This is a genomic window from Rhizobium sp. BK176 (assembly GCF_024808055.1).
The window spans coordinates 167,925-279,743 of the sequence record NZ_JANUBV010000004.1; the positions used below are offsets into that span (position 1 = coordinate 167,925).

General features: G+C 60.5%; 110 protein-coding genes, 3 tRNA genes and 1 riboswitch (2 of these 114 running past the window's edge). Of the genes, 51 read left to right on the forward strand and 62 right to left on the reverse strand.

Features of this window, described 5'->3' with window-relative positions; translation table 11 throughout:
* Positions 1–667 carry the 3' portion of an LOG family protein gene (locus FHT76_RS16215; protein WP_183753168.1) on the forward strand. The gene continues 200 nt to the left of window position 1, outside the view, so the window shows 667 of its 867 coding nt (coding positions 201–867); its start codon lies beyond the left edge, outside the window; it ends in the stop codon at positions 665–667.
* A gap of 46 nt (positions 668–713) precedes the next feature.
* Here FHT76_RS16215 and FHT76_RS16220 read toward each other — a convergent pair whose 3' ends face one another.
* Complete coding sequence (locus FHT76_RS16220; RefSeq protein ID WP_259126409.1) at positions 714–1,352, reverse strand: calcium-binding protein; 639 nt, start codon at positions 1,350–1,352, stop codon at positions 714–716.
* 110 nt (positions 1,353–1,462) lie between these two features.
* The gene (locus tag FHT76_RS16225) at positions 1,463–2,170 is read right to left on the reverse strand and encodes a pyrimidine 5'-nucleotidase (protein WP_114711094.1); all 708 of its coding nucleotides are present in this window, start codon (positions 2,168–2,170) and stop codon (positions 1,463–1,465) included.
* A gap of 101 nt (positions 2,171–2,271) precedes the next feature.
* Between FHT76_RS16225 and FHT76_RS16230 the strand changes: the two genes are divergently transcribed.
* The gene (locus FHT76_RS16230; protein WP_259126820.1) at positions 2,272–3,351 is read left to right on the forward strand and encodes a bifunctional transcriptional activator/DNA repair enzyme AdaA; all 1,080 of its coding nucleotides are present in this window, start codon (positions 2,272–2,274) and stop codon (positions 3,349–3,351) included.
* On the forward strand, positions 3,348–4,121 hold the full coding sequence (locus tag FHT76_RS16235; RefSeq protein WP_259126410.1) for an isocitrate lyase/phosphoenolpyruvate mutase family protein: 774 nt from the start codon (positions 3,348–3,350) through the stop codon (positions 4,119–4,121). Before FHT76_RS16230 ends, FHT76_RS16235 begins: the two co-directional genes overlap by 4 nt.
* Before the next feature lie 18 nt (positions 4,122–4,139).
* On the opposite strand, the gene argB is transcribed toward FHT76_RS16235, so the two are convergent.
* Positions 4,140–5,027, reverse strand: coding sequence for an acetylglutamate kinase (gene argB, locus FHT76_RS16240; RefSeq protein WP_016552548.1), 888 nt, complete (start codon positions 5,025–5,027; stop codon positions 4,140–4,142).
* Between the two features lie 132 nt (positions 5,028–5,159).
* Here argB and FHT76_RS16245 point away from each other — a divergent pair, with 132 nt between their 5' ends.
* From FHT76_RS16245 to FHT76_RS16255, 3 genes are all read left to right on the forward strand, one after another.
* The gene (locus tag FHT76_RS16245) at positions 5,160–5,699 is read left to right on the forward strand and encodes a sigma-70 family RNA polymerase sigma factor (protein ID WP_259126411.1); all 540 of its coding nucleotides are present in this window, start codon (positions 5,160–5,162) and stop codon (positions 5,697–5,699) included.
* Positions 5,696–6,415 carry an anti-sigma factor domain-containing protein gene (locus tag FHT76_RS16250; protein ID WP_259126412.1) on the forward strand — a complete coding sequence of 240 codons (720 nt, stop codon included), beginning with the start codon at positions 5,696–5,698 and terminating at the stop codon, positions 6,413–6,415. The genes FHT76_RS16245 and FHT76_RS16250 overlap by 4 nt, the downstream gene beginning before the upstream one ends.
* A gap of 123 nt (positions 6,416–6,538) precedes the next feature.
* Positions 6,539–7,096, forward strand: a complete 558-nt coding sequence (locus FHT76_RS16255; protein WP_183753160.1) for a fasciclin domain-containing protein — start codon at positions 6,539–6,541, stop codon at positions 7,094–7,096.
* A 52-nt stretch (positions 7,097–7,148) separates the two neighbouring features.
* Here FHT76_RS16255 and yihA read toward each other — a convergent pair whose 3' ends face one another.
* From yihA to rpmH, 4 genes are all read right to left on the reverse strand, one after another.
* Positions 7,149–7,808 (reverse strand): ribosome biogenesis GTP-binding protein YihA/YsxC, encoded by a 660-nt coding sequence (gene yihA / locus FHT76_RS16260; protein ID WP_183753158.1) that lies wholly within the window; start codon positions 7,806–7,808, stop codon positions 7,149–7,151.
* Positions 7,809–7,943: 135 nt separating this feature from the next.
* Positions 7,944–9,737 (reverse strand): membrane protein insertase YidC, encoded by a 1,794-nt coding sequence (gene yidC / locus FHT76_RS16265; RefSeq protein WP_259185736.1) that lies wholly within the window; start codon positions 9,735–9,737, stop codon positions 7,944–7,946.
* Positions 9,737–10,138 carry a ribonuclease P protein component gene (gene rnpA / locus FHT76_RS16270; RefSeq protein ID WP_016552554.1) on the reverse strand — a complete coding sequence of 134 codons (402 nt, stop codon included), beginning with the start codon at positions 10,136–10,138 and terminating at the stop codon, positions 9,737–9,739. The genes yidC and rnpA overlap by 1 nt, the downstream gene beginning before the upstream one ends.
* 21 nt (positions 10,139–10,159) lie before the next feature.
* A complete protein-coding gene (gene rpmH / locus FHT76_RS16275; RefSeq protein ID WP_016552555.1) occupies positions 10,160–10,294 on the reverse strand; it encodes a 50S ribosomal protein L34 in 135 nt (44 codons plus the stop codon).
* A gap of 446 nt (positions 10,295–10,740) precedes the next feature.
* On the opposite strand from rpmH, the gene FHT76_RS16280 reads away from it, so the two are divergent.
* The 3 genes from FHT76_RS16280 to FHT76_RS16290 all read left to right on the forward strand — a co-directional run bounded on the left by FHT76_RS16280 (position 10,741) and on the right by FHT76_RS16290 (position 14,618).
* Positions 10,741–12,741, forward strand: coding sequence for a methyl-accepting chemotaxis protein (locus FHT76_RS16280; protein WP_183860476.1), 2,001 nt, complete (start codon positions 10,741–10,743; stop codon positions 12,739–12,741).
* Between the two features lie 155 nt (positions 12,742–12,896).
* Positions 12,897–14,420 carry a HAMP domain-containing sensor histidine kinase gene (locus FHT76_RS16285; RefSeq protein ID WP_183860474.1) on the forward strand — a complete coding sequence of 508 codons (1,524 nt, stop codon included), beginning with the start codon at positions 12,897–12,899 and terminating at the stop codon, positions 14,418–14,420.
* Positions 14,421–14,541: 121 nt separating this feature from the next.
* Positions 14,542–14,618, forward strand: a tRNA-Arg gene (locus FHT76_RS16290).
* Between the two features lie 137 nt (positions 14,619–14,755).
* Here the strand turns inward: FHT76_RS16290 and FHT76_RS16295 are convergent.
* The 3 genes from FHT76_RS16295 to FHT76_RS16305 form a co-directional block, all read right to left on the reverse strand.
* Positions 14,756–15,019: a hypothetical protein gene (locus tag FHT76_RS16295; RefSeq protein WP_259126414.1), complete on the reverse strand. Its 264-nt coding sequence runs from the start codon at positions 15,017–15,019 to the stop codon at positions 14,756–14,758.
* Between the two features lie 388 nt (positions 15,020–15,407).
* The gene (locus FHT76_RS16300) at positions 15,408–15,878 is read right to left on the reverse strand and encodes an aminoacyl-tRNA deacylase (protein WP_183753148.1); all 471 of its coding nucleotides are present in this window, start codon (positions 15,876–15,878) and stop codon (positions 15,408–15,410) included.
* Between the two features lie 160 nt (positions 15,879–16,038).
* The gene (locus FHT76_RS16305; RefSeq protein WP_183860472.1) at positions 16,039–16,611 is read right to left on the reverse strand and encodes a cysteine hydrolase family protein; all 573 of its coding nucleotides are present in this window, start codon (positions 16,609–16,611) and stop codon (positions 16,039–16,041) included.
* A 116-nt stretch (positions 16,612–16,727) separates the two neighbouring features.
* Here FHT76_RS16305 and FHT76_RS16310 point away from each other — a divergent pair, with 116 nt between their 5' ends.
* The 4 genes from FHT76_RS16310 (at position 16,728) to FHT76_RS16325 (ending at position 20,512) form a co-directional block, all read left to right on the forward strand.
* Positions 16,728–17,714 carry a GlxA family transcriptional regulator gene (locus FHT76_RS16310; protein WP_259126415.1) on the forward strand — a complete coding sequence of 329 codons (987 nt, stop codon included), beginning with the start codon at positions 16,728–16,730 and terminating at the stop codon, positions 17,712–17,714.
* 96 nt (positions 17,715–17,810) lie between these two features.
* Positions 17,811–18,134, forward strand: a complete 324-nt coding sequence (locus FHT76_RS16315) for a hypothetical protein (protein WP_016552562.1) — start codon at positions 17,811–17,813, stop codon at positions 18,132–18,134.
* 167 nt (positions 18,135–18,301) lie between these two features.
* The gene (locus tag FHT76_RS16320) at positions 18,302–18,673 is read left to right on the forward strand and encodes a surface protein (protein ID WP_259126416.1); all 372 of its coding nucleotides are present in this window, start codon (positions 18,302–18,304) and stop codon (positions 18,671–18,673) included.
* Positions 18,674–19,474: 801 nt separating this feature from the next.
* Complete coding sequence (locus FHT76_RS16325; RefSeq protein ID WP_259126417.1) at positions 19,475–20,512, forward strand: 4-hydroxyproline epimerase; 1,038 nt, start codon at positions 19,475–19,477, stop codon at positions 20,510–20,512.
* A gap of 3 nt (positions 20,513–20,515) precedes the next feature.
* Here the strand turns inward: FHT76_RS16325 and FHT76_RS16330 are convergent, their stop codons facing one another.
* Positions 20,516–20,998, reverse strand: coding sequence for an RbsD/FucU family protein (locus FHT76_RS16330; protein ID WP_259126418.1), 483 nt, complete (start codon positions 20,996–20,998; stop codon positions 20,516–20,518).
* Entirely contained in the window at positions 20,982–22,229 is a 1,248-nt protein-coding gene (locus FHT76_RS16335; RefSeq protein WP_259126419.1) for an ROK family transcriptional regulator, read from the reverse strand. The genes FHT76_RS16330 and FHT76_RS16335 overlap by 17 nt, the downstream gene beginning before the upstream one ends.
* A gap of 231 nt (positions 22,230–22,460) precedes the next feature.
* Between FHT76_RS16335 and FHT76_RS16340 the strand changes: the two genes are divergently transcribed.
* From FHT76_RS16340 to FHT76_RS16375, 8 genes are all read left to right on the forward strand, one after another.
* Positions 22,461–23,486 (forward strand): sugar ABC transporter substrate-binding protein, encoded by a 1,026-nt coding sequence (locus FHT76_RS16340; RefSeq protein WP_016552567.1) that lies wholly within the window; start codon positions 22,461–22,463, stop codon positions 23,484–23,486.
* Between the two features lie 152 nt (positions 23,487–23,638).
* Positions 23,639–24,703 (forward strand): ABC transporter permease, encoded by a 1,065-nt coding sequence (locus tag FHT76_RS16345; RefSeq protein WP_183753134.1) that lies wholly within the window; start codon positions 23,639–23,641, stop codon positions 24,701–24,703.
* Position 24,704: 1 nt separating this feature from the next.
* Positions 24,705–25,487, forward strand: coding sequence for an ATP-binding cassette domain-containing protein (locus FHT76_RS16350; protein ID WP_183753132.1), 783 nt, complete (start codon positions 24,705–24,707; stop codon positions 25,485–25,487).
* The gene (locus tag FHT76_RS16355; protein WP_183860462.1) at positions 25,484–26,110 is read left to right on the forward strand and encodes a nucleoside triphosphate hydrolase; all 627 of its coding nucleotides are present in this window, start codon (positions 25,484–25,486) and stop codon (positions 26,108–26,110) included. The genes FHT76_RS16350 and FHT76_RS16355 overlap by 4 nt, the downstream gene beginning before the upstream one ends.
* A 112-nt stretch (positions 26,111–26,222) precedes the next feature.
* On the forward strand, positions 26,223–26,573 hold the full coding sequence (locus tag FHT76_RS16360) for a DUF805 domain-containing protein (protein ID WP_183860460.1): 351 nt from the start codon (positions 26,223–26,225) through the stop codon (positions 26,571–26,573).
* 91 nt (positions 26,574–26,664) lie between these two features.
* Complete coding sequence (pyrC, locus tag FHT76_RS16365) at positions 26,665–27,705, forward strand: dihydroorotase (protein WP_183860458.1); 1,041 nt, start codon at positions 26,665–26,667, stop codon at positions 27,703–27,705.
* Between the two features lie 180 nt (positions 27,706–27,885).
* Positions 27,886–29,064, forward strand: a complete 1,179-nt coding sequence (locus tag FHT76_RS16370) for a GGDEF domain-containing protein (RefSeq protein WP_183860456.1) — start codon at positions 27,886–27,888, stop codon at positions 29,062–29,064.
* 189 nt (positions 29,065–29,253) lie between these two features.
* Positions 29,254–29,790, forward strand: coding sequence for a glyoxalase superfamily protein (locus FHT76_RS16375; protein WP_183860454.1), 537 nt, complete (start codon positions 29,254–29,256; stop codon positions 29,788–29,790).
* 33 nt (positions 29,791–29,823) lie between these two features.
* Here FHT76_RS16375 and FHT76_RS16380 read toward each other — a convergent pair whose 3' ends face one another.
* Both FHT76_RS16380 and FHT76_RS16385 read right to left on the reverse strand, forming a co-directional pair.
* On the reverse strand, positions 29,824–30,312 hold the full coding sequence (locus FHT76_RS16380; protein WP_405049503.1) for a DUF1772 domain-containing protein: 489 nt from the start codon (positions 30,310–30,312) through the stop codon (positions 29,824–29,826).
* Positions 30,309–31,133 (reverse strand): NmrA family NAD(P)-binding protein, encoded by an 825-nt coding sequence (locus tag FHT76_RS16385; RefSeq protein WP_183753121.1) that lies wholly within the window; start codon positions 31,131–31,133, stop codon positions 30,309–30,311. Before FHT76_RS16385 ends, FHT76_RS16380 begins: the two co-directional genes overlap by 4 nt.
* Before the next feature lie 98 nt (positions 31,134–31,231).
* Between FHT76_RS16385 and FHT76_RS16390 the strand changes: the two genes are divergently transcribed.
* A complete protein-coding gene (locus FHT76_RS16390; protein WP_183860450.1) occupies positions 31,232–31,882 on the forward strand; it encodes a TetR/AcrR family transcriptional regulator in 651 nt (216 codons plus the stop codon).
* Between the two features lie 16 nt (positions 31,883–31,898).
* Here the strand turns inward: FHT76_RS16390 and FHT76_RS16395 are convergent, their stop codons facing one another.
* Positions 31,899–33,170 (reverse strand): MgtC/SapB family protein, encoded by a 1,272-nt coding sequence (locus tag FHT76_RS16395; protein WP_183860448.1) that lies wholly within the window; start codon positions 33,168–33,170, stop codon positions 31,899–31,901.
* A gap of 219 nt (positions 33,171–33,389) precedes the next feature.
* Between FHT76_RS16395 and FHT76_RS16400 the strand changes: the two genes are divergently transcribed.
* A complete protein-coding gene (locus FHT76_RS16400; protein ID WP_183860446.1) occupies positions 33,390–34,079 on the forward strand; it encodes an orotate phosphoribosyltransferase in 690 nt (229 codons plus the stop codon).
* A 90-nt stretch (positions 34,080–34,169) separates the two neighbouring features.
* Entirely contained in the window at positions 34,170–35,096 is a 927-nt protein-coding gene (locus FHT76_RS16405; RefSeq protein ID WP_183860444.1) for a carbohydrate kinase, read from the forward strand.
* A gap of 8 nt (positions 35,097–35,104) precedes the next feature.
* Here FHT76_RS16405 and FHT76_RS16410 read toward each other — a convergent pair whose 3' ends face one another.
* On the reverse strand, positions 35,105–35,905 hold the full coding sequence (locus FHT76_RS16410) for an alpha/beta fold hydrolase (protein ID WP_183860442.1): 801 nt from the start codon (positions 35,903–35,905) through the stop codon (positions 35,105–35,107).
* Between the two features lie 175 nt (positions 35,906–36,080).
* Here FHT76_RS16410 and FHT76_RS16415 point away from each other — a divergent pair, with 175 nt between their 5' ends.
* Positions 36,081–36,365 carry a BON domain-containing protein gene (locus FHT76_RS16415; RefSeq protein WP_183860440.1) on the forward strand — a complete coding sequence of 95 codons (285 nt, stop codon included), beginning with the start codon at positions 36,081–36,083 and terminating at the stop codon, positions 36,363–36,365.
* Positions 36,366–36,446: 81 nt separating this feature from the next.
* On the opposite strand, the gene pgi is transcribed toward FHT76_RS16415, so the two are convergent.
* Together pgi and FHT76_RS16425 are read right to left on the reverse strand one after the other, a co-directional pair.
* Positions 36,447–38,072 carry a glucose-6-phosphate isomerase gene (gene pgi, locus FHT76_RS16420; RefSeq protein ID WP_183860438.1) on the reverse strand — a complete coding sequence of 542 codons (1,626 nt, stop codon included), beginning with the start codon at positions 38,070–38,072 and terminating at the stop codon, positions 36,447–36,449.
* A 137-nt stretch (positions 38,073–38,209) separates the two neighbouring features.
* Positions 38,210–39,910, reverse strand: coding sequence for a long-chain fatty acid--CoA ligase (locus FHT76_RS16425; RefSeq protein WP_183860436.1), 1,701 nt, complete (start codon positions 39,908–39,910; stop codon positions 38,210–38,212).
* Positions 39,911–40,159: 249 nt separating this feature from the next.
* On the opposite strand from FHT76_RS16425, the gene FHT76_RS16430 reads away from it, so the two are divergent.
* A complete protein-coding gene (locus FHT76_RS16430; protein ID WP_183753103.1) occupies positions 40,160–40,552 on the forward strand; it encodes a PRC-barrel domain-containing protein in 393 nt (130 codons plus the stop codon).
* 116 nt (positions 40,553–40,668) lie between these two features.
* Here FHT76_RS16430 and FHT76_RS16435 read toward each other — a convergent pair whose 3' ends face one another.
* The 6 genes from FHT76_RS16435 to FHT76_RS16460 all read right to left on the reverse strand — a co-directional run bounded on the left by FHT76_RS16435 (position 40,669) and on the right by FHT76_RS16460 (position 47,399).
* Positions 40,669–43,119, reverse strand: coding sequence for a glycoside hydrolase family 2 protein (locus FHT76_RS16435; protein WP_183860434.1), 2,451 nt, complete (start codon positions 43,117–43,119; stop codon positions 40,669–40,671).
* Positions 43,120–43,128: 9 nt separating this feature from the next.
* Complete coding sequence (locus FHT76_RS16440) at positions 43,129–43,524, reverse strand: VOC family protein (protein WP_183860432.1); 396 nt, start codon at positions 43,522–43,524, stop codon at positions 43,129–43,131.
* 47 nt (positions 43,525–43,571) lie between these two features.
* Positions 43,572–44,321, reverse strand: a complete 750-nt coding sequence (locus tag FHT76_RS16445) for an ABC transporter permease (RefSeq protein ID WP_183860430.1) — start codon at positions 44,319–44,321, stop codon at positions 43,572–43,574.
* Positions 44,318–45,262: an ABC transporter ATP-binding protein gene (locus FHT76_RS16450; RefSeq protein WP_183860428.1), complete on the reverse strand. Its 945-nt coding sequence runs from the start codon at positions 45,260–45,262 to the stop codon at positions 44,318–44,320. Before FHT76_RS16450 ends, FHT76_RS16445 begins: the two co-directional genes overlap by 4 nt.
* Positions 45,259–46,425 carry an ABC transporter permease gene (locus FHT76_RS16455; RefSeq protein WP_259126422.1) on the reverse strand — a complete coding sequence of 389 codons (1,167 nt, stop codon included), beginning with the start codon at positions 46,423–46,425 and terminating at the stop codon, positions 45,259–45,261. Before FHT76_RS16455 ends, FHT76_RS16450 begins: the two co-directional genes overlap by 4 nt.
* 65 nt (positions 46,426–46,490) lie before the next feature.
* A complete protein-coding gene (locus FHT76_RS16460) occupies positions 46,491–47,399 on the reverse strand; it encodes an ABC transporter substrate-binding protein (protein WP_183860424.1) in 909 nt (302 codons plus the stop codon).
* A 420-nt stretch (positions 47,400–47,819) separates the two neighbouring features.
* Here FHT76_RS16460 and FHT76_RS16465 point away from each other — a divergent pair, with 420 nt between their 5' ends.
* Complete coding sequence (locus tag FHT76_RS16465; RefSeq protein ID WP_183860422.1) at positions 47,820–49,013, forward strand: LysR family transcriptional regulator; 1,194 nt, start codon at positions 47,820–47,822, stop codon at positions 49,011–49,013.
* Positions 49,014–49,043: 30 nt separating this feature from the next.
* Entirely contained in the window at positions 49,044–49,766 is a 723-nt protein-coding gene (locus FHT76_RS16470) for a copper homeostasis protein CutC (RefSeq protein WP_183860420.1), read from the forward strand.
* 29 nt (positions 49,767–49,795) lie between these two features.
* Here the strand turns inward: FHT76_RS16470 and FHT76_RS16475 are convergent, their stop codons facing one another.
* The 7 genes from FHT76_RS16475 to FHT76_RS16505 form a co-directional block, all read right to left on the reverse strand.
* Positions 49,796–50,815 carry a zinc-binding alcohol dehydrogenase family protein gene (locus FHT76_RS16475; protein WP_183860419.1) on the reverse strand — a complete coding sequence of 340 codons (1,020 nt, stop codon included), beginning with the start codon at positions 50,813–50,815 and terminating at the stop codon, positions 49,796–49,798.
* A 66-nt stretch (positions 50,816–50,881) separates the two neighbouring features.
* Positions 50,882–51,856, reverse strand: a complete 975-nt coding sequence (locus FHT76_RS16480; RefSeq protein ID WP_183753083.1) for an ABC transporter permease — start codon at positions 51,854–51,856, stop codon at positions 50,882–50,884.
* A 24-nt stretch (positions 51,857–51,880) separates the two neighbouring features.
* Positions 51,881–53,428: a sugar ABC transporter ATP-binding protein gene (locus FHT76_RS16485; RefSeq protein ID WP_183860417.1), complete on the reverse strand. Its 1,548-nt coding sequence runs from the start codon at positions 53,426–53,428 to the stop codon at positions 51,881–51,883.
* Positions 53,429–53,551: 123 nt separating this feature from the next.
* The gene (locus tag FHT76_RS16490; RefSeq protein ID WP_183860415.1) at positions 53,552–54,538 is read right to left on the reverse strand and encodes an ABC transporter substrate-binding protein; all 987 of its coding nucleotides are present in this window, start codon (positions 54,536–54,538) and stop codon (positions 53,552–53,554) included.
* A gap of 205 nt (positions 54,539–54,743) precedes the next feature.
* Positions 54,744–55,190 (reverse strand): RbsD/FucU family protein, encoded by a 447-nt coding sequence (locus tag FHT76_RS16495; protein ID WP_183860413.1) that lies wholly within the window; start codon positions 55,188–55,190, stop codon positions 54,744–54,746.
* A 9-nt stretch (positions 55,191–55,199) separates the two neighbouring features.
* On the reverse strand, positions 55,200–56,219 hold the full coding sequence (locus FHT76_RS16500) for an aldo/keto reductase (protein WP_183860766.1): 1,020 nt from the start codon (positions 56,217–56,219) through the stop codon (positions 55,200–55,202).
* A 33-nt stretch (positions 56,220–56,252) separates the two neighbouring features.
* On the reverse strand, positions 56,253–57,755 hold the full coding sequence (locus tag FHT76_RS16505; protein WP_183860764.1) for a UxaA family hydrolase: 1,503 nt from the start codon (positions 57,753–57,755) through the stop codon (positions 56,253–56,255).
* Positions 57,756–57,992: 237 nt separating this feature from the next.
* On the opposite strand from FHT76_RS16505, the gene FHT76_RS16510 reads away from it, so the two are divergent.
* Positions 57,993–58,904, forward strand: a complete 912-nt coding sequence (locus FHT76_RS16510) for a GntR family transcriptional regulator (protein WP_183753071.1) — start codon at positions 57,993–57,995, stop codon at positions 58,902–58,904.
* 87 nt (positions 58,905–58,991) lie between these two features.
* Here FHT76_RS16510 and FHT76_RS16515 read toward each other — a convergent pair whose 3' ends face one another.
* Positions 58,992–59,273, reverse strand: coding sequence for a hypothetical protein (locus FHT76_RS16515; RefSeq protein WP_183860411.1), 282 nt, complete (start codon positions 59,271–59,273; stop codon positions 58,992–58,994).
* A 122-nt stretch (positions 59,274–59,395) separates the two neighbouring features.
* Positions 59,396–60,889 (reverse strand): MDR family MFS transporter, encoded by a 1,494-nt coding sequence (locus FHT76_RS16520; RefSeq protein WP_183753068.1) that lies wholly within the window; start codon positions 60,887–60,889, stop codon positions 59,396–59,398.
* Between the two features lie 309 nt (positions 60,890–61,198).
* On the opposite strand from FHT76_RS16520, the gene FHT76_RS16525 reads away from it, so the two are divergent.
* Positions 61,199–62,563 (forward strand): sensor histidine kinase, encoded by a 1,365-nt coding sequence (locus FHT76_RS16525; RefSeq protein ID WP_183860409.1) that lies wholly within the window; start codon positions 61,199–61,201, stop codon positions 62,561–62,563.
* Positions 62,564–63,223 carry a response regulator transcription factor gene (locus FHT76_RS16530; RefSeq protein WP_183860407.1) on the forward strand — a complete coding sequence of 220 codons (660 nt, stop codon included), beginning with the start codon at positions 62,564–62,566 and terminating at the stop codon, positions 63,221–63,223.
* A 451-nt stretch (positions 63,224–63,674) separates the two neighbouring features.
* Here the strand turns inward: FHT76_RS16530 and FHT76_RS16535 are convergent, their stop codons facing one another.
* The 8 genes from FHT76_RS16535 to FHT76_RS16570 form a co-directional block, all read right to left on the reverse strand.
* Positions 63,675–64,130: a DUF6065 family protein gene (locus tag FHT76_RS16535; protein ID WP_259126426.1), complete on the reverse strand. Its 456-nt coding sequence runs from the start codon at positions 64,128–64,130 to the stop codon at positions 63,675–63,677.
* Positions 64,131–64,138: 8 nt separating this feature from the next.
* Complete coding sequence (locus tag FHT76_RS16540) at positions 64,139–64,882, reverse strand: hypothetical protein (protein ID WP_259126428.1); 744 nt, start codon at positions 64,880–64,882, stop codon at positions 64,139–64,141.
* Positions 64,883–65,557: 675 nt separating this feature from the next.
* Positions 65,558–66,775 (reverse strand): hypothetical protein, encoded by a 1,218-nt coding sequence (locus FHT76_RS16545; RefSeq protein ID WP_183860401.1) that lies wholly within the window; start codon positions 66,773–66,775, stop codon positions 65,558–65,560.
* A 2-nt stretch (positions 66,776–66,777) separates the two neighbouring features.
* Positions 66,778–67,725 carry a DUF2950 family protein gene (locus FHT76_RS16550; RefSeq protein WP_405049260.1) on the reverse strand — a complete coding sequence of 316 codons (948 nt, stop codon included), beginning with the start codon at positions 67,723–67,725 and terminating at the stop codon, positions 66,778–66,780.
* A 17-nt stretch (positions 67,726–67,742) separates the two neighbouring features.
* Complete coding sequence (locus FHT76_RS16555) at positions 67,743–69,248, reverse strand: DUF3300 domain-containing protein (protein WP_183860398.1); 1,506 nt, start codon at positions 69,246–69,248, stop codon at positions 67,743–67,745.
* Between the two features lie 298 nt (positions 69,249–69,546).
* Entirely contained in the window at positions 69,547–69,891 is a 345-nt protein-coding gene (locus FHT76_RS16560; protein WP_183860396.1) for a hypothetical protein, read from the reverse strand.
* A 306-nt stretch (positions 69,892–70,197) separates the two neighbouring features.
* Positions 70,198–70,273 (reverse strand) — tRNA-Thr (locus FHT76_RS16565).
* Positions 70,274–70,403: 130 nt separating this feature from the next.
* Positions 70,404–71,363 carry a nitronate monooxygenase family protein gene (locus tag FHT76_RS16570; protein ID WP_183753054.1) on the reverse strand — a complete coding sequence of 320 codons (960 nt, stop codon included), beginning with the start codon at positions 71,361–71,363 and terminating at the stop codon, positions 70,404–70,406.
* Between the two features lie 255 nt (positions 71,364–71,618).
* Between FHT76_RS16570 and FHT76_RS16575 the strand changes: the two genes are divergently transcribed.
* Complete coding sequence (locus FHT76_RS16575) at positions 71,619–72,797, forward strand: hypothetical protein (protein ID WP_259126429.1); 1,179 nt, start codon at positions 71,619–71,621, stop codon at positions 72,795–72,797.
* A 1-nt stretch (position 72,798) separates the two neighbouring features.
* Here FHT76_RS16575 and ppk2 read toward each other — a convergent pair whose 3' ends face one another.
* The gene (gene ppk2 / locus FHT76_RS16580) at positions 72,799–73,680 is read right to left on the reverse strand and encodes a polyphosphate kinase 2 (RefSeq protein WP_259126430.1); all 882 of its coding nucleotides are present in this window, start codon (positions 73,678–73,680) and stop codon (positions 72,799–72,801) included.
* 236 nt (positions 73,681–73,916) lie between these two features.
* Here ppk2 and phoR point away from each other — a divergent pair, with 236 nt between their 5' ends.
* The 7 genes from phoR to phoB all read left to right on the forward strand — a co-directional run bounded on the left by phoR (position 73,917) and on the right by phoB (position 81,629).
* A complete protein-coding gene (gene phoR / locus FHT76_RS16585) occupies positions 73,917–75,140 on the forward strand; it encodes a phosphate regulon sensor histidine kinase PhoR (protein ID WP_183860762.1) in 1,224 nt (407 codons plus the stop codon).
* Between the two features lie 198 nt (positions 75,141–75,338).
* On the forward strand, positions 75,339–76,373 hold the full coding sequence (locus FHT76_RS16590; protein WP_016552611.1) for a substrate-binding domain-containing protein: 1,035 nt from the start codon (positions 75,339–75,341) through the stop codon (positions 76,371–76,373).
* Between the two features lie 148 nt (positions 76,374–76,521).
* A complete protein-coding gene (pstC, locus tag FHT76_RS16595) occupies positions 76,522–78,003 on the forward strand; it encodes a phosphate ABC transporter permease subunit PstC (RefSeq protein ID WP_183753048.1) in 1,482 nt (493 codons plus the stop codon).
* Positions 78,000–79,322: a phosphate ABC transporter permease PstA gene (pstA, locus tag FHT76_RS16600; protein ID WP_259126431.1), complete on the forward strand. Its 1,323-nt coding sequence runs from the start codon at positions 78,000–78,002 to the stop codon at positions 79,320–79,322. Before pstC ends, pstA begins: the two co-directional genes overlap by 4 nt.
* A 14-nt stretch (positions 79,323–79,336) precedes the next feature.
* Positions 79,337–80,152: a phosphate ABC transporter ATP-binding protein PstB gene (gene pstB, locus FHT76_RS16605; RefSeq protein ID WP_016552614.1), complete on the forward strand. Its 816-nt coding sequence runs from the start codon at positions 79,337–79,339 to the stop codon at positions 80,150–80,152.
* Between the two features lie 43 nt (positions 80,153–80,195).
* Complete coding sequence (gene phoU, locus FHT76_RS16610; protein WP_016552615.1) at positions 80,196–80,909, forward strand: phosphate signaling complex protein PhoU; 714 nt, start codon at positions 80,196–80,198, stop codon at positions 80,907–80,909.
* A gap of 36 nt (positions 80,910–80,945) precedes the next feature.
* The gene (phoB, locus tag FHT76_RS16615) at positions 80,946–81,629 is read left to right on the forward strand and encodes a phosphate regulon transcriptional regulator PhoB (RefSeq protein ID WP_016552616.1); all 684 of its coding nucleotides are present in this window, start codon (positions 80,946–80,948) and stop codon (positions 81,627–81,629) included.
* Positions 81,630–81,727: 98 nt separating this feature from the next.
* Here phoB and FHT76_RS16620 read toward each other — a convergent pair whose 3' ends face one another.
* On the reverse strand, positions 81,728–82,261 hold the full coding sequence (locus tag FHT76_RS16620) for a GcrA family cell cycle regulator (RefSeq protein WP_183860389.1): 534 nt from the start codon (positions 82,259–82,261) through the stop codon (positions 81,728–81,730).
* 427 nt (positions 82,262–82,688) lie between these two features.
* Between FHT76_RS16620 and FHT76_RS16625 the strand changes: the two genes are divergently transcribed.
* From FHT76_RS16625 to FHT76_RS16635, 3 genes are all read left to right on the forward strand, one after another.
* Complete coding sequence (locus tag FHT76_RS16625) at positions 82,689–83,885, forward strand: aspartate aminotransferase family protein (protein WP_183860387.1); 1,197 nt, start codon at positions 82,689–82,691, stop codon at positions 83,883–83,885.
* A 43-nt stretch (positions 83,886–83,928) separates the two neighbouring features.
* Positions 83,929–84,846 (forward strand): ornithine carbamoyltransferase, encoded by a 918-nt coding sequence (gene argF / locus FHT76_RS16630; RefSeq protein WP_183860385.1) that lies wholly within the window; start codon positions 83,929–83,931, stop codon positions 84,844–84,846.
* A gap of 92 nt (positions 84,847–84,938) precedes the next feature.
* Positions 84,939–85,934 (forward strand): Hsp33 family molecular chaperone, encoded by a 996-nt coding sequence (locus tag FHT76_RS16635; protein ID WP_183860383.1) that lies wholly within the window; start codon positions 84,939–84,941, stop codon positions 85,932–85,934.
* Here FHT76_RS16635 and apaG read toward each other — a convergent pair whose 3' ends face one another.
* Together apaG and FHT76_RS16645 are read right to left on the reverse strand one after the other, a co-directional pair.
* Positions 85,935–86,327 carry a Co2+/Mg2+ efflux protein ApaG gene (gene apaG, locus FHT76_RS16640; protein ID WP_016552621.1) on the reverse strand — a complete coding sequence of 131 codons (393 nt, stop codon included), beginning with the start codon at positions 86,325–86,327 and terminating at the stop codon, positions 85,935–85,937.
* A gap of 200 nt (positions 86,328–86,527) precedes the next feature.
* Positions 86,528–87,712: an O-succinylhomoserine sulfhydrylase gene (locus tag FHT76_RS16645; protein WP_183860381.1), complete on the reverse strand. Its 1,185-nt coding sequence runs from the start codon at positions 87,710–87,712 to the stop codon at positions 86,528–86,530.
* 45 nt (positions 87,713–87,757) lie between these two features.
* Positions 87,758–87,836, reverse strand: a riboswitch (SAM riboswitch).
* A gap of 72 nt (positions 87,837–87,908) precedes the next feature.
* Between FHT76_RS16645 and FHT76_RS16650 the strand changes: the two genes are divergently transcribed.
* On the forward strand, positions 87,909–89,003 hold the full coding sequence (locus tag FHT76_RS16650; RefSeq protein WP_183860379.1) for a 2'-deoxycytidine 5'-triphosphate deaminase: 1,095 nt from the start codon (positions 87,909–87,911) through the stop codon (positions 89,001–89,003).
* Between the two features lie 21 nt (positions 89,004–89,024).
* Here the strand turns inward: FHT76_RS16650 and FHT76_RS16655 are convergent, their stop codons facing one another.
* The 3 genes from FHT76_RS16655 to FHT76_RS16665 are packed head-to-tail and all read right to left on the reverse strand — an operon-like array spanning position 89,025 to position 93,909.
* Positions 89,025–91,193 (reverse strand): glycosyltransferase, encoded by a 2,169-nt coding sequence (locus tag FHT76_RS16655; protein ID WP_183860377.1) that lies wholly within the window; start codon positions 91,191–91,193, stop codon positions 89,025–89,027.
* A complete protein-coding gene (locus FHT76_RS16660) occupies positions 91,178–92,485 on the reverse strand; it encodes a hypothetical protein (RefSeq protein ID WP_259185694.1) in 1,308 nt (435 codons plus the stop codon). Before FHT76_RS16660 ends, FHT76_RS16655 begins: the two co-directional genes overlap by 16 nt.
* A 38-nt stretch (positions 92,486–92,523) precedes the next feature.
* Positions 92,524–93,909, reverse strand: coding sequence for an HlyD family secretion protein (locus FHT76_RS16665; RefSeq protein WP_259185695.1), 1,386 nt, complete (start codon positions 93,907–93,909; stop codon positions 92,524–92,526).
* A gap of 261 nt (positions 93,910–94,170) precedes the next feature.
* On the opposite strand from FHT76_RS16665, the gene FHT76_RS16670 reads away from it, so the two are divergent.
* Together FHT76_RS16670 and FHT76_RS16675 are read left to right on the forward strand one after the other, a co-directional pair.
* Positions 94,171–94,244: transfer RNA gene (locus FHT76_RS16670), tRNA-Gly, on the forward strand.
* Between the two features lie 132 nt (positions 94,245–94,376).
* Entirely contained in the window at positions 94,377–94,583 is a 207-nt protein-coding gene (locus tag FHT76_RS16675) for a CsbD family protein (RefSeq protein WP_259185696.1), read from the forward strand.
* A gap of 50 nt (positions 94,584–94,633) precedes the next feature.
* Here the strand turns inward: FHT76_RS16675 and FHT76_RS16680 are convergent, their stop codons facing one another.
* Both FHT76_RS16680 and FHT76_RS16685 read right to left on the reverse strand, forming a co-directional pair.
* Positions 94,634–95,653, reverse strand: a complete 1,020-nt coding sequence (locus FHT76_RS16680) for a glycosyltransferase family 2 protein (protein WP_259185698.1) — start codon at positions 95,651–95,653, stop codon at positions 94,634–94,636.
* A gap of 17 nt (positions 95,654–95,670) precedes the next feature.
* A complete protein-coding gene (locus FHT76_RS16685) occupies positions 95,671–96,489 on the reverse strand; it encodes a glycosyltransferase family 2 protein (RefSeq protein ID WP_405049504.1) in 819 nt (272 codons plus the stop codon).
* A 304-nt stretch (positions 96,490–96,793) separates the two neighbouring features.
* Here FHT76_RS16685 and FHT76_RS16690 point away from each other — a divergent pair, with 304 nt between their 5' ends.
* Positions 96,794–96,979, forward strand: a complete 186-nt coding sequence (locus tag FHT76_RS16690) for a hypothetical protein (RefSeq protein WP_016552630.1) — start codon at positions 96,794–96,796, stop codon at positions 96,977–96,979.
* Positions 96,980–97,110: 131 nt separating this feature from the next.
* On the opposite strand, the gene FHT76_RS16695 is transcribed toward FHT76_RS16690, so the two are convergent.
* Together FHT76_RS16695 and FHT76_RS16700 are read right to left on the reverse strand one after the other, a co-directional pair.
* Complete coding sequence (locus FHT76_RS16695; RefSeq protein WP_259185701.1) at positions 97,111–99,132, reverse strand: methyl-accepting chemotaxis protein; 2,022 nt, start codon at positions 99,130–99,132, stop codon at positions 97,111–97,113.
* A gap of 235 nt (positions 99,133–99,367) precedes the next feature.
* Positions 99,368–101,287, reverse strand: a complete 1,920-nt coding sequence (locus tag FHT76_RS16700; RefSeq protein ID WP_259185702.1) for a glycosyltransferase family 2 protein — start codon at positions 101,285–101,287, stop codon at positions 99,368–99,370.
* Positions 101,288–101,344: 57 nt separating this feature from the next.
* Between FHT76_RS16700 and FHT76_RS16705 the strand changes: the two genes are divergently transcribed.
* Entirely contained in the window at positions 101,345–102,220 is an 876-nt protein-coding gene (locus FHT76_RS16705) for a transporter substrate-binding domain-containing protein (RefSeq protein WP_183860362.1), read from the forward strand.
* On the opposite strand, the gene FHT76_RS16710 is transcribed toward FHT76_RS16705, so the two are convergent.
* From FHT76_RS16710 to FHT76_RS16730, 5 genes are all read right to left on the reverse strand, one after another.
* On the reverse strand, positions 102,217–102,630 hold the full coding sequence (locus FHT76_RS16710) for a tellurite resistance TerB family protein (protein WP_007529830.1): 414 nt from the start codon (positions 102,628–102,630) through the stop codon (positions 102,217–102,219). The two genes, FHT76_RS16705 and FHT76_RS16710, sit on opposite strands and share 4 nt — an antisense overlap.
* Positions 102,631–102,683: 53 nt before the next feature.
* Positions 102,684–103,418 (reverse strand): thermonuclease family protein, encoded by a 735-nt coding sequence (locus tag FHT76_RS16715; protein WP_183860360.1) that lies wholly within the window; start codon positions 103,416–103,418, stop codon positions 102,684–102,686.
* 11 nt (positions 103,419–103,429) lie between these two features.
* Positions 103,430–104,095 (reverse strand): helix-turn-helix transcriptional regulator, encoded by a 666-nt coding sequence (locus tag FHT76_RS16720; RefSeq protein WP_183752876.1) that lies wholly within the window; start codon positions 104,093–104,095, stop codon positions 103,430–103,432.
* A gap of 102 nt (positions 104,096–104,197) precedes the next feature.
* Complete coding sequence (locus FHT76_RS16725; protein ID WP_183752874.1) at positions 104,198–104,845, reverse strand: response regulator transcription factor; 648 nt, start codon at positions 104,843–104,845, stop codon at positions 104,198–104,200.
* Between the two features lie 90 nt (positions 104,846–104,935).
* Positions 104,936–105,334 carry a hypothetical protein gene (locus tag FHT76_RS16730; protein WP_259126437.1) on the reverse strand — a complete coding sequence of 133 codons (399 nt, stop codon included), beginning with the start codon at positions 105,332–105,334 and terminating at the stop codon, positions 104,936–104,938.
* A gap of 108 nt (positions 105,335–105,442) precedes the next feature.
* On the opposite strand from FHT76_RS16730, the gene FHT76_RS16735 reads away from it, so the two are divergent.
* Both FHT76_RS16735 and FHT76_RS16740 read left to right on the forward strand, forming a co-directional pair.
* The gene (locus FHT76_RS16735; protein WP_183860356.1) at positions 105,443–105,796 is read left to right on the forward strand and encodes a DUF952 domain-containing protein; all 354 of its coding nucleotides are present in this window, start codon (positions 105,443–105,445) and stop codon (positions 105,794–105,796) included.
* Entirely contained in the window at positions 105,793–106,881 is a 1,089-nt protein-coding gene (locus FHT76_RS16740) for a quinone-dependent dihydroorotate dehydrogenase (RefSeq protein WP_183860354.1), read from the forward strand. Before FHT76_RS16735 ends, FHT76_RS16740 begins: the two co-directional genes overlap by 4 nt.
* Here the strand turns inward: FHT76_RS16740 and FHT76_RS16745 are convergent.
* From FHT76_RS16745 to FHT76_RS16755, 3 genes are read right to left on the reverse strand one after another with little or no spacing between them, the layout of a single operon-like run.
* Entirely contained in the window at positions 106,857–108,203 is a 1,347-nt protein-coding gene (locus FHT76_RS16745; protein WP_259126439.1) for an MATE family efflux transporter, read from the reverse strand. The genes FHT76_RS16740 and FHT76_RS16745 overlap by 25 nt on opposite strands.
* 31 nt (positions 108,204–108,234) lie before the next feature.
* A complete protein-coding gene (locus FHT76_RS16750) occupies positions 108,235–108,732 on the reverse strand; it encodes a CAP domain-containing protein (RefSeq protein WP_183752864.1) in 498 nt (165 codons plus the stop codon).
* Between the two features lies 1 nt (position 108,733).
* On the reverse strand, positions 108,734–109,000 hold the full coding sequence (locus tag FHT76_RS16755) for a DUF6460 domain-containing protein (protein WP_016552643.1): 267 nt from the start codon (positions 108,998–109,000) through the stop codon (positions 108,734–108,736).
* Between the two features lie 146 nt (positions 109,001–109,146).
* On the opposite strand from FHT76_RS16755, the gene FHT76_RS16760 reads away from it, so the two are divergent.
* Positions 109,147–110,079, forward strand: a complete 933-nt coding sequence (locus FHT76_RS16760; protein WP_183860350.1) for a methyltransferase — start codon at positions 109,147–109,149, stop codon at positions 110,077–110,079.
* A gap of 210 nt (positions 110,080–110,289) precedes the next feature.
* Complete coding sequence (locus tag FHT76_RS16765; protein ID WP_183860348.1) at positions 110,290–110,925, forward strand: YitT family protein; 636 nt, start codon at positions 110,290–110,292, stop codon at positions 110,923–110,925.
* Here FHT76_RS16765 and FHT76_RS16770 read toward each other — a convergent pair.
* Positions 110,922–111,383: a carboxymuconolactone decarboxylase family protein gene (locus tag FHT76_RS16770; RefSeq protein ID WP_183860346.1), complete on the reverse strand. Its 462-nt coding sequence runs from the start codon at positions 111,381–111,383 to the stop codon at positions 110,922–110,924. The genes FHT76_RS16765 and FHT76_RS16770 overlap by 4 nt on opposite strands.
* A 29-nt stretch (positions 111,384–111,412) precedes the next feature.
* On the reverse strand, positions 111,413–111,819 hold the 3' portion of the coding sequence (locus FHT76_RS16775) for an Rrf2 family transcriptional regulator (RefSeq protein WP_183752856.1). The gene runs 94 nt beyond the window's last position; only the last 407 of its 501 coding nucleotides appear in the window; its start codon lies off the right edge, out of view; it ends in the stop codon at positions 111,413–111,415.

Below are 111,819 nucleotides of genomic sequence, written 5' to 3' on the forward strand. Positions count from 1 at the left end.
GATGAAGCCGGAAATGCTGCTGACCGAGCGCGGAATCAAGTCGACGGTCGTCATGTTCGGCGGCGCCCGCATTCCGGCGCCAGGCCAGAGCGCCTGGGCAGCGAGAAACGAAACGCAGCGCGCCAACCTCGAGGCAGCTTCGGTCTACTACGACGAAGCACGCAAGTTCGCCCGTCTGTGCTCGAAATATTCGGCGGGCTTCGATTTTCATGAGTATGTCGTTGTTACGGGCGGCGGCCCTGGTGTCATGGAGGCCGGCAACCGTGGTGCGGCTGATGAAGGTGCTCCCTCGATCGGCCTCAACATCGTGCTCCCGCATGAGCAGGCGCCGAACGTCTATGTGACGCCGGAACTGAGCTTCAATTTCCACTATTTCGCGATCCGCAAGATGCACTTCATGGTGCGGGCAAAGGCGATCGCTGTCTTCCCTGGCGGCTTCGGTACGCTCGATGAATTCTTCGAGTGCCTGACGCTGATCCAGACCGGCCGGATGGAAAAGATGCCGTTGATCCTGTTCGGCGAGAAGTTCTGGAGGAGCATCGTCAATTTCGAGGCGCTTGCGGAATTCGGCACGATTGCGCCCGACGATGTCGACCTGATCAGCTTCGTCGATACTGCCGACGCTGCCTGGAAGATCATCCAGGATTTCTACGAACACCACGAGTAAGAAAAAGCCCGCCGGTGGGCGGGCTTCGATCTATGTAAGCTCTAGCTTACGGGAACGGACGATCCGGCATGTCGTCGAGCGAGATCGTGCCGTCCTTGTTGCGATCCATCCAGGTGAAGAACTTGTCGAATGCCGCTTCGGCTTCCTGCTTGGAGATCTGGCCGTTCTCGTCGGTATCGAAGCGCTGCATCATCATCATGCCGCGCATCATCCCGCCATGCATGCCGCGGCGATCCGGACGGCCGTCGGGACCGGGCTGCGGTTGCGCCGGCTGAGCATTGTCGGCATCGGCCGGCGGCGCCATCGGCGTAGCATCGTCATCCGTTGCATCATCGGCGGGTGCCTTTACCTTGGCCATCTGCGCTTCGCGGTATTTGCGGATTTCGCCTGGCGTCAGGGAGCCGTCCTTGTCGGTATCGATCGCGACGAAGATTGCCTCCATCCCGTCCTTGGCTTCCTGCTTGGAAATCTGTCCGTCCTTGTTCGTGTCGAACTGCTTCAGCATGCGAACGAAGATGACTTCACGGATCGCGCCCATGCGCGGCCCCATCATCATGCCCATGGCGTGTTGCGGGCGCGACGAATGGTGCTTCTTGTCGTGAGAGGCGGCAAAACTGGTGCCGGCTGCGGCACCGACGATCATGACGGAGGAGAGTGCGGCCAGTATCAGCTTGTTTCGTGACATCTCAATTCCTTTCGATCTGCAATCACAATGAGGACTACAGGTGAAAGGGTAGGGCCGGTGCGGCAAATTGCCCAATTAAAGATCGGTAAGCTGGATGAAATTTCTGTAATCTAGTCGGCAATCTTCGCAAGAAAATCAGTGAGATCGTCGGTCACGAAGTCGATGTGATCGTCCTCTCCGCTGGTCTTTTCCCACCATTCGACGACCGTGTCCTCGAGATTGTTCGGCACCAGCAGGACCGTCTGCATGCCGAGCGCTTTCGGGACCTTCAAGTTGCGTGGGAGATCCTCGAACATCGCCGCCTTGCCGGTTTCGATCCGCTTCAGCGCAGTGAACTTGTCATAGGTCTCCTGCGCCGGTTTCGGCACGAAATCGGCGGCCACGATGTCGAAGATGTCGTCGAAATGCTCGAGGATGCCGAGCGCGCCCGCCGCCATCTCGGCATGCCTGACGCTGCCATTGGTGAAGATGAACTTGCGGCCCGGCAGGGCCTTGATTGCCGCGCCGAGTTCCGGCTGCGCCGTCAGGCTCGAATAGTCGATCGCATGCGCCTTCTCGAGGAAGTCGTTCGGATCGATACCGTGGTGGATCATCAGCCCCTGCAGGGTCGTACCGTGATCGAGGTAGTACTGTTTCTGCAGCTTACGCGCCTCGTCCCGCTCCATCTGCAGCAGGGTCGCGACATAGGCCGTCATGTTCTTGTCGATTTGCGCGAAAAGATTGACGTGGTGCGGATAGAGCGTGTTGTCGAGGTCGAAAACCCACTCGGTCACATGCGAGAAGTCCGCCTTGGTCGGCGTGCGATCTATCTTGGTCATGCGGTCGTTATGGCACGGCTTGCCGGGCAAGGAAATCGGCAAGAAAAAATAGACGCCCGATTTGCGGCGGACGCAGCCGGGAAGGGATGGTAGAACTCCTCATGCTCTTCGACCTTCCCAGTGACGACGCGCTTTACGATGCGCTGATTGCCCGCAGCCCGGCCTATGAAGGCCTTGCCTATGTCTGCGTCAAGACAACCGGCATCTTCTGCCGGCTGACCTGCCCGGCTCGTAAACCGAAGCGGGAAAACACGCTGTTCTATGGTTCTATCGCCACCTGCATGCAGTCCGGATTTCGGCCCTGCCAACGCTGCCGGCCTCTGGAGGAGGCGGGCAGGGAGCCGATCGTCGACCAGCTCCTCACCGCGCTCGACCGCGATCCCGCAGCGCGATGGACGGAGGACGATCTGATTGCGGGCGGCTACGATCCCTCGACCGTACGGAGAGCCTTCAAGCGATCCCTCGGCATGACCTTTCTCGATATCGCCCGTTATCGCCGTCTTGGCGAGGCGGCGAAACAGCTGGCGAATGGCGCCCGTGTCATCGACGCTCAGATCGAGGCAGGGTATGAATCGGGCAGCGGCTTCCGCGCGGCATTTCAGCGGCTGATCGGCAAAGCGCCCGCGCTATCGCAGAAACGCGACCTTCTGCGTGCGGATTGGTTCGAAACGCCGCTCGGCCCCATGGTTGCTGTGGCCGACCAGACGCATTTGCATCTCCTCGAATTCCACGACCGCAAGGCGCTGCCTGCTGAGCTAGACAAGCTGCAGCGCAAGACGCGCTCTACCGTCGCAGCCGGCCGCACGCCGGCGATCGAGCAGATCGATGCCGAGCTGAAGGCGTATTTCGATGGCAGATCGGCATCCTTCCGGACGCCGCTTGCGCTGGGTTTCGGCACGGCTTTCGAGCGGCAGGTCTGGTCGAAGCTGATGGAGATACCCGTTGGCGAGACACGCGCCTACGGCGACATTGCGCGCGATATGGAAAACCGGCAGATCGTGCGCGCCGTCGGCCGCGCAAACGGGGCGAACCAGATGGCGATTGTCATCCCCTGCCACCGGCTGATTGGCGCCGATGGCTCACTGACCGGCTACGGCGGCGGGCTCTGGCGCAAGCAATGGCTTTTGCGACACGAAAATGAGATGAAATCCAAGAGATTGTCTGTGGAGGGAATTCAATGAACCAGGCTGAGAAGGCAAAGGCGTTCGGCGCCTTGCATCAAAAGGGCAATCCCGTCGTCCTTTATAACATATGGGACGCCGGAACGGCGAAGGCGGTGACCGAAGCCGGCGCAAAGGCGCTGGCGACCGGAAGCTGGTCGGTCGCGGCAGCGCAGGGCTATGGTGATGGTGAAAAGATTCCGATGGAGGCGTTGATCGCCACTACCCGCCAGATCACCGCGGTCAACGGCCTGCCTCTCTCGGTCGATTTCGAGGGTGCCTATTCCACCGATCCGGCGGGTGCTGCCACCAATGTCGAAAAGCTGATCGACGCCGGCGCAGTCGGTATCAACTTTGAAGATCAGGTGGTTGGCGGCGAAGGGCTGCACGCCGTCGAGAAGCAGGTCGCCCGCATCCGCGCCATCCGCGAGATGGCGGACCGCCGCGGCATTGCCTTCTTCATCAATGCACGCACCGATCTGTTCCTGCGCGAAGGTGATCTTTCGAAGCATGCCGGTCTGGTTGAGGAAGCGATCGAGCGCGGCAAGGCTTACGCCGCCGCCGGCGCCAACGGCTTCTTCGTGCCTTGGCTGATCGACGAGGGTCTCATCGAGAAGGTCTGCGCCGCGTCGCCGCTGCCGGTCAACATCATGATGCGGCCGGGCGCCCCGGACGTGAAAACGCTGGCGAAGCTCGGTGTCAGCCGCGTCAGCTACGGGCCGGGACCATATCGGGCGATGATGGAGAAGCTGAAAGAGGCAGCCGCGGCGGTCTATGCCGCCGCGGGCTAACAGAGGTCCGGCAAAGGCTCAGGGAACGATCAGCGTTCCCGCGCCGTGCTCGGTGAAGATCTCGAGCAGCACCGAATGGGCGGTCTTGCCGTTCAGGATGACGACACCCTGGACGCCGGCCTTGATCGCATCGATGCAGGTCTCGACCTTCGGGATCATGCCGCCGGAGATCGTGCCGTCGGCGATCAGCGCGTGCGCCTGCGCGACGGACAATTCCTTGATCAGGTTGCCCTGCTTGTCGAGAACGCCAGGAACGTCAGTTAGGAAAAGCAGGCGGGTGGCGTTCAGCGCACCGGCGATCGCGCCGGCAAACGTGTCGGCGTTGATGTTGTAGGTCGCGCCGTCGCGGCCGGGGGCGACCGGTGCGATGACCGGGATCATCTCCGAGCGGGCAAGCAGGTCAAGCAGCGTGCGGTCGACTTCGACGACCTCGCCGACGAAGCCGAGGTCGAGCACGCGCTCGATGTTCGAATCCGGGTCCTTGATCTTCTTCTGCGCCTTTTCGGCGAAGACCATGTTGCCGTCCTTGCCGCAAAGGCCGATCGCCCATTCGCCCGTCTGGTTGATGAGCGCGACGATTTCCTTGTTGATCGAGCCGGCGAGAACCATTTCGACGATCTCGACCGTCTTGGCGTCGGTGACGCGCAGGCCGCCTTCGAACTTCGATTCGATGCCCATCTTCGTCAGCATCGCGCCGATCTGCGGGCCGCCGCCGTGGACGACGATCGGATTGACGCCGGACTGTTTCAAGAGCGCGATGTCGCTCGCGAAAGCCTTGCCGAGCTCGGCATTGCCCATGGCATGGCCGCCGTACTTCACGACAATCGTCTTATTCTCATAGCGCTGCATGAAAGGCAGGGCCTGCGCAAGCAGGCGTGCCTGGGTTTCGCTTTCGGACTGGTTCATGGGATACCCCGCGGAATTGATCGCGGCCTTTTATCTCAAGTTTTTGACAGATGGAATAATCCAGAGGCCATTAGTTTGCCGTATCAGCTGGCAGTAAGCCCGGGGAGTCGGGCTAGTGGTAAGGGGCATGGCATGACAAGCGACGAAATCGCGCATCTGATCAGCCTGGTGGCGATCGGCGATCGCAAGGCCTTTGCCACGCTCTATCGCGAGACCAGCCCGAAACTCTTTTCCATCTGCCTGCGTATCTTGAAGGACAGAACCGAGGCCGAGGAATCGCTTCAGGAAGTCTACGTGAAGATTTGGCAGCGTGCCGGCGTGTTCGCTGCCGGATCCGGTGCGCCGTCTTCCTGGCTCGCGGCAATCACGCGCAACCAGGCGATCGACATCATGCGCGCGCGAAAGCCGATTGCCGACGAACTCGATAGTGCCTACGACCTCGCGGATGACGAACCCTCCCCCGAGATACAGACTGTGATCAAGGATGAAGGAAGGCGCATTGACACCTGCATGGAAGAGTTGGAAGCTGATCGGGCAATGGCGGTGAAGAAAGCTTACGTCGAAGGGCAGAGCTATCAGGAACTGGCCGATCAGTTTGGCGTCCCTTTGAACACGATGCGCACATGGCTGCGTCGCAGCCTCTTGAAACTGAGAGAGTGCATGGAACGATGACATCGCCGGATCAGAGCAAGGGAGGCCGCTCCCGCGACGAGGTACTCGCCGGTGAGTATGTTCTTGGTGTTCTTTCCTTCAAGGATCGGCGAGTTGTAGAGGAGCGGATGCGTCGCGACAGGCAGTTCGCGGCCATCGTCAGCCGCTGGGAAACCAATCTCTCCTCCTTCAACGACGATTACGACGTCGTTAGCCCCAGCCAGGAAACGTTCAAGCAGATCGAGGCGCGGTTGTTTGGTGCGCCTGAAGCAACCCCGGCGCCGGCGCGTGGAGTGTGGGGTTCGCTCATTTTCTGGCGCTGCCTCGCGCTCGTCTCGCTGTTGATCACCGCGGGCGCACTAACGATTGCCACCGTTGCCGTCACTCCGCCTCAGGCCCCTGCACCGCTCGTGGCTGAACTGACAGCCTCCAGCAGCCAGGTCAATCTACTTGCCTCCTATGAACGACAGAGCGGAAAACTGCGGATCGTACCCATCGCCACCGGCAAGCCCGAAGAGAAGTCGCTGGAGCTCTGGCTTGTTCCGGCAAGCGGTGCACCAAGATCGCTTGGCGTATTTCCTCCCGGTCAGGCAGGCGAATTGGTCATCCCTGTCGATATGCGCGGCAGCGTAGACGAAGGCGCGACTCTGGCGGTCAGCCTCGAGCCTTTCGGCGGCTCGCCGACCGGGCAGGCCACCGGGCCGATCGTGGCAAGCGGTACGACGCACCGCCGTTGACCTTTTTTCAGCAAGTTTGCGCTCTGGCTGAAACTCTCCCCACGAGCCTCTCGTAGATCCTCATGTCCGTAAGGAATGTCGGCATCCGGTCGGCTTAGCCACGGACGCTAGAGGAGAACCATCATGATGAAGTCCGCACTGCGCTTGAGCGTGCTTGCTGCTGCCGTTTCCGCATTTGCTTTCGCTGCGCAGGCCAAGAACCCAATGGTCGGTGGCGCCGCAATGTATCCGACCAAGGATATCGTGCAGAATGCCATGAACTCCAAGGATCACACGACGCTGGTTGCGGCGGTAAAGGCTGCTGGTCTGGTATCGACGCTGGAAGGCAAGGGACCTTTCACAGTCTTTGCTCCGACCAATGAAGCCTTCGCGGAATTGCCCGCCGGCACGGTCGATACGTTGCTGAAGCCGGAAAACAAGGCCCAACTAACGAAGGTCCTGACCTGCCACGTCGTCGCCGCTGACGCGATGGCCAAAACCGTTGCCAAGATGATCAAGGCCGACGGCGGCGAACACGACATCAAGACGGTCGGCGGTTGCGTGCTGAAGGCCAAGGAAAACATGGGCAAGATCACGATCACCGATGAAAACGGCGATGTCGCCCATGTGACCATCGCTGACGTGAAGCAGTCCAACGGCGTCATCCACGTCGTTGACAAGGTTCTGCTGCCGAAAATGTAAGCCGGTTCAGGCAGTCAGCGTAAGGCGCCCAATTCCATCTGGGCGCCTTCTTTCATTTCCAGTTGGCGATCCCGACCGTTTGGGCAATCGCCTCACGCAGGTCATCGAGACCCTCGCTCTTTTCCGAGGAGGTGGCGATGATGCCGGGATAGGCGGCCGGCCGTTTTTTGATCTTTTCCGCGGTGTCCGCGAGCAGCTTGGTCACAGCCGGTGGTTTGATCTTGTCCGTCTTGGTCAGAACGATCTGATAGGAGACCGCCGCCTTGTCGAGCAGATCCAGAACCTCGTCATCGTTCTTCTTCACGCCGTGGCGGCTGTCGATCAGCACATAGACCCGCTTCAGCGTCGCGCGGCCGCGCAGGTAATCGAAGACGAGCTTCGTCCAGGCGTCGACCTGGTCCTTCGGCGCCTGCGCGTAGCCGTAGCCCGGCATGTCGACGAGCGCCATCGGTGGCAGGTCGCCGGCTTCACCGGAGTAACCCTCCGGCACGAAGTAGTTGAGTTCCTGCGTGCGCCCCGGCGTATTCGAGGTACGCGCCAGCCCCTTGTGACTGACGAGCGCATTGATCAGCGACGACTTGCCGACGTTCGATCGGCCGGCAAAGGCCACTTCCAGCGGCCCTTCCGGCGGCAGGAACTTCAGGGACGGTACGCCGCGGATAAAGGTCCAGGGGCGCCCGAATAGCGGCTTGTCGTTCTTGTTGTCGGTCATTCGGCCTTTTCCAGTCCAGATCCAATGTGCCTATGGCATTCAGGTTTCCGGCGATTTTGTCAACCGACCGGCAGCTGCCAGGTTACCGCAGCAATGCCGGCTGAAATGAAAAGCCCCGCCGAAGCGGGGCTTTGGTCATTTCTCCGTCGGGGCCGGCTTTCGTTTGAAGAGCCCCTTCAGGTTGCTGAAGAGTTCGATCTTCACGCCGTGGCGCTTCATGATCACCGACTGCTGGATCACCGACAGCGTGTTGTTCCAGGCCCAGTAGATGACCAGACCTGCCGGGAAGCTCGCCAGCATGAAGGTGAAGACCAGCGGCATCCAGTTGAAGATCATTGCCTGCGTCGGATCCGGCGGCGTCGGGTTCATGCGCATCTGCAGGAACATCGTCACACCCATGATCAGCGGCCAGACGCCGAGATGCAGGAAGGCGGGCGCCGCAAACGGCAGCAGGCCGAAGAGGTTGATGAACGACGTCGGATCGGGCGCCGAAAGGTCCTGGATCCAGCCGAAGAACGGCGCGTGGCGCATCTCGATGGTGATGTAGATCACCTTGTAGAGCGAGAAGAAGATCGGGATCTGTAGTGCGATCGGCCAGCAACCGGCGATCGGGTTGATCTTCTCTTCCTTGTAGAGCGCCATCGTCGCCTGTTGCAGGCCCATGCGGTCGTCGCCGAACTTGGCCTTCAGCTCTTCCATCTTCGGCTGCACGCGCTTCATGTTCGCCATCGAAGCGTACTGCTTGCTGGCGAGCGGGAAGAACAGCGCCTTGACGACGATGGTGGTCATCAGAATGGCGACGCCGAAGTTTCCGAAGTAACGGAAGAAGAAGTCCATCAGCCTGAACATCGGCTTCGTCAGGAAGTAGAACCAGCCCCAGTCGATCAACCGGTCAAACTTCGGGATCGAATAGGTCTTCTCGTAGCCGTCGATGACAGGAACTTCCTTGGCGCCGGCGAACACGAGGTTCTTCAGTTCAAGCGACTGGCCAGGAGCGACGGTAACGGCGTTCTGCTTGTAGTCGGCCTGGAAACGCGGCTGACCATCCGTGAAGTGCGTGAAGCGTGCATCGTACGGGGTCTGCTGCGGCGGAATGATCGTTGCCGCCCAGTACTTGTCGGTGATGCCGAGCCAGCCACCGGTTGCCGTTGCCGGCGTTACGGCTTCCTTCTCGACAGCGGCGTACTTGCTCTCGAGCAGGCTGTCGCCGATCACGCCGATGAAGCCTTCGTGCAGCACGTAGGTCGAGGCAACGGCAGGCTTGTTGTAACGGGTGACGCGGCCATAGGAGGACAATGCCGCCGGAGCCTGGCCCGCATTGGTAACCTTGTCGGTGACCGTGAACATGTAGTGCTCATCGACCGAGATCGTGCGGGCAAAGGTGATGCCCTTGTCATTGGTGTAGGTCAGCGTAACCGGTGTCGTTTCGGTCAGCTTGGCGCCTTCCGGTGCGGTCCAGACGGTCGAGGGACCCGGAACGCTGCCGGTGGTGGCGTCGCCGATGTAGCCGAGTTCGGCGAAGTAGCCGTCCTTCGTCTCCGACGGGCTGAAGAGCGTGATGATCGGGCTCGAATCATCCACGGTCTCGTGATAGCCCTTGAGCTTCAGGTCATCGAGACGGGCGCCGACGAGGTTGATGGAGCCGGCAAGAGCGGCGGTATCGATCGTGACGCGCGGGTTCTTGGCAAGTGCGTCAGCAAGCGAGGTTGTCGCGGCAGCCTGGCCGGAAGGCGCGGCGCCACTCGTCTGGGCCGTACCCGCGCCACCCGAAGCAGGGGTCTGCACCTGTTCGGTCTTCTGCTGCGCTTTTTGAGCGAGTTCAGCCTTGCGCTGCGCTTCGATGCGCGGATTCATGTAGAGGAATTGCCACCCGAGAACGATCAGCACGGAGAGGGCGATCGCAATGAAGTAGTTGCGGTTGTTTTGCATCATACGTTCCTGGGGCGGCCGTCTCCGGACCGCTTGTGTTTCGGCTTGGTCTCGACGCGAGTTTTGAGCTCTGCGGCTAATTTTTCGAAGGGTGCTTGCAGCACGTCTCTTCGCGCGACAACCACATAGTCGTGTCCGGGCTGCATTGCAAACCCTGCATGAAGTCGCACCGCCTCTTTCAGGCGCCGCCTCATGCGGTTTCTTTCGACCGAGTTGCCATGTTTCTTGGTGACGGTGAAGCCGACGCGGGCTTCGGCCTCTGGTTCCTTCCGGTCGAGGACTTCGAGCAGGAAGAAGCTGCCCCTGCGCTTTTCGCCATTGCGGACAGCAAGAAACTGCGGGCGGCTTTTCAGCCGCCCGGCAGTCATTTTCTTCTTATTGGTCGTCAATTCGCCCGCCATCTCTTATCGGGCAATTCGGCCTTAGGCCGAAAGACGCTTGCGGCCGCGTGCGCGGCGAGCAACGATAACCTTACGGCCGCCCTTGGTGGCCATGCGTGCACGGAAACCGTGGCGGCGCTTGCGAACAAGCTTGGATGGTTGGTAGGTACGCTTCATTTATTTAAACACCGCGGAGTGCGGCCCTTCTTGAATTTGCATATTGCAAGGAGCGTTGTTTTTCGAACGGGCGAGGCTAACGAGAGCCTTATATGACCGGACGTGCGGCGGCTTATACGGATGAAGGCCGTCAAAGTCAATTATCGCCCGGAATTTCTGGATTTCAGCCCAGCGCTACAAGATTTAGCGACGCACATTAATGTTTGTGACGGCGCGTTAAAGTCGGCCGTGCGTAATATTTTTCTTCGTTCGCAACTGCTGCGCGCATTCTCGGGGCGATCTAGCGTTTTTCGGCGCAAAAAACCAAACGTTGACGACTAAGTACAGGTAATTTTTTGTAGTTAGGCGGCCAAGCATCCGAAATCTAACGTTAATTTATTTCGGCCAAATTTAGCTATCGGCCGGAAAGCTTTCCCGGCTTGTCATCAGTTTCTGGGGGGCTTCCTTTGAAAATCCGAGGTAAGATCAATCTGCTCGTTTCCGCCATGTGCGGCGTTGCATTGCTGATCGGGGCAACGGCACTTTGGGCCGTGCATCAATATGACGAGAATCTGTCGGCATATGAAGACGCGTCTGATCGCGCTTACTATGGCGAGCGCCTCAACCGCTTCGTGACGGCGACGGTCATGGAGGCCCGCGGAATCTACGGCGCTCCCTCGACAAAGGAAGCCGCTGCCTTCGCCAAGGGGCTGCTGACGGATCTCGATCAGATCGACAAGGTAATTGCCTCCTGGGCTCCGCTGGTTCCTGAAAGCCAGAAAGACACCTTCGTGAAAATGACCGAGCGCGCCAAGGAATTCCGCGCGTTCCGCGCTGAAACAGCCCGCCTCGGCACCGAAGTGAGCCCGCAGGCAGCGAACGAGCAGGGCAACAACGACGCCAACCGAGCCAATCGCAAGGCTTTCCAGGCGGAGATCGATGCGATCGTCGCCACCGACAAGGCGACACTCGATGCTGTCAATGCGCAGGTCGAAAGCTCGCGCACCTCCGTCTTGTGGCTCGTGATTGCGATTACCGGTGTTGGCATTGTGGCTGGCGTCGGTATGGGCTTCTACATCGGCACCATTCAGCTCAGCCGCCCGATCAAGAAGGTCACGGACGCGATCAAGCAGGTTGCCGACGGTAACTTTGAGGCCGAAGTGCCTTTCGCGGGACGTCAGGATGAAATCGGCGAAATGGCCGCCGCCGTCGCTGTCTTCAAGGAGAATGGTCTCGCCGTACGTCGCATGAATGCGCAGGAAACCGCCATGCGCGCCAAGAGCGACGATCTGCAGTCCAGCATGTCCGTCGTCGTTGCATCCGCAGCCGCCGGCGACTTCAGCCGCCGCATCGAAAAGGACTACGGCGACGACAACCTCAACCAGTTCGCCAGCAACATCAACCATCTGCTTTCCAGCATCGATGCGGGTGTCGGCGAAACGCGCCGGGTGATTGCAAGCCTGGCGGAAGGCGACCTGACGCAGACGATGCGCGGCAACTTCCAGGGCGCCTTCGCCGAACTGCAGCAGAACGTCAACAGCACATTCGCGACGCTGCAGACAACGATGCGCGAAGTACGCGAGACGGCCGAAGGCTTCCACGGCAACACAAACGAGCTGCGCGCCGCAAGCGACGACCTTTCCAAGCGTACCGAGCAGCAGGCCGCTGCCCTCGAAGAGACCTCGGCGGCGCTCGACGAGATCACCGCGGTCGTCAACAATTCGACCGAGCGTGCTCAGGAAGCCAGTGTCATGGTCTCCGAGGCCAAGGACGACGCCGGCAAGTCGGGCGTGGTCGTCCGCAATGCCGTCGACGCCATGGGTCGCATTGAGCAGGCTTCGCGCGAAATCAGCCAGATCATCAACGTCATCGACGAGATCGCCTTCCAGACGAACCTGCTGGCGCTGAACGCAGGCGTCGAAGCGGCGCGTGCGGGCGAGGCAGGCAAGGGTTTCGCTGTCGTCGCTCAGGAAGTTCGCGAGCTGGCACAGCGTTCGGCAACCGCCGCTAAGGACATCAAGGGCCTGATCACCAAGTCCGGCGATGAAGTACAGGTTGGCGTAAAGCTGGTGCAGGCGACTGGCGAGGCGCTGTCCCAGATCGAACGCCGTGTCAACGCGATCAACGACCATATCCACTCGATCGCGACGGCTGCGAAGGAGCAATCAACTGGCCTCAAGGAGGTCAATACCGCCGTCAATCAGATGGATCAGGTGACGCAGCAGAACGCTGCCATGGTCGAGGAAACCTCGGCAGCAACGCACAAGCTCTCCGGCGAAGCCGATGGTCTTGTCCGCCTGATCTCACGCTTCAAAGTCTCCAACGTGCCGGCAGCGGCCGCCGTCGCCGTCGCGCGCCATCAGGAACATCGTCCGGTGGCCTCTCCGGCCCGTCGCGCCATGGGGACCGTCGCGCGGGCGTTTAGCGGCAACGCCGCCGTTGCCGAGCAGAATTGGGAAGAATTTTAAACGCCCTGCGCTCCCTTGGACAAAGACGAAACGCCGCCTCAGGGCGGCGTTTCCATTTGTCGCAAATGGCCTTGCTCGCAAAGATTTGAAAGCGGACCGTCATCGTCTAATATAGAACGCGCAAAGGGCGCCCGGCGCCAAGCGGACGAAAGACAATGCAAGCCCACGATCAAGGCGACAATCTTCTCCCAGACGGTGCTGCCGGGACCGAGCCCGACCGGGCGGACCAGCGCCCGTCCGGCATGTTCGGCGGGCTTTCCGGCAAGTTGCTGTGGCTGACGGTTGTCTGCATCATGCTCGCCGAGGTGCTGATCTTCTTTCCGTCGGTTGCCACCATGCGCCTGCGGTGGCTGGACGAAAGGCTGAATGCCGCGGCTGCGGCCGCGATCGTGATCGACGGTCTACAGCCGGTGGAACTGCCGCGCGCGCTGCAGAAGGAAACGTTGGAAGCGACCGGCACCAAGGCGATCGTGCTGCGGAAAGAGGGCACCTCGCGCCTACTTGCGACGACGGACATGCCGACCTCGGTCGATGAACAGTATGATTTGACCGACGTGCCATCAGTGACCGCGATTCGCGACGCGCTCGATACGATGATTTTTGGCGGCAACCGCCTGATCCGCGTCTATGGTCCGGTACAGGACACCAATACCGGTGTCGAAGTGCTTATGAAGGACAAGCACCTCCGCAATGCGATGCTTGTTTATTCCCGCAACGTCTTTCTGCTGTCGATCCTGATTTCACTGTTTACCGCGACGCTGGTGTTCTTCGCGATCAACCGCATCCTGATTCGGCCGATTCGCGAGCTGACCGGCAGCATGCAGCATTTCTCCTCCGATCCGGAAAATCCGCAGAATGTCTTTGTCGGCGACGGCGGTCGCGACGAGCTTGCCGTTGCCGGACGGCACCTGACCTCCATGCAGTTGGAACTGCAAAAGACGCTGAAGCAGCAGAGAAACCTTGCAGCGCTCGGCCTAGCAGTTTCCAAGATCAACCACGACATGCGCAACATCCTGGCCTCGGCACAGCTGATGTCGGACCGTCTCGTGGACGTCGATGATCCGATGGTGAAGGCCTTTGCGCCAAAGTTGCTACGCACAATCGACCGCGCCGTCGGTTATACGACTGAGGTGCTGTCCTATGGCCAGGCAAGCGAAGCGGCACCCCGTCGGCGCCGCATCCGGCTCTATGACCTGACCCAGGACGTGAAGGACATGTTGGCGATCGATGCTCAGAGCGGTATCGAGTTCGTCGGCCAGGTCGCGCCCGAGCTCGAGGTCGATGCAGACAGCGAGCAATTGTTTCGTGTCATCCACAATCTCTGTCGCAACGCCGTGCAGGCCCTCAGCGCACCGGCGGTAGCGCGTGGAGCCGACGGCGCCAAGCGCATCACCGTTTCGGCGCAGCGTGTCGGTAGCGTGGTCAGCATCATCGTCGATGATACCGGGCCCGGTATGCCGCAAAAGGCCAGACAAAATCTCTTTGCTGCCTTCCGCGGCTCGGCCCGCTCCGGCGGCACGGGCTTGGGGCTGGTGATCGCCCGCGAACTCGTGCTGGCGCACGGTGGCACCATCGCTCTTGTGGAAAAGCCTTCGGTTGGAACGCAGTTTCGCATCGAGATTCCGGATCGCCCGCTATCGCTGGACGACTACCGCGGCCGCGCGCTGCAGGAAAAGTGATGCATTTTGCGCATTTCCGCTCTGCGCCATCAAAGTCGCGATTTTTTCAGAAAGCCTATTGCAATCCCCGAAAGGACCCTTTAGAGAACCGCCCACGCAAGCGGTTCGGCCGCTTCGGCACGCACCCGTAGCTCAGCTGGATAGAGCACCAGACTACGAATCTGGGGGTCAGGAGTTCGAATCTCTTCGGGTGCGCCATTCTCTTCCTCATATCATATTTATGTCTGGTTGGCGCCGTACTGCGCGCACAACCATCCCTCTGCGGCTTAGGCAAAAAAAGCCCCGCCGACTCGGCAGGGCTGCAGGGATTCGGTCTACGGTGGCGTCAGCTATCGTTAGTGACGGCAAACCGTCTTGTACTTGGTAATCTCATGGTGATGGCTGCGCACCTGGTAGGGTTCCCTCCAGCAACGCTGGTAGGAAGAATAGTGGCGATCGCGCCAGTAGCGTGGCGGCGGGCCGTGGCGATAGTTGGGCCGGTAATCATCATGGTAGCCCGGCGTTCCAATAATCACTCTGACATTATCGGCAAACGAAGGGGCGGCTGTTGATGCAAGCGATGTCAGGACAATGGCTGCTACGGTAGTAAGCTTTTTCATGTTTTACTCCTTTGAGCACGTAACGCCGTTGGCTAGGCGTTTGTTTCAAAGGATATTTTTCTCAACATGAACCTTGGCTGAGGCGGCCGTTCATAAACGTCGCCGTCAGTCAGTCCCAAGACGGCGAGGGTAGTCGACGCGCCTACCGCCGCAATAGAGCGATTATGAGATCGCGGCGATCAACGCTTTTCTTCGATTGTTCGGATGTAAGGAAGGCCGCTTGTGATCTGCGAGGCTGCGTTAGAACGACATGCACGTCAGTCATGAAAATGACGTGACTCCAACCAGGGTATGGTGTGAGACCCGCAAGTCTTCCCGACTCACCAAAGTCAGCCGATGTGTGTTTCAGGCGGCAATCACCTGATCCGCCGCCCGTGGAATCGAGTCGTTACGGTCGGTGACTGAAGCGGGCGATTTGCGCATTCTTCATCAGGTTGCGAAAGTTGGGACCGCTGACATGTACCAAGGTCGTATGGTCGCCGCCCTCGAAATAGACGTCGCTGGCGTTGCCGAGGCTTTCGTCGAGAATGACAGGCACGTCGTAGGCCGATCCGATCGGCGGGACCGCACCTATATCGCAATCGGCGAAAAGTGTGCTGACTTCATTTTCCGAGGCGAGGCCGAGGCGCTTGTTCATCACATCCTGCAGCGTGCTGAGCTCGAGCCGGTGAGTGCTCGGAACAACGGCCAGTACATATCCCATTTCGTGATGGACGACGACAGATTTGGCGAGCCTGCTGCCCGGAACATGGGCGGCCTGCGCTGACTGGCTGGTCGTCGCTGTACGATGATGAGGCACGGTGTCGTAGGCGATGCCTTCACCGTCGATATAGTCCTGAAGCTTCCTTGCGATGGTCATCTTGGGTTCCCCTTAAGATTGCGTCGGAAGGCATACAAGGCATTCTCCTCTCATCGTCCGCGAAGTCAACGGCGGAGGGTGCAATGCCTGATGACCGCCACAGGACGATGGCGGTCACGCAAGTTCGACGCACCACTTTGGCGCGCCGGCTGTCGCCTCCCTAGGCGGAGACTCTCACCTCGCCATGCTTGGCCAGTGTCTCCTCCGTCGAAAGCACGGAGGCGTAGGCAAATGCGAACGCCGCCATGAACGCCGCATGCGCTTGTGCGGCAGGAACCAGCGTGCCGTTGAATTCGAGGTCGCGTGTTGCGCAGGCATCATGGACAACCGTTACCCGGTAGCCGAGATCGCTGGCGGCGCGTGTCACGGCATCGATGCACATGTGGCTCATGCTGCCGACGACCGTCACCTCTTCGATGCCATGACGATCAAGCGTCGCCTTCAGCTCTGTTTCACGGAACGCGTTGACATGGTTCTTCACGATGACGGTCTCGCCCGGTCGATTCAGCACCTTCTGATGAATCTGTGCACCCTCGGACCCAGCAAGGAAGAAAGCCGCAGTCTCGCCGATCGACTCATGCCTGACGTGGATGACTAGGTCGCCGGCATCGCGGGCCGCCGCGACGATCCGTGCAGCATTGTCGGCGGCGGCATCGGCGCCGCTCAACGGCCATTTGCCGTTCGGGAAATAATCGTTCTGAATGTCGACGACGATGAGGGCTTGTTTGGTCATGTCCTGATATCCTTTCATTCCTTCCGGGACCGTCCCGTCCGTTGATGGACAAACTATGTCTGAAGCGGCATGGTGTGGATTGGCGAAATTGACATTATCGAGGTCAAAACTGACAAATGATCCAAGCCGACGCACCGACCGAGATCGGCATCCTGCTCTATCCGCACGTCCAACTCGCGGCCGTCTATGGGCTGACTGATCTATTCAATCTGGCGAATCGGTTTGCAACGAGGCAACGGACTTCGGGGAGCCCGGCGTTGCGCGTAAGCCATTGGCGGGAGACAGACGCCGCGGAGGCGGTCGAGCGCGTATTCGATACGGCACCTGGCACCCAAGGGGCGCCCGACGTGCTGCTGCTGCCCCCGAGCTTCGGCGAACCGATGACATCCGAGGAAGCCGCTCCGCTGGCCCGATGGCTTCGCCAGCGGCATGCCGAGGGAACGACGCTGAGTTCCGTCTGCATCGGCGCGTTCCTGCTTGCCGAGACCGGTCTTCTGGCGCACCGGATGGCGACGACCCACTGGACCTACGCGGCTGTACTGGCTGAGCGCTTTCCCGATGTGCGGGTCGATACCGACAAGCTCATCATCGATGAAGGCGACGTCATTACCGCCGGAGGCCTGATGGCCTGGACCGATCTCGGCCTGAAGCTCGTCGACAGATTGCTGGGATCGGCTGTCATGCTGGAGACGGCACGCTACCTCCTGGTGGATCCGCCTGGCAGGGAGCAACGCTGCTACAGCAGCTTCTCGCCCCGCCTGAACCATGGCGACGAACCGATCCTGAAGGTGCAGCACTGGCTGCACGCGAGCGGCGCGCGCCAAGTCACGCTGCCCGCGATGGCCGAGTGCGCGCGCCTGGAAGAGCGCACCTTCCTTCGCCGTTTCCACAAGGCGACAGGGTTTCGACCGACGGAATACTGCCAGCATCTGCGGGTCGGCAAGGCGCGTGAAATGCTGGAGTCTTCGAAACGGACCGTCGAGCAGATCGCCGTTGCTGCCGGCTACGAGGATCCGGGCGCCTTCCGCAAGGTGTTCCAGAAGATTACCGGCCTGTCGCCGGGAGACTACCGCAGCCGCTTCGGATTGAACGGCAGGGTATGAATTGAGGCCGGCTGGCTAGCTTGGCGCAACATTGCGACGCGATGGTGCAATGGGCGCTGCGTGGGCAGCGATTCATGGCGCATGGCCGGAGGAAATATGCTGAGGAATACGGTGCAAGCGTTTGCGTTGTGCGCGGTCATGGCAACGCTTGCCAGCTGCGTCGATGCCAATATGCCGACACTTGTACCTGTTGCATGGCCTTCCGATCCACCGCTCAATCTGCCGGCAGTCGCCCATCACATCTGCACCGGTGACAGCAACTTTATGTACCGCGAATCAAAGAAGCAGTACGAGCTGCGCGCCGGAATGGGCCGCTATCCGATCGATCCCGCCCAGCAGGAAGCGACCGCGATCGCCGCGGCACAACGGCAGTATGTTACCTGCCTGTCGAGCCAAGGGTATCGAATTTACGGCCGATAAGCTCGCTGGCTGAAGCCTGCCGCCTAGCCCGCTGTGGCGCCTGCCGCGTCAGCCCGCTTCACGCGCAATCGCCGCTGATCACGACTGCAGGAGGGAGCGTGTGATCGCGGAACTTTGCTACGCAGGAACGCATTTTTCTTTGATAAATCCAAGAAGGAGGATTTATCATGAACATGTCCAACATTGCTTTTGCCCTGTCAGCCGGAGCGCTCCTCCTACTGCCATCAACCGTTCCCGTGCAGGCGGCGCCTATGCAGCAGGTTCCTCTCCCAAGCGCCTCGAACGTCGAAATGGTGCAGTACAATCAGCAGCGGTCAGGCTATTTCAACGGCTATCGCGGCTCGCGCACTGAGCGCGCCGGCACCCGCCGCGGGCCAGATGGCTACTGGTATCCGTTGGCTGCCTTCGGTGTTGAGGGCGGTACGACAGGTTCCATCGGCACTCAGCCGGTGCGACCCATGCAGCGCCAGACCTACTGCCAGAACACGTTTGGCGGCACCAACGGTGATGGCAGCATGCCCTGCGACAACGGCTACTGATGACGTAACGTCCTGAATGTGAGGCGGGATAGCTCCCGCCTTCACATTCACTGCTTCCTCAACTGCTGGTGATACTTTTTCGAGGTTCGTCGGCGAAGGGCGACTCACAACAGATCGTATCGGTGCTCCGCCGTTTGGCCCACTACCGCAGTCGAGCTCCACATCAATTCGCGTTCCGCAGCGTAGATGTTCCCCCGGCTAGTTCGCATAATTCGGCGTGATAGCAATTGGCGAGAGTTCGAGTCACTGGGCCCCTCATCGGTCCTCGAATGGGAATTCTGACGTCTCATCGCGCAATTCCGGCAGATTGAGCGCCGTATTCGCCCAAAAAATTGACTAGTTGATCAAAAATGCCACAAAAAGAGGCCAACTGCAGTTGCGAGGTATGCGTTATTTGCATTGCTGCGTTGCGGTAATCTCCCTATTCCTGATCGAAACAATGGGCTATCTATTACCTCGAAGGCAGCGCACTCCTCCTCCCAGCGCTCCTTCATCGGACTGACAACACTCCTCCTCCCAGTTGTCAGTCAGGATCAAGAGCCCGGTGCACCTCCTCCCGCACCGGGCTCTTTTCTATTTTGCCTCCTGCATCGACAAATCGTGGCTTCTCGCTCGCAGAGACGTGCGCCGTCGCGCTACATTGCTTGGCGTGTAGCAGGCGGTGGGCTGCCGCAAGTCCGCATCAACGAAAATTCCCCATAGGCAACCGCCGACGATCTGATATATCAGGCTGATAACATGACGCGGATGCCGAAGCTGCTTCGGCCGACATGATACGACATGCTTGAGAGGAGTTGACTGATGAGATGGAAGCGCACGATCCAGCTTCTGGATGTTCACGCCGAAGGGGAGATCGGCAAGGTCGCAATCGGCGGCGTGCCGAAGATCCCTGGCAATACGGTCGCCGAACAACTGAACTGGCTGAACACCGATCCAAAGGGTCAGGAACTCCGTCGTTTCCTCTGCCTCGAGCCACGCGGCGCTCCGATCGGCTCCGTCAATCTGCTGCTGCCGCCGAAGCATCCGGATGCCGATGCGGCTTTCATCATCCTGCAGCCCGATCAGGCGCACGCCAGCTCGGGTTCGAACTCGATTTGCGTCACGACGGCATTGCTGGAATCCGGGATCGTCGAGATGAAGGAGCCGGAAACCATCGTCACGCTGGAAACGGCAGCCGGCCTCGTCAAGGCGACAGCGACCTGCCGCGATGGGCGTTGCGAGAAGGTCAAGCTCACCATGGTCCCGTCTTTCGTGCAGGAACTCGACGTTGACGTCGACACGCCGCACTGGGGCAAGATCAAGGTCGATATCTGCTACGGAGGTATCTTTTACGCGCTCGTCGATGTCGGGCAGATCAATCTGACAATCGAGAAGGGCAATGCCGCGGCTCTCGTACAGGCCGGCATGGTGTTGAAGGAGCTGATCAATCGCAGCATCGAGGTCGTCCATCCGGAAATTCCGGCGATCTCCGGCGTTGCCTATGTCATGTTCCGCGACCTCGAGGCCGACGGCACTGTTCGCACCTGCACCACCATGTGGCCGGGCCGCGCCGATCGCTCACCCTGCGGCACGGGCAATTCCGCCAACCTTGCGGCACGACACGCGCGCGGCGAGGCGAAGGTCGGGGATGTCTTCAAGTCACGCTCGATCATCGGTTCGGAGTTCGAAGTTGGACTGTTGGCGGAAACCGAAGTTGCTGGTCGTCCCGCAATTGTCCCGACGATTGCGGGTCGCGGGTTCACCTTCGGTCTTTCGCAGGTCGCGCTCGACCCCTTCGATCCGCATCCAGGCGGCTTTGCATTGACGGACGTCTGGGGGCCTTTGGCGGGCGAGATCTGACGCTCAGTAAGTGAAGGGGTCGAGCTCTGCCTTTTCAACGGCGTGGTCGCCCACCTGCTCCGGGTAGATGACACCCTTGCGCAGGATGATATTGGCGTAAAGCCGTGGTTCGCTGGTCTGGATCACGGCATGGGCGGCCCGCACGCGATTGTAAAAGTCGGCGCCGACGAGTGGCACCACCTGTCGGTGCGGCTCGTGACGGGCGCAGCAGTCGATCATTTCCTCATGCACAGGATCGAGTTTGTCGCGATCGGCCTTGACGGTGGAGCGGAAGATCGCGTCCTGCACGAAATCGTCGATCGGCAGGACGCTCAAGACGGCGTCGAGAACGCGCACGATGCCATGGCCATCGAGGCGAATCAGCCGCCGCGCATGCTCGACACCCGGATAATTGCCGTCGACGATCGCGATCTCGTCGCCATGCCCCATGGCACGCAGCGTCGAAAGCAGTTCGGGGCTCAGAAGCGGGTTAAGTCCCTTCAGCATATTCGACCTCCTTGAATAGAACGTTCTGGTCCGTGAGGTAGCGCGCGAAGATCGGCAGACTGGCGCCGCCGATGGCGCGCGCATGGGCGCCAACCGCGCCCTCGATGATATCAGGCATGACAACACCCTGAAGGTCGAGCAGATCCGCCTCGCGGATCGTCGCCTGCACAATCCGCTCCCGCACCCATCCGGGAAAGCCGCCGTCGATGACGGCCGCGCTGAAGTCGATGATCGAGGCCGCGGCGACGATTGCCTGCGCGAGCGCTTTGGCGGTGTCCTGGATCCACGTTTCGAGCGGCTCGCCGAAATCGATCCAGTCGTCGGCAGAATACCACAGCGGCTGCGGGTCAATGCCGCGTTCGCGCAGCATGTTTTCCAGCACGAAGATCGAGGCGACCTCCAGCAGCTGCAGCGTCTCACCGTTCTTGCCGCGGACGGGAAGGGGGCCAATGGCTCCGGCCGTGCCGGTGCGTCCGGAAAAGATCGCTGAATTGAGAACGATGCCGCCGCCGATGAAGGAGCCGATGAAGAAATAGACGAAATCGGGATAGGAGGGGCCGATACCGAACACGAGCTCGGCGCCGCAGGCGCTTGTCGCATCGTTCTGCAGGTAGACCGGATAGGGAACGCGCGCAGTAATCTCGGCATGGAGATCGAAGTCGCGCCACACATCCATCGCGCCTTTGGGAGAGCCGACCTCTTCCTCCCAGTTCCAGAGTTCGAACGGGGCGGCAATGCCGATGCCTGCGATGCGGCTGCGCTGCTTCTCGTCGAGCCGGCCTTCGAGCTCTTGGATGCCGGAGGTGATGAAGTCCAGGAAAGTATCGGGCAGCGGATAGGCGTAGGTCTTGTGCAGTTGCAGGCGGATCTGGCCAAGGAAATCCATCAGCACCAAGTCGGCGCTGCGTCGGCCCATTTTTACGCCGAACGAGTAGACCGCATCCGGATTGAGGCGCATCGGGATCGATGGTTGACCAACCCGACCGCGCACCGGCTCGCCGCGGGAGAGCAGCCCTTCCTTCTCCAGTGCCCGCATGATGACGGAGACCGTCTGCGCTGAAAGACCGGTTCGACGTGCAATATCCGCCTTCGACTGGGAGCCGTAGAGGCGCACCAGCGACAGCACAAGCCGCTCGTTATAAGCGCGCACCCTGATCTGGTTCGCGCCCCCGGCCGGACTCAAAATAGGCAGTTGGGCCGGTGTCTGCACCGGACCGTCCAAAGACGACATAGCCGCTCCTCCCGCCTCTTGGTCTATGCTCCATTTTTGCCAAGCATGCCATACGGAATTAATAATTCAATTGGATTTATTTATTGACAAGGCGATTTCTTTCGCTCTTAATTGCCATCGTCAACGGCACGGAACGGCTTGGGGGAGGCCGCCGGCGAGACCGCAGCGGTTCTTGTGCTTGTCAATTCCGGCACCGCCTGGGGCGGGTCGGCAAATCTCTGGGAGGACTCAATGAAGAAATCAGTGCTTTCCGCCGCGCTCGGCGCGCTCGCTCTAGGGGTCGCCTTCTCGGCGCCTGCCATGGCAGCTGACGTTTCGGCCTGCCTCATCACCAAGACCGACACCAATCCCTTCTTCGTGAAGATGAAGGAAGGCGCGACGGCCAAGGCCAAGGAACTGGGCGTCACGCTGAAGTCCTACGCTGGCAAGATCGATGGTGACAGCGAAAGCCAGGTTGCCGCGATCGAAAGCTGCATTGCCGACGGCGCGAAGGGTATCCTGATCACCGCGTCCGACACCAAGGGTATCGTTCCCTCGGTCAAGAAGGCTCGCGACGCAGGCCTGCTGGTCATCGCACTCGACACGCCGCTCGATCCGGCTGACGCTGCCGACGCAACCTTCGCAACCGACAACCTGCTCGCCGGCAAGCTGATCGGCCAGTGGGCGAAGGAAACGCTCGGCGACAAGGCAAAGGATGCCAAGGTCGGCTTCCTCGACCTGACGCCATCGCAGCCGACCGTCGACGTTCTGCGCGACCAGGGCTTCATGATGGGCTTCGGCATCGACACCAAGGATCCGAACAAGATCGGCGATGAAGACGATGCGCGCATCGTCGGTCACGACGTAACGAACGGCAACGAAGAAGGCGGCCGCAAGGCCATGGAAAACCTTCTGCAGAAGGATCCGAGCATCAACGTCATTCACACGATCAACGAGCCGGCTGCTGTTGGCGCCTACCAGGCCCTCAAGGCTGTCGGCATGGAAAAGAACGTTCTGATCGTCTCGGTTGACGGCGGTTGCCCGGGTGTGAAGTCGGTCAAGGAAGGCGTGATCGGCGCTACCTCGCAGCAGTATCCGCTGCTCATGGCGTCGCTTGGCATCGAGGCGATCAAGAAGTTTGCCGACAGCGGTGAAAAGCCGAAGCCGACCGAAGGCAAGTCCTTCTTCGACACCGGCGTTTCGCTGGTGACCGACAAGCCGGTTTCGGGCCTCGAGTCGATCGACACGAAGGTCGGCACCGACAAGTGCTGGGGCTAAATCCCGCGATATAACTTACCGCCGGCCGGGGCTTGATCCTCGGCCGGTTTCGACCGACCATAGCTGTTGTCTCGGGAGCCGGCGAACAAAGACCGGAGCGATATGGGGCAGGGCTTCCGCGCGCGGTTTGGCGCGAAAGCGGAGGAGAAACAATGACCGGAGCACAAGACTTCGAACGGGTGCTTGACGGAAGCGACAAGAATGTCGCGTCGTTCGAGCATCAAGCCGTACCATTTGTGAAGCGTGCGCAGCACTTCCTGCACTCGACGCCGGCCGCCGTGCCGCTGATCGTGCTCGTGCTGTCGATCATTATCTTCGGGATCGCGCTTGGCGGACGCTTCTTCTCGTCCTACACGCTGACGCTTATTCTTCAGCAGATAGCCATCGTCGGTATTCTCGGCGCCGCGCAGACTCTGGTTATTCTCACAGCGGGCATCGATCTCTCGATCGGCGTGATCATGGTTATTTCGGCCGTCATCATGGGCAATTGCGCCATCACCTATGGCATTCCAACGCCCATCGCGGTGCTGGCCGGCCTGCTGGTCGGCGGCCTTTGCGGTCTACTGAACGGCTTCCTCGTCGCGTTCATGAAGCTGCCGCCGTTCATCGTGACGCTCGGTACGTGGAACATCGTGATGGCCACGAACTTCATCTATTCCGCCAACGAAACGATCCGCGACACCGATGTCGACACGCAGGCGCCGTTGCTGCATTTCTTTGCAATCAGCTTCAGGCTCGGCAGTGCAGTCCTGACGCTCGGCGTCATTGCCATGGTGCTGCTCGTCCTTGCGCTCTGGTATATCCTCAACCACACCGCTTGGGGGCGCCACGTCTACGCCGTCGGTGATGATCCCGAAGCGGCAAAGCTTTCGGGTATCCAGACGAAGAGCGTCCTGCTCACGGTCTATACGGTTTCGGGTGTGATTGCCGCCTTCGCAGCCTGGGTCTCGATCGGCCGAAATGGCTCGATCTCTCCCTCGTCAGCAGTGACGGATTATAACCTGCAGGCCATCACGGCAACCGTGATCGGCGGCATCTCGCTCTTCGGTGGCCGCGGCTCGATCCTCGGCACCCTGTTCGGCGCGATGATCGTCGGCGTTGTCTCGATGGGCCTCAACATGCTCGGCGCCGATCCGCAGTGGAAGGTGTTGCTCACCGGCGTGCTTATCATCGCCGCAGTCGCAATCGACCAGTGGATCAGAAAGGTGTCGGTGTAATATGGCGAACGAACCTCTTCTCTCGGCACGCGGTCTGGTCAAGCGCTACGGACGCGTTACCGCGCTCGATCATGCCGATTTCGATCTGTACCCAGGCGAGATCCTGGCCGTCATCGGCGACAACGGTGCCGGCAAATCGTCGCTCATCAAGGCGATCTCCGGCGCCATCACGCCCGATGAAGGCGAGATCACGCTGGAGGGCAAGACCGTCAACTTCAAGTCGCCGATGGAGGCGCGCGAAGCCGGCATCGAGACGGTCTACCAGAACCTCGCCTTGTCGCCGGCGCTGTCGATCGCGGACAATATGTTCCTCGGTCGCGAGATCCGCAGGCCCGGCATCCTCGGTAGCTGGTTCCGCATGCTCGACCGCCCGGCGATGGAGAAACGGGCTCGCGACAAGCTGACCGAGCTTGGCCTGATGACCATCCAGAACATCAACCAGGCCGTCGAAACCCTTTCGGGCGGCCAGCGCCAGGGTGTGGCGGTCGCGCGGGCGGCCGCCTTCGGATCGAAGGTCGTCATCATGGACGAGCCAACGGCGGCTCTTGGCGTCAAGGAAAGCCGCAAGGTGCTGGAACTCATCCTCGACGTCCGTTCGCGCGGCTTGCCGATCGTGCTGATCTCTCACAACATGCCACACGTTTTCGAGGTTGCCGACCGCATCCATATCCATCGGCTTGGACGTCGCCTCACGGTCATCAATCCGAAGGAATATACGATGTCGGACGCCGTCGCCTTCATGACCGGCGCCAAGGCGGCTCCGACGGAGCCGGTCGCAGCATGAGCGTAACGATCGATGAAATCGCCGGCGACGTCGTCAGCCGCGCCGGCGATGTAAAGCGCTTCCTGATCGCCATCGCCGGCCCGCCCGGCGCTGGCAAGTCGACCATGGCGGACAATCTCGGCGACGCCCTCAGAGCTAGAGGAGAGACGGCCGAGGTCCTGCCGATGGACGGCTTCCATATGGACAACGCCATCCTCATCGAACGTGGCCTGCTTTCCCGGAAAGGTATCCCGGAGACCTTCGATGTCCGCGGCTTCCTCGATATCATCCGCGCCGTGCGTCCGGCCGACCAGGAAGTGTTGATCCCGGTTTTCGATCGTTCCCGCGAACTTGCCATCGCCTCGGCGCGCGTCGTCTCGCCGGAACATCGGTTTATCATCGTCGAAGGCAACTACCTGCTTTTCAGCCAAGGCAAATGGGCGGAGCTCGAAGGCATCTTCGACTACTCGGTCATGCTTGCGCCACCGATCGAGGTGCTCGAGGAACGGCTGTGGGAGCGTTGGCGCGGCTACAAGCTCAGCGAAGAGGAAGCGAGCGCCAAGGTCTATGGCAACGACCTCCCCAATGGCCGGCTGATCCTCGGTAACCGCCGTAGGGCGGACGTAACGCTTGAGGTAGCCTGATCCGCCTCTGCCGGGCCAAGCAGCCTTGCGGCAATAGATGGAATCGTTGCACGCTCGCCTACATGCAACTTCCGCTTTGTGAGCGGAACGCTTGGACATGGAGGGATAGCGCATGAGCTTCACCGAAGCAGTCTCGTCAGTCTTCTCTAAATATGCCGTTTTCAGCGGGCGCGCCGGGCGACCGGAATTTTGGTGGTTTGCGCTCTTCAATGTTGTCGCATCGCTGATCCTGGCCGTCGTCGACTATCTTCTCTTCGGCCACGAGATTCTTGGCGCAATCTACGGGCTTGCCGTCCTGCTTCCCGGCCTGGGCGTGGCGATCCGCCGCCTTCATGATGTCGGCCGCTCCGGCTGGTGGATCCTCGTCGGCATCATTCCGCTCGTAGGCTGGATCGTTCTGCTCGTCTGGTATCTCAGCCCCGGCACATCAGGCGTCAACGAATACGGTTCACCATCTGCTTGAAAGAGCCGCGGGCAAAATGTTTGCCATGCCCCGCTTCGGGGTGATAATGCGCAGGGCTGAACGTTATCAGCAGCCCGCGGAGTTTCAGCGCATGCAATCGATCACCATCCGTCGCCCCGATGATTGGCACCTTCACCTGCGTGATGGAGCCATGTTGGAGGGTGTGATTGGTGATACCAGCCGCGACTTCGCCCGCGCAATCATCATGCCGAACCTGGTGCCTCCGGTGGTCACCACCGCGGATGCTGAAGCCTATCGCGGTCGCATCATGGCGGCACTACCAAAGGGCGACAGGTTCCAGCCGCTGATGACGCTCTATCTGACGGAACATACCAACCCAGATGACGTCGAAGCCGGCAAGACAAGCGGGCTCATCACCGCGGTCAAGCTCTACCCGGCTGGTGCGACGACCAACTCGCATGGCGGCGTGCGCGATATCGAAAAGGCGATGCCGGTGCTGGAGCGGATGGCGAAGATCGGACTTCCGCTTTGCGTTCACGGCGAGGTGACGACATCTGAGGTTGACATCTTCGATCGCGAAGCGGTGTTCATTGAAACGGTGCTCGATCCCCTGCGCAAGCGTCTGCCCGAACTCAAGGTCACGATGGAGCACGTGACCACCAAGGACGGCATCGACTACATCAAGTCTGCGAAGGCCAATCTTGCAGGGTCGATCACGACGCACCACCTGATCATCAACCGCAACGCCATTCTCGTCGGCGGTATCCGCCCGCATTACTATTGCCTGCCGGTCGCCAAGCGCGAAAATCACCGGCTTGCGTTGCGTGCCGCCGCAACGAGCGGCGATCCGCGTTTCTTCCTCGGCACGGATTCGGCTCCGCATGTCGATCCGTTGAAGGAATGCGCCTGCGGCTGCGCCGGCATCTACACCTCGATCAACACGATGAGTTGCCTTGCGCATGTCTTCGAACAGGAAAACGCTCTCGACAAGCTCGAGACCTTTGCGTCGCTGAACGGACCCGTCTGGTATGGTCTGCCGGTGAACGAAGAAAGAATAACGCTGGTCAAGCGTGAAGAGCCGGTCAATTTTCCAGGTAAAGTTGAAACCGGCGGGGGCCTAGTTACAGTTTTCGATCCAATGTTCCCGCTCCATTGGGACGTTGAGCGGTAGGATTTGCTGGCATCACGCAGTTTTTACTGCTGCTGTTCTTTCAGGGCGGCGGCAATGTGCTGTCCGCGCCTTATTGTTGATTTAAATGCATGAATTTTTAACGAAATAGGTAAGACATTCCTCATAGCAGACTCGTAGGCTTCGCACGAATGAGGGGCGCGGCAGCCGTCGCGATAAAGCATGACGCTTGATTACAATTCCCTTTTGATGGCGCTTGCAGTCTCGGCCACGTGTCTTGCTGTCACGCTGCTCGGGAGTTGGTTTGCGCGCCGGACCGAGACTTTTCTCTTAACCTGTACCTTCGGTCTTGTTCTGATCGTCAGCGGCATTGTCGCCTATGGTCTTTATGTCGACGAGCCCAAGATGGGCCTTGCCGTCGTTGCCTTCGTGTTGTTCCATGCCGGCTTTGCCGCTGTTTGGGGTGCCGGCTATCAATTCCGAACTGGCAAGCTGCCGCGCATTGCCATCATTTGCTGCGCTCTCGCCGCGATGCTCGTCTCGATCCCGCTGTTGCTGCTTGGATTGGACGGGCTGGCCTTCATCGCGGATAACCTCGCGATCGCCGTATTGCTTTTTGCCACGGCCCATCAGTACTGGCGGGCGCGCGCGGAGGCGCCGGCGCCTTTGACGGGAATTACCGGCCTCTATGCCCTGACGGCGATCTCCTTTGTGCTTTGCGCCGCCGTTCTGATTGCCGATGGAAAGATGGTCCTCGGGGTTGCGCCCAGCAATTGGGCCGAGGATCTAAGCCTTGCGATCTGCATCGCCAGCATGACCGGTATCGGCGCGCTGTCGCTGGCGCTTCATCAGTGGCGGCTCGCCGCTCGCCATCGCCTGGATGCCATGACGGATCCGCTCACGGGGCTTGTGAACCGGCGGGCTCTTTTCGATCGCTATGGACAGGGCACCATGGGGCCGGCGACCGCCGTCCTGGTGTTCGATCTCGATCACTTCAAATCGATCAACGACACGTTCGGACATGCCGGCGGCGACCGCGTGCTGAAGGTCTTTGCCGGCGAGCTCGCTGCGAATTGCCGGGCCGGCGATACCGCCGCCCGTTTGGGTGGCGAGGAGTTTGCGCTGGTTTTGAAAGAGATGGCGCCGGGCCGCGCCGAAATGGTGGCGGAGCGCATCCGCAAGGCATTCGCCGCCCGAGAGATCTATCTTGAGGACGAAACCCTTAAATGCACGGTCAGCGTCGGCGTCGCGCCGGGGCGATCAATGCCAATGGATTTCGACGCCATGCTGAGCGCCGCCGACAAGGCGCTCTACGAAGCCAAGCGTGCGGGTCGTAACCGGATCGAGCTTGCAAGCCGTCTCCATTCCGTACCGGCCGGACCCGTTCGCACCGGCTCTTGATCGGAAACGTCGGCTCGCCTATGGTCGCAGTCGGCCGGATGCGGCCAGCCGCCCCGCGGCGCGAAAGCGCGATGGTGAATGCATCCAGATACCTCCTTCACATCCCTTGCCGTTTGGCGATCGATGGCGAACGGGTCAGCAGACGCGGGCACTGATCATCCTGTTTGCCGCCAACGGAAGGAATGAATCATGCGCGATTTTCGCGACGCCAAACTCATGGCGAAAGCGTTGCGGCAGGCAATGGCCGCCCGCAATATAGACCTCACGCACAGCGAAACTCTGGAGATCGTTGCTCGCCAATTCGGCTTCGATCAATGGAATATCCTATCGGCCAAGCTTGACGAGCAGGAAGCGGCGCCGTCGGCCATTGCTATCCAGCCACCAATCCCGATCTTCCGCATCTTCGACGTCGACAAGACGAAGGAGTTCTATTGCGGCTTCCTCGGCTTCGCCCTCGATTGGGAGCACCGCTTCGGCGATCATTTCCCGCTCTACTGCCAGGTATCGAGAAGCGGCATGATCTTGCACCTCAGCGAGCATTCCGGCGATGCCAGCCCCGGTGCCCGCGCCTTCATTCCCGTCACCGGCGTTCGCGCCTTTCAGGCGGAACTTGCGGCCAAGGACTATCGCTATATGAAGCCCGGTTTGCAGGAAGCACCGTGGGGCCTGGAAATGGAGGTCATTGACCCCTTCAATAACCGGCTAACATTCTGCGAGCGGACGTAACGCCGGCAGGGCGGGAAGATCGCCCCCGCCTTTTCATATTAGTATTAGGGCGCGCACGAAGGCGATCGAGGCGAGCAGCGAGGCGACCGTCCTGACATGGTTCCACCATGTCCAGTCCTTGAGATAGCTGGTCCAGAGAGCAGTCGCCTCGGCGCCGCTGCCGCTCACCTTTGCCAAGGCGTCATTCATCGGCACGTTGAAGACGATCGTCGAGAGAAACGATGCAAGCAGATAGAGCGCTGCGCCCGCGAGCATCCAAACGCTGAGGCCACCACGCCAATGAAGGAACGCGAAGGCGGCGATCACGAGACAGAGGGCCGCCGTCGGCACGAACAGCAGCATGAAGGGCGAGCGCACGATCGTGAGGTTGATGGAGTTCATCGCGGCGATGCCCTGCTCGGGAGGAATGCGGGCAAACGAGGTCATGATGAAGGTCGAGAAGGCAAAGAAGATACCCGCGACGAGGCCGCTGCCGATCGCAGCGGCCGCCAAAACGATACCGAGAACACCTGCCACTGTCATACCCTCCATGTGCGACATGCCGCGGCATCTCGAGCATAAACACCGAAATCCCTGGCAGGGCGGCCTAGAATATCCGCGACTCCACTCGCAACCTGCGAATTCCTGCCGTCAAGCACCTGCGTGAAGAGCTCCTCGAGCAGGTCGATGATGTCTTTCGGCAGCCCGGCGGCCGCAAGACCCTCCCTGAACTCTCCCATTGAGATCTGCTCATAGCTGAGGTCCCTGCCGCTCGCTGCAGCGATCTCGGCGACGGCCTCGCGGAAGGTCAGCGCCCGCGGACCGGTCAGTTCGTAGGTCTTCCCGAGGTGTCGGGTATCGGTCAACGCAGCAACGGCCGCGTCGGCAATGTCGTCCGCATCGACGAAAGGTTCTTTCACCGCGCCCGCCGGAAGCGCCAATAGACCCGCGCCGATCGGCTCGGCAAAGGCGCCCTCGCTGAAGTTCTGGCAGAACCACGAGGCGCGCAGGATGGTGTAGCCGATGCCGGATGCCTTGAGCGCATCCTCCGCCCGGTGCGCACCTTCCTCGCCGCGACCGGACAACAGCACCATATGCGTAAGGCCACAGTCGATAGCCGTGTGGGCGAGTCTGCCGATTGCATCGGCGGCCCAAGATACGGAAAGGTCAGGCTGAAAGCTCACATAGGCGCTTTTTGCTCCGACGAGCGCTGCGGCCCAGGCGGCCGGCTTTTCCCAATCGAATGGCCGCACGCTGGAGCGGGAGGCAAAGCGGAAGCCAAGTTCTCTCTTCTTCAGCCGGTCGGCCACGCGGCCACCTGTTTTGCCTGAGCCGCCGATGAGAATGATTTCGGAATCTTGCATGCTGAACACTCCTCCGATCAAAATAAGAGAAAGTCTCCCATTTGCAAAATGAGATAAACTCTCTTATTTTGATCGTCAAGTGAAAAATGGAGAGCGGAATGGGCGACAAGGTTGCCGCCAGGCGCAGACGACAGCCGGAACAGACCGGCCAGCCACGCCGCATCCCGCAGCAGAAGCGAGGCCGGGAGCGTTTCGAGAAGATCTTGTCGGCGGCGCTGGAACTGATCGAGAGGAATGGCAGCGACGCGCTGAAAATGAGCGAGATCGTTGAAAAGGCCGAGCTATCCTTCGGGGCGCTCTATCAGTATTTCCCCGACAAGAGTTCGATCATCCGCACGCTTGCTGAGCGCTTCAACGAGCAGGGCAGGGCTTGCGTCGAGGCGGAGCTCGCAACAGTGGCGGACGCGAAGACGCTCCGCCAGGCTCTCTGCAACATCGCCGACCAGTACTACGCCTTTTTCCGGCAGGAGCCGGTGATGCGAGACATTTGGATCGCCACCCAGGCCGACCGGCTGCTGCAGCAGGTCGATGCCGAGGACATGGAGTTTCATGCCCAGGCCTTGTTTTCCGTTCTTGCAAAGCTGGAGCCGGAGCGGAGCAGAAGCGAGCTGATCGCCGTTGCCAGACTGACGATGCAGCTTCTCGCCGCCGCCGTCCGCTACGCGATTTCGCTGGATGATGCCGAGGGACAGGCAGCGATTGCCCTTTATCAACGAATGCTGCCGGCCGATATCGCGCGACTGTCTTAGCCGCTGGCGCAATCGGCTAAGCCGGCAGGAAACTGCGCGCTGTGAAGTAGCCCACGCCTCCGAGCACGACCGCCACCGCCGACGCTTCACCGAGCGCCATCGCGTATTCCCGGCGTCCGGCCGTGAAGGCCAGTACAACCTTCGTGATGGTATTGACCGCGACGGCGATCAGGATGACATCGGCCGCCGTCGTCACATCGATCGTCGAGCCGACGAGGCGTGCCGTGGAAAGCGTGATGGCATCGACATCGACGAGGCCGGAGATGGCTGCCACGACGAAGAGCGCGGATGCCCCGACGTAGTCGATCGCCATCTTCGACACGAGGCTGATGAGACCGAGCAGCGCCGCGAAGGAGATGACGGTCGTGAGCTCGAAGGGGTTTTTCAGGTCAATCTCCGGCGCCTCGGTGGCAGTCTTGGAACGCCACGCTGCAAACAGGCCGGCGGCCACAAAACCGATGATCGCCGGGACGAGCGCTGAGGCGAGCGGTACCAGCATCGTGAAGGACAGGGCACTGGCGATGACAAGAACGCGAGCGTAGGAGAGGGCGCCAGCAATGCCAGCGCCGGCCGCAAGATGCCGCGCACCTTCAGGTGCCTCCGCTGAATAGCGGGCGAAGGACAGCGTCAAGGCCGTCGACGAGACAAGCCCGCCTGCCGCCCCGGCGAGCAGAACGCCTCGACCGCTGCCCATCAATCGGATCGCGATGTAGCCGGCAAAGGACAGCGCCGCTATGGTGATCGTCAAGAGCCAGAGCGAGTAAGGATTGAGCGCACCCCAGGGATCAAGCGCTCTGTCCGGCAGCAGTGGCAGAGCAATCACGGTCATCGCGAGCAGCAGCAGGGCGGAACGGAGTTCCACCCACGTCAACCCTCTGAGAAAGCCGTGCAGGCTGTGGCGCGCCGCGAGAATGACCGTCGTTGCGACGGCGCCGGCTGCCGCGGTCACAACGTCGCCGACGGCAGCCAGGACGCCGAGCCCGAATACCACAAGGGCGGCGACGACGGTGGTAATGCCATAATCGTGGTTCTCCTCCGTCTCCTGCCACTTACCGGCTATGTAAACGAGACCCAACAGCACTGCGATCGTCGCAGGGAGATACGGACCCGTCATGGATTGAAGCGTTCCGGCTATTCCGCCGAGAAAGCCGGTGAGGCCGAACGTGCGGATACCCGCGGCCCTGCCTCCAGCACGGATCTGACGCTCCTGCCAGCCTCGTTCGACGCCGACGAGGAGGCCGATGGCAAGCGCCACGCCGAGGCGCTGGAAAACTTCGATATGGTCCATGGCATGACGATATCGCCGCTTTATACGCGCGCAAGCGCAAATATCTGAAAGAATTGGTGCATTGCGGCCTCAAGGCCTCGAACGCTGCGTGGCTGGAGTGCGGCGCCGGCGACACCGTTCGATCGTCAGGACGTTTTCTGAGTATCGAACCGCTGGCCGTTCTGGAAAACTGTCGCGCTTGCTGCTATTGGCCCATAGATTTGACCAAAGGAGAGAGCGATGATCCAGACGACATTCACCGACCGCGCCGCGATGGCGGAACTCGTGGCGAAGATGCTCTGGGAGATCAAGGCGGTGCATTTCAATGCTGCCCAGCCCTACAAGTTCGCGTCCGGCATGGCGAGTCCGGTCTACATCGATTGCCGCAAGCTGCTCTCTTTCCCGCGCGTCCGCTCGACCGTGATGGATTTTGCCGCCAGCGTCGTGCTGCGCGAAGCCGGTTTCGAGCAGTTCGATTGCATTGCCGGTGGCGAGACCGCGGGCATCCCGTTTGCGGCACTGCTCGCCGATCGCCTCAGCCTGCCGATGATCTATGTCCGCAAGCAACCGAAGGGTCACGGCCGCAACGCACAGATCGAAGGCAACATGCCGGAGGGCTCGCGCGTCCTCGTCATCGAGGACCTGACGACGGCAGGCGGCAGCATGTTCAAGTTCATCGATGCTGTCAGGGCTGCCGGTGGCGTGGTCGATCACGGTATCGCGCTGTTTTATTACGGCATTTTCGATGAAGGCGCGTTGCGCTTTGCCGATGGCAAGGTGAAGCTGCACTACATCGCCACCTGGCGCGATGTTCTGGCGGTCGCCAAGGCGCAGAAGCTGTTCGACGAGAAGATTCTGAACGAAGTCGAAGCGTTCCTCGATGCGCCGCTCGCATGGTCCGGACGCAACGGCGGCATTTCATCACTTTGAATGAAGAATTGCGTCGCGGCGCTTTGCTTTTGCCACGAAATTATCTAATCGATTTGAACATCGATGGATCGTAATGCTTGGGAGGCCGGAATGATTTTGTGCTGTGGCGAAGCGCTGATTGACATGTTGCCGCGGGAAACGACTCTCGGTGAGAAGGGGTTTGCGCCCTACGCCGGCGGTGCGATCTTCAATACGGCGATCGCGCTCGGACGCCTCGGCATCCCGACGGCCTTCTTCACCGGCCTCGCCGACGATATGATGGGCGAGATCCTGCGCGATACGCTGAAGGCGAGCAATGTCGACTTCAGCCTCTGCGCCATTACCCCGCGCCCGTCGACGGTCGCCTTCGTCAAGCTCGTCAACGGTCAGGCCACCTATGCCTTCTACGACGAAGGCACGGCCGGGCGCATGATCACGACCGAAGACCTGCCCGTTCTCGGCGACGATTGCGAGGCGCTGCATTTCGGCGCGATCAGCCTGATCCCCAGCCCTTGCGGCGAGACCTATGAAGCGCTTCTCGACCGCGAGTGCGACAAGCGGGTGATTTCGCTGGATCCAAACATCCGCCCCGGCTTCATCAAGAACAAGGAAGCCCATATGGCGCGTATCAAGCGCATGGCGTCGAAGTCCGACATCCTGAAGTTCTCCGACGAGGATCTGGAGTGGTTCGGCCTCGAGGGCAGCCATGACGACCTGGCGGCCTACTGGCTGAAGCAGGGTGCCAAGCTCGTCGTCATCACCAAGGGAGCTGAAGGTGCATCAGGCTACACCAACGAACGCAAGGTCACCGTCCCGAGCGAGCGCGTTACCGTCGTCGATACCGTCGGCGCCGGTGATACCTTCGACGCCGGCGTGCTTGCGTCGCTGAAGATCGATGATCTCCTGACCAAGGAAAAGGTCGCGTCGCTCAGCGAAAAGGCGCTGCAGAACGCCCTCTCGCTCGGCGCCAAGGCCGCAGCCGTCACCGTCTCGCGCGCCGGAGCCAATCCCCCGTGGGCAAAAGAAATCGGTCTCTGAGCCGAGGCCTATAACCGATCGAGAAAGGCGAGCACTTCGCGGTTGAAGTGCTCGGGCCGCTGCAGCGGTGCGAAATGGCTCACCTCTGGCAGGAGGATCAACTCGGCATCGGGAATGCTGCGTGCCAGATAATCCGCGTGCTCGCGCTTGATGAATTCGTCGTTCTCTCCGAGCACGACCGCGACCGGCACCTTGATGCTCGCGAGGTCGGCGGGCTTATAGTTCGGCTCGCTTGCCATCATCTTCGACACGTCGCCGACGAAGCTCTCGAAGGCGTCGGGCGTGGCGGATAGCGCCCGATAGTCCTTTCGATGCCGGCTGAAGCAACGATCGATGATCGGGGTCGGCTTGAATTCAAGCGTGCCGCTCGGGTCCATGTTGCAGGCGAAGAAAAACACACCGGAAACCCGCTCCGGCCGCTGGTCGGCGAGAATAAGCGCCGTGCATGCCCCGTCGCTCCAGCCGACGAGCGCGGCCTTTACCAGTCCTAGGTGATCCATCACCGCAAGCACGTCTTCGGACATCCGCGTGTAATGATAGGGACGCGCGTCACGCGTGCTGCGGCCGTGGCCGCGGCTGTCAATGACGACGACTTGCCGGCCCGTGGCGACGAGCGCTGGCACCTGAAAGCCCCAGTTTCCTGCATTGCCGAGCCCACCATGTAACAGGATCACGGCCGGACCGGAGCCGTAGCTCGCATACCAGATGCGGGCGCCGTCATTCTCAACGAAGCCATGGTGCTGCGACCTAGGTAGCGGCGCCGCGCCATGCGCTTCGAAATTCACAAGTTCGTCGTCCGTTACGCTCATTCAACCTCTCCGCATCGCGACGTACCTATAACGCATGGCGAGGTCGGATTTCGACATGGACTACGCGAAATACCGCGTCGCGGGCGAGCCTGGGTAGAAATCGACGCATGTCATACTTAATAGACCGCTAATATTGCGACCTGTACCTTCAATGTTTAACGTTGGAGGAGAAGAAATGGTTCTACGCGTTGACGGTCACGGCTGGTCGCTCGGCAGCGTCGAAGCCGGTCATTGTTCGGCGGCGACCAAAGCCGCGATCAAGTGCGCACTGGAAGCGTCATCGGAGTTCGACAGCACGCAGATCATTGTTTCAATGCTTGGCGATTTCGTGGTGCTTGAAGGCTTTGTCCGCTGTCGTGGAGATGACGAACTGGCCGTGGATGTCGCCGCCGCCATCGTCGGGTCGAGTCACGTTCACAATCGACTGCTATGTCGTGGCTTCCCGAAGAGGCCGAACTAGAGGCGGCTTTCTGAGCCCCCAGTTCGCAAACTGTGAGAAGCTCCCGCGGTCAGCCGCGGGAGCTTTTTTGTCTCGATGCTCTTACTTGGCGAGCTTCGCCAGCGCGGCGACCAGGCCCTGTGTCGAGGAATCGTGACCGGCGGCGCTTTCCTTGCCTTCCACGACGGGCAGCAGCCCGGTTGCCAGTTCCTTGCCGAGCTCGACGCCCCACTGGTCGAACGAGTTGATGCGGAACAGCACGCCTTCGACGAAGACGCGGTGCTCGTAGAGCGCGATCAGGCGGCCGAGCGCATAGGGTGTCAGCTTGTCGTAGACGAAGGTGATCGATGGGCGATTGCCGGTGAAGACACGGTGCGGCGCGATGAAATCGGCCTTTTTGTCGTCCATGCCCTTGTCGGTCAGCTGCTTCTTCGCTTCTTCGAAGGTACGCCCCTTCATCAGCGCTTCCGACTGTGCAAGCACATTCGAGATCAGCAACTGGTGCTGGTGGCGGAGATTTGGTTCGAAGGCGTTCGCCGCGATCATGAACTCGGCCGGGATGACGCTCGTGCCCTGGTGGATCAGCTGGTAGAAGGCGTGCTGGCCATTGGTGCCGGGCTCGCCCCAGACGACCGGGCCGGAATTGCCTTCTACCGGCGTGCCGTCGATCGTGACGCCCTTGCCGTTCGATTCCATGTCGAGCTGCTGCAGGTAGGCCGGAAAGCGGGACAGGCGCTGGTCATAAGGCAGGACCGCTCGGGTTGGATAGCCGAGCACATTGCGGTGATAGAAGCCGATCAGGCCGAGCAGCATTGGTAGGTTCTTGGTAACGGGCGCCGTGCGGAAGTGATTGTCGACGGCATGGGCGCCCTCGAGAAACTTGATGAAATTCTCCGGCCCGATGGCGATCATGATCGGCAGGCCGATTGCCGACCAAAGCGAATAACGGCCGCCCACCCAATCCCAGAAGCCGAAGACGCGCTCGCTCCCGATGCCGAAAGCCGCGACCTTGTCGAGTGCGGTCGAAACGGCGGCGAAATGATGCTGAACGGCAGCCTCGCCGAGCGCGTCGGCGATGAACTTGCGCGCCGTCTGCGCGTTCGTCATCGTCTCCACCGTCGTGAACGTCTTGGAGGCGACGATGAAGAGCGTCGTCTCGGGCTGAACGAGCTTCAGCGTATCGGCGATATGGGCGCCATCGATGTTGGAAACGAAATGCGCGCGCGGGCCGTCATGGAATGGTGCCAACGCCAGCGTCGCCATCACGGGGCCGAGGTCGGAGCCGCCGATGCCGATATTGATGACGTCGGTGATCGCCTTGCCGGTCGCGCCCTTGAGGCTGCCGGAGCGGATGCCGTCGGCGAATGTGCCCATGGCTGATAGAACGGCGTTGACGTCGGGCATCACGTCCTTGCCGTCAACCAGCACCGGCGTGTTGGAGCGGTTGCGCAGAGCGGTGTGCAGAACGGCACGGTTTTCAGTGAAATTGATCGCCTTGCCTGAGAACATCTCGTCGCGCTTGGCTTCGACGCCGCCCGTTTCCGCGAGCTTAACCAGGAGAGCTAGAATCTCGTCGTTCACCGCCGTCTTGGAATAGTCCATCAGGAGGTCGTCAAGCGACACGCTAAAATGGGAGAAGCGCTGCGGATCGGCGGCAAAGGCGGCGCGCAGATCAGTCGCCTTGGTAGCGGCCGCAGTGCTCTTCAATTGTTCGACGATGGCATTCATGGGAGGCTCCTTTGCAGGGCGAGAGGGTCGCGGAAACTATTCGCTTTGTAGGGCGCAAATCAAGTTCGGCGACCTCCCTGGACGCAAAAAAGCCACCCGCCTAAGCGGATGGCCGTAATTTCACGCAACCGTCAAACTTAGCCGCGGAGATCCTTGCGCAGGATTTTTCCGACCGGCGTCTTTGGCAACTCGGTGCGGAATTCCACGAAGCGCGGACGCTTGTAGTTGGTGAGGTTCGCAGCGCAATGCGCCTTCACATCGGCCTCCGTCAGCGCCGGATCCTTGCGCACCACAAAGAGCTTCACGGCCTCGCCGGAGTGCCCGTCGGGGATGCCGACCGCTGCCGCTTCGAGAATGCCCGGATGCATCGCCGCCACTTCCTCGATTTCGTTCGGATAGACGTTGAAGCCGGAGACGAGGATCATGTCCTTCTTCCGGTCGACGATCTTGGTATAGCCGCGTGCATCCATGAAACCCATGTCGCCGGTGCGGAAATAGCCGTCCGCCGTCATCACACGGGCGGTTTCCTCCGGCTTGTTCCAATAGCCGGCCATCACCTGCGGCCCGCGGATGCAGATTTCGCCGATTTCGCCGAGAGGCAGCGAGTTGCCGTCCTCGTCGCGAATGTCGAGATCGGTGGAGGGGATCGGCAGGCCGATCGAGCCGGTGAACTCCGCCGAATCGAAGCGGTTCGCCGTCGCCACCGGCGAGGTCTCGGAAAGCCCGTAGCCCTCGGTAATGTGGGAGCCGGTGATCTTCATCCAGCGCTCGGCGACCGGCCGCTGCACTGCCATGCCGCCACCGAGCGACATCACGATGTTAGAGAAGTCCAGCTTGGCAAAATCGGCATTGTTCATCAGCGCATTGAAGAGCGTATTGAGACCGGGGAAGATATGAACCTTCACCTTGCCGAATTCCTTGACCAGGGCCGGAATATCGCGCGGATTGGCGACGAGGATATTGTGGGCGCCGAGCGACATGCCCATCAGCGAATTCACCGTCAGCGCGAAGATGTGATAGAGCGGCAAGGCGCAGAGGAAGTTCAGGACCTCCGGGCGCGGCTTCTTGTCGAAGGCCGATTCCAGCCAGAGTTCGAGCTGCAGCTTGTTGGAGAGCAGGTTCCTGTGCGTCAGCACTGCGCCCTTGGCGATGCCCGTCGTGCCGCCGGTGTATTGCAGGAAGGCGATGTCGTTACCCTTGAGGCTTGCGGGCTTCAGTGATTTGCCTGCGCCCTCGCCGAGCACCTGCTTGAACGTTTTGTGCTGGGGGATCGACCATGAGGGAACGAGCTTCTTGACCCTTCGCACGAGCAGATTGACGATCAAGCCCTTGGCGCCCAGCATCTCGCCGAGCGACGTGACGACGACATGGCGCACGTCGGTTTTGACCAGCACCTGCTCGACCGTGCGAGCGAAATTCTCGAGCACGAAAATGGCCTTGGCGCCGGAATCGCGCAGCTGGTGTTCCAGTTCGCGGGGCGTGTAAAGCGGATTGACATTCACGACCACGAAGCCGGCGCGCAGGATGCCGTAAACGGCGACCGGATTCTGCAGGACGTTCGGCATCATGACGGCGATGCGATCACCCTTCTCGAGGCCGATGCTCTGCAGCCACGCCGCAATCTTGCGGGTTTGGCTTTCAAGCGCGCCGTAGGTCAGTGTCTTGCCCATGCTGGAAAAGGCGGTGCGATTGGCATAGCGCGCGCAGGATTTCTCGAGCAATTCCGCCAACGATTCGTATTCCAGTGCGGGAAGCTCTGCCGGCACACTCTCGGGATAAGTCGCAAGCCAGGGCTTTTCGGGCTTCGCACCGCCTGGATGGACGGAAATGCTGTTCATATTGTCTCTCTCCCTGTCGCTGCCGGCCGGTCCAACCGGCAAGCCGATTGGACGATCCTCCATCTTCCAACGCGGCAGCTTATGTCATCGCCTGAATGGTTCAAGCTGAGAATAGAGCTACACTAACCTTAACGTAAACGTCAATAACGCAGCGTCTGCGGTTGTCGTGAGTAAAGTTGGGAACATCGAGTTCGGGGTAGCGTTTTTATGCGTGGACCAACCACGAGGAAAACCAAAAGGAGGTGCACCATGCTGCATCAGGACGCTGACAACACCCGCCGTGACCCGAACGTGAAGGATACTCCGACGCTGATTGCCAGCGACCGCGTGGAAGGCACCCGCGTCTATGGAGCCGATGGCAAGCATATCGGTTCGATCGAACGATTGATCCTCGGCAAGCGGGACGGCCGCGTTGCCTACGCCGTGCTTGAGTTCGGCGGTTTCTTGGGTATTGGCCACGATCACTATCCACTGCCGTGGGAAAAGCTGAGCTACGACACCCAGCTGGACGGCTATCGCATCGACCTGACGAAGGAGCAGATCGAAGGCGCGCCGAGCTATGCGGATGATGACGACACCTGGTACAACGATAATGGCCGCCGAGTGTATGATTACTACGGCGTGCCGCCCTACTGGATGTAACGTCGTCCGCTCACGTGCGATCCATCGATCGCGCGTACATGCGCTGCGCCAACGCGCCTTCTGACGCGCGGCGTGGTAAAACGACCTGGATGGGCCCCGTCGCGGACGGGGCCTTTTCAGCTTCTGGCAACGAGGTCGTTGGCTGAGCGCAGCACTGTGCCAAGTGCGATATCGCCTGCCGAGAACGCTTTTGCAGTGCGCAGCGCGAATGTGTGGCTTTCACCCGGAAGCAACGTGACCAGCATGGAATCGACGACTGCATCAGGATCGAGCCGGTCGGCCATGAGGCAGAGATCCTTAAGGAAGGTCTGTGCCGTAATTGTCACAGCATATCCTTCCGTGGTGGCGCTAAGCTCGATCGACGCCCGCGGTGCCGGGAGCTTCAAATCAAAGTCCTCGGCGAAATAGTGGAAGGCGCGCCGGTCAAGCATCTGCACGACGATGAGCTCGTTACCGGCATCATCCGGCGTTGCGACATCGGCCGACAGCGGAAACTCCTTCGCCTCAAACCGGTCGCAGAGCAGCCGCCAGAACTCGAATTCGGCCAGTACCGTTCCGTCAAGCCGCAGCCGTTTGCCTGATATTTTCGAGCGCCAGAACAGCGTGCGTTCGTTGACGGCGACGGCTGCCAGTCCACCGTTGCGTGGCTGGATCGTCAGCAGCCTGGGATCGAATGCCTGCTGCATTGCATACCAGAGCGGCTTGCGCCGTCCCGCTGAATCGAGTGCTGCCCAGGACGTCACCGGCCAGCAATCGTTGAACTGCCAGACGACGGCACCTTTGCAGATGTCGCGATGCGAGCGCATGTGCTCGATCGCAAAGCGGATGGCGCGTGCCTGGTTCAGCTGTGTTGCGAAGTGCCAGTCGTCCATCGTCTGCGGCACAGGCAGATGCCCGGCAAGGCCGCGGATCAGCTTGTCATTGCCTTGGGTGGCCTTCTGATGATGGAACACGCCGTTGGAAACCGGCGTCAGCGGCGCGTCGTGCACGCTTTCTTCGATCGTCGCCCAGTTCGGCGGCGCCTGCCAGCCGAATTCGGAGCAGAAGCGCGGGATGTAGTTGCGATAGATCTCGTAGCCGACGTCGTTCCAGACGTCCCAGATATGCTTGCAGCCGTGCTCATCGGCGTTGGGCTCGATCTCCATCGTCCCGGAGTAGGGGCTACCGGGATAGTACGGCCGATCGGGATCCAGCTCGGCGCAGAGCTTCGGCAGGACGTCGAGATAGTAGCCGAGCCCCCAGCTCACGCCCTCCTTGATGATAGGCCGCCAGCCCCATTCGTCGAAACCCCAGATGTTCTCGTTATTGCCGTTCCAGACGATCAGCGACGGATGCGGCATCAGGCGCACGACGTTGTCGCGGACCTCGGCTTCGACCTCGCTGCGCAAGGGTTCTTCTTCCGGATAGGAGGCACAGGCAAACAGGAAATCCTGCCAGACGAGCATGCCGGCGCGGTCGCAGGCCTCGTAGAATTCGTCGCGCTCGAAGATGCCGCCGCCCCAGACGCGCAGCAGGTTGATGTTCGCAGCTTTCGCCTCCTCGATGCGGGAAACGTAGCGCTCGACCGTTACCCGCGACGGGAAGCAATCGTCAGGAATCCAGTTCGCGCCGCAGACGAAAAGCGGCACGTCGTTGATGACGAAGGTGAAGGCGGAGCCGTGTTCGTCTGGAGCCGTATCGAGCCGAACCGAACGAAAGCCGATCTCCTTCGAATAACTGTCGAGTAAGTCATAGCTTACGCCGTCCCGCAATTCGATTTGCAGCGGATAGAGCGGCTGGGCGCCAAGATGGTGCGGCCACCAGATCTGCGGCGAGGGAACGGTCAGCTGGAACTCGACCTCGTCAGCTCCCTCCGGGAGTTCGGCGACATGGCTGACGCCGGCGAGGGTTGCAACAAGTTTTGCCGGAACGCCGTCTTGGCGCTCGACGCTTGCACGAACTGTCACGCGCCCGTCGCCGCCGGCAAGCGTCGCCGAAACCCGTGTCTCCGCAAGTCGGGCTCGCTCCCAGCTTTCCAGCCGCGCCGGCTTCCAGATCCCCGCTGTCACCAGCGTCGGACCCCAGTCCCAGCCGAAGTTGCAGGCCATCTTGCGCATCAGGTTGCCGGGGCCGGGATAATTGTTCGGGCGATAGCCGTAATGCGCCTCCATCTCGGCGCCGTAGGCGTAAGCGGAGCGGAAGGTCACGACCAGCTCGTTCGCACCTTGCTTGAGCCGCTCCGACACGTCGAAGCGATAGATGCGGTGCATGTTGAAGGTGCGGCCGAGCTCCTCGCCGTTCAGCACGATCGTCGCGACGGTATCGAGGCCTTCGAACACCAGTTCCTGGACCTTCCCGGCATCCGGCGATGCATCGAAGCTGCAGCGATAGGTCCAGTCTTCCTTGCCGATCCAGTCGTTGGTGATCTCGTTGACGTCGAGATAGGGATCGGGGATGAGTCGGTTGGCGAGCAGGTCGAGATGCACGTAGCCGGGTACCTGTGCCGGAATTTCAGCAGGCAGGTCGCGTCGACCTGTAACGTTGCAGGAGAGCGTCCAGCCCCGGTTCAGTTCGGTCTTTTCGATCATGAGAAACTCTTAGAGATAACGGCCGTGACGCTGCAGGACTTCGATCTTGTAGCCGTCGGGATCGGTGATGAAGAAGAACAGCGCCAGCAGCTTGCCGTCGCGATTGAGCTCGACGATCTTGCCGGGGTTCAGGCCGGCCTCGGTCAGGCGCTTGTGCTCCACCTCGACCTCCTGGACGGAGAGGGCCAGATGCCCATAGCCGTTGCCGAGATCATAGGGCTCGCTGCGCCCCTTGTTGACCGTCAGCTCCAGCTCGAAGCCGGTCTCGTCATTGCTCATGTAAATCAGGGTGAAGGTGTCGAAGTCGATGCGATCGGCGACCTTGAGGCCGAGCACCTTGCCATAGAACTCGACCGAACGCGCCTCGTCGAGGACGCGGATCATGGAGTGAATCATCTTGGCCAAAGCTGCCTCCCATTGCCGATATCACGGCAGCCTTGGTAGCCGCCGCCTCATGCCGGGCGCAAGCCAATTCTTTCAGTGATGGCGTTTTCGATCAGCCCCATCGCGTCATAGATCAGCACCGCCATCAGGCCGACGATCAGGCCGCCCTGGAGGATGAAGGCGGTGTTGTCGGAGATCAGCCCGGCGATGATGACTTCGCCGAGGCCCTTGGCGGCCACCGTCGAGCCGATCGTTGCCGTGCCGATATTGATGACGGTCGCAATCTTCAAGCCCTCGAGGATCAGCGGCAGGGCGAGCGGCAATTCCACCTGAAAGAGCCGCTGTGTACCATTCATGCCCATGCCGTCGGCGGCATCGAGCACCGAGGGAGACACCTGCTTGAGGCCAGAGACGGTGTTCTCGAAGATCGGCAGTAGGCCATAGAGAAAGAGGGCGATCAAGGTCGGTCCGGCGCCGAAGCCGGTCGCGGGTACGGCAAGGGCGAGCACCGCCACCGGCGGGAAAGTCTGGCCGGCACTGGCGATCGCCCGGGACAACGGCAGGAAGTCCTCACCGCTCTTGCGGGTGACAAAGATGCCGCCGAGGATCGCCAGAACGGCGCTGCCGACGATCGAGATCGCCACGAGGAAGAGATGCGAAGCGGCAAGCTGCGGAAGGCTGTTTTGGGTATAGACTGCCGGCGCATTGTTGCTCGTCAACGGCACGAGCAGGAACGACAGCCACTCCGTCCTGAACAACAGGATCAGCAGCAATACCAGCGCGCCAACGCGAAAGAGGTTCGCAAAGACGAGCCTCATGCTTTGCGGCCCAGTTCGAGCAGTCTGGTCATAGAGATAGAGCCAACAGGTGCCTTGTCCGCGTTTTGAACCGCGGCTTCGTCAACGCCCTGCCAGATCATCTCGGCCAGGGCGTCGCGCAAGCTGAGCGATTGCGGTAATGCGTAAGCCAGGCCTGACTTTGCCGGCTCCATGCTTTCCCTCAGCGGCAGCAGCGACATCAGCTTCAGCGCCCGGTCGGAGGTGCCGGTCAACTGCTGTACAAAGGGGTCCGCCGGCTCAGTCAGGATCTTTTCGGGTGCAGAGCATTGCAGCAGCTTGCCGGCGCTCATCACGGCGATCTGGTTGCCAAGATGGAAGGCTTCGTCCATGTCGTGCGTCACGAGGACGACGGTTGTACCGAACTGCTTCTGGATCGCCAATAGATCGTCCTGCGCCTTGCCGCGGATGACGGGATCGAGCGCACCGAACGGCTCGTCCATCAGCAGCAGTTCCGGTTCCGCGGCGAGGGCCCGCGCAACGCCGACTCGCTGCTGCTGGCCGCCGGACAGCTGGTGTGGGTATTTCTCGGCAAATGTCGCGGGATCGAGGTTGAACAGGCCGAGCAGTTCCTCGACGCGGTCGTTGACTTTCACCGTATCCCAGCCGAGGAGCTGCGGCACCGTCGCGATGTTTTGCGCAACGGTCCGGTGCGGAAAAAGGCCGTGCCCCTGGATCGCATAGCCGATCTTGCGGCGCAACTCGGTCACAGGCACGTCCATGATGTTCTGGCCACCGACGAAGATCTCGCCCGACGTGATCGGCACAAGCCGGTTGATCATCCGCATGAGCGTCGATTTACCCGAGCCGGAGGTGCCGACAACGACGGTGATCGAACCCTTCTCCACAGCCATCGAGACGCTGTCGACCACGGTCGCCGTGCCGTAGCGCTTGGTGACGTTCCTGATTTCGATCATGCTCATGCGGCGGATCCCCGTATGCTGTCGATGACCGCATCGAGGATGACGGCCGAAGAGAAGGCGAAGAAAACGGTCGGCACGGCGCCGAGCAGAACGAGGTCCATGGCCGTTTGACCAAGCCCCTGGAAGATGAAGATGCCGAAGCCGCCACCGCCGATCAGAGCCGCGACCGTCACCAGGCCGATCGCCTGCACCAGGACGATGCGGATGCCGGTGAGGATGACCGGAAAGGCAAGCGGCAGGTCGATGCCGGTCAAAATCTGGCGGCGCGTCAATCCCATGCCCGCCGCGGCATCACGCACCGAGGGATCTACGCCCTGCAGACCGACGACGGTGTTGGCGACGATCGGCAACAGCGAATAGAGGACAAGCGCGATCAACGCCGGCGCGGCTCCGATGCCGCGAATGCCGATCGAGGCCGCGGCGGGCACATGCGTCGCGAGGTAGCCGAGCGGCAGCATCAGGATGCCGAAGAGCGCGAGGCTCGGGATCGTCTGGATCAGGCTAAGGCCCTGCAGCACGACGGCGCGTAACTTTGGAACCCAAAAGCACAGGATACCTAGCGGCAGGCCGATGACGATGGCGATCGCCAGCGAGCCGAACGCCAGCAGCAAATGAGCGAGCGCTTCCGTCCAGAACTGAGCGGATCGGGTCGCGAATTCCTTCATGATAGAGAGATCGTCGAGCAGTCCGGACGCAAGGAAGATGCCGAGCAAGCCAGTGTATATAACAAGCGCCGCAATGCGCATCCACGGGGTCAGCTTGATCTTCACAAGAGCATCCGAGACGATGAGCCCGATCACCGCAAACAGCACCCAGAACCCACCGCCCGGCGTCATGCGCGCGGCATTGCTGTTGGGCGGGGTGAAGGCCGAGGCAGCAAAACCGATGGTCGCCAGCAGGGCTGCAAAACAGAGGGTCGAAACCACCAGCCGCAGCATCGCATTTTGCAGAAACAGAACGGCCAGAGCGGTGACGATAAGCAGAATTGTCAGGATGATGGCGGAGGGTTGATTGAGCAGCTGCGTCAGCAGCAGGGGCTTTCCGGCGGCGATGCGGTTTGCCTTCACATAGATGAAGGGCAGGAGCGCAGTTGCAACGACACCTGCCGTCACCAGCACCACGCCAAGCCGGTCCAGTTTGCGGACCGCTAAGGTTTCTTCCATCGATCCATCCTGTCCGGTCGAAAGGCTGCTCCGCCCGCGAACAGGCGGAGCGTCTGGCAACGAGATTACTTCAGGAAGCCCTTTTCCTTCAGGTAGCCTTCGGCAACCGATTTCGCCGGCTCGCCGTCGACCTGGATCTTGCCGTTCAGCTTGCGCAGTTCGTCGGCGTTCAGGCTCTTGAAGATTGGGGCGAGCACTTCCTCGATCTTCGGGTTTGCCTTCAGCACCTCCTCGCGGATGATCGCGGTGGGCGCATAGACCTGCTGGACGTTCTTGTCGTCTTCCAGGACCGTCAGTTCCGCAGCCTGAATCGCGCCGTCGGTGCCATAGACCATGGCGGTGTTGGCGCCGTTCGTCTGGTCGGCTGCCGCCTTGATGGTCGCGGCCGTGTCACCGCCCGAAAGGACGATTTCCTGGTCCGGCTTCAGCGTGAAGCCGTAGGTCGTCTGGAATGCCGGAAGCGCGCCGGCCGAGTTGACGAATTCGGCGGAAGCCACAAGCTTGGCAGCGCCACCGCCGGAGACCCACTTGCCGAAGTCCGACATGGTCTTCAGGTTGTTCGGGCCGGCGACGTCGTTGCGTACAGCGAGCGCCCAGGTGTTATTGGCCGGGGAGGGCGTCAGCCAGACGATCTTGTTGGCGTCGTAGTCGAGCTTCTTGGCGAGGTCGTAGCCCTGCTGCAGGTTCTTCCAGGCTGCATCGTCGGCCTTGTTGAAGAAGAAGCCGGCATTGCCGGTATATTCCGGATAGATGTCGATTTCGCCTGCGGTGATTGCCTTGCGAAGAACCGGCGTCGTCCCAAGCGCAACGCGGTCCTGCGTCTTGATGCCGTTTGCATTGAGCGCGAGCACGATCACGTTGCCGAGCAGCGTGCCTTCAGTATCGATTTTGGATGAAACGACGACGTCTGCAGCATGGGCCGCACCTGCCGCAAATGCGGAAAGCGAGACGGCAAGAGCGAATTTCTTCAACATGGATTGTCCCCTTGATTTACACCGTTTGACCTCGTGGCAGGCCCCGGCGGGAGCCTTTCACGTATAAAATCACCGGCGAAAGCAGCCTGGCTGCGATCATGCCGGAAATACGTGCGTCATGGAAATAGCGTTCGCGTTCGAAAAATCGATGCAAGCCTCTCCAGTTTTGCGTTCGCGGCGCGATTATGGCGGTGAATGCAAATGCTTGCGCGAAAATGCATTTCCTTTTCCGTCGCTGCAGCGATTTGTTTTTGTTCCCTTGCGTGTTTCCGCAGATGTCCGGTGCTCTTCAGTGCTTCTACTGTCCAACCCGGTTTTGTTCTTGATGAGAACGATACCGGTCTGATTTCGCGACAGGGATATCTTTTTTCGCGAACACACCATATCGTTCGATTTTTCATATTGTTACGGAGAAAACGATTGCAGCTCGGCACGTTGTTTGTCGCCAGTCACGTGCTCGCATCCGGCTCGGTCAGAGAGACGGCGCGCAGCCTTTCGCTTGCAGCATCGACGGTCTCGACGGCGGTCCGCAATCTCGAGACCGAGCTTGCGCTCAAGCTGACGGAGCGCAGCTCCGGTGAGCTAACCACGCTTCTCGCCAGCAACGACGTGCGCGAAAAGCTCGCCCCGATCGTACAGTCAGCCGAAGAACTGGCAAATTGGATCGGGACCGGCGAACCGGCGCGTCTGCCGATCAAGATCGCCACGATGGAGCGATTTCTGGAGGTCGCCGACCAAGGCAGCATCAACCGGGCGGCGCGACGGCTGAAACTTGGTCAGCCGCAGCTTTCGCTTCAGATCGCGACTTTGGAAAAGGCGCTGGGTCATCGCCTCTTCGAGCGCCAAGCCAACGGCTCGGCGCTGACCGAGCAGGGCGGCCGGGTCTACGCCATTTTCCAGGCCGTCACGCAGGAGTGGAATGATCTGAAAGCGACCGCCGACGAACGCTATCAGCGCACGGCGCGGGCGCTGCGCATCGGTTCGATCATTCCGACAGGATCGGAAAGCTGGGTCGCGCGGTGCCTCGGGGCCCTTGTCGCCGAATGGAACGCCCGCCGCAGTAAGAATGCGCTGTCTCTGGTTCTGATGACGGCGGATGACTTGCGGGAGGCTTTGAAGTCCGGCCGGATCGACGTTGCCATTCTCGACTCCGTTTTCGGTCTGGAGCACTTCCAGCATCGAGAGTTGCTGAAGACCGACATGGTCCTCATCGCACCGCCCCAGAGCCGCGAACGGACGGTGGCCGAGCTCGTCGAAGGTCACGCGATCTGCACGCCGAGTTCTCGAACAGGGCTTGGGCACGCCGCAATGGCGCTCAGCCATGAGCGCACCGCCAATCGCAGGCACCGCAATCAGGACATTACCGCGGCCGACTCCCTGCCCGTGATCGTCGACCTTGTCGCCAACCATGGCTACATCTCGTTTCTAGGCCGCGTCAGCGCCATGCCCATTGCCGACAAAGTTCGCATCGTCGAACTCGAGGAGTCCATCCCGATGTCTTATCATGTCGCCTTCAACCATCGGAAAGCTTCGGCTGACGCAAGCGCCATGATAACAGCGGCCATTGCCAAAATAATCGCCGAACCCGTCGCACAAGAGCGCGCCTTCGCTTAAAGAGACAGCGGCGGACAAGGAGATTCGAGCGTGAGTGTTTTGCTGGAAGTGTGCGTGGACAGCCCGCAAGGTCTTGCGGCAGCAATTGCCGGCGGCGCCAACCGCATCGAACTCTGCTCGGCCCTGGAACTGGGCGGATTGACGCCCGTCGCGGGCCTGATGAAAGCCGCAGCTGCGGCGCCTATTCCGGTCTATGCAATGATCCGCCCGCATGCCGGCCCCTTCGTGTTCGATGCGGCCGACGAAGAAGCGATGATGACCGACATCGATGCCGTGCGTGCCTTCGGCCTAGCCGGCGTCGTCATCGGTGCCAATCGCAAGGACGGCACGCTTGATGTGCCGCTGATCAGCCGGCTGAAAGCCCGCGCCGAGGGGCTTGGATCAACACTCCATCGCGCCTTCGATCTTGTGCCGGATGCCGATGCGGCATTGGAGCAGGCGATCGAGCTTGGCTGCGAGCGCATCCTGACATCCGGCTGTGTGCCGAAGGCAATCGATGGCCTGGAGACGCTGAGCCGTCTCTCCCGCAAGGCCGCCGGCCGTATCGCCATCATGCCGGGTAGTGGCGTACGGCCCGGCAACGTTGCTGAGTTCCTGCGGGCCACCGGAACAAGCGAGGTTCACGCCTCCTGCAGTTCGCCGGTCGAGAGTCTCGATCCGCGCGCCGTCGCCTTCGGCTTTGAGGCTGCAGCGACAAACCGGACGGATGCCAGCGTCGTCCGCCAGATGCGGGCAGCGATCGACGCAGCCTGATCGTTCGCCAGCGTAGGCATTGGGATGGCTTAGGTGCCGATCTTGATCACGGCCTTGATCAGCCCGCCTTTTTCGTGTGCCCAGCGTGCCAGGTCTCGTGGTGCATTCGCCAATGTCGTTCGATGCGTGATCAGCTTGTCGACCGGGACAAGGCCCTTGGCAATCGAGTCCGCCACATGCTCGAAATCCAATCGGGTCGCGTTGCGGCTGCCGATCACCATCATTTCCCGCTTGTGAAACTCAGGATCGGAGAAGCGGATGTCGTCCTTGACGACGCTGACCAGCACCAGCGCGCCGCCATGGGCGACAAAGCTGAAGGCTTTCTCCATGGATGGGCCATAGCCGGTCGCATCGAAGACGACGTCGAAACCATCGCCGTCGGTCTTCGCCTTGACCGCTTCGGCGACGCCTTCCCCGGCGAGGATGCCTGAGGAGAAGCCGAAACGATCCGCAGCCATCTGCAAACGCTCTCGGCTGGTATCGAGCAAGGTCACATCATGTCCCGCAATCCGCGAGAAGATCGCCGCGCCCAGCCCGATCGGACCGGCGCCGATGACAAGGGAGCGCGATCCGGCTGGCGCCATCGAACGGCGAACCGCATGGGCGCCGATCGCCAGAAATTCGGTGGTTGCTGCCGCTTCAAGGCTCACGCCGTTCGCAGCATAAAGATTGCTGGCTGGAACGGTGATTTCCTCGCAGAAGGCTCCGTCGGTATGGACGCCAAGGACCTTGATGCTCGTGCAGCAATTCGGTTTGCCCTGACGGCAGGCGACGCAGATGCCACAAGAAAGATAGGGGTTGACGATGACAGGTGAACCGACCGCCATGGCAACCCCGTCGCCGGCTTCCAGAATCGTCGCCGAAATCTCGTGCCCCATCACCCGGGGATACTCCAGGAACGGATGCTTGCCCTCGAAGATATGGTAGTCCGTACCGCAGATGCCGACGTGGCTGACCGCAAGCCTTACCCAACCGGCTTCGGGCGCGGCAGGGGAAGGGCGTTCCACGAGTTCGAGGACACCGGGTTCTTTGCAGAGCACTGCTTTCATGATGATCTCGCATTCCTGGAATGGAAGAAGCCGGCCGTGGGGCCGGCTCCGTATGTCGCTGCCGGCTTACGGGTTGCGGCGGCGGCGCAGCTGATCGAAGTAGACGATCACGATAATCAGCAAACCGGTGATGATGCGCTGCCAGAACGAGTTGACGTTGAGCAAGTTCGCGCCGTTGTTGATGGTTGCCAGAATGAATGCACCGATCAGTGGTCCATGAACCGAACCGACAGCGCCGAACAGGCTGGTGCCGCCGATGACAGACGAGGCGATTGCCTGCAGTTCCCATCCGTCCGCCTGTGTGGCGTTGCCGATCGCGATACGCGAGGCAAGGAGAACGCCGACGAAGGCCGCAAACGTCGCGGAGAGAATGTAGGCAAGATAGATGATGCCGTTCACCCGCACGCCCGACAGGCGGGCCGCTTCGCGGTTCGAACCGACGGCGAAGAGATAACGCCCCCAACGGCTCAAGTGCAGGAAGACATAGGACGGGACCGCAACGAGAATGACCATCCAGAACAGGCTTGGCACGCCGAGAAAGTCGGCGCGGGCAAAGTTCGTGAAGGGCTCGTTGACGATGTTGATCGTCGAACCATTGGTGATCAGCAGTCCGATACCACGCAGCGAGGTCAGCGTTGCCAGCGTGATGATGAACGGCGGCAACCCCATCTTGACGATGCCGAAGCCGTGGAACACCCCGATACCGACGCCGATCAGTAGGGTGATGAGAATGGAGGCCCAAACCGGCACGCCCGCCTGCAGCAGCCAGGCGAGGATGACGGTGCAGAAACCGACGATCGCGCCGACCGAGAGGTCGATGCCGGCGGTAATGATCACGAAGGTCTGCCCGAGCGCCAGAATGGCGGTCATGGCGCCCTGGCGCAGCAGGTTCGAGATGTTCAGCGGCGTCCAGAAGCTGGCGGTCACGAAGCCGAGAAGGATCCAGAGGAACGCCAGGAGACCGATAAGGGTCAGGCCGAAGAGGATATTCACTTTCCGGCGCGCCGGCGGCGCTGCGATCTCAGTGGGGGTTACGGTCATTGATGGTCTCTCCCTCTTATTCTTTTAGACGCCGATCGCTTCGCCGAGCACTTCTTCATGTGTTGCCGCGTGGAAGTCGTGGCTGGCAACAAGCTGGCCGCGACGGAAGACGTGCAGCCTGTCCGCGAGTTCATAAACTTCCGGCAGATAGGACGAGATCAGGATGATCCCGGCGCCCTGCTTCAGAAGCTTGGCAAACAGCCGGTAGATTTCCGCCTTCGTGCCGACATCGACGCCCACCGTCGGCTCATCGAAGATGAAGAGCCGGGCGCCATGGCTCAGCCACTTGCCGATGACGACCTTCTGCTGATTGCCGCCCGACATGGCCGAGACGAGAACGCGTCGGCTTGGCGTCTTGATCGCGAGATCGCGAATCTGCTGGTCGGCGTTCTGTGATTCCTCGCTGTGGCTGATGACGGGGCCTTTGCTCAGCCGTTTGAAGACGGGGAGGTTGATGTTCAGCCCGATCGGCAAGTTGAGGCAAAGTCCCTGGTCGCGGCGGCTCTCAGGTGCCAGCGCGATGCCAAGTTCCATCGCAGTGCGCTCATCCTTGATATCGACCTTCTTGCCCATCCAATGGATCTCGCCGGTCGTTTTCTCTCTGCCGTAGAGGCCAAGCGCGAACTCGCTGCGCCCTGCGCCGATCAAGCCGTAGAGGCCGACAATCTGCCCGGCCTTGACCGAGAGCGACACGTTCTCGAAACCGGGGCCGGACAGCCCACGCACGTCGACGATCGTTTCGCCGATCGGGATCTCTTCCTTGTGGTAGATCTGCTCGATCGAACGGTTGATCATCAGCGCGATCAGCTCGCCTTCGTTCGTCTCGCCGATCGTGCGCGTGCCGACATGCGTTCCGTCGCGCAGCACCGAAACGCGGTCGGCGAGCTCGAACACTTCTTCCATGCGGTGGCTGATGTAGACGATGGTGACGCCCTCACCCTGCAGACGGCGGATCAGCTTGAAAAGCTGGGCCGATTCCTGGCGGGTCAGGTAGGCGGTCGGTTCGTCGAAGATCAGGAACTGCGTGCCGCGCATTGCCGCGCGTGCCGTCGCGACGAGTTGCTGCTGGCCGATCGTCAGATCGCTCAGCAGGACATGGGCTGGGAGCCCGAAGCCGAGATCGTCGAGGACGGCCTGTGCCATCCTCTCCATCTCTTTCTTGCGCATCAGGCCGTACTTGTTGACCTCGTCGCCGAGAAAGAGGTTGGCCGCGACCGTCAGATGCGGGCAGAGAACGACTTCCTGATGGACGGCATTGATGCCGCGTGCGATCGCCTCGTTCGGCGTCGCCAGGGCGACCGGATGGCCGCACCAGAGAATTTCGCCAGCCGTTCTGGTGATTACGCCGGTCAGAAGCTTGATGAGCGTCGATTTACCGGCGCCGTTCTCGCCGACGATCGCATGAATTTCACCGGCCAGGAACGTCACCGTCGCTGGTTTCAGCGCCTGGACGTAGCCGTAATTTTTTTGGAGTCCCTTGAGTTCGAGGATCGGGGCGCCCGCAGGAATGCGGTTTGCCTCCGTCAGCTTGGCGCTGTCATCGTGGCGATGACTGACCTCTTCCAGGCTCATGGGCGTTTCCTCCTCGCGAATTGCCGTCTCTCCACCGGCCGCCCGCACTCCTCAGGCGGACGATAACACAGGTGAAGGAAAGGCCGCGCGGGATTTCCTCTCGCGCGGCCACCGTCATGTTATTTACTTGATCTTGGGGTTCAGCAGAGCGTCGATCTTCGGGTCGCTCATGTTGGCCTTGGTGACCAGGTTTGCACCGGTGTCGACGTTTTCTTCGACTTTTTCGCCCTTGGATACGGCGAGCGCGGTTTTCACGCCGTCATAGCCCATGCGATAAGGATCCTGCACGACGAGACCTGCAAGCGAGCCGTCCTTGAGGAAGCCGACCGTCTTGTCGTCGCTGTCGAAGGCGATGACCTTGATCTTGTCGCCGAGCTTGTTTTCCGCGATCGCCTGGCCAACACCCTGTCCGAGGATGAGGTTCGAGGCGAAGACGCCGACAAGGTTCGGATTGGCAGTGATCAGGTCGGTCATCATGTTGAGACCGGTCGTTGCCTGACCGTCGCCGTACTTGTCGGCGATGACCTTCAGGCCAGGATGCTTCGTCTTGACCTGATCGAGGAAACCTTCACGGCGCTGCTCGAGAGAGCCGACGCCCGGAAGGTTGGTGAGGATGACGACCTCGCCTTCTTCCTTGCCCGTCATTTCCTTGATGGCAGCGGCAAGCCCGTCAGCAGCGATACGTCCGCCCTGGACGTTGTCGGTTGTCAGGAACGATTTGAAGGCCTTGGAATCAGCGCCGGAGTCGATGCCGATGATCGGAACGGACTTGGCAGCTTCGTCGATCGGCTTGCCGAGTGCCTTGAACTCGGTCGGCGAGATGACGATTGCAGCCGGCTTGCCGGCAACAGCGTTCTCAAGAATGCTGATCTGGCCGTTGATGTCGGATTCGGCCTGTGCGCCGAGTTCCGGAACGTTGACGCCGAGATCCTGACCTGCCTTGCGGGCGCCGGCCAGAACGATCTGCCAGTAGAAGGACGTCGTGTCCTTGACGATGATCGGGATCGTCACGTCAGCCGCAAACGACGACACCGGCATTGCGGTGGCGATAACGGCGGCGCCCGCGAGAGCCGTAAAGGCTCGGCGGGAGAGAATCGATTTCATGCGCATGTGGTTCTCCTCCAAGATGCGTTCTCCTCCTAGAAACCGTACCGCTGAACGCAGGCGGGCGATTTTTATCGATAAAAAACAATTACCATCAGAAGCTAGCCGAGCGAAAGTCAAATTGCAAGTAGCGCGGCGGACTTGATTATCGTTTCTTTCTTCACCCCAAGTAATTGTTTTTTCAGTTGTTCAATCGCTGGCTAAAGTTCTGTCAGCCGCGATAGACTTCATGCGGATGGACCACGCCTTTCTTCAAAATCAAGTTGCCATACAACCGGAATTCAGTCGTCGCCACGATGTAGGCAGCGGTCCGCGCACGCTCATAGAAGGCGAAGCGTTCCAGCGAGGCAATCGTGAAATCGCCGGCCCGTCTTGTCACGATCTCCTGAAACTCGGCGCAAACTTCGGGCACGGCGGTCGGATCGCCCACCACCTCCATGCGCCATGCGGACTCGGGCACGAAGGTGTCGAGCGGAAAATGCGTGAGGATGGCCTCGGCCATATCGGTCGCGGTGACGCCGTCTGCACGAATGACCTCCGGGCCCATGGTGCTTGAAGGGAAATTGGCATCGGCGATGACGATATCGTCCCCATGTCCCATGCGGGCAATCGCACGGAGCAGGTCGGGATTGAGAATGGGGTGAATACCTCTAAGCATGGTAGGTCCTCAAACACGCACGGCGTCTTCGCCGAGCGGCGGAGCGACGAGCGTCAGGGGGTCGAATTCAGGGAAGATCGAGTCCGGCAAAGCGGGCTCGAAAAGCGCCATGTTGCGCGTCAGGCTGGAAGCCTTTGCAGTACCGATCAGCACGGACGATACGATTGGATCCTGGAGCGCAAACTGCAACGCCGGAGCAGCCAGCGGCACGCCATATTTGGCGGCGATCTTCTCCATATCGCCGACCTTGGCGAGAATGTCGTCCGTCGCCGGCATATAGTCGAAATGCGACCCGGGCACCGGGCCCGTCGCCAGGATGCCGGAGTTGAAGACGCCCCCGACCACGAGCGAGGTACCCTTCTTCCGGCAGAGCGGCAGCAGCTCGGCAACCGCAGACCGGTCGAGCAGCGTATAGCGCCCTGCCATAAGGATGCAGTCGATGTCGGCGTTGTGCATGACGTCGAGGCACACCGGGACCTCGTTGACGCCGAGCCCGAAGGCCTTGATCGCGCCGGAAGATTTCAGTTCCTCAAGCGCCTTGATGCCGGTGTCCAGGAACTGCTTCTGAAGAACGGCGTTTTTCGCCGCACCATGTGTGTATCCGCCAAGATCGTGGACATAGAGGATGTCGATCCGGTTCAGTCCGAGACGCGCGTAGCTGAACTCCACCGAGCGCATGATGCCGTCGTAGGAATAGTCGTAGTCGGCATCGAAGGAGAGCGGGTTGACATAGCTGTAGTCGGGGACCGTCCCCGTCGGCACTGGGCGTAGAAGCCGGCCGACTTTGGTCGACAGCACCCATTCGTTCTCCGGCTTGTCGCGCAGGAAGTCGCCGAAGCGACGCTCGGCGAGGCCGAGGCCATACCATGGTGCGACATCGAAGTAGCGAATTCCGCTGGCCCACGCAGCCTCGAGCGTCTCCATGGCCTGTTCGCGCGGGCAGGCCCGATAGAGGCCACCGAGAGCGGCGCCACCGAAGCTCACTTCGGTGACCTCAAGCTCTGTCCTGCCGATCCTCCTCGTCTTCATCATTCCTCCTCTGAAGACTTGATATGCGCTGCCTTAGAGCGTGGCTCCGAGGTGCCACGGCACGAATTCGTTGTCGCCGTAGCCGAATTCCTCGCTCTTCGTCTTCTTGCCCGATGCCGTGTCGATGATCAGGTCGAAGATCTCGCGGCCCTTGGCGCTGATCGTAGCGTCACCTGTCGCGATCGTGCCGCAGTCGATATCCATGTCCTCTTCCATCGAGGCATAGAGAGCCGAATTGCTGGAAAGCTTGATCGACGGCGCCGGGCGACAGCCGAAACAGCTGCCGCGACCGGTGGTGAAGGCGATCATGTTCGCGCCGCCGGCGACCTGGCCGGTCGCCGAGACCGGATCGTAGCCGGGGGTGTCCATGAAGACGAGACCCGGTGCGGTGACGCGCTCGGCATAACCGTAGACGGCGGTCAGAGGCGAGCGGCCGCCCTTGGCGACGGCACCCAGCGACTTTTCGAGGATCGTCGTCAAGCCGCCACGCTTGTTGCCAGGCGAGGGGTTGTTGTCGAGCGACGCGCCGTGCAACTCGACATACTTTTCCCACCAGGCAATCTTGTCGTCGAGCTTCCTGGCAACCTCGTCGCTGACGGCGCGGCTGCGCAGAAGATGCTCCGCACCGTAGATTTCGGAGGTTTCGGAAAGGATCGCCGTGCCGCCGGCAGCCGCCAGCAAGTCGGCGGCCACGCCGAGCGCCGGGTTGGCGGTGATGCCGGAAAAGCCGTCCGAGCCGCCGCATTGCAGGCCGATGATGATATCGCTGATTGGCAGCGCAACCCGCTTTTCCTTGCCGACATCCTGGGCAATTTCACGTAGCATGCCCATGGCGCGCTCGACGGCGCGGCGCGAGCCGCCGGCGTCCTGGATGTTGAAATGACGCTTGGCATTGCCGGCGCCGCTCTGGCCGTAGAGTGTGAGCTGGTTGACTTCGCAGCCAAGGCCGATCATCAGCACGCCGCCGAAGTTGACATGCCGGGTATAGCCGGCAAGTGTCCGGTGCAGTACCGCCATGCCGTCGCCGGTGGAGCTCATGCCGCAGCCCTGATCGTGCACGATCGGCACGAAGCCGTCGATGCCGTCGAAATGCGGAAGGATCGTCCGGTTGGCCTCGTCAGCAATCGCCCGACAGACCGTGGTGGAACAGTTCACACTGGCAATGATGCCGATGTAGTTGCGCGTCGCCGAACGACCATCGGCGCGGCGATAGCCCATAAAGGTGCGCGCCCGGTCCGTCGCACTTGCTTCCTCGGGCGCCGAGTTGGCGGTTGCCGCAAGGCGGTCGTTCTCGAAATGCAGATTGTGGCTGTGAATATGGTCGCCGGCCTTAACGTCAGCCGTCGTGCGTCCAATGGCCTGACCGTATTTGACGACCGGCTGGCCAAGCGGAATATCGGCCAACGCGATCTTGTGGCCGGGATCGATCTTCTGCCGTGTCTGGATGCCGGCGACCGTCGCGCCGGAGGGAATCGCCGCCGTCGCGACCGCAACATTGTCGCCGGCGGACAGGATGATCCAAGGGTCTTTGGTCAACATTCTTCTCCCTAGGGAAACACTCGCTGCGTCGGCGAATGTTCATTGATTTTGTTTTTTATCTACAATAAACATTTTCAAGTCAACGGGATTATCGATCCTGTGGACGAGGGAGGCAAACAGCCGCATGCAATCCAAAATAAGATAAGGATTGCCGAGAGATAAGCTTCTGCCACGCTGCGCACCGCAACTCTGCGGCCGCCCGATCCGTGTTGCCGAGGCAAGAGGGCGGGGTGCATGGCAAGGCAGAATACAGTCTTCAAGGAAGCCTACAACCGCTATGTCGCCGCTTTGCGCACCGACGCGGCGCTGCCGTCTGAGCCTGAGATCGCGGCCCAGCTGGGGATCAGCCGCAGCACGGCGCGCGCCATCCTGACACGGCTCAGCGATGCAGGAATCATCCGCTGGAACAAGCGCCAGAAGATCGTTCTGCGCCAACCGACGGAAGACGATTTCTTTCCATCGGAAGAGACGAATTCACTCCACGACATCATCGAGCGCAGCTTCATGCAGCGCATCTTGTCGGATGATGCCGCGCCAGGCATGCAGATCAATGAGCTGGAACTGGCGCGCGAGATCGGCACCGGCACCACGAGCGTCCGTGAGTTCCTGATCCGCTTTTCGCGGTTCGGCCTGATCGAGAAACGGCCGAACAGCCACTGGATACTCAAGGGGTTCACCCGCGATTTCGCGCTTGAGCTCGCCGAGGTGCGCGAGATGTTCGAGCTGCATTCGGCCGCCGAATTCGGCCGGCTTCCACCAGAGAGCGAGGCATGGCGCGCATTGTCTGACATCAAGGCCGAGCATCAGGCCATGCTGCGCGACCTCGACAGGCGCTACAAGGATTTTTCGGCGCTCGACGAACGTTTCCACCTGCTGATCCACGGAGCGTCGAAAAACCGCTTCATCGCTGACTTCTACGACGCGATCGCGATCATCTTTCACTATCACTACCAATGGAACAAGGCGTTCGCGCGCGAGCGCAACGAACGCGCCATTCATGAGCATCTCGACTACATTGCTGCGCTGGAGTCAGGCGATCAGGCGGCGATCAATTCCGCCTGTCGTCTGCATTTGAGGTCGGCGCGTCAGACGCTGCTCCAATCCATTCCATTAACCGCCACCGACGACGGTGCTATCGAGAAGTAGTCTAAGAGCAAACACGGCCGAAGCCGGGTTTACGCTACTGCACGTCCGCCGCCTGCTGGGGTGAAAGGATATCATCCGCGATCGTGATTATCTGCAGCGACGCACCGTTTTGGTGATCTCATCCCCATCGTCGGTCGTTGTTCTGATGGTCTTGGTGTAGCAGCCATCACGATAATAGCGATCACGATCACGATCACGGACGGCGCCAACTCTGATGCCGTGTTCGTTAATGGTAATTGCAGGGCGCGCCTGGTCGTAGTCGTCGTAACTTCGTTCGCGAGTCACGATCACACCGTCGGCCATGGCAGGAGCGACGAACGAACATAGCGCCATCGCCGCAACGGTACAGTTCATAAGGGTCTTTCGCATGTCAATTCTCCTTCATTCATGGAAGACCAACGAAGGAGGAAAGAACTGGTTCCTTGAAAAATGACGCGCCGAGCCACCGCATTGGCGTTGTTCGGGAGCATAATGAGGGTGGCGGCGAGGATCTAATGCGACGCTTCGCTGGCGGCTGACGCCACCGGCGTCCGGCTATGTTCGCGTCCCACGGGAATGAGCCAGGCCGACAGGAACGTGAGGACGGCGACCACGGCCACCCCCCAGAACGTCCAGTGAAGGGAGGCATCGAAGACCGTGCGGATGGCAGGGTCTGCTGCCAACTCGGACAATCCTGTCGGCTGGTTCAACACGTCATGAAGCGACGCTGCTGCATCGCCGACCGCATAGTGGCTGATGCCGGCGTTGAGAATGGCGCCAAGCACTGTCGCACCGAGCGTATTGCCGAGGCTGCGAGCGAAGATGATCGACGCGGTGGCGCTGCCACGCATCGACCATTCGACGCTGTCCTGAACGAGCGCGATGCTGGTGAGGCTGATCAACCCCATCCCGAAGCCCATGAAGAAGGAGCCTGCACCGGCAAGCGCGGGGTGGCTGTCGGGCGTCAGAAACAGCAGGAAACTTGCGCCAAAGGGAAACATCAAGCTGCCGACCCGTAGCGTGCGTCGGATGCCGAACGCCTTGAAGAAGCGGCTGGAGAGCATGACGGCCAGAGGCCAGCCGACGACCAGCATGGTCAAAGTGAAGCCGGCGACGATCGACGATCGCCCAAGGACACCTTGGACATACATGGGCAACACGGTCGAAAGACCGATCAGCGCCATCCCGGCAAGCAATGTTGCGGCGTTGCTGGTCGCGACCAGCCTGCGGCTCCAGAGAGCAATCGAAATGATCGGTTCTGCCGCCCGCTTCTCCTGTCGCAGGAAAAGCACAGCAGCAACGACGAAGACCACCGCAAGCGACACCAGGACCCACGCATTGGCATCCGCCGCTTCCGTGAGGAGGACGAGCAAGGCAATGACGGCGACCGAAAACAGAATGGCGCCGAGATAGTCGATCTTTGCCTGCTTGTGTGCGACCGATTCCTTGAGGAAGGCGGCAAAAGCCGCGATCGACACGATGCCGATCGGCAGGTTGATCCAGAAGATCCAGGCCCAGGAAACGGTATCGACGATAACGCCGCCGGCAAGCGGCCCGACGACAGCCGATGTGGCCCAAACCGTCGCCATGATGCCTTGCACCCGGCCTCGCTCCTCGAGAGTGAAGAGGTCGCCGATGATCGTCATCGTCACCGGCTGGATGGCTCCGGCGCCAAGCCCTTGCAGCAGGCGAAAGGTGATCAGCGACGCCATGGACCATGCGAAACCGCAAAGCAGAGAGCCGACGAGAAAGATCAGAATGCCCGAAATCAGCACCGGCTTGCGTCCGAAGATATCCGAAAGCTTGCCGTAGATGACGGTCGTCGTCGACTGCGCCAGAAGAAAAGCCGAGAACACCCAGCTGTAGTAGGTAAAGCCGCCAAGCTGCCCGACGATCTTCGGCATCGCCGTCGCGACGATCGTGGCCTCGATGGCGACCATGAAGGTTGCGAGCATGATGATGGCGACAATGAGCGCACGGTTCGAGCGCTGGGCTGTATTGGACACGACATCTTCTCCGGGTACTCCGCGAAGTGCCTGAGATGATCGGCAAGTCGACTGGGGGAAAAGCGCCGGCGCGAAGTGTTGCCCCGTTCTATGCCGCCGAGGCAAAGGCGTCAATTATTATCCGTTTGGTTACGAGGCCGGTTTGGCGGCGCCCAATGGCAGAGCCCCGATGCAGGACCAACATTCGAGACCGAGTCAGTTTGAGCCAGTCTTTCAATTCGACGCGAACACTGCGATCATTGTACTGACAAATAGCTGCTTTCTTCGATCGGGGGACAAGGATTGCGGTCCAAAGGGTTGCTGAGTTGGATGAGGCGCCGACCGCTGTCGATCCAGTTCCTGTTTGCCAGCGGTATCCTGATCTTCTTCGCGACATTGATCTCGGGCTACGTCATATCCGGAATCGTCGAGCAAAACGCGATCCGCAGCAAAGCCGGTGCGGCCGCAACGTTCGTCCAGAGCATGATGGAGCCGCTTGTTCAGAAGCTGGCTTCGGCGGACGCCCTGCCACAGGGGGATATCGAGAGGCTCCACGGGCTTTTCACCGATCCAATGCTGAGGGGGCGTTTCCCGCATGTGGAGATCTGGACGACCGATGGTACAATTGCCTATTCGCTTGCCGCAGACCTGATCGGTCACCGCTTTGAGCTCCCCGCCGGGGCCGAGAATGCACTTTCGGGCGAGGTTTCACTTTCCTTCGCCGATCTTGATGCAGGCGAACATGTCGCCCGCAATTTCCAGACACGCTATCTAGAGATCTATAGCCCGCTGCGTGACAACTCGACCGGCCGGATCATAGCCATTGCGGAGATACAGGAGGATCCCGCGACCTTTGATCACGATGTGGAGCGCGTGCGGATGGTCAGTTGGGCAGCGGTGGCGCTTGCCTCCTGCGCGATCCTGCTCTGTCTTTACGCGATCGTTCGCCGGGGAAGCAACACCATAGAAGAGCAGCGGCGGACCCTGCGTCAGCGCGCGGAAGACGCGGAGTCCGCATCGCGCAAGCTGACCGAACTGCAGAGTGTTGCCCGCCAGGCCTCGATGCAACTCGCCGAGCGTAACGAGAATCTGATGCGTGGCGTTGGCGCAGACCTCCACGATGGCCCGGCCCAGCTTCTCAGCTTCGCGCGCCTGCAGGTTGAACAGGTCCGCCAAGCCAGGTCCGATCCGGGGCGCGAAGCGCCGCTCGCCGTACTCGAGGAGTCGCTCGATATCGCCTTGACCGAGATCAGGGCGATTGCCCGATCGCTGATCCTGCCAGAAATCGAGCACTTCCCGCCTAGCCGCATCATCGAACGTGCGATCAAGATGCACGAGGGCCGCTCAGGGACAGAGGTCGCTTGCACCATTGTCGGGGCAGAACGGGAGATTCCGGCAGCAATGAAGATCTGCCTTTTCCGCTTTGTCCAGGAGGGCCTAAATAACTCTTACAGGCACGCTGGCGGCAATGGTCAGGAGGTTTGGTGCGAGATGGGGGCAGTGCATATGAAAGTGGTCGTCTCCGACAAGGGCCCACCGCAGGGTTTCGTCAAGCCGCCTGCCCGCGCCGGCGGAGGAATGGGCATTCAGGGCCTGCGGCAGCGCATCGAGAGCCTGGGCGGCAGCCTGCAGATCGCCGGCGGGGACGCCGGGACAAAACTGACAATGTGTTTCGAGCTTGGGGAGGCAGTCTGAATGGTAGAGCCGGCTTCTGTCATCGTCGTTGACGACCACGCGTTGTTTCGGATGGGCGTGTTGCAGACGATTGCCCTCAATGAAAACTTGCGGGTCGTTGCGGAGGGCGCATCCAAGCAGGATTCTCTGGATCTCGTGGCGCGCCATCACCCGACGATCGCGCTTCTGGATATTTCCATGCCGGGTGGCGGGGTCGCCGCGGCGCGCGAGATCCACGAGCGATGGCCTGATGTGAAGGTGGTGATGCTGACGGTTTCCGAGGATGACCAAGACGTCCTGGAGGCCCTGGAGGCTGGCGCGTCCGGATACATTCTGAAAGGCATCGCCGCAAACGAGTTGCTCGACGCGTTGACGACCGTCCAGCGCGGCAGCACCTATTTAGCGCCGACACTGGGTTCCAAACTGGTCGCCGCAATGAGAGGACACACACAGCCGCGAACCGACGGCAATCCGCTGACCGCGTTGTCCGCAAAGGAGCGCCACGTGTTGGAATGCGTGGGTCGCGGAATGGGGAACCAGGCCATTGCCGAAGCGACGGGAACGACTTTGCGCACCGTGAAGTTTCATGTCTCCAGGCTTCTCAAAAAGGTTCAAGCGAAGAACCGCGTTGAATTGGCCCTCATCGCGCAGAAAGCGGCGGATGTGTCTGGCAAAGAGTAGCAGGCGCCTGAGCTTCGAATGCGTTGTCGGTTCCGATGCGAGTGTCAGAGAAGCGTCAGGGCGTTTCCCAATGAGCACACAAGCGACATGGTTAGGAGCATGGCGGCGGCGTGCCTCCATGTTACGGAAAGTCCTACCAAACATTTGAAGGCTGGAAACCTGGCCGGTTGATGCGCCGGTGTCATGGCAAGCAATTGATATTATTGGAGAAAAATGGTGTCGCTTACGCGACTAGAACACGCGACCCCATCATTACGAATTTCAGGAACTACCATTTCCACCACATACCCGATACAGCATGGCAACAGGCCACCGAGGACACGTTCCGAAGGATCGACCGACCGGGTTTGGGCAAGCGCACTTTACGCGAACGAATTGTAATTAACCGCTTCCTCTCAATCACTCGGTCAGCCTCGACACGCCAGGACAACTTGGTGGTGGAAAGCGCGCTCTACGCCTTCGAGAACGGCTTCAACCGAAGCCTGCTCTTGTGATCGCTCGGCCCGGGCGCACCGCTGGGAGCCGCCCCCCGGAAGTAGGACTTCTGCCATTTGTCCTGGGATGCCTTCGAATCCGGTTCGGTTAGGGCCGCATTGAAGGTGTTGCGGCTCTTCGTCCACTGGTCATATTCCCTCGCCAGATCCGGATTTTCCGAGAGATTGCGGATGTCCGGGGCGATGTCCTCGAGACTTCCTCGCGCGAGCGGAAAGAGGTGGCAGTAGGGTTCGTCCGCTTCAAAATACACCTTCTGGAACGGTCGGGTGAACTTCCAGTTCATCGTGAAGGTGTATGGAGACCAGTCAGTCTCGATGACGCCTGATAGCGGAGCAATGGCATCCTTGGGCCGGTTGATCGGGCCAGAGACGAAAAGGTCGACCCCGGACTCCGTCCGGAAGAGACAGGGCACGTGGAACGTCAGGACCCCGTCAATGTGTCATGCAGTGATGTGCCGGCGCCCGGTGCATCGTTGGTGAGGTCAATGATACCTGCGTTGTTCACGGTCACCAATTGCGAATTGTTGGCCGGTACGATGGCGTAGCCAAAGGAATTTCCCGCCTCGATCTTGCTGGTGGCGTCGATCGAGATCGTGCCAGTGCCAGTCGTCGAATCGCCGAGTGTCAGGACGCTCGTGGTATAGATGAACACGAACTCAGACTGATTGGTGAGATTGATGGTTTCCCAGTTGATCAAGCTCGATGGGGCGTCGCCTCCCTGGCCGCCGTCGTCATTGGAAGTGTGATCCCAGATCAGGGTGTCAGTCCCCTGGCCGCCGTCGATGAGCTTCCCCGCCGTCAGGTTTGCCTGCGTCAGATTAGTGAATCGTGCGGTGTCGTTTCCGCTTCCCATCTGGACGGTAGCGGCGATGTTGCCAACGAGCCAAGTGAAATTGTCGTCGCCCGCGCCCATGTCCACCTGTGTCTGGACGGTCCCCCCGAGCAGCTCTAGGGTATCGTTGCCGTCACCGAGGCTAATGGAGCCCTGGAAAGAGCCACGGTTGATCACCGTGTCGACAGAACTCCCTGTACTCGTCACCCCATTTGAGACCGAGCCTTCGGCGAAGTTGAAAATGAAGTTGGTTCCAACACCACCGAGGTTGATATTCCCATCGATATGCCCGCGGTTGTTGAGCGTGAAACTGTCGTTGTCCGTGGCCACCACGCTGTTGGTGAATCTTCCGCCGTTGTTGTTAACGACGCTGGTTCCGGGCCCGGTGACCACTACGTTACTGGTTAGGCTCGCCGTATTGTCTGCATTGATGGTTACAGACCGACCGGTCGTAGTTGGGCCAGGAGTTGAACCTGAGCAGTCGATAACACCGGGTGTATTCTCGACGCAGGCCGCTTCCGCTCGTGTGCCACTCAGGCCGAGAAGGGCGATTGAAGCAACGGATGACTGGAGAAGGAGAAGGCGTACGGATGCGCGACGCGACGCGCTAGGCCGAGCCGGTGGATAATTTGGGATCCGTGAAGGAAGTTGCACGTCAGCTAGATGCTCGCCGATCGGATGAACGCAAAACTGTGTGTACCCCGGATCAATCATCGATTACCCCCAGTAGCCAGCCCAAAGGCAAGTGTCGGTTGAGTTTTTCAAGCTGTCAATTGATTAGGTCAGGCTGAAGCATTGCAATTCGGAGCCCATGTGGTTCTTCGGCAACAGAGGGATTGTCTTGAAAAATATGATAATTTCACAAATGGGCAATCGCCACCGAAGGATCCGGCGGTTGATGCGCTCGGGTCGCCCACTGTGAGAAGCACCACCTAAGGGCGATTTTATTTGCAAGACCTGCGGGAAGCCAGCCCAACTTCCCGCACCCTTGGGAGGGACCTATGACGCTCAGATGAGCAGAAGCTTTTTGAGGACCGAGAAGACCTCCTTGTAGGGCAGCTTGGTCGCGCCCGCGATTGCAAACGGCAGGAGCGCTGCGGCGGCGACCGGCAGCAACGTGCTGCGGTTGACGAGCATCGACGACAGCTTGCGCGTTTGCTCGTACTGTTTCGTAAGATCGGCAGGCTCGATTGCCTGTTCCGCTTCGTCGGCATCTGGTGCAACAACGTTCGCGCCGATCGACTTGCGCTCCGCAGCCCTCTGCTGGGTCGTCGCTCGCGCCGATAGGGTCAAAAGCGTCTTGTCCTTCAGTTGAGTGAGCGGTTTCGAGAAGGCGGAGAGCGGATAGGCGAAAAACGCGAGGACGACCAAAAGCCAGGCGGCCATGATAGTCGTGAGCGTCGTGGCTGACAGATCGGCCTGCATCTGGTGCTTAGCGACCGCAGCCGCCATGCCGCAGCTGATACCGAAGACGAAGAGAACATAGGCGTTCGGATATTCCCCGAGGAAGGCAAGTCCGCCTTTGCCGTCCGGATGGGTCGACACCAGCCTCAGGTCGAGGCGCGCGATGCTTCGTAGCAGTTCAGCCCAGACAAGGTGTCGCCAGATGCCGCGGACCAAGAGGAAGATGAAGAGCGGTATGCTGACGACCACGCACCACCAGCCCGCTATTGTCAGGTGATGAGCATCACCTGTCACCGTCGTTGCCCAACTTGTCGATGGGAGCTGCTTGAATGTGGCAAAGGCAAGAACTGCGGAGACGGCTGCGAGAGCGAGGCACACGAGTTCCGCAAGCACCGAATCGCGTCGACCGAGCGCCGTGTTCAATGCAACTAGTGCAGCGCCCTCGGAGGTCGGTGTGATCAGGGGGGCGCGGAGGAATTGTCCAAGCTTGCGCCGCAATCCCGCTTCGACAGCCTGCTCGGCGGCCAAAAACGCGGCAATGCCAACAAAGAACCGCGCCCAGGGACCGGGGTCGGTAAGATAGGCCTTCAGCGTCGGCGTCTCCGAAGCCAGGGTGGGTAGGGTCAGAAGGAGCGGAACGGCCCAGGCGATGGCGACGAACACAAGGATTCGACGACCGGTATGGAGGTTTCTCTCATGAACGAGTTTGAGCCGCCGCTGAAGTTCGAAGAACGGGCCGCCATGTGACGCGAGGAATTGCAGTCGATCCTGCGGTTGATCGAGCTTGCCGGCAGTTGGCGGTGCAGCCTTCATCTCCGCCATCTTCAGTCCTCGGTGACCGACCAGCGGTCGCCGGGATTGAACTGCTTCATGGCGCGCGCGATCTTGTCTGTGTCCGCTCCGAGATCGGCCTGATAGACGATGCCGTTGCGGTTGACGACGAAGGTATTGACGCCCGTCTCGCCATACTTGACCGGCCACGCCACCAGGGCAAAGCCCGCGATCATGTTGCCGTTGATGACGTAGTCGTAGGGACCGCCGGCGATATTGCCGCCCTGGCGAGTCAGGACCTTGTAGCGGTAACCGAAGTATCCATTGTCTTTCGACTTCTCGAACTGGACATAGTCAAGATAGGGCGCAGCCGGACTTTCACCCAAGCCTTCGCTTTCGGGCCAATAAAGACCATCGGCCCGACCGGGACTGCTTACAAGCTTCTGAGCATATTCCAGCACGCCGTCGCCGTCATGGTCGGCGCTGGCGTATTGCTGCTGAGCGTCGACATAGCCGCGGACCGTTTCAATCGTTTGGATTTCGTTCTCACCGATGCGGCGATTGATAATCTCCTCGATACCGACGACGGGGTCGAAGGCATACTTGCCGTTCTCTACCTTCACGATCGGGAAGGGGAATGGCCACATGATCTCGCCGACATCGATGATGTTCTGGCCATTTTTCTCTTCGAGCGCGATGCGTTTTCCGATGCCGTCCTTGATGGCCGCAAGCGTTTCCGAAACGCCGTCGGTGGCTTTCAGGTGGGCCGCGTCGACGCCCAAAGCGGACGCCAGCTTGTCGAGGTCTGAGGCATTGACCGCGTCCTTGAACGCTGTCATCGCAGCTTCGGCGCTATCGTACTCGGTTGGCAGCTGCTTCGAGACGAGATCAACAAGATCCTTCTCGGCAGCCGACGTGCCGGCAGCCGACAGCAGAACCGACAAGACCGCGGAGGCAATCAAACGAAATCCAATGCGATGGCTATGAGCACTCATGGCAATAACTCCGTTTGGTTCAACTAGCGACGACGTCCACCGTGGGGGACGCGGGCATGACCACCGCCACCACGACCGCCAGCACCACTGAAGTGGGCCCCGCCGCCTCTGCCGCCGCCGCTGAAGTGAGCGCCGCCTCCGCCGCCACGGTGTGCGGCGAATTCCGGGCGGCTGGCATGGTGCCCGCCGCCCATCGCGCGGCCACCACGTTGCGAGTGAAGGTTGGCGGCGCTACGGGATCGAATTTCGCCAAGGCCCGAAGGACCATTGGGACGAATGTCGCGCTTGCCGGCCATCGCGTGATGTCCGATGTCGCGGTTTACGCGGTCTCCGATCTCACCGCGGCGTTCGCCAGGGCGGTTGTCGATGCGATCGCGGAGTTCTCCCTCACCGCCGGCACCAGGGCGGTTGGCAACGCGATCACGTAAATCTGAACCTCCGCCCGGTCTGTTGGCGACACGGTCGCGCAGTTCGCCACCGCCGCCAGCGATCTTGTTGGCTCTGATGTCCTTGATGGCAGACGGCGTCACTCTCGCATGGTTGGCATTTGCGGCTCGTGCCTTGACGGATTTGGCCTTCGTGCGGATGTCGTTGTTGCCGCCCGCTTCCAGCCTGTTGCGAATGTTCGTTTTGTCGATGTTGGCGAACTGGTTGTGATCGAACTTGATTTTGCTGCGATCGACATTCTTCCAGTCGACGTCGTTGAAGTTGACCTTGCCGTTCCGATCGAACCTGTTGAAGCAGTGGTCGCAATCGATATCGATGTCGTTGCCGTCGAAGCGACCGCCCCAGACGCCCCATCTGTCCCAATCGACCACGGCTCCAAACACCGCGCCCGTCACGAAGCCGGCGAAGTAGGTGGCGGTCGGGTAGTAGTAGTTCGGATAGGGATCGGGATAGTAGCCGATCGGCGCGGGAGCGTATCCTTCTTCGTAGAGCATCTGCGGCTCATACTGCGGGACGTATATCTTTTCCGGATTGGCGGCCTGGATCACGACGTTGTCGTTCTGCTGAACGACCTTCACCTTGTCGTCGGTCTTGATCATGCCATCCGCGACCGCCTTGTCGCGAAGCGTCTGAATGGCGATCAGCAGGTCTTTTTGCTGGTCGGCGACTGCATCGCCGAGCTGCTGCGTCCAGTCGAGGTCGTCACCCATCATTTTGACGATATCGGGGTAGTTGAGCAGGGAGACGACGCTGCCGTCCCAATCGTCCTTGGGCTTTAGTGTCGAGTTGACTTTGACCTGATCAAGAAACCGGGACGCTTCGACAATCTGAAGCGGATAGAGCGAGGCCGAGGTTACCAGTGCGATGAGTTCGTCGGGATAGAGCGCGATACGTGCGACAAGGACCTGCATTTCCGCGTCGCTCAGTTCGGTCGAGGCCGCGCTCTCGGTCGTTGCGGATCTTTGCGTGGCAGCCGCTTGGTCTTGGGCGTGGACCAGCCCGGCGCCGAAGCCGATGACAGTTGCCGCCGCGAGAAAGATCGCTGAGCGTCTTGCGTAGGCGTTAAAGAAGCGAAATCCCATTGACACGTCTCCAGGAGTTGCCGGCCTGGCTCACCGCATACGCAAGTCGTCGGGCAAACCATCTAACTTCAGGGAGGCAGCCGAACAGAATTCGAGCAGTTGCGAAAGTACTTTACGGTAAACTTGAACGTAACAAAGAAGGATCGAGCAACGTTCAGGCTTAGGCCCGGCAACGCGATCTACTGAATTGGCACGGGAGGCGGGCGCGCTTCGCCAAGTCCTTGCCTGGTCCACTCGTACATACGGACGTCCGTTCGGAAACTGCCAAGGCGAGCCGTGGCCAGATCGAGGATGTCGATCACGACGGCGTCCAGACCAAAGTAAGAAGGAGAACAAGGAAACGCACGGGTCGTCCCTTGATCCCGAACTGATATCCGAGGGTCGCCGTGCTCAGCACCATGACCCCGATGAGCCAGAAAATCTGGGCGGGCAGGCGGGTATCAAGCGCAAGCCGCTCGGAGGTCCCGGTATCAAAAGTCTCGTTGACAGCGCTCATCAGGGCTGCCGTAACGGCGTCCGGGCGTTGGCGAACGATAACAGTGACCTGGCTCCAGATTTCCTGCGCGGAGGTTTGCTGGTTCGCCTTCTCGATCGACTGCTGATCGCGCCCCGCACGAACGAAGCCTTTGATTGATGCCCGCATTCGACGCAACGAGGCGCAAAAATCGCCGCTTGGGCTCGCATTTACCACTATTCGATTATTTAGCTCTGTCGTGTGTGTACAGGAAGAACGCGACACTCAAACTCGCAGAGTGCGTGGAGAAGAATCTTTCAACGTTGCATTCCATGTCGCGTGGATTCGCCGACAGCTGCCTTCATCCGTTGGAAATCAACGGGAATGGCGGCAACAGGAATGGAACATGGCCGCCACGGTGACGACCCGCCGATTGCGTTCACCAGCGTGCAGCTGGTGGGCGCACGTCAACACATTGATTATAAAAGATTAAAATGGTGCCGCTTACGTGACTCGAACACGTGACCCCATCATTACGAATGATGTGCTCTACCGACTGAGCTAAAGCGGCAACCCGTGCGGGCGAACCATGCGGCCCCGCGATTTGCATGGGGCTGATACAGGCATTGTTTGAAGATTTCAAGCGCCCCGTCATCTCTTCGGTAAAAAAGAACGGCGCTGTGGAAATCTGTGGTCGACCGTTATAACGACAGGCGTGCACGGGCAGCCGTATATTCGCTCTCGAGCCGGTCGACGAGCTTGCCGACCGGTTCGATGGCCTTGATGGCGCCGATGCCCTGGCCGCTGCCCCAGATATCCTTCCAGGCCTTGGCGCCGCCGACGGCCTGTTCGAAATCCATCTTGGAGGGATCGGCGGCCGGGAGATTGTCGGGATCGAGGCCGACGGATCTGACCGAGGGCTTGAGGTAGTTGCCGTGAACGCCCGTGAAGTAGTTGGAATAGACGATGTCGTTCGCCATGCCGTCGACGATTGCCTGCTTGTAGGCCTCGGAGGCGCGAGCCTCCTCGGTCGCGATGAAGGGCGTGCCGATGTAGGCCATGTCGGCCCCCATGGCCTGCGCCGCGAGGATGGCGCCGCCATTGGCGATGGCGCCGGCAAGCAGCAGCGGCCCATCGAACCATTCGCGGATCTCCTGAACGAGGGCAAAGGGCGAAAGTGTCCCGGCATGACCGCCGGCACCGGCTGCGACGGCAATCAGCCCGTCGGCGCCCTTGCGGATGGCCGAGTTGGCATGGCGATTGTTGATGACATCGTGGAGTACGATGCCGCCATAGGAATGCACGGCGGCATTGACTTCCGGCACCGCGCCAAGCGACGAGATGACCACAGGCACCTTGTATTTGACGCAGAGCCTGAGGTCATGCTCCAGCCGCTTGTTCGACATGTGGACGATCTGGTTGACGGCAAACGGGGCAGCCGGCCGATCAGGGTTTGCCGCGTTGTGGGCAGCGAGATCCTCGGTGATCATCGCCAACCATTCGTCGAGCTGGCTCTCCGGCCGTGCGTTCAGCGCGGGAAAGGCGCCAACGACCCCAGCCTTGCACTGCGCCAGCGTCAGCGCCGGGTGCGAAATGATGAAGAGCGGCGAGGCGACAACCGGCAATCTGAGATTCTGGGTGAGGATCGGAGGCAGGGCCATAAGACACCGTAAGAATTGACGTTTACGAAAACGTCAATGTGATAGCAGAGACTTTCGGTGAGGAAAAGCTCGCTCTATCGATTCCATAAATATCGGCTATTCTTGCAAGACGATAAGGCAGCATGCGGCAACCCTGCGTTTTCCCCGGCCGATCCGACCCGGTAGCGGGGTGAGGCTTGCGATTTGCCCTGGTAGCAGCTACCGCTTTTACGAAGTGTTAAGGACAAAGCCCAGTCTCAGAGTAAAGGACCGGACGTGAGCGGATTAGAAACGGCTATCAGAACGGCGCTCAACAATGCCGATCGCGACAATCCCGAAGTCCGTGCAAAGATTTATCAATCCGCACGTCAGGCGCTCGAATCCGGTCTCCGCAAACAGGACATCACCGACGCGGAAGCGGTGACCCATCATCGCCATAGACTCGAAACCACGATCCATACGATCGAGGCTGAAGAGCGCGAGCGTCTGCATCCGCGTCAGGGGCCGCCTGAAATTCCTGTGCCACCCGAGGTGGAAATGCCGAAGCCCGTGGCCCATGCCGCAGAGGACGAGGCGGCAAACGTCTCGATCGGCGGCGAGACCCGCGAGCATTCTGTCACGGACCCACGCTTCGACGACGAATCCAGCCTCGCCGGCGTGCATGCGGGCAGCGGCGATCACCTCGGCGCTGCGCCGACTGCCGAGGCGCCGGCGACGGTGGAGCAAAAACCGGCTCGGATGGACTTTCGGCCGGAGCGTGCGGCGGTTCGGCGCAAGCCGCGTAAGTTCTTCTCCAGGCTGCTCGTCGCTTGCGTTCTTCTCGCCTTCATCGGCATGGGCGCATGGTGGGTCTATTCATCGGGCCTGCTGATGACCGCCGCAGAACGAGATACGGGCGTTGCCAATCCGCCGGCGACCACGCAACCGGAAGACTTTGACGGCACCGATAACGCTGCTGCGGGCGATAATGCGGCTCCCGTCACAATCGACCCGCAAAACTCGTTCTCGGCAGATTGGATCGAGGTTTTCAAGCCGTCCGATGCGGACAAGATCAAGACCGGCCCGCAATCCCAGACGCAGAACGTCGCTGAAAACGATGGCCCGGCAGTACGCCTGACCTCGCAAACCAATGGCAACGACGGCAATGTCAGTGTCAGCGTGCCGGCGGATGTGCTGCAGCAATTGGCCGGCAAGTCCTCGACGATTGCAATCACGCTGCAGTCGACGTCTGACGAACCGACGCAGATTACCGTGGAGTGCAATTTCCAGTCGCTCGGCGACTGCGCCCGCCACCGCTTTTCCGTCAGCCGCCAGAAATCGGATGTGCTTCTGCAGGTCCGCTTCGATCGATCACTGGCGCCGAACTCTGCCGGCAGCCTGACGATCAACACCGACGTCGACGGCAAGGCGCGCAGCATCAATCTTTACGCCGTGCGGATCCTGCCGGGACAATAAGCTATTTCAGGAAGCCGGGACCCGAGCCGATGATCTTGTCGTCGAGCTTGCCGATGGCGTCCTTGTCCTTGCCGTCGTAGTCCATCCTCTTCAGCATGTGACGGATCAGGTTTAGCCGCGCGCGACGCTTGTCGTTGGCGTGTATGACCGTCCAGGGCGCTGCGTCCGTATGCGTCTCCTTCAGCATACGGTCCCGCTTATCGCTATAGTCGCCCCATTTCGTCAGCGCCGCTATATCCATCGAAGAGAGCTTCCATACCTTGAGCGGATCGTGCCGCCGGTCATGGAACCGCTTCAGCTGCATCTCGCGGCCGATATCGAGGTAGAACTTGAAGAAGAAGATGCCTTCGTGGGCGATGCCGTTCTCGAGCTGAGGCGTTTGCTTCAGGAAGTCTTCATATTGCTTTGGAGTGCAGAAACCCATGACCGGCTCGACCCCGGCCCGGTTATACCAGGACCGATCGAACAGCACGAACTCGCCGGCGGTGGGAAACTGCGTGATGTAGCGCTGAAAATACCATTGCCCTGCCTCGCGTTCAGTGGGCTTGGTCAGGGCAACCACCCGGGCGAGGCGCGGATTCATATGGGCTGACGAGGCCGAAATCGCCCCACCTTTGCCCGCCGCATCGCGTCCCTCGAAAAGCGCCATGACGCGCTTGCCGGTCGCCTGCAGCCAGAACTGCACCTTGACGAGTTCAATCTGCAGTTTCTGCAGCTCCTCGAGGTATTCCTCTTCCTTGAGTTTCTTGTTGTAGGGGAAGTCGCCCGATTGCAGGGCTGCTTCGTCCACCCAGTCCGGCAACACGGGATCGTCGACATCGAAGACGCGCTTCTTTCCGCGGATGTCCAGTTCGACGGCTCTGCTTTCGACATCATCGGCCATGACTTCTCTCCCGCTGTAACCTTCGCTGAGACAGGCGATCATATTTTCTTTTGAAAATCAAATGTCTTGCAGATCGCGGAAATTCCTGTGCGTTCCTGTTACAGCCCTTCCACTGCTGGCTGCGGTCGAAAACTTCTGTCATGATTCACGGCTATCACGCAGAGGTTTGAAGGCAATAGTACGAGTCGGGATCGCGAGGGGCAGTGGAAGACAAAGTACCGTGGACAAGAAGCTTGATCGCACGCGTTCGGCAGGAACGCCCGGTTCTGCTGGTGGCGTTGCTGATCGCACTGATCGCTCTTGCCGCGGGCGTGAACAAGTGGGTCGTCCTCGGGCTTTTGCTATTGATGGTCATCACCGCCGTGTGGCACGCGGTTCCGGTCATCCGAGAGGCGCCGCTTGAGCCTGCTCCTGAGATTATCGAAACGCCGCCCAGCAGATTGGTTGAAGTAACGGCGACGTTGGCCGCGCTCGACATGCCCGTCATGGTGCTTTCAAACGATGCCTCGGTGCTTTACCAAAATCGCGCTGCGGAAAAGGCGTTTGGCGAGGTCACCATTGGTGCCCACATTTCCGCGCGCCTGCGCTCGCCGGGCGTCCTCGACATTATCGCCGAAACGATTGCGACCAATGCGCCGAACCAGATCGAGCACTCCGAGCGCCTGCCGTCCGAGCGCGTTTACATCGTCCGCAGCGCACCCGTGGAGTTGGATCGACAGCAGCCGACGGATGAGCGCTTCTTCTTGGTCTCGTTTCGCGATATTTCCGAAGTCCGGCGCATCGACCGCATGCGTTCCGACTTCGTCGCCAACGCCAGCCATGAGTTGCGGACGCCGCTGGCGTCCCTGCGAGGCTTCATCGAGACCATCCAGGGACCAGCAAAGAACGACGCGAAGGCGCAGGAGCGCTTTCTGGGTATCATGCTGGATCAGGCCACCCGCATGAGCCGTCTGGTCGACGACCTGCTTTCCCTTTCTCGGCTGGAACTCAAGTCGCATATCGCCCCGGATCAGAAGGTCGACCTCGTCCCCCTTCTCGGCCACGTCAGGGACTCGCTGGTGCCGCTTGCAAATGACGTCGGTGTGGAGATCGCTCTGCATCTGCCGCAAGGCAAGGCAGAGGTGCTCGGCGACCGCGACGAGTTGGTTCAGGTATTTGAAAACCTGATGGAAAATGCCTGCAAATATGGGCAGGAGGGGAAGACCGTCGATGTCTTCTTGAAGAATGGCTCGGGCGAACCTGTCGAGGTCACCGTGGTCGACAGGGGGCCGGGCATTCCTGCCGAACACGTGCCCCGTCTGACCGAGCGATTCTATCGCGTGAGCATCGAGGATAGCCGTTCGAAGAAGGGCACGGGGCTGGGCCTTGCCATCGTCAAACACATCCTGACCCGGCACCGCGCCCGGCTGATCGTCAAGTCGGAAGTCGGGAAGGGGACGAGCTTCACCGTGCGGTTTTGACATAAAACTGCAGCGACCTCGACCATCGTCTATTCTTTGTATTGTAAATTCAAATACATAAGCTGTCACAAATGTTTCGTCAAAATGACATAAAAGCTCTAGTCATCAGGGGCTAAAGAGAGCGTGCCGCTGATGAGACGGCACCGCCAAAGGCCACTGAAGGCCGCACTCAGACCGCATTATGCCCGGGAGATTGTTATGAACGCTTTTAAACTTACGGTCGCTGCACTTGCCGCTTCCGCCGCTTTTGCTGGCGCGGCTGTTGCTCGCGACCAGGTTCAGGTAGCCGGTTCCTCCACCGTCCTGCCTTACGCCAAGATCGTTGCCGAAACTTTCGGCGAAACCTTCACGGACTTCAAGACGCCGGTCGTTGAATCCGGCGGCACGGGCGCAGGCCTCAAGGAATTCTGCAAGGGCGTTGGCCCGGATAGCATCGACGTTGCTAACGCTTCGCGTCCGATCAACGCCAAGGAACTGGACGCCTGCAAGGCAGCTGGCGTAACCGACATCCAGGAAGTCAAGATCGGTTATGACGGCATCGTCTTCGCAACCGACTCGTCCAACCCGGACGTTGCTTACGTTCCGGCCGACATCTACAAGGCTCTGGCCGCTCAGGTTGTCGTTGACGGCAAGCTCGTCGACAACCCGTACAAGAAGTGGTCGGAAGTCAACCCGGCTCTTCCCGCTGTTGATATTGCTGCCTACATTCCGGGCGAAAAGCACGGCACCCGCGAAGTCTTCGAACAGAACGTTCTCGCTGCTGGCTGCAAGGCTTCCGGCGCTCTCGACGTCATCAAGGCTGCGATCTCTGACGCTGCTGCCCAGACCAAGGCTTGCGTTGCAGTTCGTAAGGACGGCGCTGCCGTCGACATCGACGGCGACTATCCGGAAACGCTGGCGCGCATCGCTGCCAACAAGACCGGCGTTGGCGTCTTCGGCCTTTCCTTCTATGAAAACAACGCCGACAAGCTGAAGGTTGCGACCGTCAACGGTATCGTTCCGTCGACCGAAACCATCTCCAACGGCACCTACCCGGTTTCCCGTCCGCTGTTCTTCTACGTCAAGAAGGCACACCTCGGCGTCATCCCGGGCCTGAAGGAATACGTCAACTTCTTCGTTTCCGAGCAGATGATCGGCCCTGACAGCCCGCTCGTCGAGTACGGCCTCGTTGCCGCTCCGGACGCTGAGCGCGACGCCATCCGCAAGAGCGTTGAAGACGGCAAGACCATGTAATGACCTTTGCCGGCGCGATCACCAGATCGTGCCGGCATTGCCTTGTTCCGTCGCTGGGACGAGGTTTGAACTTCTCCAAGTTTGAGAGCCGGATCGGTCTGCCTGCCGCTTCCGCTTTTGGAGTCAAAGGGCCTGGGGACCTAAACGAATGGGTACATCCATCATTCTCTTGTGCCTCGTGGTACTTGGCGCCGTTGCATATCTTGCAGCGCGCAGCCGTGCTACGGCACTTGCCGGGGGCAAGTCCTCCGCACTGCATTCGCGACCGGGTTACTATGGCGTCTATGCCGCAATCTGGACGGTGCTGCCTGCACTGATCTTGCTGTGCGCCTGGCTGGCGATCAGCCCTTCAATCATTGAATCGTCCGTCCGTGGCGCCTTCCCGGATGACGTAAAGGCCCAACCGGCCGCACAGCAGAACCTGAACTACGGCATGGTCAGCGCCATCGCGCGGGGCTTGCCGCTGCTCACTGCTGACGAGGTTGCCGGTGCTGCCGACGATCCGGCCGGCCTCCAGGCAAAGCTTGCCGCAAAGGGCGTTCCGCTCGCCGGTCCGCCTCAGCCCTATATGATCGAGGCGGCGCAGAAGCTGAATGCAGAATCCGGCTCCAGCCGCCTCGTGATGACGGCGCTGGTTCTCGTCCTTGCCGTCGCTGGCGCATTCTATGCGCTTCGCGAAGTCGCTCCGCGGTTCCGCGCACGAAACCGCGTCGAGCGCGTCATGCTCTGGGGCCTGCTCCTGGCATCGTCGATCGCCATCCTGACGACAATCGGTATCGTTCTGTCGATGCTGACGGAAGCGGCCCACTTCTTCGCTGCCGTTCCCGCTGCAGACTTCTTCTTCGGGACGGTATGGGATCCGCGCTTCGCCGGTGCTGGCAGCTCGTCCTTCGGGCAATTCGGCTTGATCCCGCTGTTGCTCGGTACGCTCTATATCGGCTTCGTTGCAATGCTCGTGGCGGTACCAGTCGGTCTCTTCGCGGCGATCTACATGGCTGAGTACGCCGCTCCCAGGGTTCGCTCGATCGCAAAGCCGCTGCTCGAAGTTCTCGCCGGTATTCCGACGATCGTCTACGGCTTCTTCGCCTTGGTCACCGTCGGTCCGTTCCTGCGCGATTTGTCTTCGCAGGTGAGCGGCCTCCTTTCCGGCAACTACACGAACTTCATTCAGGCGCAGAGCGTTCTGACTGCGGGTATCGTCATGGGCATCATGCTGATCCCGTACGTTTCGTCGCTGTCGGACGATATCATCACAGCGGTGCCGCGCGCGCTTCGTGACGGTTCGCTCGGTCTGGGTGCGACGCGCTCGGAAACGATCAAGAAGGTCGTGCTTCCCGCAGCGCTTCCCGGCATCGTCGGCGCACTTCTGATGACGGCCTCGCGTGCGATCGGTGAAACCATGATCGTCGTGCTGGCGGCAGGCGTTGCTGCCCGCATCCAGATCAATCCTTTCGAGCCTATGACGACAGTGACGGTCAAGATCGTCAATCAGCTGACAGGCGACCTTGAATTTACCTCGCCGCAGACGCTGGTTGCCTTCGCCCTCGGCATCACGCTGTTCTTTATCACGCTTTGCCTCAACATCTACGCGCTCTACATCGTGCGCAAATACCGGGAGCAGTACGAATGACGGATATTGTTTCTCCGGTTCAAGGCGTTGTCGTCTCGAAGGCGCCTGAACGTCGCGACATCGGCCTGAAGCGCCGCTATGCCGCCGAACGTCGGTTCCGGGCCTATGGGATTGCCGCAATCTCCTTTGGCTTGATCTTCCTGGCAATCCTGCTGACGAGCGTTATCAGCAAAGGCTATACGGCCTTTCAGCAGACGGCGATCACGCTGCCGATCGAGTTTAGCGAGAAAACGATCGACCCAAACAACAAGCGAGCGACCGATCCCTCGGTTCTGGTTGCTGCGAACTACGCGCCTCTCATCCGCGACGCGACGATCAAGGCGCTCAACCTCAATCCGTCGAGCCGTCCGGACCTTCGTGACGCAGCCGCGATGATCTCGAAGGGTGCGCCGATCCAGCTGCGCGACATGGTCGTTGCCGATCCGTCGCTGATCGGCAAGACGGTCAGTGTCACGCTGCTTGCGGACGCCAATATCGACTCCGCCAACAAGGGTCAGATCGACCTCAACGTGGACGAAAAGAACCGCAAGGTGAACGACAAGCAGGTCGGCTGGATGAACCAGCTTGCCGCCGATGGCACCCTGCACAAGAAGTTCAACACCGGTCTCTTCGTCAACGGCAACTCCAGCCGTCCGGAGGCTGCGGGACTCGGCGTTGCGCTGATCGGTTCGCTCTACCTGATGTTGATCGTGCTCGCCCTCTCACTGCCGATCGGTGTCGCAGCTTCGATCTATCTCGAAGAGTTTGCGCCGAAGAACAAGCTGACCGACCTGATCGAGGTCAACATCAACAATCTCGCGGCTGTTCCCTCGATCGTCTACGGCCTGCTCGGTCTTGCCGTCTTCATCAACTTCGCAGGCCTGCCGCGTTCCGCGTCGCTGGTCGGCGGTCTGGTGCTGTCGCTGATGACCCTGCCGACGATCATCATCGCGACGCGCGCAGCGCTCCGCGCCGTGCCGCCGTCAATCCGCGCGGCTGCCCTTGGTCTCGGTGCCTCGAAGATGCAAATGGTGTTCCACCACGTCCTGCCGCTCGCGATGCCAGGCATCCTGACCGGCACGATCATTGGCCTGGCACATGCACTCGGCGAGACGGCTCCGCTGCTCTTGATCGGGATGGTCGCCTTCGTCGCCAACGCACCGGCAACGCCGATGGAGCCTTCGACAGCCCTGCCGGTCCAGGTCTACATGTGGGCCAACGAAGCCGAGCGTGCCTTCGTCGAGCGCACATCGGGTGCCATCATCGTCCTGCTCCTGTTCCTGGTCGTCATGAACTTCGGAGCCATTCTCTTGCGTCGTCGCTTTGAGCGCCGCTGGTAAACGGAGTAGACATTATGAACATGTTGACGGAAGCAGCAGTTGAGAAGGCGCTGGATCAGAAGATGAATACCGTTCCCTATAAGATGATCGGCCAGGACGTCTCGGTTTACTACGGCGAAAAGCGTGCGCTTTTCGATGTGAAGCTGAACATTCGCGAAAACACGGTGACAGCATTGATCGGCCCGTCCGGTTGCGGCAAGTCCACCTTCCTGCGCAGCCTGAACCGGATGAACGACACGATCGATGGTTGCCGCGTTACCGGCAAGATCACGCTCGATGGTGACGATATCTACGATCCGGATATCGATGTCGTGGAGCTCCGCGCTCGCGTCGGCATGGTGTTCCAGAAGCCGAACCCGTTCCCGAAGACGATCTATGAGAACGTCGCCTACGGCCCGCGCATCCATGGTCTTGCCAAGTCGAAGGCCGACATGGACCAGATCGTCGAGGTCAGCCTGCAGCGCGCCGGTCTGTGGAACGAGGTGAAAGATCGCGTTCATGAAGCCGGCACCGGCCTTTCCGGTGGTCAGCAGCAGCGTCTCTGCATCGCCCGCGCCGTTGCCGTCAGCCCGGAAGTGATCCTGATGGACGAGCCATGCTCGGCTCTCGATCCGATCGCCACGGCAAAGGTCGAGGAATTGATCCACGAGCTTCGCGAAAATTACACGATCGTCATCGTGACGCACTCGATGCAGCAGGCCGCCCGCGTTTCGCAGCGCACGGCCATGTTCCACCTCGGCAATCTCGTCGAGGAGAACGACACCGACAAGATGTTCACCAACCCGGACGACCCGCGCACCCAGGACTACATCATGGGTCGCTTCGGTTGATCGCCGACGACGGTAACACTCACGACATTCAAGGATGATCCCTATGGCATCGACACATATCTTTTCTGCGTATGACGATGATTTGAAGTTTCTGACGCGCCGTATCTCGGAAATGGGCGGCCTGGCCGAGCAGATGGTTTCGGATGCGGTTCGCGCCCTTGTCAACGGCGACACGGCCCTGGCCCAGAAGGTCATCTCCGACGACGTGATCCTCGATCACGCCGAACGCGAGGTTGGTGACAAGGCGATCGTTACCATCGCCCGTCGCCAGCCCATGGCCGCCGACCTTCGCGAGATCATGGGTTCGATCCGCATCGCCGCTGACCTTGAGCGCGTCGGCGATCTTGGCAAGAACACCGCCAAGCGCGTTATCGCCGTGCAGAGCGCCGGCGTCCCGCGCAAGCTTGCCCGCGGCCTTGAGCACCTCTCCGAACTGGCGCTCGTCCAGCTCAAGGAAGTCCTCGATGTCTATACGAGCCGCGCTGCCGACAAGGCAAAGTCGATCCGTGAGCGCGACGAGGAAATCGACGCGATGTACACCTCGCTGTTCCGCGAGATGCTCACCTACATGATGGAAGATCCGCGCAACATCACCAGCTGCACACATCTTCTGTTCTGCGCCAAGAACATCGAGCGTATCGGCGACCACGCCACCAACATTGCCGAGACAATCTACTACATGGCCACCGGTGCTCAGCCGGAAGGCGAACGTCCGAAGGACGATACCGCCAACACCGTCGGCGCTGTCACCGAATAATCCTTCCGCGACCGCGCCCCCAGGAGACCGAAACGAATGATTCCAAAAGTAGCAGTCGTTGAAGACGAGGAAGCACTGAGCGTGCTTCTCCGTTATAACCTTGAGGCTGAAGGTTTCGAGGTCGATACCATCCTGCGCGGCGACGAGGCCGAGATCCGGTTGCAGGAACGGACCCCGGACATCCTGATCCTCGATTGGATGCTGCCTGGCGTATCCGGCATCGAACTCTGCCGCCGCCTGCGTATGCGGCCGGAGACCGAGCGCCTGCCGATCATCATGCTGACGGCCCGCGGCGAGGAAAGCGAACGCGTTCGCGGCCTCTCCACCGGTGCCGACGATTACGTCGTCAAGCCGTTTTCGACGCCGGAGCTCGTTGCTCGCGTCAAGGCGATGCTTCGCCGCGCCAAACCGGAAGTGCTCTCCACGCTCCTGAAGTGCGGCGATATCGAGCTCGACCGCGAGACGCATCGCGTTCATCGCAAGAGCCGCGAAGTTCGCCTTGGTCCGACCGAGTTCCGGCTCCTCGAATTCCTCATGGCGTCCCCTGGCCGCGTCTTCTCGCGCTCGCAATTGCTCGATGGCGTCTGGGGTCATGACATCTATGTCGACGAACGCACCGTCGACGTCCATGTTGGTCGTCTGCGCAAGGCGCTGAACTTCTCCAACATGCAGGACGTCATCCGCACCGTTCGCGGCGCCGGATATTCAATGGAAGCCTAGGCTTTCCCCGGAAAGCCTGCGCGACTTTCATAAAATTTCACAAATGAAAAACGGGCCCGCGAGGGCCCGTTTTCTTTGGTCCTTATCCGGCTTCCGGGTCAAGCGACCCGGTTGGCGGCCTTACGGCGCTCGTTTACCGGCTGATAGGCCATGCGTTGATGGTACGTGCAATATGGGGAGTTGTCCGGGGACTCGCAGCCGCAGAAGTGGAAGTCGTCCTTCAGCGGATCGCCGACCGGCCACTTGCAGGTGCGTTCGGTCAGCTCCGTCAGGCCCAGGCGACGCGAAATCGGAACGACCACGTTTGCGGCCGGACGATAACGGACTTCCTCGATCGCATCGATCTCGATTTCTTCCTTGAGCATCGTCGCGCCCTGCTGGCGAGTGACGGTGCGCGTGGCGACGCGAGATGCATAGTTCGGAGCGCGCGGTGCGGATGTCGTGCGCTTGGGTGTCCGGACGGTCGTCGTCGAGCCTCCGGCCTTGGCACGGCCGGGCAAACTCAAACGGTGGACTTTGCCGATGACGGCATTACGGCTTACACCGCCAAGTTGTGCTGCAATCTGGCTGGCGCTCAGGCCTTCGGACCAAAGCTTCTTCAGTTTTTCAACGCGCTCGTCTGTCCAGTTCATGCCCCTGTCTCCGCCTTATTAGCGTTGGTGTAGGCAGAATCCTTCACCGTTGCCCCGGACGTATCCGAGGCAAGAAACGCTTGCTCGATTTTGGTGACTAGTTCCGCCGCATGCAGTCTAGTAATTGAGTTTTAACCTAGTGTGAGGCTGACTCCGTGACAAGAGTCGGTTGAATCCCGGCGAATCGAATTTGGAGTTTTCCCCAACTTGCTGGACGGCAGAGTCATTTCTGCAACATTAGTTGTTGATAGGTCGGACGCCTCGGGATGGCAGCTTGACGCATGCAGCAAAAGCTCAGTTTTGTTGACATTGCAGTGCGAAAAGTAAATAGTGCTGCTCGCCGCCGAAAGGCGGCATTTTTAATTTTCAGGCCCGCCTTCCTTAGCCGGAGTCCGGCCGCTGATGATCAATGACAGGAGATCGCGCTATGGCTGAAGCCGCGCTTTACGATACCTACTCTCGTGCCCCCTTGCGGTTCGAGCGAGGCGAGGGCGTGTGGCTGATCAGCGAAACGGGCGAGCGATATCTTGACTTCGGTGCGGGCGTGGCCGTCACCTCCGTTGGCCATGGTCATCCGCATGTCGTCGGCGCCCTGAAGGAGCAGGCCGACAAGGTTTGGCACCTTTCCAACATTTATGAGATTCCGGGCCAGGAAACGCTCGCGAAGCGTCTGACCGATGCGACGTTCGCCGATAAGGTATTCTTCACGAACTCCGGCGCGGAAGCTTTGGAATGCGCGATCAAGACTGCGCGTCGCTATCAGTATTCCAAGGGCCACCCCGAGCGGTTCCATATCATCACCTTTGAAGGCGCCTTTCATGGACGAACGCTGGCGACCATCGCCGCTGGCGGCCAGGAGAAATATCTCGAAGGCTTCGGTCCCAAGGCGCCCGGTTTCGATCAGGTTCCCTTCGGCGATCTCGACGCCGTTCGTGCCGCCATCACGAGCGAAACAGCCGCGATCCTTATCGAGCCCATTCAGGGGGAAGGCGGCGTCCGGCCGGCGACCAACGAGTTCCTGAAGGCGCTCCGCGCAATCTGTGACGAGAACGGCCTCCTGCTAATCTACGACGAAGTGCAAACGGGTGTAGGACGTACCGGCAAGCTCTTTGCGCACGAGTGGTCTGGCGCCACGCCTGATATCATGGCGGTCGCCAAGGGCATTGGCGGCGGCTTCCCGCTCGGAGCCTGCCTCGCGACGGCAGAAGCCGCATCTGGGATGAAGGCCGGCACGCACGGCTCCACCTATGGCGGCAACCCGCTGGCTATGGCTGTCGGAAGTGCCGTGCTCGACGTGGTTCTCGCGGACGGCTTCCTGCAGCAGGTGCGCGACGTCTCGCTGGTCTTCCGCCAGGGGCTGGCCTCGCTCAAGGATCGCTATCCTGATATTATCGAGGATATCAGGGGCGAGGGACTGCTGCTCGGCGTCAAGGCCGCCGTACCATCCTCGGAACTGCTGCAGGCGATCCGTGACGCTCATCTGCTCGGCGTTCCCGCTGGCGACAACGTCATTCGTCTTCTGCCCCCTCTGGTCGTCACGGCTGACGAAGCCCGCGAGGGCCTTGCCCGCCTTGAACGCGCCGCTGAAAGCCTGCGCGCTTCGAAGGCAAAGAAGACGGCTTGAATGGATAAAGCCTGCCGAAAGGCGGGCGTGATAGGTAAAGACGATGGCATCCCCCAAACACTTTCTCGATCTCTCCGCCGTCGCGGCATCTGACCTGCGGCTCATCATGAACGACGCGATGTCCCGCAAGGTGGCCTTCAAAGCCGGCCAGGGTGACAAGCCGCTCGCCGGCAAGATGCTGGCGATGATCTTCGAGAAGCCCTCGACCCGCACCCGCGTGTCTTTCGATGTTGGCATGCGCCAGCTTGGCGGAGAGACGCTGTTCCTGTCGGGTACCGAAATGCAGCTCGGCCGCGCCGAGACGATCGGCGATACGGCGAAGGTGCTGTCGCGCTATGTCGATGCGATCATGATCCGGACGACCGATCACGGTCGCATGCTGGAGCTTGCCGAACACGCGACTGTTCCGGTTATCAACGCGCTGACCGACGACACGCATCCCTGCCAGATCATGGCCGACATCATGACCTTCGAGGAGCATCGCGGCCCCATCAAAGGCAAGACGATCGCCTGGACCGGTGACGGCAACAACGTGCTGCATTCGTTGGTCGAGGGGGCTGCCCGTTTCGGCTATCGAATGAATATGGCGGTGCCCCTTGGTTCCGAGCCGAAGGATCACTATTTGAACTGGGCCCGCAATGAGGGCGCCGAAATCATGCTTTGCCATGATGCCGACCGTGCGGTCGCCGGCGTCGATTGCGTGGTGACCGATACCTGGGTCTCCATGAATCAGGAACATCGGGCCCGGGGTCACAACGTCTTCCAGCCTTATCAGGTCAATTCGGCTTTGATGGCACAGGCCGGCAAGGATGCATTGTTCATGCATTGCCTGCCTGCCCATCGTGGCGAGGAAGTCACGGACGAGGTGATCGACGGCCCGCAATCCGTGGTCTTCGATGAAGCGGAAAACCGTCTTCATGCGCAGAAGTCGATTCTTGCTTGGTGCCTGGGCGCGATCTGAACCATACTGGCGCCACGTTTGGCCGGAAGGCCCGGTGGCCGCGCGAGCGGATGGACACTCTTGTCCGCCCGCTCTCAGACTAGGAGAAGACCATGGCAGAACCTGCAGCCGCCCTCGGCGAATTCAATTTCGCCGGTGATGATCATGTCGTTCCTTTTCAGGTCGAGGGCCTGGATGTGCGCGGCCGCGCCGTCCAGCTCGGCCCGATGCTCGACGCGATCCTCGAGCGCCATCGCTATCCTGCGCCCGTCGCGAGGCTTCTCGCCGAAGTCGTCGTGTTGACGGTGCTGCTCGGCACGTCGCTGAAATTCGAAGGTAAATTCACGGTCCAGACCAAGGGCGACGGCCCGGTGGACTTGCTCGTTTGCGACTTCTCGACACCTGAGAACGTGCGTGCCTATGCACGCTTCGACCAAGGCCTCCTCGATAAGGCGATTGCCGCCGGCCAGATCGAGCCGGAGCAGCTGCTCGGCAAGGGCATGCTGGCCTTTACCATCGACCAGGGCAAGTTCAGCCAGCCCTATCAGGGCATCGTTGCGCTGGATGGTACAACGCTCGAGGAGATTGCCGGCACCTATTTCCGCCAGTCGGAGCAGATCCCGACGCAGGTGCGTCTGGCTGCGGCCGAACTCTTCGATCGCGACGAAGCCGGCAAGCCGCGTCATCGCTGGCGGGCAGGGGGGCTCGTTGCCCAGTTCCTGCCGGAAGCACCGGAGCGCATGCGCCAGCCGGACCTGCATGGGGGCGACGGCGACACGGCTGGCAGCACCCACAAGGAAGACGATGCCTGGATGGAAGCGCGCTCGCTCGTCGATACGATCGATGCCGACGAGTTGACCGATCCGCAGGTCGGCACCGAGCGGCTGCTTTACCGGCTGTTCCACGAGCGAGGCGTTCGCGTCTACGAACCGAGAGAGGTTTTCGATCGGTGCAGTTGTTCGCGTGAGAAGATCAAGGGTGTGCTGAAGGGGTTCTCGAGCGAAGAAATCGATGCCAGTCAGGAAGACGGCAAGATCTCTGTCACCTGCGAATTCTGCTCCACCACCTATCGCTTCGAGGTGGAAGAGGTGGCGCAAGCTGCCGAGTGATCAGTTCAGGACCCTGAGAAGTCCTGGCGAATCCAGGGAGAAGGCGGGTATTTCGACATTGAAAAGCTCGCCTTCGTCGGTTTCCATCTGGTAGTGGCCGAACATCAGTCCTGATGGCGTATCCAGTGGGCAGCCCGAGGAATATTCATACGTATCGCCCGGAGAAAGGCGCGGCTGCTCGCCGACTACGCCGGCGCCCGTGACCTCATCGACGATACCGTTCTGATCGGTGATGTTCCAATAGCGGTTCACCAGTCGCACGGTTTTGTCGGAATTGTTGCTGATGACGATCCGGTAGCCCCAGACATAGCGATCGTCCTCCGGATCGGATTGCTCCTCCAGATAAAAGGGTTCGACGACGACTTCAATGTCTCGTGTAAGGGCGCGGTACATACCTACACCATAGTCAACATACGTTACCGGTATCTTATACAGCGACCAATCCGTCAATAAACCGATAGTCGATCACGTCCGAAATGCCTGTAATGGCAAGAAGTTTCGCGTATTAAGTCCGATTTTCGGCAGTCTTGCTTGCGACAAAGGGCGTATGGCTGTCGGCCGGATTTGCTTCAATCCGGCCGATGCCAGACCAATCAGGCGTTTACTTTTGCGAGGGCCTGGGCGAAATCCTCGATCAGGTCGTCCGTGTCCTCGATGCCTGCAGACAGACGAACCGTGCCGCCGGAAATGCCGAGTTCTGCCCGCGCTTCGTCCGTCAGGTTCTTGTGCGTCGTCGTCGCCGGGTGGGTGATCAGGCTCTTGGCATCGCCCAAATTGTTGGAGATCTTCACAATCTGCAAGGCGTTCTGCAAGGCGAAAGCCGCTTCCTTGCCGCCCTTCAGTTCGATGGCGACCAGTGTCGAGCCACCCTTCATCTGCTTGGCGACGATGTCGGCTTGCGGATGATCCTTGCGGCCTGGATAGATGACCTTGGCGACCTTCGGCTGCTCGGCCAGGAAGTCGGCGATCTTCGCTGCGTTTTCGGTCTGCTGCTTGACGCGAAGCGGCAAGGTCTCAAGCCCCTTCAACAGCGTCCATGCCGTGAATGGCGACATCGCAGGGCCGGTGTGGCGGTAATAGTCCTGGAGATGTTCGGTGACCCACTCCTTGTCGGAGAGGATCACGCCGCCGAGGCTGCGGCCCTGGCCGTCGATGTGCTTGGTGGCCGAATAGACGACGATATGGGCGCCGAGTTCAAGCGGCTTCTGGAAGATCGGGGTTGCAAAGACGTTGTCGACGACGACCTTGGCGCCGATCTGGTTGGCAAGCTTGGCAACGCCGGCGATATCGATCACCTCAAGGGTCGGGTTAGTCGGGCTTTCCAGGAAGAACACCTTGGTGGTCGGGCGGATCGCCTTTTCCCAGTTCTCAAGATAGCGGCCATCAACGAGCGTGCATTCGATGCCGTATTTCGGCGCGAGTGTCTCGACGACCCACCGGCACGAACCGAAAAGTGCGCGGGCGGCAACGATGTGGTCGCCTGCCTTCAGCTGGCAGAGGATTGCTGCCGTGACGGCTGCCATGCCCGAAGCGGTAGCGCGGGCTTCCTCGGCGCCTTCGAGCGCGCACATGCGCTTCTCGAACATGTCGTTGGTGGGGCTGCCGTAGCGGGCGTAGATATAGCCCTCCGTCTCGCCCTTGAAGCGTGCTTCCGCCGCTTCCGCGCTGTCATAGACAAAGCCCTGCGTGAGGTAGATTGCTTCCGAGGTCTCGCCGTATTGCGAGCGCAGAGAGCCGTCGTGAACGAGTTGGGTTGCGGGGCGCCAAGTCTTGCTCATGAATCACCACTTTCAAACAACAAAAAAACCGGCCGCGAAAGCAGACCGGTTTTGCACCCGGTCTTTTTAGCCACTTGTTTAACGTGGCTGCAAGCCGACCGGCCAAATCACCACGGGATAAAAGTGCAATACTGCCGTTCTATGCTTGCGTCAATTCCTTGAGTTTGGTTTTGTCTCCACCGAATATGGATGGGGCATGATGGCTCGCGAAACAGGAATTTTGGCGGATCGCGCGATAGCTGCGCTCTTTGAGGCGGGACGTCTCACCAGCGAGCGCGATTTGGACCACGACCAGATCCAGCCGGCAAGCCTCGATCTCAGGCTCGGCGCAAGGGCTTTTCGCGTTCGCGCGAGCTTCATGCCGGGCCCATCCCATCTTGTGTCCGACAAGCTCGATCGCCTCAGCCTCCACGTCGTCGACCTCTCCGAGGGTGCGGTTCTTGAGACAGGCTGCGTTTACATCGTTCCGTTGATGGAGCGCCTCGACCTGCCGGCCGACATGTCGGCCTCGGCCAATCCGAAGAGCTCGACGGGACGGCTAGATATCTTCACGCGCGTCATCACCGACTACGCTCAGGAGTTCGACAAGATCCCGGCGGGCTATTCCGGTCCGCTCTATCTCGAAATTAGCCCGCGCACCTTCCCGATCGTCGTGCGCCGCGGTTCGCGCCTGTCGCAGATTCGCTTCCGCGTCGGTCATTCCGTGCTTGGCGAGCCAGAGCTTCTGGCGCTGCACGATGCCGAAACGCTGGTTGCCAGCAAGCAGCCGAACGTCTCGGGCGGCGCAATTGCCCTGTCGATCGATCTGGCTGGCGACAAGGATGGCTTGATCGGTTACCGCGGAAAACATCACACGGCGGTCGTCGATGTCGACAAGAAGGCGCAGCACGACATCTACGACTTCTGGGAACCTCTCTATAGCCGCGGTCGCAATGAACTGATCCTGGATCCGGACGAGTTTTATATTCTCGTCTCGCGCGAAGCCATCCATGTGCCACCGCACTACGCGGCCGAAATGACCCCCTTCGATCCCCTGGTCGGCGAATTCCGCGTGCACTATGCGGGCTTCTTCGATCCGGGCTTTGGGCACGCCCCTGCCGGCGGTCGCGGCAGCCGCGCCGTGCTTGAGGTTCGCAGCCACGAGGTCCCGTTCATCCTCGAAGACGGCCAGATCGTCGGCCGTCTTGTCTACGAGCACATGCAGGAGCATCCGGAGAGCCTCTATGGTTCCGGCCTCGGCTCCAACTATCAGGCGCAGGGCCTGAAGCTCTCCAAGCACTTCCGCATCTGAGAACTCTGCCGGCGTGCGCCATTATTCGGCGAGAGGTGGGGCAACGTTCCTGCTGCCGATCTGGAGAAGCGGCGTTCGACGGCTGATAAAGGGTGGGCGGTAGAGCCTTCGTGAGCGCTGCGGTGTCCGCGCGGTGACGGTGTGGCGTTCCAGCTTACCGACAAGGACCGAAGGGCGCGCGAACATACGTTTCCAGAGGCCTCTTCCTGCCGCAAGCGGGTAAGCGCGCCGCGGCATCACTTCCGGCATCTCGCTGAAGATCCGCTGCACCATCTTCTGGCGAACCTCTTCCGGCGTTTTCTTGATTTCCCAGGCATCCCGCCGGTCCCTGATGCCGACGATCGACACCGATACGCCCGATCTCCCCCTGTCCATGGCGGTCACTTGGCCGGCGACATCGAAGTCGGCGAAAGGCGTAAAGATCAGAAGGTCACCCAACCGCATGTCGGCGAAGGCGACCTCGTCCTGCATGGTCATCCTTGCCCTGTGAATCGATATTGTGTCGAAGGTGCAGGGGGCTGATTTGCCGCGGCTGGCGACATGCCCTTGGCGCTCGAGGGGAAACTCGATGTCATCAAGCGCCTCTCTTGGAAGCTCGATGCAGACGAGCAGTGACACGAAGGCATAAACCATCACGACCATGCCCCATGCAACGCTGAAGCCGTCGAGATCATTGTAGGTTCCGAGCAGCGGTCCGTTCAGCATCCCGACAAATGTCAGCACAATGACGCAGAGAAATGTCCCGGCAATCGGATAAATGACTTCGACCCGCCCGCGGTCCTCGCCCTTGGCCGTCACCTTGAACGGGCGGCCGAACGGATGCAGGAGCGCATGAAAGAGGGCGATGGTGATCGGCACGGCCGAAACCATTTGCGACACTTCGGTAAAGAGCGGCAGGCTGCGTCCGCCCGAGACCCATGCGTGGAACGCCCACATGCCGGCGACCATCGGCAGTGCGTAGAGAAAGAAAGCCTCGGGCTCCATGCGAATGGCCGGTAGGCCAAGGAAATAGTAGAGCAGCGGTGCCGCCATCAGCAGCAGGATGAACGGGCGGCAGAACCAGAAAAGCAGGCCGTGAAAGTAGTGCATCCTCTGCACGATGGTGAAGCCTTTGCCAAGGAAGGGACCATCACGAAGGAGCGCTACCTGGATAGTGCCAAGGCACCAGCGGCAGCGCTGTGTAATGTAGCCGGAGAGGCTTTCGGCCGACAGGCCAACGCTCAGGCGCTCGTTCAGCCAGCGTGTCTTCAGCCCCTTCTGCAGCAGCCGATAGGTCAGGTGAATATCCTCGGTTACCGTTTCCTGGGGCATGCCGCCAATCATCGCCAAGGCGTCCCGGCGGACCACGCACGACGTTCCGACACAGAATGCGGCCCCCCAGCCATCCTTCGACGGCTGCATGACATCGAAGAAAATACGCTGGTCATCGACCCAGGCTTTCGAGGCCAGGAGATTATGCTGGACAGGATCGGCGTTGTAATAAAACTGCGGGGTCTGGATGAGGCCGACATCCGTGTTGATGAACTGGCCTACCGTACGGTTCAGAATTGCACGCTGTGGCGCGAAATCCGCATCGAGGATCAGAATGAAGGGCGCGTTGGTTTCCTTCGCCGTCTGCCGTATCGCATTGTTGATATTGCCGCCCTTGGCACCGGCATTGTCCTCGCGCCTCAGGTAGCGGACGCCGACCTCTGCGCAGTAATCCCGCAGCCAGTCTCGCCGTCCGTCGTCTAGCACCCATACCGTGAAGTTGCTGTAGTCGATCGCCTTAGCGGCAAGGATCGTTCGTTCCAGGATCGATAGTTCTTCGTTGTAGGTGCAGATGAAAACGTCCACGGCAGGCTGTCGAGCAAGTCTTGCCAGCAGTGCCTCGCTGGCGTCGGCCGCGCCGTGATGATCGGTTCGTCGAAAAAAGAAAACGATCGACAAGACCGTGTAGAAGATGACGACCAGTTCGAAGGACAAATAGATCCTGGGCCAGATCGCGTAGGCGCTCCATTCGAAGTCCGGCAAGGTCTTGGTGAGGCGAAAATACAGGTAGTTCGACAGCATCACGACGAGGATCGAACCGAAGATAATCCGGTCGGCGCTGCGGCGGCTATCGAGAAGCCAACTGCATCCCAGTATCAGCGCAATGGCCAGCGCCGAAAACAGCATCGAATCGGACAGCGTGACTACTTCTGGGGACATGGGGACTCCTTGCCATCGGACGCCTGGCCCGCGCTGCCAACGAAGGGGTTCAGATCGAGCGCGGCAAGGACGGCCCAGCCTGTGGCGCCGATATGCGGCAAACGGTAATACTTGAAGTCTCCCGGCGTAGAGTTCGGCCCGACCTGGAGGCCAGTGGACAGCTGCTCGTTGACCGTCGCGTAGATCAGGTTGCCGGGGGTTCGTTGAGCTTCGATCGTCTTGAACAATGGCTCCGCCTTCGCCGGTTGGCCGGTAAGACGAAGCACGAGGGCTGCCTGTGCCGTTCCTTCGAGCCAGATCCCGTCGCGGTCGCTGTTGAAGTCGAAGCCTCCGTCGACGCCGTGATGGATTTCTGTCCACTCGATCACGCGGCTGGCCTTGCCCTTGAAATCGGGAACCGCAATCAGTGGCCAAAGCTCCGCGTCGAGGCCGGACATCTCGATGTTCGGAGCGTTGCTATCCGGCACGCTGCCGATAAAGAACCGCCCTTCACCCTCGTTCCACATGGCGTTGAGGAACTGCAGAGCGCGGTCGCCTTGGTGCGGCCAATCCCCGCCTTCGTCCAGTTGTGCAAGCCAGCGGTCTGCCGCATAGACGTCGAGATTATGCTCGGTCGATTTCCACGTCATGCGCTCAGGCGTTGGCTCGTGGCCGAAGTAGCCACCGAAGTAGCCGGCGTTCCGGGGGTCTGTCGTGCTTCGGTGGATCCAATCCATGATTTTGCGGGCAGCGTCGAGATAGGCCGGCTGCTCTGTTTCCTCAAAGGCCATCAGCAGCGCCAGCGCGCCCCACGCGGTGCTGCCCGTTGCCGAGCCCACCTGGTAGCCGTCCTCGATCCAGGAGTTGCTGGTGGCATTCCAGTAGCCCGGTAGCAGCATCCCTTCCTTGCCTGGGGTGACCGGCCCGGACCGATATGCGTTGCGAAGACGTCCGTCGTGGTAGTGGCGATCGGTTTCCAGTGCGAGCACGAGCGCGTCGGCAACCCGGCGCGCCTCCTTCTTTCGCTGGCAGCCGTAGAGGGCCATCAGGGCGACCGCATTGTCGTAGGTGAATCCCGTATTCTCGAGAGCCGGGTGTAGCGCGGAGCCGCCATTCGCGGGTTCGAAGCTCCGAAAGATGAAAGGCTGTTCCGGCTCGCCACTCATCTGCGCGGCCAAGCCGTCACAAAGCGAGCAAGCCAATTGCCTGCGCTGTTCGTCATCCGCCTTCGCCAAAGAGGCGAAAAGCACAATGCCCGCTAGAATGAACGCAAGCACCGGTAAGGTTTGTATCGACCAATTCGCACGCTTCATTCCTGCCTCGCAATACAACGGTTGAGATCGGCGTGGTGTTATGGGGCTGCGGTCTGAGCGCTTGCGGCACGTGGACGGACGGTCTTGTCGAACAGTGTCGAGGCGGAGAGGATATTGCCGGAGGAAAAGATCTTATTGATCGCCAAGCTTGAATATCGGGCGACCCGCGAGATCATCGTTTCCCCGAGTGAAACGATGACGTCTTCGCCGACGTGGCATCCGAAGAATTTGTCATTGCTCCGCTGTGCCGTCGTCGCCTCGTCCGCTGCCGGCTCATCCATCTTGACCAGTACGTAGACTTCGTGGCCTTCGGCTTCCGGGAATTTTGCAAAGTACCGGTTCTCGGGGCCCGAGTTGAAGTATCGAACGATCTTGTAGATGTGGGCGTTTCGCTTGACCCCTTGGTTGCGGAAATTGACCATCGCCGGCATCCCGATCTCAAGCGAGGTCACGTCGCGGCTTCGATAGACGGCGGCAGCAAAAGCATCGTTGCAATCGAGTGACTTGGCGACCGGTTGTCCCTGCATGACGAAATCACCGAAGGACGCATCCACGCTGACAATCTGGCCGTGGCGCTCCGCCACGACCTCTGCGGCGCCGGTCTTGCCGAGGCGTCCCTCTTCGCGTCCAATGAGGTTTTCGACCTGTTGCTTGCGCTCTGCCATCTGATTGATTTCGATGGTGTCTTCGGCGATATCGCCGGAGAGCTTCGACCGCTGCATCTCAAGCGTCAAAAGGTTGGCGGCAACCGTGCCCCCGGTATAGATATCGCGGCTGACAAGCGATTGGACGATCTCGTTGCGGCGCAGTTCGCCTCTCGCGGCGTCGAGTTCATACTGGGCCGCATTGCGCTTCTGGCGCTGCGGCTCGATGCTCGCGTCGGAGACGAGGCCCCTTTTCAGGAGCACGAGTTGCCTCTGCAGCAACGCATCCTGTTCGCTGAGGCGCGCCTCGTATGTCTGGACGTTGGATTTCGCATTATCGATCACCGCAGATAGCTCGCTGAGCACACCGTCCTTCACGCTGGCGATCTGGGTCTTGACCTTCTCCAGTTGCTCGTTGCGCTCGGCAACCACGCTGGTCGTATTGTTGAGCTTCTCCGCCAGATCGAGTTTCTCGAGCCGCAGTCCCGTCAGCGACGTTTGGTCCTGGTTGGGGTTGGAAACCGTTGCCATCACGTCGCCGAGATTGACGACCTGCCCGACTTGCAGCGCAATCTTGTCGACCCGGCCATAGATTGGCGAAGCAATCATTTGTACGGGAGCGTTGACGACGGCGCGCGTCGAGACGATGAAAAACTGATTGGGGATCATCGCCATGGCGATGATGAAGACAAGCATAAAGGCAAATGAGTAGCCCAGTATGCGAGATACCAAAAGTATCCTGTGATCACGACGATCAAGACTAACAGTTGCGTCCTTCATTTTCTTCAATCCTGACGTTGTCACGATCTAGATGAACTGAAGGGCGTTTCCAAAGTTATTTTGTTTTGTTTCTGCCGGCGCTTATAACATTGGGGTTACTGTCAGTAAAATGACATTCTATTATTAAAAGGAGGTATGGATCGAGCGTTGCCTGAAAGTCGCAGGAGTGGACGCCGGCCGCAACGCACCAGCGCAACGTCTTATCGGCTGCGTTTTGATGGCTTGACAGACACCACCATCTGTTGAAAGTCTCGCTCTAGTGCGGGTGTAGCTCAATGGTAGAGCAGCAGCTTCCCAAGCTGAATACGAGGGTTCGATTCCCTTCACCCGCTCCAAAATCAACGATTGTTAGCCGAACATCTGCCGACGGTTTCGCGCCGCGTTGAGCAAGCCGATATGCGAATTTGCGGAACACTCCGACGTCGCCGTCGTTAACTTCCAGTCCAACAACGCAAGGAGAAAGCGCCATGGATTGGAACCGCGTCGAAGGAAACTGGAAGCAGGTGAAGGGCAAGATCAAGGAGCAGTGGGGCAAACTCACCGACGACGACCTTGATCAGATTGCCGGCAAACGCGACCAGTTGGAAGGCAAGATTCAAGAGCGCTACGGCATCGAGCGCGATCGCGCGCGGCGAGACATCGACGACTGGTACGGCCATCAGACCTGGCACTAGTCGCCATTGAGCCCGGAGCTAGCCCTCCGGGCTTTCCACGTCTTATAACCTCACGAAATGAAATCGATCTTCGTCATGAAGCCACGGTCTACGAGTTGTTGTGGTCCGTCGTAGCGGATTGAGTGATCATAGCTGAAATCGATTTCCCCCTCGCGAGCGAGGATATCCATCATTTTCTGATAGTGCTCGGACGCATTGTAGTGCTGCTTGCCCTCCGCCGCTTCCGTTATCTTCGCCTTGTAATTGGTGTAGAATTTGAAGTGCAAAATGGCGCCCCACATCGACGGGAAATTCCGGCCGTAGGGTAGCGGCTGATGAAGGCTGCTCCCAAATAGGCATGCGCTGTCCCAGTAGATCAGCGGGTATTTGATAAGCTCGTTGCCCTCTCTAAACTTCCGGCCGCGCGGGCCACCCTTGACACTGACGCCGCGCTTTCTGATCGCCGAAACGTAGCTATCGCCATCAAAATAGCGCGAGAACTGCCACGGCCTTTCGATACGAGGCGGGGGCGCATCGAATTCGCTCAGTTTCGGATACATATCCAGCATCGGAGCGGCCATTCGCTTGAGACCTTGGGCTTCGAGCGTGCGGATAAGCGAGGGCAGTGGTTGGCTGAAGCAATCGTCGTAGACAAGGAATTCATCAGAATCGACGTTTAGATACCATCGGTCGAGACCATACTTGGAAAACAGACTTTCTCGCCAGTTTCGGCCGCGTCTTGCTTCGCCAAATCGTATCGGCGACGTCCAGACGTCGACATCCGGTTCGCTCAGCAAAGCCTCGCGTGTTCCGTCGGTGGAAACGTCGTCCACACAGATGAACCGTGTTACACCCAGCTGGCGGTAGTGTTGGATGAACGCGCCTAGAAGCGCAGTGTCGTTATGCGTAACAAAGACAAGCGGCACATCGGCTGGCGCAAGGGACTTGATCTCGCGAAGCGGCTGCATCGTCACATCGCTCCGATTACGCCTTTCGCGCCGGGTTACTCGAAACGTCTCGTAGTCGGTCCGGAGGCGATCGAGGAACGACCGTGCAAGGTCCGGCACGCCAGAAGGGAATGGGTAGTTCATGAGCTGGACACCGACTCCTAGAAGATCCAAAGCAGCTTATAGCGCGTTTTCCGGCGCGCATCGTTCCAACACATCCTGAAAAACTTCGCTCTCGTCAAAAGGCCAACCGGCGGCAGTTTGTCGACGAGACGGTAGCAGCCGAGAGTGTATGTCAGTCGCTGCGAAAGCTTGTCACGGAACCCCTTCGCCCCGTACTTTTGCTGCGAGCCGGATCCTTCCCTGAAATCGAGGGTGGGGCCGGAGACATAGGCGACCAAATCGCGAACAACAAATTCCGAGAGGACATAAGACGCAAAGCCCCAAGGATTGCCGAGCTCGTACCAGCGCGCCATCAAGATATCGACTGACCGCGATCTGAACAGGCCGTAAATCCATTCCGAGGGAAATGTCAGGTTCCGTGGGACACGTCCCCTTGCGTATGACTTCTGGAAATCGAATATGTTGGCTGCCGGACTTTTCAGCTTAAAGCCCTTGTCGTTGAAGCTCTTTGTCGGGCAGGCGGCCAGCAACTTTGTGCCGTCCGCGTCAAGCGCCTCGACCAACCTTCCCAGGAAATCCCGAGATGAAAGGTCGTCCGCTGCCCTGAGGCAAAAATACTCTGCGGCTTCAGCGCCGAGCTTTACGGCCTTGGCGAAATTAGCCTCGGCACTCAGGTGGGCGTCGTTAGATACGACGGAAAAGCGGGCGTCTTTCTCGCAAAAACGCTGCGCTATCTGCAACGTCTCATCCGTCGAGCAGTTGTTGAGAACAATGGCCCGGAAATCAACGAAATCCTGATCCGCAATGGATTGCAGGCTCTCCTGCAAGGTCGCGGCGCCGTTAAAGACCGGAAACATCACCACAACTCTGGCATTTATCGGCATAACATCACCACAGACACGAAGAGAGCCGATACCGGCGAGCGACAGGTTGCTGGCTTTAAACCGCCGCTGATTTACCTCCTTGGCGCGGAAATGCAACGATTCCGTCGCCAGATGCCTTGATCCGCCTAAAAGGACGTCCCTAAGACGTAGGCCTGCAGCAAACCGCAGTAGTTGACAATTCTCTAATAAACATAGTTAATTTTTAACTATTCTCCGATATCACGGGAACGCAGACGACCCCTTGGTCGTTGTCGGCATGATCAGGAGGAGTGGCAGCATGCTTTTGAAGATTTTCACGGCAAAGCGCGAAATCCGGGATAATGGCGATACCGGCACCTACGCGGACGGCTACCATGCCCCGGAGGTGGTTCTTGCGTCAGCGCGCGAAGACGACCGTGCCTCCTATGAGCGTGACTACGGTCGCGGTCGTAAGGTCGAGCAGATTCCGCTTGGGTTCGCCTGAGTTCACATTTTGGCTTGTCTCTCGGCACGATTAGGCGCTCCGCGGCGAAGCCATGGCTATTGATGTCGGAAGACTATAAATGAGAAGGGCGGCATTGAGCCGCCCTTTGTTTTTGATCGATATTGCCGGGATCAGAATTCCGTCCAGTCGGCATCGTCGCGGGCGCTGGAAGGCGCACTGCCTGCCCCGAAGGCGCTTGCGAGCTTTTGCCCGAGTGCCCGCGCCGGTGAGCTGGAGGGGCGGGTAACGCCTGCGGTAGCGATACGGACCGGCGCCTTTCTCGTCGCGATCGGCGGTGCAGCCGGGCGCGGTGTGGAATGGATCGCGGCGGTTGGCATCGGTGCAGCGGCGACGGTTGCACTGAAGTTGCCGGTGCCGGTGAGCTTGAATTGGTCGAGCAGATGGTTAAGCGCCGCCGCTTCCGTCGCGAGCTTGTGGCTTGCCGCTGTGCTTTCCTCAACCATGGCCGCATTCTTCTGCGTCCCCTGGTCCATGGTGTTCACCGCCGTGTTGATCTCCTGCAAGCCCGTCGATTGCTCGCGCGCCGCTTCCGCAATCGCATCGACGTGTTGGTTGATCTCCTGAACCTCATGCACAATGGCATCAAGCGCCTTGCCGGTTTCGCCGACAAGCGACACGCCAGTCTGCACGTGATCGCCGGATGTCGTGATGAGCGACTTGATTTCGCGGGCGGCATTGGCCGAGCGCTGCGCGAGTTCGCGCACTTCCTGGGCGACGACGGCAAAGCCCTTGCCGGCTTCCCCCGCGCGAGCGGCCTCGACGCCGGCATTGAGGGCGAGCAGGTTCGTCTGGAAGGCGATGTCGTCGATAACGCCTATGATGTTGCCAATCTCCGCAGAAGATTGCTCGATCTGTTGCATGGCGTTGACGGCCTTGCGGACGACCTGACCGGACTTTTCGGCACCGGCGCGCGTGCGCTTCACGAGCCCGCGTGCTTCCTCGGCGCGTCTTGCGGCATCTTTCACCGTCGTGGTGATTTCCTCGAGGGCAGCGGCTGTCTCCTCGACGGAAGCTGCCTGCTGCTCGGTCCGTTTCGAAAGCTCATCCGCCGAAGCGCGGATCTCGCTTGCACCCGCGGTAATGGCGCGAGCATTGGCGCCGACCGTCTGCATGGTATCGTTCAGGCGCAGGACAGAGTTGTTGAAGTCCTGTCGCAGGATGTCGAGATCGCCGACGAAGGCCGTGTCGATCCGCGATGCGAGGTCGCCCGCGGCCAGCCGTCGCAAGCCATCGCCAAGTGCGCCGACGGCGCGCGATAGGTCAGCGGCATCGGTTGCGCGCTGCGCTTCGCGCTCACGGCGTTCACTGTCGCTGAGACTGCGGCTCTTCTCGGCCTCGCCCTCAAGCCGGATCCGATCAAGAGCGTTGTCGCGGAAGATGGCAACTGCGCCGGCCATCTGGCCTACCTCGTCGCGACGATCGAGGCCGTCGACATCGCTCTTCGTGTCGCCCTGGGCAAGCTGCATCATCCGGTCCCGCAGACGAGCCATCGGGGTAGCGATTCCCGCCTGCGCAATCCATACCGAGAGACCGAGCGCGCCCAAGACGGCGAGTCCGATCAGCACGAAAGAGAGTGTGATGCGCTCGTTGACGGTAACGGAAAGCGCGTCGCCGCCATCGTTCAGCAACGCCATCAGCGCGTCGTTGTTGGCAATCATTTTGGGAGTGACGGCGTTCAGCTTGGCGTTCAGCATGCTTGCCCCGAGCTGTGCACCCGCACTGTCCTTCGCCTTTGCAAGGTCGATGACCTTGGCGGAAAGCGCCTCCATCTCACCAATTCCGGCGAGGATGTCGTCGATCGCTTGCTTGCGGCCTGGGACCAGGGCGGCGGCCTGTTCCAGGCGTTCGCGCGCCTGGGGCATTTTGCTGGGCGCTGCGACCGCTGTATCGAAAGCAGGCGTGTCCGGCTTGAGGCCAGCGATCAACGTGACCTGAAGCACGGCGGCAGTCGCTGATGCGCTGGCGCGCGATGCCTGCATGGCCGCCAACGCCTCGTGATCGATGAAGGCGCTGTAGGTGGCGTCGGCACCACGGAATTCGGTGATCACATAAGTGAGGCCTCCGAGCGCGATCGCGCCCAGAAGCGCGACGACGGAGATGATCTTCGTCCTGATTTTGAGGTTCGTCAGCATGGATATGTCCAGTCGCTTGATCCGACCGATGGGGGCCGGCTATGGCAGCATTTTGAGAGGCAGGGCATGTCGCGGGGGATACGGCACGGTGGTATGCCTTGAAGGCTCGACATGCGCATCATGCATTTCGGCTCGCAAGCCGGCGTCGTCCCGGCGAATAGAATGGGACATTGTTTAATGCGGCCCTAACGCTTGGCGCCAATCCCAGGAAAAATCTGCCTAGGGCTGAATAGCGCTAGAAGCGGCGCAACTTCTCACTGCTGCTGACGGGGATATGGGGCGTCTTGTCCCAGAAGAAGGGTTTCCTTGGCAGCTCGAAAAGCGCACGCCATGACGCGACCGATATCATCATCCAATAGAGCGGAACATAGAGCCAGCGCCAGCCGACGCTGCGCTTTTCCTCGCGCAGCATCACGACTCTGCCGAGCAGCAGAAACAGGCCATAACTTGCCGCCGTGTTGGCAAGATCGAGCAGGAAGAGCGCGCCCTCGCCGGTGCCGGTGGGCGGAAAACCGAGCGCGAGGTAACCGGCGGTGGTGACCAAGAGCATGATCAGCCAGGGATGGGTTAGCGAGGAAAGCAGCATGCCGCCGATGAGCAACTGGAACATCAGGAAGCCGCCCATGCCCATTTCGCGCAGGAGGCGTGCCGGCTCGCGCATCATCACCAGCCAGGTCTGCAGCCAGCCTTTGAACCAGCGAGTCCGCTGGTTGAGCCAGACCCTGAACGTGGCCGGGGCATCCTCGTAGGTCGGGCAGTCGATGACGCCGCATCTGTAGCCCAGCCTATAGAGCCGCATGCCAAGATCGGCGTCTTCAGTGACGTTGTGGGGATCCCAGCCGCCGCACGCCCTAAGGTCGGCGACGCGCATATGATTGGAAGTTCCGCCAAGCGGTACCGGCATGCGCCGTCGTGCCAGCATTGGCAGCAGCATACGAAACAGGGCAGCATATTCCAGCGCGAACGCCGCACTGATCCACGATGCTGATCCGTTGGAAATGACGAGCGGTGCCTGAAGGCAGACGACATCAGGCGGGCTCGCGGCAAACTGCGCATAGGCGGCACGCAATTGGTCGGGGTGGGGGCGGTCCTCGGCATCGTAGATCACCACGAATTCGCCCCGCGCGCCGGCCAGAGCGTAGTTCAGCGCCTTGGGTTTCGTACGCGGATGGGCGGGTGGCACCTCGACGATCTCGAATTGCGGTTCAAGGCGTTCGGACCTCAATGCCTCAATCGTCGCATGATCGTCCGCCTCGCACACCAGCTTGATATCGAGCCTTGACATCGGCCAGTTCAGCCGGCGAAGCGCCCTGACGAGTTGGGCTACCACGTCCGCTTCCCTATAGAGGGCGATGAGGACGGTGTAGACGGGAAGACGTTCCGATGCGGGCAGGCTCGGAACCCCGCTCTTGCGGTCCACTAGGGCGACCGCTCGGACAAGGATTGCGGCCAGGTAAAGCAGAGAGATCGCCGCGTGCAGGATGGTCAGACTGAGTGTGCCTGTTGCAAGGGCGAAGGCAAATGCGCAGACGCCTGTCCCGGCGAGAAATCCCTGCTTGCCCGACAAGACAATCCGGGCGCTGAAGCGAGCCTTGTCCTCGAAGAGTGTGGTTACACTTTCTCGCAGCCGCCTGACGCTGCCGGTTCGCCATACCGCGGCTCGCAATGCGGCCGGCGTCGTGATGACGATGCTGTCGGCCAGTCCCGGCTTCTTCTCGAATAGCTGCGAGAGTGCCGCGAGGTTTCGAGCCTCCGGCACAATCGCGAGCATGCCTTTGTTGATATAGGTGAGGCGGACGCAGCGGGCCTGCGCGAGTTGGCTGTCGAGTGCCTTGTCGTCGTTGACGAGGGAACTGTCGATTGTCGGAAGAAATGGAAGCCGAAGCCCGCGTGCGAGCGCGGCGTAGTAGCTGTCGGCGTCGACCGCCCCGCCGGCAAGCAGTTCCTGTTCGATGCTGGTGCCGTTGCGGCGGGCGAGTTGCATTGCACGGGCGATTGTCGGCTTGCCGATGCCGAGTTGCAGCAGAACCTCGGCTTCCTGCTCATAGGAGTCAGTCGCTACGCGCGCCGGTGGTGGCGCGTCGTGGCGTATTGAATGATCATACAAGCGCGTATGGGCCTCGATGCCGCCCGGCGCATATTCCCCGACACGCATGACTCTGATACACCGTTTTCAGAATGGCAGTGCATGCTTTCCCCAGGGCGGATCATAATGGTGCAATTTAAACTAGCATCCCTGAATCTTAAGGGGCTACGCAGCTTTTGGCTGTCTCTGGTTGTGTTTTTTTGCCCGTTTCTGGCGTTCGCGCAGCAGGCGACGCCGAGTTTGCCCCTGCTGTTCGATTCCAGGGAACGGCTTGCAAAGCCGGATCTTTCGTCGCTCGTGCGCCTGCGTTTCCTGACGACCATCGATTTTCCGCCCTTCAACTTTACGGATCAGAACGGCAAACTTGCCGGCTTCAATGTCGATCTCGTTCGCGAGATCTGTAACGAACTGGAGATTGCAAACAGATGCCAGATCCAGGCGCTGCCGTTCGCTGACCTGAATGCCGCGCTCGCCGCCTCGCAGGGTGACGCCGTGATTGCGGGCATTGCAGTCAGCGAAGAACTGCGGCGGCAGTTCGCCTTTTCGCGCCCTTACCTGATGTTGCCCGCCCGCTTCGTTCTCAATCTGAAGGCGCCGATCAAGGGCAAGGATGCGAGCGCTCTGGCCGAGCATCCGGTCGGCGTTGTCAAGGCGACAGCACACGAAGCGATGCTGGCCGCCTATTTCCCGAAGGTGAAAGCCGTACCATTCGACAACAAGGACGCGCTTCTGGCGGCGCTGAGGGATGGTAAGGTCGAGGCCGCCTTCGCAGATTCGCTCCAGCTTTCGTTCTGGGTGTCGTCGCAGGCCTCGTCGAAGTGCTGCGCGCTCTTCGACGGCCCCTATTTGTCTGAGCAGTTTCTTGGCGAGGGAATGACGATCATGCTGCGCCAGAAGGACGATGTTCTGACGGCTGCGCTCGACCACGCGCTAGCAGCCTTGTCGCGCAGCGGCCGACTGCAGGAAATCTACCTTCGCTATTTCCCTTACGGCCTGTATTAGCCTTTGCGGAAGCGGGCGATCGCGCTGCGCTCAATGGCGGCGCAGGTGAGCTTGTCGAGACCGAGGCGGTCGCGCAGCAGGCTGAGCAGGCGTAACTCTTCGGCCTTGACCGAAAGGTCGGCGGAGGCGACTTCCACCGCCAGCGCGTAGGCCGTGTCATAGAGGCGCGAAGGCAGCGTGTCCTTGACGGTTTCGAGCACGATGTCGAGGCCCTCGGGGCCAGCGAGCAGCGCAGCGCAGTCGCGCGCCACGGAAATCAGCTTCTCGTCGTCGAAATCACGAAAGACCGGCAGGAAGCCGATGAGTTGGCCGATGCGCTCCATCTCGCGATCGTTCATCGTGCTGTCGACGGCGGATGCCATCACCATCACGTAGATCAGTGCGTCATGCGCAGAAAGCGGCTTGTTCATATCTCGATGATTCCTCTGGAGCGAGCCCAGAGTCTAGGAATTGGCCGGCGACATTACAAGCCGTCGGACGGGAGATCGGAGGGTGGATTCTCAAGGGTGCCGGTTTCAGCGGCGCTACGAGGGTCGTCGCCATAAATGCCTTTGCCCGCCTGCCTTGCCGTCTCGCCGGCTTCGGTGAGTGCTGATCCTTTTTCCGCCTCTGCCCAGCCGTTCGCAACAAGCCACTGCGAAATGTCCTGCGTGCCGATCCTGCAGGCTGCCGTCACCATGCCTGTCCACTCGGTGCTGTCGAGATCGCAGCGCACGGTCCTGAGGCGTAGAAGCAGCCGCACATTGGTCTTCGCCAGCATCCCGCATGGCCATACCCGGCCCTTGCCGTCAGTACATGTTTTGTCCGCCGGCGTCGGGTTGATACCTGCAAGCTGCAGGCGGCGGTCGCCAAACGCGAGGACGCCAGCGCTTTCGGCAATCGGGCGAACGAGGTTGACGCCAGTATCGTCGGCAGGCTTTGCCGGCGGCTGCGGCTCCACCGCCGCGATGCGCTCGAGCGGCTTGCCGTCGATGGCCGCGGGGTAGAACTGGCTGGCCTCGTCGACGCGCCGCGCGTGCATGCTGGCCTCGGGATTTGTCGTCGATGGGATCAGGGCGGGAGGAGGCGCATCGATTTCTACAGGGGCTGCAGTTTCCACCGGATCAATAGCCGCACCAAGCCGTTGTCCGCCGGCCGTGATCAGGCCCGCGACAATTCCGATCCCTGCAACAGCCGTCAGAATTGCCGCAGGACGCATGGAATATATTCCTACTGGCTGGCCCAGATGATCCGGGCGATCCAATCGACGTCGGAAAGCTCGATCGTCCGGTTCGGATGTTCGGGATTCAGCGACATCAATTCGATCGACCGGGGGCTCTGGCGCAACAGCACCTTCGCCATCACTTCGCCTTCGCGCGTCTTGACGACGACACGGTCGTTGCGGCGAACTTGCGCACCTGGCTCGACGATCAAAACGTCGCCGTCGCGGTAGAGCGGCATCATGCTCTCGCCCTGGACCTCGAGCGCATAGACGCCCGCCTTCTGCGACGGCGCCGCGGGAAACTCCACCACGTCCCAGCCTTGTCCGGCCGGAAAGCCGCCATCATCGAAGAAACCGCCGGCGCCGGCCTGCGCAAAGCCGAGAAGTGGGATCGAGCTGCCCTGCGGCGGGAAGGCGCCGTCAGGAAGGCTGGAAAAACTTCCCGCGGGGCGCATGAAGGTCAGGAACTGCTCCATGCTGGCGCCCGTTGCATCCAGCACCTTGGCGATCGATTCCGTCGACGGCCAGCGCAACCGCCCATCGGCAGAGAGCCGCTTGGATTTGTTGAAGGAGGTCGGGTCGAGCCCCGCCCGTCGGGCAAGACCGGATGGCGTCAGGTCATGCCGTTCGGCAAGCCTGTCGATCGCCCCCCAGATCTGCTCGTGTGACAGCATGTCGCCTGATTCCTGCGCGCGTGCGCGATCCTTCACGGCGAAATATTACCCGCAAGCCTATCGGGAGTAAAGAGAGGAAAGGAATAAAATCCTGTCGACAGATCAGGCCACCATGGCCATGTTGATCTTGCCGAGTTGGATGACCGCCTGCGTGCGGCTATCGACATTGAGCTTGAGCAGAATGGCCGAGACATGCGCCTTGATCGTCGCCTCGGACACGCCGAGCTCGTAGGCGATCTGCTTGTTGAGGAGCCCTTCCGCCAACATCGTCAGCACACGGCTCTGCTGCGGTGTCAGCGTGTGCAGCCGATGGATCAGATCGGCGACATCGGGGTCCTGCTCCTGGCCGTCCCGATAGCTTTCAGGTGTGGCGATATCGCCGGCGAGAACCGTCTGGATGCCGCGGCGAATGTCGTCGATCCCCGAGGACTTGGAAATGAAGCCGGATGCGCCGAGTTCCAGTGCGCGTCGGATCGTGGTGGCGTCATCGGTGGCCGAGACAATGACGATTGGCAGCCCGGCGAATTCGGAGCGAAGCGCCATCAGCCCGGAAAAGCCGCTGACACCCGGCATCGAAAGATCGAGCAGCATCAGATCCGCCTCGGGATGCTTCCCGGCCGCCATCCGTGCTGCAGCAAAATCGCCGGCCTCAACGATATCGGGATGGCTTTCCATGCCGATCACCGCCTGGCGAAGCGCATCCCGGAAAAGCGGATGGTCGTCGGCAATGATGATTGTCTGTTCCTGCATCGATAACTCCCTCCCAAGAGCTCGACTGCCGCGTCATGTCTCGTGCTCCTCACGCGATACATGCCGTCATTCCGATGCGACTATAGCAAATCATGTCTTTTGAGGAAGGGTATTGCGGTCCTCTTCGCCTTGGAATTCCTTGACTATCCCCATGAAGCTGCGCATCCAGCGTTCCATGATGCCGATCGAGCGGTTGATTTCCTCGTCGGAGGGCAAGGCCTTGTTGACGATACTTTTGTTCTCCAGTGCCGTGACGCGAGCCGAAAGCCGGTCGAGCTCCTGCTCGTAAGCCGCCCGCTCATCGGCGGCCATACGGCAGACGAGCGTGCCGTCCTTTTCCTCGCAGAGCGACATGGCGCCGGTCTGCCTGTCGAGACGCACGAAGTGGTCGCCGCTCCGCTCCAGCTCGAAGCGCGACGCTCCCGTTTCCGCTGCCTGGACGCCGAGCGGCAGGAGAAGCGCAAAAAGGCCGATTGCGATATTTCTCATGGTTTCCTCCGGAAATCTCGGTGGCCACCGCATTTTTCGCGGCAAGGCGTGGACAACGCCGCCGCTTTGCGGCAAAGCCCGGGAAAGACCAGCGATACCGAGGCCATCATGACCCTGACACCCACGCTTTACAAGATCGTGACGGAAACGCTCTGGCAGGAAGCGAAGGAGGCCGGCGTTTTTCGCGGCGCTCCGATCGACCTTTCGGATGGCTACATCCACTTCTCGACCGCCACGCAGGTCAAGCAGACGGCAGCACTCTATTTCGCCGGCCAGACGGGACTTCTGCTCGTTGCCGTCGATAGCAGCAAGTTCGGCGACGAGCTCGTTTTCGAAGCCTCGCGCGGCGGTGCCCTCTTCCCGCATCTCTATGCGGAACTGCCATTGTCGGCCGTTTTGTGGGAGGCGGCGCTGCCGCTCGATGTCGCCGGCCAGCACATCTTTCCGGACCTTCAACCATGATCGATCTCTTCAAGCATGCCGCCCGCAAGGGTCTCTTCCTCTTCGACCCGGAAACGGCGCACGGCATGTCGATCGCCGCGCTGAAGGCGGGGGCCGTACCGGCCTGCCGGATTGCGCCGGATCCGCGCCTGCGGCAGACCGTTGCGGGGCTCGATTTCATCAACCCGATCGGCATGGCTGCCGGCTACGACAAGAACGCTGAGGTACCCGAAGCGTTGCTGAAGATCGGCTTCGGCTTTACCGAGATCGGCACCGTGACGCCGAAGGCCCAGCCTGGCAATTCGCGCCCGCGTATCTTCCGTCTGGTCGAGGATGAGGGCGTCATCAACCGCCTCGGCTTCAACAATGAAGGCCACGATACCGCCTTTGCGCGTCTCGCGACCATTCGTGGCAACGGCATGATCGGCGTCAACATCGGCGCCAACAAGGACAGCGAAGACCGCATCGGCGACTATGTCCTCGGCATCCGCCGGTTCTATTCCGTTGCCCGTTATTTCACCGCCAACATCTCATCACCGAACACGCCGGGCCTGCGTGATCTGCAGGCGCGCGAAAGCCTTGCAGCCTTGTTGTCGGCCGTGCTCACCGCCCGCGACGCCGAAGCGGAAAAGGCAGGCAGAAAAATCCCGGTCTTTCTGAAGATCGCACCCGATCTCACGGAAGAGGGACTGGACGATATCGCCGCCGAAGCGCTGTCGAATGCCCTGGACGGCCTGATCGTCTCGAACACGACGCTCTCCCGCGAAGGCCTCAGGGACCAGCATCAGGCGAAGGAGGCGGGCGGGCTTTCCGGCAAGCCGCTCTTTGACAAGTCGACCGCCGTCCTCGCCAAGATGCGCAAGCGCGTCGGTCCGGCTCTGCCGATCATCGGTGTCGGCGGCGTTTCGTCTGCGGAAACGGCGCTCGAGAAGATCAAGGCCGGCGCCGATCTCGTGCAGCTCTATTCCTGCATGGTCTATGAAGGGCCAGGCCTGCCGGGCACGGTCGTTCGCGGCCTCTCAAAGCTGCTCGATCGGGAGCAGGTCAAATCCGTCCGCGACCTCAGGGACACGAAGACGGATTACTGGGCGGCACGGAACGTCTGATCCGCCCGCGGCCGCACGAGCATTGCCAGGAAGACGCCGCGGAACAGCAGGAAGCCGTTCATCGCCAGCCATAGGCCATGGTTGCCGAACGGCGGCACGAAAGCGGCCAGCGCTAAGAGATAGCCGGCAAACGACATCAGCATTCGATTGCGCATGTCGGTCGACCATGTGGCGCCGATGAACACGCCGTCCATCAGGAAGGCCAACGCGCCGGTAAGCCCGGTAACGGCGGCCCAGGGCAGGTAGGTTTCGGCTGCCTGCTGTACTTCGGGCGAAGTGGTCAGCAGCGAAATCAGCCACGGACCGGCCAGCAGGAAGAACACGGAAATGATGCCGGCGAGCCCAAACGACCAGAGCGCCGTTAGCTTCAGGCCGCGGTCGAACGCCGGCCGGTATCGTGCCCCGATTGCCCGTCCGGTGATCTGTTCCGCCGCATTGGCCAGTCCGTCGAGATAATATCCCGACAGCAGGAAGAAGTTCATCAGCACGGCGTTAGCGGCCAGCGTCACCGCCCCGAAGCTTGTTCCGATCCTTGTCATGACAGTGAAGGCGGCGAGCAGCACGAACGTGCGGATCAGGATGTCGCGGTTCAGCGCGAAGAGCTCGGCCAGGCGATGCCGAGAGAAAACCTCCGTGCGGGTTGGCCGATGTGCGCGAGCGAAGCCGCGGAGGACAATCAGCAGGCCGACGACAGCGCCGACCGTCTCGCCGACCATCGTACCCCACGCCACGCCCGCGACGCCCCAGTCGAGCCAGAGGCCAAGGAAAATCGCCAGCACGATGTTGATGCCGTTGATGATCGTCTGCAGCAACAGGCCGATGCTGCCCTGGCCGCGACCGAGGACGAAGCCGAGGATCGCGTAATTGGCAAGCGCCGCCGGGCCGGCAAGAATGCGGATGGAGAAATAGGTGCTCGTGGCAGCGGCAACAGCGCTTTCCGGTCCCATCAGCTTCAGCCCGGCCGTTAGTAGCAGCGGCGAGAGACAGAGAAGTGCTATGCCGCAACCAAGCGCAGAGATCAGCGCTCGCCAGAAAACACCCTGCTCTGCATGTCGGTCGTGCCGCCCAAAGGCCTGCGCCGTCAGTCCGGTGGTGGAGGCGCGCAGGAAATTGAAGCTGCCGAGGATCAGATCGAACAGCATGGCGCCGATCGCAAGGCCTGCCAAAGCATCCGGCTGGCCCATGTGCCCGACGACGCCGGTGCCGACAAGGCCGAGCAGCGGCGTAGTGATAAAGCCGAGCGTCATCGGAATCGCGATCGACAGCACCAGTCGGTGCGTCACGTCGAAGGCTAGCCTATTCTCGTGACCGTGAGTATCCATGTCTGCCTCTGGGGAGAGAGGCAGAATCGCCTCAGCCGGAAAGCACCATTGCCCAGTAAGGGACATTTTTGGAAGCGGAATTGTGGGCCACGGCAACACCGAGACCGCTGTAACGGCCGAGCATGTTTTCTAGATGGTGTGGAGAATTGATCCAGGCGGTCACGACGGCCGGAACCGACTGCTGACCGGCCGCTATGTTTTCCGCAGCCGGCATCTGTACACCGCTTGCCTTGACGCGTGGCGCGAAACCGTCACCGATGCCCATCACGTGCTTCATCTTGCCGGCGGACGCCATGCGCTTCGCCTGGAACATCGCCGCATCCTTCGCTGCCGGATCCGCCGACAGCGGCGGCAGCCCGTTCTTGGCGCGCAACTGATTGACAAGCGGCAGGGCGTCCGCCGTCTCGTCTTCGCCGTCCGAAGGGGTGCCCGAAAACTTTGGCGCGGTCGTGCAGCTTGCAACACCCGCAACCAGCACGAGACCGGACATGTGCAGCAGGCCGCGCCGCGAGAGGATCAGAGAGGTCATGTTATCGCCGATAGCTGAAGAGACGGATGATGACGAAGATGGGGATGACGACGGTCGCACCAAGCAACAGATAGTCGCCGACGCGTCCCAAAGCGGCAAAGCCGCGGTGCCAGACTTCCAGAACGAAATTGCGGAGGCCGTAGACGAAATCCAGCGGCGCCCACCCGAACACGGCCATGATGAAACCGACGATCAACGATACGACCAAAAGCTTGACCAACGTGCGGCCGAGGGAATCGCCGAGAAACTTGTTCACCTGATCGGACATGCGCCATCTCCTGTTTATCCCTGAAATACGGCCGCGAATCGCCGCTCGCAAGCCTTTTTCAGGTCTGGCGCCTCCGCCTCTGAAATAGGACTTGAGTTTTTTTGTGGCCGCAGCCAAATGCGAGCCGATCCCAACAGGTCCGTACCATGCAGCCCAACCAGCTCACCTCAGGCGACGTGATCGCCGACCGCCGCGCAGACTATGCCAAGATGCTCGACGAAAGCGGCGAGCCGGATGCGGCTGCTGAGTTGATGGAGCAGGCGCTAGAGCTTGCTCCTCGCTGGGCGGCCGGCTGGTATAGGCTCGCCGCCTACCGCGAGAAGGCGGGTGACAGGGCAGGCGCAATCGAGGCCTACCGGCAGACTTTGGAAGTCACTCCCGAGGATATTTTCGGCGCCGGGCTCAAGCTCGCTTTGCTCGGCGATGTCGAGACGCCGGACCAGCCGCCGAGCAGCTATGTCGAGCGACTGTTTGACGACTACGCCGATCGCTTCGAGACCTCGCTGGTGGAAAAGCTGGATTACAGCGTCCCCGCCAAGCTTGCTGCGCTCGTTGCCACCACGGGCAGGAACTATGCGCTCGCCGTGGACCTCGGTTGCGGCACCGGCCTGCTTGGACCGGAAATCCGCGACAGCGTCGCGCGGCTCGAGGGCTTCGACCTGTCGCAGAATATGCTTTCCAAGGCCGCCGAGAAGCATGTCTACGATCACCTGGCCCAGGCCGACCTGTCGCTGGCGCCGGAGGCATCAGGCCTATTTGCCGAGGGAACGACGCACCGTGCCGACCTCGTCACCGCAGCCGACGTGCTGATGTATCTCGGCAATCTCGAAAGCGTGTTCGCGGCTGTTTCAGCGCTTGTTGTGGCCGGCGCCGATTTCGCTTTTTCGGTTGAGGATGCGGGCGAGGGCGATGGCTTCCATCTTGCACCGTCGCTGCGCTACGCCCATTCCGAAACCTACGTCCGCGCGCTCTGCGTCCGCCACGGCCTCGATGTCGCCGCCGTCAGCAAGACAGCCATTCGCAAAGATGGCGCAAACGTCATTTCAGGCATTCTGTTCCTTACGCGCAAGGCCGCATAGCGGAACGATTCTTGCGAAGTGATAATAGGTCAGTATTGCTTACGTATTTTGCTTGATTGCACCGCGAAAACGCCTGATAATGCTGACTAATTCAGTAGGGATGCCCGCAGAAATTCGAGGCGTCCGGCATCATTCATCACGTACGTTTCGTCACGCTCGGGTTTTGCTCGGGCGCATTTGAACATGTCTGCCGTTTGGCGATCAACGACAATGGCACAGCTCTTCAACGCCCTCGGTTTCCGGAATACCAGCGCTACCCGCCATACCCCCATCGAAGACGTTCAGGGGATCTTCTCGGGCAGCCTTGTTGCGGGGCTCGGGCTTTATGTTCTGGCCAGCGCTGGCCTTCTGACCGGAAGCACCGCAGGTATTGCGTTCCTGCTGCACTATGCCTTCGGGATAAATTTCGGGCTCGCCTTCTTCCTGCTCAACCTGCCGTTCTTTTATCTATCGTGGACGCGGCTTGGCGTAGCCTTCACGATAAAGACCTTCATTGCCATCGGCCTGACATCGGTCATGACCAGCCTGCAGCCGAAGGTCATGGACATTTCCGCCATCCAGCCTGCCTGGGCGGCGCTTCTCGGTGGTCTTCTGCTGGGTTTTGGTCTTCTTGCGCTCTATCGCCATCGCGCGAGCCTCGGCGGCGTTGGCATTCTCGGCATCTACATGCAGGAGCGTTTCGGCATCCGTGCCGGCCTCGTGCAGATGGCGATCGACCTCTGCGTATTGGCCGCTGCCTTCTTCGTCACCACGCCGCCGGTGGTCTTCTACTCGGTTCTCGGCGCGGTGGTGCTGAACCTCTTCGTGGCCATCAATCACCGCGCCGATCGCTATATCGCGCTTTAGGCAGCCTGTGCCGGCTTGTCGATCGGGTGCTGCGAGCGGAAGCCGACGGCGAGACGGTTCCAGATGTTGATCGCGCCGATCGCCACCGTGAGCTTGGTGATCTCTTCTTCGGTGAAGTGACCCTTCAGGGCTTCGAAGTCGGCGTCCGGAGCGCCGGTTTCGGCAATGCGGGTGACCGCATCCACCCAGCCGAGCAGGGCGCGCTCCTTGGCATCATAGACCGGCGATTCACGCCAGACGCACATCAGGTTGATCCACTGTTCGCTCAGGCCGTCGTGCCTGGATTCCTTCACATGCATGTCGACACAGTAGGCGCAGCCGTTAATCTGCGATGCGCGAAGCTTGATCAGGTGGATGAAGCGGCGCTCGAGGCCCGATTCCTGAACATACTGCTCCAGTGCGGCGACCGCCTTGTAGGCGTCCGGTGCGGCCTTGGCGAAGTTGAAACGTGCTTGCATGGTTCATTCTCCTTTTTGGGTTGGGCGGCTCAGCGAGCCGCTCGGCGTTCGTTCATTTCAAGGAAGGCGCAGCCGCGGGCGGCGATGCCGCCGTCGTCATCAGCAGCGAGCTGCACCAGGATGTCGGCGATGCTGGTCTTGGCGAGTTCGGCGCGGTAGACGCGCTCGGCCCTCAGCATCGCCGCGCTGATTTGGCATGGTTTGGTGAAATAGCGCCCCGGCAGCTGGTTCGGTCCGCGCTGGCGGATTTCGCTGCATCGGAACGCCGGCTCCGGTCCTTCGACCGCCAGCACGATGTCGAGGAGGCTGATCTTTTCCGTCGGCTTCGCCAACCTGTATCCGCCCTTCGGCCCCGGAACCGTGTTCACAATGCCGGCACCTGACAGCGCCTGCAGGTGCTTCAGAAGGTAGCTCGTCGAGACGCCGTGAAATTCCG

Coding starts and splice junctions, on each gene's coding strand:
- FHT76_RS16665 (WP_259185695.1), bottom strand. CDS start 93,909: ATGAAGGACGCAACTGTTAGTCTTGATCGTCGTGATCACAGGATACTT.
- argB (WP_016552548.1), bottom strand. CDS start 5,027: ATGAACCAGTCCGAAAGCGAAACCCAGGCACGCCTGCTTGCGCAGGCC.
- FHT76_RS16695 (WP_259185701.1), bottom strand. CDS start 99,132: ATGCTGACGAACCTCAAAATCAGGACGAAGATCATCTCCGTCGTCGCG.
- FHT76_RS16320 (WP_259126416.1), top strand. CDS start 18,302: ATGAACATGTCCAACATTGCTTTTGCCCTGTCAGCCGGAGCGCTCCTC.
- argF (WP_183860385.1), top strand. CDS start 83,929: ATGGCATCCCCCAAACACTTTCTCGATCTCTCCGCCGTCGCGGCATCT.
- FHT76_RS16285 (WP_183860474.1), top strand. CDS start 12,897: ATGCAAGCCCACGATCAAGGCGACAATCTTCTCCCAGACGGTGCTGCC.
- FHT76_RS16255 (WP_183753160.1), top strand. CDS start 6,539: ATGATGAAGTCCGCACTGCGCTTGAGCGTGCTTGCTGCTGCCGTTTCC.
- apaG (WP_016552621.1), bottom strand. CDS start 86,327: ATGTACCGCGCCCTTACACGAGACATTGAAGTCGTCGTCGAACCCTTT.
- FHT76_RS16515 (WP_183860411.1), bottom strand. CDS start 59,273: ATGCGAAAGACCCTTATGAACTGTACCGTTGCGGCGATGGCGCTATGT.
- FHT76_RS16770 (WP_183860346.1), bottom strand. CDS start 111,383: ATGCAAGCACGTTTCAACTTCGCCAAGGCCGCACCGGACGCCTACAAG.
- ppk2 (WP_259126430.1), bottom strand. CDS start 73,680: ATGGCCGATGATGTCGAAAGCAGAGCCGTCGAACTGGACATCCGCGGA.
- FHT76_RS16490 (WP_183860415.1), bottom strand. CDS start 54,538: ATGCGCATGAAATCGATTCTCTCCCGCCGAGCCTTTACGGCTCTCGCG.
- FHT76_RS16360 (WP_183860460.1), top strand. CDS start 26,223: ATGAGCTTCACCGAAGCAGTCTCGTCAGTCTTCTCTAAATATGCCGTT.
- FHT76_RS16435 (WP_183860434.1), bottom strand. CDS start 43,119: ATGATCGAAAAGACCGAACTGAACCGGGGCTGGACGCTCTCCTGCAAC.
- FHT76_RS16245 (WP_259126411.1), top strand. CDS start 5,160: ATGACAAGCGACGAAATCGCGCATCTGATCAGCCTGGTGGCGATCGGC.
- FHT76_RS16335 (WP_259126419.1), bottom strand. CDS start 22,229: ATGTCGTCTTTGGACGGTCCGGTGCAGACACCGGCCCAACTGCCTATT.
- FHT76_RS16460 (WP_183860424.1), bottom strand. CDS start 47,399: ATGTTGAAGAAATTCGCTCTTGCCGTCTCGCTTTCCGCATTTGCGGCA.
- FHT76_RS16525 (WP_183860409.1), top strand. CDS start 61,199: ATGAGGCGCCGACCGCTGTCGATCCAGTTCCTGTTTGCCAGCGGTATC.
- FHT76_RS16300 (WP_183753148.1), bottom strand. CDS start 15,878: ATGACCATCGCAAGGAAGCTTCAGGACTATATCGACGGTGAAGGCATC.
- FHT76_RS16700 (WP_259185702.1), bottom strand. CDS start 101,287: ATGCGTGTCGGGGAATATGCGCCGGGCGGCATCGAGGCCCATACGCGC.
- FHT76_RS16765 (WP_183860348.1), top strand. CDS start 110,290: ATGGCACAGCTCTTCAACGCCCTCGGTTTCCGGAATACCAGCGCTACC.
- FHT76_RS16415 (WP_183860440.1), top strand. CDS start 36,081: ATGGTTCTACGCGTTGACGGTCACGGCTGGTCGCTCGGCAGCGTCGAA.
- FHT76_RS16645 (WP_183860381.1), bottom strand. CDS start 87,712: ATGAGCAAGACTTGGCGCCCCGCAACCCAACTCGTTCACGACGGCTCT.
- FHT76_RS16690 (WP_016552630.1), top strand. CDS start 96,794: ATGCTTTTGAAGATTTTCACGGCAAAGCGCGAAATCCGGGATAATGGC.
- pgi (WP_183860438.1), bottom strand. CDS start 38,072: ATGAATGCCATCGTCGAACAATTGAAGAGCACTGCGGCCGCTACCAAG.
- FHT76_RS16220 (WP_259126409.1), bottom strand. CDS start 1,352: ATGTCACGAAACAAGCTGATACTGGCCGCACTCTCCTCCGTCATGATC.
- FHT76_RS16710 (WP_007529830.1), bottom strand. CDS start 102,630: ATGAACAAGCCGCTTTCTGCGCATGACGCACTGATCTACGTGATGGTG.
- yidC (WP_259185736.1), bottom strand. CDS start 9,737: ATGCAAAACAACCGCAACTACTTCATTGCGATCGCCCTCTCCGTGCTG.
- FHT76_RS16500 (WP_183860766.1), bottom strand. CDS start 56,219: ATGAAGACGAGGAGGATCGGCAGGACAGAGCTTGAGGTCACCGAAGTG.
- FHT76_RS16355 (WP_183860462.1), top strand. CDS start 25,484: ATGAGCGTAACGATCGATGAAATCGCCGGCGACGTCGTCAGCCGCGCC.
- FHT76_RS16510 (WP_183753071.1), top strand. CDS start 57,993: ATGGCAAGGCAGAATACAGTCTTCAAGGAAGCCTACAACCGCTATGTC.
- FHT76_RS16660 (WP_259185694.1), bottom strand. CDS start 92,485: ATGAAGCGTGCGAATTGGTCGATACAAACCTTACCGGTGCTTGCGTTC.
- FHT76_RS16725 (WP_183752874.1), bottom strand. CDS start 104,845: ATGCAGGAACAGACAATCATCATTGCCGACGACCATCCGCTTTTCCGG.
- FHT76_RS16735 (WP_183860356.1), top strand. CDS start 105,443: ATGACCCTGACACCCACGCTTTACAAGATCGTGACGGAAACGCTCTGG.
- pstA (WP_259126431.1), top strand. CDS start 78,000: ATGACGGATATTGTTTCTCCGGTTCAAGGCGTTGTCGTCTCGAAGGCG.
- FHT76_RS16305 (WP_183860472.1), bottom strand. CDS start 16,611: ATGACCAAACAAGCCCTCATCGTCGTCGACATTCAGAACGATTATTTC.
- pstC (WP_183753048.1), top strand. CDS start 76,522: ATGGGTACATCCATCATTCTCTTGTGCCTCGTGGTACTTGGCGCCGTT.
- FHT76_RS16635 (WP_183860383.1), top strand. CDS start 84,939: ATGGCAGAACCTGCAGCCGCCCTCGGCGAATTCAATTTCGCCGGTGAT.
- FHT76_RS16545 (WP_183860401.1), bottom strand. CDS start 66,775: ATGGCGGAGATGAAGGCTGCACCGCCAACTGCCGGCAAGCTCGATCAA.
- FHT76_RS16375 (WP_183860454.1), top strand. CDS start 29,254: ATGCGCGATTTTCGCGACGCCAAACTCATGGCGAAAGCGTTGCGGCAG.
- FHT76_RS16430 (WP_183753103.1), top strand. CDS start 40,160: ATGCTGCATCAGGACGCTGACAACACCCGCCGTGACCCGAACGTGAAG.
- rpmH (WP_016552555.1), bottom strand. CDS start 10,294: ATGAAGCGTACCTACCAACCATCCAAGCTTGTTCGCAAGCGCCGCCAC.
- FHT76_RS16755 (WP_016552643.1), bottom strand. CDS start 109,000: ATGTCCGATCAGGTGAACAAGTTTCTCGGCGATTCCCTCGGCCGCACG.
- FHT76_RS16590 (WP_016552611.1), top strand. CDS start 75,339: ATGAACGCTTTTAAACTTACGGTCGCTGCACTTGCCGCTTCCGCCGCT.
- rnpA (WP_016552554.1), bottom strand. CDS start 10,138: ATGGCGGGCGAATTGACGACCAATAAGAAGAAAATGACTGCCGGGCGG.
- FHT76_RS16720 (WP_183752876.1), bottom strand. CDS start 104,095: ATGCTGTCACACGAGCAGATCTGGGGGGCGATCGACAGGCTTGCCGAA.
- FHT76_RS16760 (WP_183860350.1), top strand. CDS start 109,147: ATGCAGCCCAACCAGCTCACCTCAGGCGACGTGATCGCCGACCGCCGC.
- FHT76_RS16250 (WP_259126412.1), top strand. CDS start 5,696: ATGACATCGCCGGATCAGAGCAAGGGAGGCCGCTCCCGCGACGAGGTA.
- FHT76_RS16380 (WP_405049503.1), bottom strand. CDS start 30,312: ATGACAGTGGCAGGTGTTCTCGGTATCGTTTTGGCGGCCGCTGCGATC.
- FHT76_RS16225 (WP_114711094.1), bottom strand. CDS start 2,170: ATGACCAAGATAGATCGCACGCCGACCAAGGCGGACTTCTCGCATGTG.
- pstB (WP_016552614.1), top strand. CDS start 79,337: ATGAACATGTTGACGGAAGCAGCAGTTGAGAAGGCGCTGGATCAGAAG.
- FHT76_RS16560 (WP_183860396.1), bottom strand. CDS start 69,891: ATGCGGGCATCAATCAAAGGCTTCGTTCGTGCGGGGCGCGATCAGCAG.
- FHT76_RS16570 (WP_183753054.1), bottom strand. CDS start 71,363: ATGGCCCTGCCTCCGATCCTCACCCAGAATCTCAGATTGCCGGTTGTC.
- FHT76_RS16350 (WP_183753132.1), top strand. CDS start 24,705: ATGGCGAACGAACCTCTTCTCTCGGCACGCGGTCTGGTCAAGCGCTAC.
- FHT76_RS16620 (WP_183860389.1), bottom strand. CDS start 82,261: ATGAACTGGACAGACGAGCGCGTTGAAAAACTGAAGAAGCTTTGGTCC.
- FHT76_RS16750 (WP_183752864.1), bottom strand. CDS start 108,732: ATGACCTCTCTGATCCTCTCGCGGCGCGGCCTGCTGCACATGTCCGGT.
- FHT76_RS16650 (WP_183860379.1), top strand. CDS start 87,909: ATGATGGCTCGCGAAACAGGAATTTTGGCGGATCGCGCGATAGCTGCG.
- FHT76_RS16370 (WP_183860456.1), top strand. CDS start 27,886: ATGACGCTTGATTACAATTCCCTTTTGATGGCGCTTGCAGTCTCGGCC.
- FHT76_RS16385 (WP_183753121.1), bottom strand. CDS start 31,133: ATGCAAGATTCCGAAATCATTCTCATCGGCGGCTCAGGCAAAACAGGT.
- FHT76_RS16730 (WP_259126437.1), bottom strand. CDS start 105,334: ATGAGAAATATCGCAATCGGCCTTTTTGCGCTTCTCCTGCCGCTCGGC.
- FHT76_RS16310 (WP_259126415.1), top strand. CDS start 16,728: ATGATCCAAGCCGACGCACCGACCGAGATCGGCATCCTGCTCTATCCG.
- FHT76_RS16625 (WP_183860387.1), top strand. CDS start 82,689: ATGGCTGAAGCCGCGCTTTACGATACCTACTCTCGTGCCCCCTTGCGG.
- FHT76_RS16475 (WP_183860419.1), bottom strand. CDS start 50,815: ATGAAAGCAGTGCTCTGCAAAGAACCCGGTGTCCTCGAACTCGTGGAA.
- phoU (WP_016552615.1), top strand. CDS start 80,196: ATGGCATCGACACATATCTTTTCTGCGTATGACGATGATTTGAAGTTT.
- FHT76_RS16495 (WP_183860413.1), bottom strand. CDS start 55,190: ATGCTTAGAGGTATTCACCCCATTCTCAATCCCGACCTGCTCCGTGCG.
- FHT76_RS16445 (WP_183860430.1), bottom strand. CDS start 44,321: ATGAGGCTCGTCTTTGCGAACCTCTTTCGCGTTGGCGCGCTGGTATTG.
- FHT76_RS16395 (WP_183860448.1), bottom strand. CDS start 33,170: ATGGACCATATCGAAGTTTTCCAGCGCCTCGGCGTGGCGCTTGCCATC.
- FHT76_RS16295 (WP_259126414.1), bottom strand. CDS start 15,019: ATGAAAAAGCTTACTACCGTAGCAGCCATTGTCCTGACATCGCTTGCA.
- FHT76_RS16235 (WP_259126410.1), top strand. CDS start 3,348: ATGAACCAGGCTGAGAAGGCAAAGGCGTTCGGCGCCTTGCATCAAAAG.
- FHT76_RS16325 (WP_259126417.1), top strand. CDS start 19,475: ATGAGATGGAAGCGCACGATCCAGCTTCTGGATGTTCACGCCGAAGGG.
- pyrC (WP_183860458.1), top strand. CDS start 26,665: ATGCAATCGATCACCATCCGTCGCCCCGATGATTGGCACCTTCACCTG.
- FHT76_RS16485 (WP_183860417.1), bottom strand. CDS start 53,428: ATGAGCCTGGAAGAGGTCAGTCATCGCCACGATGACAGCGCCAAGCTG.
- FHT76_RS16555 (WP_183860398.1), bottom strand. CDS start 69,248: ATGGGATTTCGCTTCTTTAACGCCTACGCAAGACGCTCAGCGATCTTT.
- FHT76_RS16425 (WP_183860436.1), bottom strand. CDS start 39,910: ATGAACAGCATTTCCGTCCATCCAGGCGGTGCGAAGCCCGAAAAGCCC.
- FHT76_RS16655 (WP_183860377.1), bottom strand. CDS start 91,193: ATGTCCCCAGAAGTAGTCACGCTGTCCGATTCGATGCTGTTTTCGGCG.
- yihA (WP_183753158.1), bottom strand. CDS start 7,808: ATGACCGACAACAAGAACGACAAGCCGCTATTCGGGCGCCCCTGGACC.
- FHT76_RS16685 (WP_405049504.1), bottom strand. CDS start 96,489: ATGTTTCCGGTCTTTAACGGCGCCGCGACCTTGCAGGAGAGCCTGCAA.
- FHT76_RS16715 (WP_183860360.1), bottom strand. CDS start 103,418: ATGCGTCCTGCGGCAATTCTGACGGCTGTTGCAGGGATCGGAATTGTC.
- FHT76_RS16230 (WP_259126820.1), top strand. CDS start 2,272: ATGCTCTTCGACCTTCCCAGTGACGACGCGCTTTACGATGCGCTGATT.
- FHT76_RS16455 (WP_259126422.1), bottom strand. CDS start 46,425: ATGGAAGAAACCTTAGCGGTCCGCAAACTGGACCGGCTTGGCGTGGTG.
- FHT76_RS16740 (WP_183860354.1), top strand. CDS start 105,793: ATGATCGATCTCTTCAAGCATGCCGCCCGCAAGGGTCTCTTCCTCTTC.
- FHT76_RS16450 (WP_183860428.1), bottom strand. CDS start 45,262: ATGAGCATGATCGAAATCAGGAACGTCACCAAGCGCTACGGCACGGCG.
- FHT76_RS16675 (WP_259185696.1), top strand. CDS start 94,377: ATGGATTGGAACCGCGTCGAAGGAAACTGGAAGCAGGTGAAGGGCAAG.
- FHT76_RS16745 (WP_259126439.1), bottom strand. CDS start 108,203: ATGGATACTCACGGTCACGAGAATAGGCTAGCCTTCGACGTGACGCAC.
- FHT76_RS16400 (WP_183860446.1), top strand. CDS start 33,390: ATGATCCAGACGACATTCACCGACCGCGCCGCGATGGCGGAACTCGTG.
- FHT76_RS16705 (WP_183860362.1), top strand. CDS start 101,345: ATGGTGCAATTTAAACTAGCATCCCTGAATCTTAAGGGGCTACGCAGC.
- FHT76_RS16390 (WP_183860450.1), top strand. CDS start 31,232: ATGGGCGACAAGGTTGCCGCCAGGCGCAGACGACAGCCGGAACAGACC.
- FHT76_RS16340 (WP_016552567.1), top strand. CDS start 22,461: ATGAAGAAATCAGTGCTTTCCGCCGCGCTCGGCGCGCTCGCTCTAGGG.
- FHT76_RS16405 (WP_183860444.1), top strand. CDS start 34,170: ATGATTTTGTGCTGTGGCGAAGCGCTGATTGACATGTTGCCGCGGGAA.
- FHT76_RS16480 (WP_183753083.1), bottom strand. CDS start 51,856: ATGACCGTAACCCCCACTGAGATCGCAGCGCCGCCGGCGCGCCGGAAA.
- FHT76_RS16680 (WP_259185698.1), bottom strand. CDS start 95,653: ATGAACTACCCATTCCCTTCTGGCGTGCCGGACCTTGCACGGTCGTTC.
- FHT76_RS16530 (WP_183860407.1), top strand. CDS start 62,564: ATGGTAGAGCCGGCTTCTGTCATCGTCGTTGACGACCACGCGTTGTTT.
- phoB (WP_016552616.1), top strand. CDS start 80,946: ATGATTCCAAAAGTAGCAGTCGTTGAAGACGAGGAAGCACTGAGCGTG.
- FHT76_RS16315 (WP_016552562.1), top strand. CDS start 17,811: ATGCTGAGGAATACGGTGCAAGCGTTTGCGTTGTGCGCGGTCATGGCA.
- FHT76_RS16330 (WP_259126418.1), bottom strand. CDS start 20,998: ATGCTGAAGGGACTTAACCCGCTTCTGAGCCCCGAACTGCTTTCGACG.
- FHT76_RS16345 (WP_183753134.1), top strand. CDS start 23,639: ATGACCGGAGCACAAGACTTCGAACGGGTGCTTGACGGAAGCGACAAG.
- FHT76_RS16410 (WP_183860442.1), bottom strand. CDS start 35,905: ATGAGCGTAACGGACGACGAACTTGTGAATTTCGAAGCGCATGGCGCG.